The sequence below is a fragment of the Anaerocaecibacter muris genome, from assembly GCF_943192945.1.
Lineage (GTDB): Bacteria > Bacillota > Clostridia > Christensenellales > Pumilibacteraceae > Anaerocaecibacter > Anaerocaecibacter muris.
On the sequence record NZ_CALPCE010000003.1, the window covers coordinates 1 to 115,343 of the forward strand.

89 protein-coding genes and 5 pseudogenes (1 of these 94 running past the window's edge) are annotated in these 115,343 nt (G+C 50.8%); 12 read left to right on the top strand and 82 right to left on the bottom strand.

Features of this window, described 5'->3' with window-relative positions; genetic code table 11:
- Window positions 1-273: 273 nt before the first annotated feature.
- Together lysS and greA are read right to left on the bottom strand one after the other, a co-directional pair.
- On the bottom strand, window positions 274-1,776 hold the full coding sequence (gene lysS, locus NFR57_RS03225; protein ID WP_251182397.1) for a lysine--tRNA ligase: 1,503 nt from the start codon (window positions 1,774-1,776) through the stop codon (window positions 274-276).
- Between the two features lie 20 nt (window positions 1,777-1,796).
- On the bottom strand, window positions 1,797-2,552 hold the full coding sequence (greA, locus tag NFR57_RS08825) for a transcription elongation factor GreA (protein WP_251182398.1): 756 nt from the start codon (window positions 2,550-2,552) through the stop codon (window positions 1,797-1,799).
- A 203-nt stretch (window positions 2,553-2,755) separates the two neighbouring features.
- On the opposite strand from greA, the gene NFR57_RS03235 reads away from it, so the two are divergent.
- A complete protein-coding gene (locus NFR57_RS03235; protein ID WP_251182399.1) occupies window positions 2,756-3,019 on the top strand; it encodes a sporulation transcriptional regulator SpoIIID in 264 nt (87 codons plus the stop codon).
- Between the two features lie 189 nt (window positions 3,020-3,208).
- On the opposite strand, the gene NFR57_RS03240 is transcribed toward NFR57_RS03235, so the two are convergent.
- From NFR57_RS03240 to NFR57_RS03295, 12 genes and pseudogenes are all read right to left on the bottom strand, one after another.
- Entirely contained in the window at window positions 3,209-4,174 is a 966-nt protein-coding gene (locus tag NFR57_RS03240; RefSeq protein ID WP_251182400.1) for a ribose-phosphate pyrophosphokinase, read from the bottom strand.
- Window positions 4,175-4,417: 243 nt separating this feature from the next.
- Window positions 4,418-4,807: pseudogene (locus NFR57_RS08860) on the bottom strand (GlgC family sugar phosphate nucleotidyltransferase); the annotation flags it as partial.
- Window positions 4,808-5,875: 1,068 nt separating this feature from the next.
- A complete protein-coding gene (locus NFR57_RS03250) occupies window positions 5,876-7,453 on the bottom strand; it encodes an ABC-F family ATP-binding cassette domain-containing protein (protein WP_251182402.1) in 1,578 nt (525 codons plus the stop codon).
- Between the two features lie 187 nt (window positions 7,454-7,640).
- Window positions 7,641-7,916: a 30S ribosomal protein S18 gene (rpsR, locus tag NFR57_RS03255; protein ID WP_251182403.1), complete on the bottom strand. Its 276-nt coding sequence runs from the start codon at window positions 7,914-7,916 to the stop codon at window positions 7,641-7,643.
- A gap of 71 nt (window positions 7,917-7,987) precedes the next feature.
- Window positions 7,988-8,407 (bottom strand): single-stranded DNA-binding protein, encoded by a 420-nt coding sequence (locus NFR57_RS03260; RefSeq protein WP_251182404.1) that lies wholly within the window; start codon window positions 8,405-8,407, stop codon window positions 7,988-7,990.
- A 12-nt stretch (window positions 8,408-8,419) separates the two neighbouring features.
- On the bottom strand, window positions 8,420-8,716 hold the full coding sequence (gene rpsF, locus NFR57_RS03265; RefSeq protein WP_251182405.1) for a 30S ribosomal protein S6: 297 nt from the start codon (window positions 8,714-8,716) through the stop codon (window positions 8,420-8,422).
- A gap of 288 nt (window positions 8,717-9,004) precedes the next feature.
- Window positions 9,005-10,747 carry a glycoside hydrolase family 2 protein gene (locus tag NFR57_RS03270; RefSeq protein ID WP_251182406.1) on the bottom strand — a complete coding sequence of 581 codons (1,743 nt, stop codon included), beginning with the start codon at window positions 10,745-10,747 and terminating at the stop codon, window positions 9,005-9,007.
- Between the two features lie 63 nt (window positions 10,748-10,810).
- The gene (locus NFR57_RS03275) at window positions 10,811-11,887 is read right to left on the bottom strand and encodes an SGNH/GDSL hydrolase family protein (RefSeq protein ID WP_251182407.1); all 1,077 of its coding nucleotides are present in this window, start codon (window positions 11,885-11,887) and stop codon (window positions 10,811-10,813) included.
- A complete protein-coding gene (locus NFR57_RS03280) occupies window positions 11,884-12,870 on the bottom strand; it encodes an aldose epimerase family protein (protein WP_251182408.1) in 987 nt (328 codons plus the stop codon). The genes NFR57_RS03275 and NFR57_RS03280 overlap by 4 nt, the downstream gene beginning before the upstream one ends.
- Window positions 12,871-12,987: 117 nt before the next feature.
- Complete coding sequence (gene galE, locus NFR57_RS03285) at window positions 12,988-14,001, bottom strand: UDP-glucose 4-epimerase GalE (RefSeq protein WP_251182409.1); 1,014 nt, start codon at window positions 13,999-14,001, stop codon at window positions 12,988-12,990.
- A 37-nt stretch (window positions 14,002-14,038) separates the two neighbouring features.
- Window positions 14,039-15,166, bottom strand: a complete 1,128-nt coding sequence (locus tag NFR57_RS03290; protein WP_251182410.1) for a galactokinase — start codon at window positions 15,164-15,166, stop codon at window positions 14,039-14,041.
- Window positions 15,150-16,619, bottom strand: coding sequence for a hypothetical protein (locus NFR57_RS03295; RefSeq protein WP_251182411.1), 1,470 nt, complete (start codon window positions 16,617-16,619; stop codon window positions 15,150-15,152). Before NFR57_RS03295 ends, NFR57_RS03290 begins: the two co-directional genes overlap by 17 nt.
- A gap of 153 nt (window positions 16,620-16,772) precedes the next feature.
- On the opposite strand from NFR57_RS03295, the gene NFR57_RS03300 reads away from it, so the two are divergent.
- The 3 genes from NFR57_RS03300 to NFR57_RS03310 all read left to right on the top strand — a co-directional run bounded on the left by NFR57_RS03300 (window position 16,773) and on the right by NFR57_RS03310 (window position 19,326).
- A complete protein-coding gene (locus NFR57_RS03300) occupies window positions 16,773-17,648 on the top strand; it encodes an AraC family transcriptional regulator (RefSeq protein ID WP_251182412.1) in 876 nt (291 codons plus the stop codon).
- Window positions 17,649-17,717: 69 nt separating this feature from the next.
- The gene (locus NFR57_RS03305) at window positions 17,718-17,912 is read left to right on the top strand and encodes a hypothetical protein (protein WP_251182413.1); all 195 of its coding nucleotides are present in this window, start codon (window positions 17,718-17,720) and stop codon (window positions 17,910-17,912) included.
- A 19-nt stretch (window positions 17,913-17,931) separates the two neighbouring features.
- Entirely contained in the window at window positions 17,932-19,326 is a 1,395-nt protein-coding gene (locus tag NFR57_RS03310; RefSeq protein ID WP_251182414.1) for a DUF4832 domain-containing protein, read from the top strand.
- Between the two features lie 254 nt (window positions 19,327-19,580).
- Here the strand turns inward: NFR57_RS03310 and NFR57_RS03315 are convergent, their stop codons facing one another.
- The 19 genes from NFR57_RS03315 to NFR57_RS03405 all read right to left on the bottom strand — a co-directional run bounded on the left by NFR57_RS03315 (window position 19,581) and on the right by NFR57_RS03405 (window position 52,894).
- The gene (locus NFR57_RS03315) at window positions 19,581-20,240 is read right to left on the bottom strand and encodes an MBL fold metallo-hydrolase (protein WP_251182415.1); all 660 of its coding nucleotides are present in this window, start codon (window positions 20,238-20,240) and stop codon (window positions 19,581-19,583) included.
- A gap of 20 nt (window positions 20,241-20,260) precedes the next feature.
- Entirely contained in the window at window positions 20,261-20,662 is a 402-nt protein-coding gene (locus tag NFR57_RS03320; RefSeq protein ID WP_251182416.1) for a hypothetical protein, read from the bottom strand.
- 98 nt (window positions 20,663-20,760) lie between these two features.
- Complete coding sequence (gene dnaA, locus NFR57_RS03325; RefSeq protein WP_251182417.1) at window positions 20,761-22,104, bottom strand: chromosomal replication initiator protein DnaA; 1,344 nt, start codon at window positions 22,102-22,104, stop codon at window positions 20,761-20,763.
- 150 nt (window positions 22,105-22,254) lie between these two features.
- A complete protein-coding gene (gene rsmI, locus NFR57_RS03330; protein WP_251182418.1) occupies window positions 22,255-23,064 on the bottom strand; it encodes a 16S rRNA (cytidine(1402)-2'-O)-methyltransferase in 810 nt (269 codons plus the stop codon).
- 1 nt (window position 23,065) lies between these two features.
- Window positions 23,066-23,743: a tRNA1(Val) (adenine(37)-N6)-methyltransferase gene (locus tag NFR57_RS03335; RefSeq protein WP_251182419.1), complete on the bottom strand. Its 678-nt coding sequence runs from the start codon at window positions 23,741-23,743 to the stop codon at window positions 23,066-23,068.
- Window positions 23,744-23,747: 4 nt separating this feature from the next.
- The gene (tilS, locus tag NFR57_RS03340; protein WP_251182420.1) at window positions 23,748-25,058 is read right to left on the bottom strand and encodes a tRNA lysidine(34) synthetase TilS; all 1,311 of its coding nucleotides are present in this window, start codon (window positions 25,056-25,058) and stop codon (window positions 23,748-23,750) included.
- A gap of 91 nt (window positions 25,059-25,149) precedes the next feature.
- Complete coding sequence (locus NFR57_RS03345) at window positions 25,150-25,590, bottom strand: hypothetical protein (protein ID WP_251182421.1); 441 nt, start codon at window positions 25,588-25,590, stop codon at window positions 25,150-25,152.
- Between the two features lie 118 nt (window positions 25,591-25,708).
- Complete coding sequence (locus NFR57_RS03350) at window positions 25,709-26,947, bottom strand: extracellular solute-binding protein (RefSeq protein WP_251182422.1); 1,239 nt, start codon at window positions 26,945-26,947, stop codon at window positions 25,709-25,711.
- Window positions 26,948-27,132: 185 nt separating this feature from the next.
- Complete coding sequence (rpoC, locus tag NFR57_RS03355; protein ID WP_251182423.1) at window positions 27,133-30,756, bottom strand: DNA-directed RNA polymerase subunit beta'; 3,624 nt, start codon at window positions 30,754-30,756, stop codon at window positions 27,133-27,135.
- A 12-nt stretch (window positions 30,757-30,768) separates the two neighbouring features.
- Window positions 30,769-34,626: a DNA-directed RNA polymerase subunit beta gene (gene rpoB, locus NFR57_RS03360; protein WP_251182424.1), complete on the bottom strand. Its 3,858-nt coding sequence runs from the start codon at window positions 34,624-34,626 to the stop codon at window positions 30,769-30,771.
- A 643-nt stretch (window positions 34,627-35,269) separates the two neighbouring features.
- Window positions 35,270-38,377: a type I pullulanase gene (gene pulA / locus NFR57_RS03365; RefSeq protein ID WP_251182425.1), complete on the bottom strand. Its 3,108-nt coding sequence runs from the start codon at window positions 38,375-38,377 to the stop codon at window positions 35,270-35,272.
- Between the two features lie 28 nt (window positions 38,378-38,405).
- Window positions 38,406-40,154, bottom strand: a complete 1,749-nt coding sequence (locus tag NFR57_RS03370; RefSeq protein WP_251182426.1) for an alpha-amylase family glycosyl hydrolase — start codon at window positions 40,152-40,154, stop codon at window positions 38,406-38,408.
- A 107-nt stretch (window positions 40,155-40,261) separates the two neighbouring features.
- Window positions 40,262-40,987, bottom strand: coding sequence for a sugar ABC transporter permease (locus tag NFR57_RS03375; protein WP_251182427.1), 726 nt, complete (start codon window positions 40,985-40,987; stop codon window positions 40,262-40,264).
- A 161-nt stretch (window positions 40,988-41,148) separates the two neighbouring features.
- Window positions 41,149-42,279 carry a carbohydrate ABC transporter permease gene (locus NFR57_RS03380; protein WP_251182428.1) on the bottom strand — a complete coding sequence of 377 codons (1,131 nt, stop codon included), beginning with the start codon at window positions 42,277-42,279 and terminating at the stop codon, window positions 41,149-41,151.
- A 512-nt stretch (window positions 42,280-42,791) separates the two neighbouring features.
- The gene (locus tag NFR57_RS03385) at window positions 42,792-44,066 is read right to left on the bottom strand and encodes an extracellular solute-binding protein (RefSeq protein WP_251182429.1); all 1,275 of its coding nucleotides are present in this window, start codon (window positions 44,064-44,066) and stop codon (window positions 42,792-42,794) included.
- Window positions 44,067-44,281: 215 nt separating this feature from the next.
- Window positions 44,282-45,220, bottom strand: a complete 939-nt coding sequence (locus tag NFR57_RS03390; RefSeq protein WP_251182430.1) for a hypothetical protein — start codon at window positions 45,218-45,220, stop codon at window positions 44,282-44,284.
- A gap of 351 nt (window positions 45,221-45,571) precedes the next feature.
- Window positions 45,572-46,342, bottom strand: a complete 771-nt coding sequence (locus NFR57_RS03395; protein ID WP_251182431.1) for a nucleoside hydrolase — start codon at window positions 46,340-46,342, stop codon at window positions 45,572-45,574.
- Window positions 46,343-46,439: 97 nt separating this feature from the next.
- The gene (locus NFR57_RS03400) at window positions 46,440-50,228 is read right to left on the bottom strand and encodes a hypothetical protein (protein WP_251182432.1); all 3,789 of its coding nucleotides are present in this window, start codon (window positions 50,226-50,228) and stop codon (window positions 46,440-46,442) included.
- 149 nt (window positions 50,229-50,377) lie between these two features.
- Window positions 50,378-52,894 (bottom strand): heavy metal translocating P-type ATPase, encoded by a 2,517-nt coding sequence (locus tag NFR57_RS03405; protein ID WP_251182433.1) that lies wholly within the window; start codon window positions 52,892-52,894, stop codon window positions 50,378-50,380.
- Between the two features lie 150 nt (window positions 52,895-53,044).
- Here NFR57_RS03405 and NFR57_RS03410 point away from each other — a divergent pair, with 150 nt between their 5' ends.
- The 3 genes from NFR57_RS03410 to NFR57_RS03420 all read left to right on the top strand — a co-directional run bounded on the left by NFR57_RS03410 (window position 53,045) and on the right by NFR57_RS03420 (window position 55,320).
- Window positions 53,045-54,067: a peptidoglycan-binding domain-containing protein gene (locus NFR57_RS03410; RefSeq protein ID WP_251182434.1), complete on the top strand. Its 1,023-nt coding sequence runs from the start codon at window positions 53,045-53,047 to the stop codon at window positions 54,065-54,067.
- 191 nt (window positions 54,068-54,258) lie between these two features.
- Window positions 54,259-54,762: a TetR/AcrR family transcriptional regulator gene (locus NFR57_RS03415; RefSeq protein WP_251182435.1), complete on the top strand. Its 504-nt coding sequence runs from the start codon at window positions 54,259-54,261 to the stop codon at window positions 54,760-54,762.
- 90 nt (window positions 54,763-54,852) lie between these two features.
- Complete coding sequence (locus tag NFR57_RS03420) at window positions 54,853-55,320, top strand: hypothetical protein (protein WP_251182436.1); 468 nt, start codon at window positions 54,853-54,855, stop codon at window positions 55,318-55,320.
- A 127-nt stretch (window positions 55,321-55,447) separates the two neighbouring features.
- Here the strand turns inward: NFR57_RS03420 and NFR57_RS03425 are convergent, their stop codons facing one another.
- From NFR57_RS03425 to secA, 4 genes are all read right to left on the bottom strand, one after another.
- Window positions 55,448-56,125, bottom strand: coding sequence for a hypothetical protein (locus NFR57_RS03425; RefSeq protein WP_251182437.1), 678 nt, complete (start codon window positions 56,123-56,125; stop codon window positions 55,448-55,450).
- Complete coding sequence (tsaD, locus tag NFR57_RS03430; protein ID WP_251182438.1) at window positions 56,122-57,144, bottom strand: tRNA (adenosine(37)-N6)-threonylcarbamoyltransferase complex transferase subunit TsaD; 1,023 nt, start codon at window positions 57,142-57,144, stop codon at window positions 56,122-56,124. The genes NFR57_RS03425 and tsaD overlap by 4 nt, the downstream gene beginning before the upstream one ends.
- 6 nt (window positions 57,145-57,150) lie before the next feature.
- Window positions 57,151-58,248: a peptide chain release factor 2 gene (gene prfB / locus NFR57_RS03435; protein ID WP_251182439.1), complete on the bottom strand. Its 1,098-nt coding sequence runs from the start codon at window positions 58,246-58,248 to the stop codon at window positions 57,151-57,153.
- A gap of 314 nt (window positions 58,249-58,562) precedes the next feature.
- Window positions 58,563-61,262, bottom strand: a complete 2,700-nt coding sequence (gene secA, locus NFR57_RS03440) for a preprotein translocase subunit SecA (protein WP_251182606.1) — start codon at window positions 61,260-61,262, stop codon at window positions 58,563-58,565.
- A gap of 251 nt (window positions 61,263-61,513) precedes the next feature.
- Here secA and NFR57_RS03445 point away from each other — a divergent pair, with 251 nt between their 5' ends.
- A complete protein-coding gene (locus tag NFR57_RS03445; RefSeq protein ID WP_251182440.1) occupies window positions 61,514-61,663 on the top strand; it encodes a hypothetical protein in 150 nt (49 codons plus the stop codon).
- A 283-nt stretch (window positions 61,664-61,946) separates the two neighbouring features.
- Here the strand turns inward: NFR57_RS03445 and NFR57_RS03450 are convergent, their stop codons facing one another.
- Window positions 61,947-62,558, bottom strand: a complete 612-nt coding sequence (locus NFR57_RS03450; protein WP_251182441.1) for a PH domain-containing protein — start codon at window positions 62,556-62,558, stop codon at window positions 61,947-61,949.
- A gap of 158 nt (window positions 62,559-62,716) precedes the next feature.
- Between NFR57_RS03450 and NFR57_RS03455 the strand changes: the two genes are divergently transcribed.
- Window positions 62,717-63,046 carry a helix-turn-helix domain-containing protein gene (locus NFR57_RS03455; protein WP_251182442.1) on the top strand — a complete coding sequence of 110 codons (330 nt, stop codon included), beginning with the start codon at window positions 62,717-62,719 and terminating at the stop codon, window positions 63,044-63,046.
- Window positions 63,047-63,121: 75 nt separating this feature from the next.
- On the opposite strand, the gene upp is transcribed toward NFR57_RS03455, so the two are convergent.
- From upp to NFR57_RS03560, 21 genes and pseudogenes are all read right to left on the bottom strand, one after another.
- Entirely contained in the window at window positions 63,122-63,760 is a 639-nt protein-coding gene (gene upp, locus NFR57_RS03460; protein ID WP_251182443.1) for a uracil phosphoribosyltransferase, read from the bottom strand.
- Window positions 63,757-65,412: a uracil-xanthine permease family protein gene (locus NFR57_RS03465; RefSeq protein WP_251182444.1), complete on the bottom strand. Its 1,656-nt coding sequence runs from the start codon at window positions 65,410-65,412 to the stop codon at window positions 63,757-63,759. Before NFR57_RS03465 ends, upp begins: the two co-directional genes overlap by 4 nt.
- A gap of 136 nt (window positions 65,413-65,548) precedes the next feature.
- On the bottom strand, window positions 65,549-66,820 hold the full coding sequence (locus tag NFR57_RS03470; protein WP_251182445.1) for an MGH1-like glycoside hydrolase domain-containing protein: 1,272 nt from the start codon (window positions 66,818-66,820) through the stop codon (window positions 65,549-65,551).
- A 217-nt stretch (window positions 66,821-67,037) separates the two neighbouring features.
- The gene (locus tag NFR57_RS03475) at window positions 67,038-67,700 is read right to left on the bottom strand and encodes a response regulator transcription factor (protein ID WP_251182446.1); all 663 of its coding nucleotides are present in this window, start codon (window positions 67,698-67,700) and stop codon (window positions 67,038-67,040) included.
- Between the two features lie 121 nt (window positions 67,701-67,821).
- A complete protein-coding gene (locus NFR57_RS03480; protein ID WP_251182447.1) occupies window positions 67,822-70,752 on the bottom strand; it encodes an HAD-IC family P-type ATPase in 2,931 nt (976 codons plus the stop codon).
- A 134-nt stretch (window positions 70,753-70,886) separates the two neighbouring features.
- A complete protein-coding gene (locus tag NFR57_RS03485; RefSeq protein WP_251182448.1) occupies window positions 70,887-71,654 on the bottom strand; it encodes an ABC transporter permease in 768 nt (255 codons plus the stop codon).
- Window positions 71,655-71,657: 3 nt separating this feature from the next.
- Entirely contained in the window at window positions 71,658-72,656 is a 999-nt protein-coding gene (locus NFR57_RS03490) for an ABC transporter substrate-binding protein (RefSeq protein WP_251182449.1), read from the bottom strand.
- Window positions 72,657-72,752: 96 nt separating this feature from the next.
- Window positions 72,753-73,004 (bottom strand): TM1266 family iron-only hydrogenase system putative regulator, encoded by a 252-nt coding sequence (locus NFR57_RS03495; protein WP_251182450.1) that lies wholly within the window; start codon window positions 73,002-73,004, stop codon window positions 72,753-72,755.
- A gap of 221 nt (window positions 73,005-73,225) precedes the next feature.
- Window positions 73,226-74,932, bottom strand: coding sequence for a zinc ribbon domain-containing protein (locus NFR57_RS03500; protein ID WP_251182451.1), 1,707 nt, complete (start codon window positions 74,930-74,932; stop codon window positions 73,226-73,228).
- Window positions 74,933-75,039: 107 nt separating this feature from the next.
- Window positions 75,040-75,876, bottom strand: coding sequence for an MBL fold metallo-hydrolase (locus tag NFR57_RS03505; RefSeq protein WP_251182452.1), 837 nt, complete (start codon window positions 75,874-75,876; stop codon window positions 75,040-75,042).
- Window positions 75,876-77,456, bottom strand: a complete 1,581-nt coding sequence (locus NFR57_RS03510; protein WP_251182453.1) for a class I adenylate-forming enzyme family protein — start codon at window positions 77,454-77,456, stop codon at window positions 75,876-75,878. The genes NFR57_RS03505 and NFR57_RS03510 overlap by 1 nt, the downstream gene beginning before the upstream one ends.
- 17 nt (window positions 77,457-77,473) lie before the next feature.
- Window positions 77,474-78,346 (bottom strand): heparan-alpha-glucosaminide N-acetyltransferase domain-containing protein, encoded by an 873-nt coding sequence (locus NFR57_RS03515; protein WP_251182454.1) that lies wholly within the window; start codon window positions 78,344-78,346, stop codon window positions 77,474-77,476.
- 111 nt (window positions 78,347-78,457) lie between these two features.
- A complete protein-coding gene (locus tag NFR57_RS03520) occupies window positions 78,458-78,859 on the bottom strand; it encodes a DUF3899 domain-containing protein (protein WP_251182455.1) in 402 nt (133 codons plus the stop codon).
- Window positions 78,856-79,524, bottom strand: a pseudogene (locus tag NFR57_RS08830) (ATP-binding cassette domain-containing protein); the annotation flags it as partial. The pseudogene NFR57_RS08830 and the gene NFR57_RS03520, both read right to left, overlap by 4 nt.
- Before the next feature lie 639 nt (window positions 79,525-80,163).
- Window positions 80,164-80,532, bottom strand: a pseudogene (locus tag NFR57_RS08835) (ATP-binding cassette domain-containing protein); the annotation flags it as partial.
- A gap of 304 nt (window positions 80,533-80,836) precedes the next feature.
- A pseudogene (locus NFR57_RS08775) lies at window positions 80,837-82,678 on the bottom strand (ABC transporter ATP-binding protein); the annotation flags it as partial.
- Window positions 82,658-83,044: pseudogene (locus NFR57_RS08865) on the bottom strand (ATP-binding cassette domain-containing protein); the annotation flags it as partial. The pseudogenes NFR57_RS08775 and NFR57_RS08865, both read right to left, overlap by 21 nt.
- Window positions 83,045-83,047: 3 nt before the next feature.
- The gene (locus tag NFR57_RS03545) at window positions 83,048-84,628 is read right to left on the bottom strand and encodes an ABC transporter permease (protein ID WP_251182456.1); all 1,581 of its coding nucleotides are present in this window, start codon (window positions 84,626-84,628) and stop codon (window positions 83,048-83,050) included.
- A 5-nt stretch (window positions 84,629-84,633) separates the two neighbouring features.
- Window positions 84,634-85,590, bottom strand: coding sequence for an ABC transporter permease (locus tag NFR57_RS03550; RefSeq protein WP_251182457.1), 957 nt, complete (start codon window positions 85,588-85,590; stop codon window positions 84,634-84,636).
- Between the two features lie 241 nt (window positions 85,591-85,831).
- Window positions 85,832-88,486 carry an ABC transporter substrate-binding protein gene (locus tag NFR57_RS03555; protein WP_251182458.1) on the bottom strand — a complete coding sequence of 885 codons (2,655 nt, stop codon included), beginning with the start codon at window positions 88,484-88,486 and terminating at the stop codon, window positions 85,832-85,834.
- Window positions 88,487-88,886: 400 nt separating this feature from the next.
- On the bottom strand, window positions 88,887-89,900 hold the full coding sequence (locus NFR57_RS03560) for a DDE-type integrase/transposase/recombinase (RefSeq protein WP_251182459.1): 1,014 nt from the start codon (window positions 89,898-89,900) through the stop codon (window positions 88,887-88,889).
- A gap of 184 nt (window positions 89,901-90,084) precedes the next feature.
- Here NFR57_RS03560 and NFR57_RS03565 point away from each other — a divergent pair, with 184 nt between their 5' ends.
- Window positions 90,085-90,501, top strand: coding sequence for a hypothetical protein (locus NFR57_RS03565; RefSeq protein WP_251182460.1), 417 nt, complete (start codon window positions 90,085-90,087; stop codon window positions 90,499-90,501).
- A 183-nt stretch (window positions 90,502-90,684) separates the two neighbouring features.
- On the opposite strand, the gene NFR57_RS03570 is transcribed toward NFR57_RS03565, so the two are convergent.
- The 20 genes from NFR57_RS03570 to NFR57_RS03655 form a co-directional block, all read right to left on the bottom strand.
- Window positions 90,685-91,668 carry a hypothetical protein gene (locus NFR57_RS03570; RefSeq protein WP_251182461.1) on the bottom strand — a complete coding sequence of 328 codons (984 nt, stop codon included), beginning with the start codon at window positions 91,666-91,668 and terminating at the stop codon, window positions 90,685-90,687.
- A gap of 5 nt (window positions 91,669-91,673) precedes the next feature.
- The gene (locus NFR57_RS03575; RefSeq protein ID WP_251182462.1) at window positions 91,674-92,075 is read right to left on the bottom strand and encodes a hypothetical protein; all 402 of its coding nucleotides are present in this window, start codon (window positions 92,073-92,075) and stop codon (window positions 91,674-91,676) included.
- A 2-nt stretch (window positions 92,076-92,077) separates the two neighbouring features.
- Window positions 92,078-92,722 (bottom strand): hypothetical protein, encoded by a 645-nt coding sequence (locus tag NFR57_RS03580; RefSeq protein WP_251182463.1) that lies wholly within the window; start codon window positions 92,720-92,722, stop codon window positions 92,078-92,080.
- 21 nt (window positions 92,723-92,743) lie between these two features.
- Entirely contained in the window at window positions 92,744-93,199 is a 456-nt protein-coding gene (locus NFR57_RS03585) for a hypothetical protein (RefSeq protein ID WP_251182464.1), read from the bottom strand.
- 9 nt (window positions 93,200-93,208) lie between these two features.
- On the bottom strand, window positions 93,209-94,951 hold the full coding sequence (locus NFR57_RS03590) for a DUF6273 domain-containing protein (protein ID WP_251182465.1): 1,743 nt from the start codon (window positions 94,949-94,951) through the stop codon (window positions 93,209-93,211).
- A complete protein-coding gene (locus tag NFR57_RS03595; protein ID WP_251182466.1) occupies window positions 94,951-96,003 on the bottom strand; it encodes an RNA-directed DNA polymerase in 1,053 nt (350 codons plus the stop codon). Before NFR57_RS03595 ends, NFR57_RS03590 begins: the two co-directional genes overlap by 1 nt.
- Window positions 96,004-96,077: 74 nt before the next feature.
- Complete coding sequence (locus NFR57_RS08870; RefSeq protein ID WP_476726953.1) at window positions 96,078-96,332, bottom strand: DUF6273 domain-containing protein; 255 nt, start codon at window positions 96,330-96,332, stop codon at window positions 96,078-96,080.
- Complete coding sequence (locus tag NFR57_RS03600) at window positions 96,286-96,699, bottom strand: four helix bundle protein (protein WP_251182467.1); 414 nt, start codon at window positions 96,697-96,699, stop codon at window positions 96,286-96,288. Before NFR57_RS03600 ends, NFR57_RS08870 begins: the two co-directional genes overlap by 47 nt.
- Window positions 96,693-96,932 (bottom strand): hypothetical protein, encoded by a 240-nt coding sequence (locus NFR57_RS03605; RefSeq protein WP_251182468.1) that lies wholly within the window; start codon window positions 96,930-96,932, stop codon window positions 96,693-96,695. The genes NFR57_RS03600 and NFR57_RS03605 overlap by 7 nt, the downstream gene beginning before the upstream one ends.
- An 11-nt stretch (window positions 96,933-96,943) precedes the next feature.
- Complete coding sequence (locus tag NFR57_RS03610) at window positions 96,944-98,683, bottom strand: hypothetical protein (protein WP_251182469.1); 1,740 nt, start codon at window positions 98,681-98,683, stop codon at window positions 96,944-96,946.
- 10 nt (window positions 98,684-98,693) lie between these two features.
- Window positions 98,694-101,348 (bottom strand): hypothetical protein, encoded by a 2,655-nt coding sequence (locus NFR57_RS03615; RefSeq protein ID WP_251182470.1) that lies wholly within the window; start codon window positions 101,346-101,348, stop codon window positions 98,694-98,696.
- 5 nt (window positions 101,349-101,353) lie between these two features.
- A complete protein-coding gene (locus tag NFR57_RS03620) occupies window positions 101,354-102,259 on the bottom strand; it encodes a hypothetical protein (protein ID WP_251182471.1) in 906 nt (301 codons plus the stop codon).
- Window positions 102,260-102,282: 23 nt separating this feature from the next.
- The gene (locus NFR57_RS03625) at window positions 102,283-103,323 is read right to left on the bottom strand and encodes a hypothetical protein (protein ID WP_251182472.1); all 1,041 of its coding nucleotides are present in this window, start codon (window positions 103,321-103,323) and stop codon (window positions 102,283-102,285) included.
- Between the two features lie 17 nt (window positions 103,324-103,340).
- On the bottom strand, window positions 103,341-103,742 hold the full coding sequence (locus NFR57_RS03630) for a hypothetical protein (protein WP_251182473.1): 402 nt from the start codon (window positions 103,740-103,742) through the stop codon (window positions 103,341-103,343).
- Between the two features lie 14 nt (window positions 103,743-103,756).
- Complete coding sequence (locus NFR57_RS03635) at window positions 103,757-104,623, bottom strand: hypothetical protein (RefSeq protein WP_251182474.1); 867 nt, start codon at window positions 104,621-104,623, stop codon at window positions 103,757-103,759.
- A 27-nt stretch (window positions 104,624-104,650) separates the two neighbouring features.
- The gene (locus tag NFR57_RS08710; protein WP_275557172.1) at window positions 104,651-104,782 is read right to left on the bottom strand and encodes a hypothetical protein; all 132 of its coding nucleotides are present in this window, start codon (window positions 104,780-104,782) and stop codon (window positions 104,651-104,653) included.
- Between the two features lie 93 nt (window positions 104,783-104,875).
- On the bottom strand, window positions 104,876-105,040 hold the full coding sequence (locus NFR57_RS03640) for a hypothetical protein (protein WP_251182475.1): 165 nt from the start codon (window positions 105,038-105,040) through the stop codon (window positions 104,876-104,878).
- Window positions 105,041-105,094: 54 nt separating this feature from the next.
- A complete protein-coding gene (locus tag NFR57_RS03645) occupies window positions 105,095-109,300 on the bottom strand; it encodes a hypothetical protein (protein WP_251182476.1) in 4,206 nt (1,401 codons plus the stop codon).
- Window positions 109,301-109,486: 186 nt separating this feature from the next.
- Window positions 109,487-111,355, bottom strand: a complete 1,869-nt coding sequence (gene mnmG, locus NFR57_RS03650; protein ID WP_251182477.1) for a tRNA uridine-5-carboxymethylaminomethyl(34) synthesis enzyme MnmG — start codon at window positions 111,353-111,355, stop codon at window positions 109,487-109,489.
- Window positions 111,356-111,441: 86 nt separating this feature from the next.
- A complete protein-coding gene (locus tag NFR57_RS03655; protein WP_251182478.1) occupies window positions 111,442-111,825 on the bottom strand; it encodes a hypothetical protein in 384 nt (127 codons plus the stop codon).
- Between the two features lie 172 nt (window positions 111,826-111,997).
- Between NFR57_RS03655 and NFR57_RS03660 the strand changes: the two genes are divergently transcribed.
- Window positions 111,998-112,246: a helix-turn-helix domain-containing protein gene (locus NFR57_RS03660; protein WP_251182479.1), complete on the top strand. Its 249-nt coding sequence runs from the start codon at window positions 111,998-112,000 to the stop codon at window positions 112,244-112,246.
- 155 nt (window positions 112,247-112,401) lie between these two features.
- Here NFR57_RS03660 and NFR57_RS03665 read toward each other — a convergent pair whose 3' ends face one another.
- Window positions 112,402-113,880 carry an SPOCS domain-containing protein gene (locus NFR57_RS03665; RefSeq protein WP_251182480.1) on the bottom strand — a complete coding sequence of 493 codons (1,479 nt, stop codon included), beginning with the start codon at window positions 113,878-113,880 and terminating at the stop codon, window positions 112,402-112,404.
- Window positions 113,881-114,120: 240 nt separating this feature from the next.
- The gene (locus NFR57_RS03670; RefSeq protein ID WP_251182481.1) at window positions 114,121-114,357 is read right to left on the bottom strand and encodes a Veg family protein; all 237 of its coding nucleotides are present in this window, start codon (window positions 114,355-114,357) and stop codon (window positions 114,121-114,123) included.
- A gap of 174 nt (window positions 114,358-114,531) precedes the next feature.
- Between NFR57_RS03670 and NFR57_RS03675 the strand changes: the two genes are divergently transcribed.
- The gene (locus NFR57_RS03675; RefSeq protein WP_251182482.1) at window positions 114,532-115,038 is read left to right on the top strand and encodes a hypothetical protein; all 507 of its coding nucleotides are present in this window, start codon (window positions 114,532-114,534) and stop codon (window positions 115,036-115,038) included.
- Window positions 115,039-115,271: 233 nt separating this feature from the next.
- On the opposite strand, the gene malQ is transcribed toward NFR57_RS03675, so the two are convergent.
- Window positions 115,272-115,343 carry the 3' portion of a 4-alpha-glucanotransferase gene (malQ, locus tag NFR57_RS03680; RefSeq protein WP_251182483.1) on the bottom strand. The gene runs 1,371 nt beyond the window's last position, so 72 of the gene's 1,443 nt are visible here — the last part of the coding sequence; its start codon lies off the right edge, out of view — the gene reads right to left on this strand; its stop codon occupies window positions 115,272-115,274.

Genomic DNA, 115,343 nt, shown 5'->3' on the forward strand with positions numbered 1-115,343 from the left:
GCAAGCCGACGCGACGGGGAAACTTTACTGTTGACGGCGTAGTCGCGGCGCAGACGGGCTTCTGTTGTCTATCCGCCAATACTCTTATTGTTGAGGTGTTAGAGCCGCGTCAGACAAGGAAAGCAAGCCGACGCGACGGGGAAACTTTACTGTTGACGGCGTAGTCGCGGCGCAGACGGGCTTCTGTTGTCTATCCGCCGAGGGAGTGTAGAACCACCTACATGACCGAGGCGGATTGGCAAACGTAGCCCGTATCCGCCGATGAATACGACGTCAACGGCGGGGTTTCATTGTCGGGAACAGTATAACATCCCTAATCGACGCGCTGTCGGTAAGGAGCATGACCATGCGGTCTATGCCTATGCCGAGCCCGCCGGTCGGGGGCAAACCGTATTCCAACGCTTCCACAAAATCGTCGTCGGCGGCTTGCGCTTCCTCGTTGCCCTGCTTTGCCATAGCGCGTTGAGCGTCGAAGCGTTTGGCTTGGTCGAGCGGGTCGTTAAGCTCGGAATAAGCGTTGCCGCCCTCCCAGCCGTTGATAAAGAACTCAAAGCGATACGTCAGTCCGTCGTCGTTGCGCTTTGCGAGCGGCGACACTTCGACGGGATAACCCGTTACAAACGTCGGCTGTATGAGCGTGCTCTCGACAAGTTTGTCGAATGCGATATACATGCACTCCGCCGCGTTCTTTTCGCCCTCGAACTCGATGCCGCGTTTAGTAAGCTCGGCTTGCGCCTGCTCCGCGGTGAGTTCCATAAAGTCCACGCCTACCGTTTCTTTGACAATATCGCGCATGGTAACTCTGCGCCACGGCGTGGAAATGTCTATTTGCTTGCCCTGATATTCAATCTTGTCGCCCAGCCCGATAGCGTGCGCCGCCGCGAGGTAAATGTCCTCCGTGCGCTTCATCATGTCGGTGTAATCGCCGAACGCTTGGTAAAGCTCCATCATGGTGAATTCGGGGTTGTGCTTGATGTCCATACCCTCGTTACGGAAGCACCTGCCTATTTCGTACACGCGTTCCAGCCCGCCGACGATAAGCCGTTTTAAATACAGCTCCGGCGCAATACGCATATACATGTCAAGGTCGAGCGTGTTATGATGCGTAATAAACGGTCGCGCCGCCGCGCCGCCCGCAACGGTGTTGAGTATGGGCGTTTCCACTTCCAAAAACCCTTCCGCGTCGAGGTAACTGCGGATAGCGGTTATCATCTTACTGCGCTTGATAAACGCGTCCTTAACGTCGGTATTGACTATAAGATCCAAATACCGCTTACGATAGCGCAAGTCGTTGTCTTTAAGCCCGTGCCACTTTTCGGGCAACGGCGTGAGCGACTTGGACAAAAGCGTAAGCTCGCGCACGGCAATCGACACTTCGCCGCGGTGCGTAATAAACACCTCGCCCGTCACGCCGATTATATCGCCTATGTCTATCTGCTTTTTGAACCCGTCGTAATTCTCCGCGCCGACCGCGTCCGTCTTGACGTAAATTTGCACCTTGCCCGAACGGTCGAGCAAATGCCCGAAACTCGCCTTGCCCATTACGCGCTTGCTCATAAGCCTGCCCGCGACGGACACGGTCTTGCCCTCTTGGGGATTAGCCGTAATTTCGTCGGCGTGCGCCGTAACGTCAAAACTCGTAATCTTAAACGGGTCCGCGCCCGCCGCGCAAAGCTCTTCCAGCTTGTTCAGCCGCACCGCTTTAAGCGCGTCGATATTCTCCTGCTCGTCCGCGGCGTTATCCGCGACGATGTTGTTATTGTTCTGTTCTGCCATAGCTGTTTTATTACCCGAGTTTATCTTTTGACCGCTTTCTTATCGACGACTATGCCGACGATTTTAAACAGAAGATCGCCTACCATAACGACGTCGTTTTCCTCTTTGTCGAGGAGCGCCGCACCTACGCGCGACTCGTTGGAAATCTTGCCGTTGAGCGCGTCCGCCTCGTGCGAACCGACTATCGTATACGTTTTTAGCCCGCCGCACTTGCTTCTGTCAACTTTGGCGCGCGGTTTGGCTTTGCTCGCGAGTTCCGCGTCGGTAAAGCCTTTGTCGATAAGTTCTTCTTTTTTGTAACGCTTGCCCGCAAGCAATTCTCCGCACGCGGTCGCGTAATCTTCGGCGGTAAGCTCGCCCAGTATGCCGCGGTTATAGCGGTTGGCGCGCATATCGTTGACCGACACCTTGGTCAAAAATCCTTCGATAATATCGGTGCGGGTAAGTCCGCATTTTTCCACTTCCGCAAGCCCGTCGGCAATATCCGCCTCTATAACTTCGACCGCGCAACCTATGGAAACAACGTCGTCTTTTATAGACTTTTCGTCGAGAATTTTCGCGTTGGCAAGTTTTTCCTTGATAGCGTCGATTTCGTTTTGCAGTTGCGCCTGTTCCTCGCGCGCTATTTCGTATTCGGCGTTTTCCGAAAGGTCGCCTTGCGCGCGCGCTTTGGCAATTTCCTCGACGATAGCGGGCATTTCGACCATTTTGATATGTTCGAGCCGTTCTTCGAGCTCGCGCTTACCTGCCGCGGTCATAATATATTCTTTGGGCATAATTAACTCCTTGCCTATTTATTCATAATATATTATAAAACATGCCCGTAATTTAGTCAAGTGTTTTAACAACTCCGCGCCCGCCGCGCTTTTAGCTTTTGCCCGCGCGAATCGCGCCGCACAGCGCGGCGACGGACGAACATTGTCATATTCGGTCGAATGCGCTCATACATTATACAACCGCACAAAATCGGAGAGTGATTATGAACGACCGTAAGAATACGCGCGCAGTCGAACTCGGCAAGTACATTGCCGAAACTCATTGCACCGTGCGCGAAGCCGCAAAGCGGTTTGACATCGGCAAATCGACCGTACACAAAGACGTCACCGAACGCCTGTCCAAGCTCGACGACGCGCTGTTTGAAAAAGTGCGCAAAATCCTCGATTACAATTTGAGCGTGCGCCACCTGCGCGGCGGCGAAGCGACCAAGCACAAGTGTGAAGCGCGAAAATCCAAACCGAACTGACAAAACAACTGTCGCACTAAACTCGACGGCGCGCCGCAACCATATTATTACAATACATAGCGTAAGCCGCGCGACACAATGCGGACGCGGTTTTTATAATATTACATCGCGGGGAATTTTTAACGCATTGCCCGCGCAGAATTTTTGCATTGAAAAACCCGTGATAATCACGGGTTTTAAGCATTGTTATCAGTCGTAAAGTTTGGACACGGGCAGATCCGCGAATATCGCGGCAATCGCCTCGGCGAATATGGGCGCGACCGACACGGTTATAAACTTTTCCACTCTCTTGTCCTGCGGAAGCTCTATGGTGTCGAGCAAGAACAGCTTTTTGATGACCGAGTTTTGCAGTCTGTCCATGGCGGGACCGGACAATACGGGGTGCGTACAACAAGCGTAAACGTCGCTCGCGCCGCCCACATCGACAAGCGCTTTTGCGCCCTGCGTGATTGTGCCCGCGGTGTCAATCATGTCGTCCACAATAAGACAGCGTTTGCCCTTTACGTCGCCGATAATATTCATGACTTCCATGACGTTGGCTTTGGGTCTGCGCTTATCGACGATTGCAAGCGTCTTATTGAGTTTTTGCGCCATTTGCCGCGCTCTGCCCACCGAGCCGACGTCCGGAGATACGATAACGAGATCGTCGCCCGCTTCCTTTATAAACTGTTCGCCCGCAATCGCTTTGGCGAGAATGGGCACGCCCAAAAGGTGATCGACGGGTATGCTGAAAAAGCCCTGTATCTGCGCCGCGTGCAAGTCCATAGTAAGAACTCTGTCCGCTCCCGCAGTCGTTATGAGATCGGCAACGAGCTTTGCGGTAATGGGGTCGCGCGCGCGCGCTTTTCTGTCCTGACGCGCGTAACCGAAATACGGGATTACCGCGGTTATGCGTCCCGCCGACGCGCGTTTCAACGCGTCTATCATGACCAAAAGTTCCATAAGATTGTCGTTGGTCGGCATGGACGTAGACTGTATTACAAACACGTCGCAGCCGCGTACCGACTCGCCTATGCTTACGGAAATTTCGCCGTCGCTGAACTTGCTTACTTCCGCCTCGGACAGCTTCATTTTGAGCCGTACCGCTATCTGTTGCGCAAGTTCCTTGCACGCGTTGCCGCAAAACAATTTAATCTTGTTGCCGTGAGCTATCATTGGTTGCCTCCAAAATATCGGGATATAAATTTATGTTTACGACCTGTCGCCGTTGTCCCCGTTGTCGTCGCCGCGCGCCTCGGCGTTTTGCGCGGTAGTCGCCGCGCCGTCTATAATTCCGTCCGAAAACTCGACAAGACTGTATGCCCGCGGCGCGGTGTTGCCGCTTGGCGGCGCGTACATATTGCCCTGCCAGTTGGGAATAAGCGTCTGGCGCGCGCGCGCGATTGCGAGCGCCTGCTCGGGCACTTCCTTCGTTATTGTCGAGCCCGCCGCAATGAACGAACGATCGGCTATTTTTACGGGCGCAACGATATTCGCATTGGAACCTATAAACACCCGACTGCCGATAACCGATTTGTATTTGTTTTTGCCGTCGTAATTTGCAAAGACAACGCCGCACCCGACGTTGCAATCCTTGCCGAGTTCCGCGTCGCCGACGTAAGACAAATGACTGACTTTACAGCCGTCGCCGATTACGCAGTTTTTAAGCTCGACGAAATCCCCTATACGGCACCCGCACCCAACGACCGTGTTGGGACGGATATAAGCAAACGGTCCGACGCGAGTGTCCGCGCCGATAAGACTGTCGTACAGTCTGGAACTGTCGATTCTCGCGCCCCTGCCTATTATGCAGTTTTCGATATAGTTGCCCGGAAGGACATGCGCGTCCGACTTGATAATGGTTTTGCCTTTTAAAAAGTTATACGGCTCGATTATCGCGCCCTTGGAAATTACTACGTCGCAATCTATGTGCGTATTGTTAAAATCGGGAATACGCACGCCGTTGGCGGCATGATAATGCAGTATGCGCCGACGAATAACGTCCGTTATGCGCGACAGCGATTCGCAGTCCGTCACCGCCTCGAACTCGCCGCCGCCCGCAGGCTCTTGCGGAAATATTTCCGTCGCTTCGAGCAGGTATTCGGTTTTGAACACGCACCCGCGCGGAAGTTTAATCATATTAAGTTTTTGCTCGACGAGCTGTTTGACAGCCACCTCGACGGTCTTTCTGTTGACGAGCGGCGTATCGCAATAAAGCGCGACCGTCACAGGCTTGGTTTTATCCACAGCCGCTTTCAGCTTGTCCGCAAGATTGATAACAGGCGAAGCGTCCACAGTCGTATACTGTGCGTTAAGCGCAGCCGCCGCCCAACCTTCGAGCGTCTTGCCGAGTACGGGAATATCCCACGCCTCGCCCAACGCGTTGTTTTTTACGCGAAGTATTATACCGTTCAATCCCAAATCAACCATAGTTACATTATACCCTTTTGACAAAAAATAGTCAACTTAATATATGTCGCTGTGTGCCGCAAATATCCTAATTTTATAGCCGCTCGTATATCATTGCCGCAAATACGTTTCTCTCTTCGCGACGGCTGACGAAACATCAACACACCGCACAGCCTTTGAGCGCGTAAATGCGAGCAAGACGGACAACCGGCGACGATGTACGACGGGAATGTAGACCCCTTTCACGCCGCACAGCCTTTGAGCGCGTAGAGCCGCGTCAGACGCGCAACAGTCGGCGAGCCGCCGAAGGGAGTGTAGAACCCGCCATACCTTTCACCCGCACAGTCTTTGAGCGCGTAGATACGAGTTAGGCAAGGAAGTCCGAGCGAGCGCGTCGGGGAGCGTACTTCGCGTACGTGACCCAAGCGATCGCGACGGCTGACGAAGCATAACGAAGTATATACGCGCTCAAAGAGCGGCTATATATTCATCATAAGTAACAGGCCTATCATACGACTTACGCCCGCCGTCGATTGAGATAATGCGGTTAGCGACCGAGGACATTATTTCCTCGTCCGCGGTTATAAACAGTATGGGCGCTTTAAAGTTGATCATGCCTTTATTAAGCGACGTAATGCTTTCCAAGTCCAAGTGGTTGGTCGGCTCGTCGAATATGAGGAAGTTGGGCGACAGCAGCATCATGCGCGCGAGCATGCACCGCGCTTTCTCGCCGCCCGACAGCACGTTTGCGGACTTTAACGCTTCGTCGCCCGAGAACAACAGCCGCCCCAGCCACGACCGCAAGTATTCCTGTTCGTGGTTTTCCGACCATTGGTCAATCCACTTTACAAGCGACAGCGAACAGCCGTCGAAATACTTATCGTAATTTTGCGGCATGTACGCGGGCTTTACGTTTTTGCCCCAAATAACTCTGCCCGAATCGGGTTCGCTCTCGCCGAAAATGCAATCGAACAGCTCTGCAACGGCAAGGCTGTTATCGGTCAAAAATCCTATTTTGTCGTCGCGCCCGACCGAGAACGTCACGTCCTCGAAAAACCCTTTCTTGGTAAGTTTTTCGACGCGCAAAATATCGTTGCCGGGGTCGCGCTCGAACTTGTAATCGATATACGGGTACTTGCGCGACGACGGCTTGATGTCCTGTATTTCTATCTTGTCGAGCTCGCGCTTACGGCTTGTCGCCTGCTTGGACTTGGACGCGTTAGCCGAGAACCGCGCAATAAATTCGCGCAATTCCTTAATTCGCGCCTCCGCCTTTTTGTTGGCTTCGCGCTGTTGGCGCAAGATGAGCTGTGAAGATTCGTACCAAAAATCATAGTTGCCGACAAACATATTGATAGCGGAATAGTCCACGTCGCATATATGCGTGCAAACCTGATTCAAGAAGTGACGGTTGTGCGACACGACAAGCACCGTGGCTTGCTCCATGCTCTTAATATACTCCTGCAACCACCGCACCGTTTTAATATCGAGGTTGTTTGTAGGCTCGTCCAAAAGCAGAATATCGGGCTTGCCGAAAAGACACTGCGCGATTAGCACTTTGACTTTGACTTTGGGCTCGATTTCGCGCATGGGCGTATCGAACAACGCTTGGTCTATGCCTATGCTGTTTAAAAGCGTTTCCGCGTCGATTTCGCACTCGTAACCGCCCAGCTCGCCGTACTTGGTTTCGAGCTCCGCCGCGATATTGCCGTCCTCCTCGGTAAAGTCGGACTTGGCATACAGAGCGTCGCGCTTGCAGCGTATTTCTTCAAGCTCTTTATGCCCGCAAATAACCGCTTCGCGCACGGTGTATTCGTCGTAAGCGTTTTGGTTCTGTTCGAGAACGGACATGCGCTCGCCCTTGCCCATTGTTATATCGCCCTTGCTCGGCTCTATCTTGCCCGACAACAGCTTTAAAAACGTGGACTTGCCCGCGCCGTTCGCGCCGATAATGCCGTAACAGTTGCCGCTTGCAAACTTGATATTTACGTTCTCGAACAGCACGCGCGTGCCGAACTGCAATTTTACGTTGGATACGTTAATCATTGTTAAAACTTATTCCTCGATATTTTCGGATATTATTTCAAATAGAAAAACGGACAAACATGTCGCCCGTTTTGTTTTGGTACCGTAACGCTCGCGCAGGGCGTGTCGGGCGGGCGTCAATGACTACCCGTATCACGCCGATCGGCAAGCGCGTAAGCAATGCTTTAACTTGCTTGTTTGCGACTGATTATTCGCCGCGGAAAGGAAGCAACGCCATTACGCGCGCGCGCTTGATAGCGGTCGTAACGTCGCGCTGATGTTCGGCGCAAAGTCCGGTCGCGCGGCGCGGCAAAATTTTGCCGTTTTCCGCGGTATACTTTTTAAGACGCTCGACGTCCTTGTAATCGACATGGTCGATATGACCTTGGCAATACTCGCAAACGCGCTTTTTGGCGGGGCGGCGGGAACGACGTACCTTGTCGTCACCGTCGTTGGCTTTAACTCTGGTTTTATTTTTATCCATGACGGAAAACTCCTTAAATATTTTTAAATGTCGTAGTTAAGACGTACCGCTATGCGGCGTGTACGGTTTGATTAAAAAGGCAAGTCGTCGTTATCGACGGGTTGCATGTCCGAAATGGGATGCGGTTCTTCGGGAACGTATCCGCCCTGCGAACCTTCGCGCCCCGTGGTGTTACTGCGCGGAGTAAGAAACTCGACTTCGTCGGCAACGACGTCGAACGACGTGCGTTTGATGCCATCGCGATCCTCGTACTGGCGACGCTGAACAGAACCGTTGATACCCACCTTACTGCCCTTGAACAGATATTTCGCGCAACGCTCGGCAAGCTGCCGCCAGCATATAACGTCGAAATAATCGGCAACGCGCTCGCCGTTCGCATTGGTGAACGGACGGTTGACCGCGATATTAAAGCGGGTAAAGTTTACGCCGCCTTGAGTGCTGCTCGATTCGGGGTCGCGAGTAAGATTGCCAATCAAGATAATTTTGTTCATGATCCGAGCTCCTTACACTCTTTCAATCATAAAGCGCAAAACGTCGTCGCTTATGCGCATCTGACGTTCGAGCTCTGCGGGAATTTCGGGCGGCGCGGTAAACTTCATCAGCACATAGTAGCCGGTCAAATGCTTGCCCGAGATTTTGGTCTGAATGGGATATTCGAGCTTGCGCGAGCCGCCGCCCCACTCTTCCGCCGTCACTTCGCCATAGGGAGCGACAAGCGCCTTAAAACGTTCCACCAACGCCTTTTTGCCGTCGGCATCCTGCTTGTCGGACAGGATATAAAGGATTTCGTAATTATTCATACACCCTCCTTGCGGTCTATGACCCACTCTTACATGGGTAAGGACGCGACTATGAAAAAAATATTTAGTCGCAGTGTTGATTATATCACGTCCTTTCGCTTTTGGCAAGCGTTTTAACCGCGCCGCCGAGCACTACTTGCAAAATCCGCATAGAAAAAACAAAATAACATGACGCCGTTTTTTTCGGATAGCGAACAATCGCCGCATACTTTATAATTTAAAATACCTATATACAAAACCCCCGACAGTCGCATGTTTGCGGCGGGCGGGGGTTTTAGTATTCGACAATTAAATTTCAAAGATTTTTTTGAGTCGCGCAAAGTCGGCTTTGGGCTTGTGATCTTCGTCGAGCAAACCGTTTACTTCCTGCTGCACGTCGGTAAGCTGCGTATAACAATAGCCTTGGAACGGACACTTGCTTACGCCCGCCATCAAGTTTTCGAGCCGCGAATACAAGTCGTCGGCGTCCGTCGCATTTTTGCCGTAGCCCCAGTTTTCGCCTACCGCGCTACTGTCCAACGCAATGCCGCCGAACTCGGTGAAAATTACGGGCTTGCCCGCGGCGGTGCTGCCTTTTGCAATCATCTTCGGACCCTGCGGGTACAGCAAATCGTAGTTTTCGGGACGATACTTTTGCTCGAACCCGTCGCCCGCAGACGCATAATCGTGCACGCCTATAACGTCGGTCGTGTCCACCGATTCCCACCCGTCGTTGGTGGAAATAAGCCGCGAATTATCGAGCGCCTTGGTCGCATAATACATGGACGCGGCGAAGTTTTGATGATCTTTATTCACGCGGATTTTGCGCACGCCCCAGCTCTCGTTGAGCGGTACGTAACAGACGACGCTCGTAAACGCGCGCGCGGTCGTTACTATTTCCCGCCACTCCGCATCGAGGTTGTGCTGTTCGCGCGCGCAGAAGTTAAACGCCGACGGCATTTCGCACCATGTCAAAAAGCCCAACTCGTCCGCGTAATAATAGAAGTACGGGTCTTCGAGTTTTTGATGCTTGCGCGCACCGTTAAAGCCCATGGCCTGCGCCGCGAGAATATCGTCCTTTAACGCCTGCGCCGACGGCGGAGTAATGCCGCTGTCCTTCCAATAGCCTTGGTCGAGCACGAGCCGCTGATACAGCCGTCTGTGGTTGAGCGTTATATACCCGTTATCGTCGATACTTATTTCGCGCATGCCGAACCGAGTGTGCGCGACGTCCACTGCCTTGCCGTCGCAATACAACGTCAAGTCGATATAGTAAAGATGAGGCCATTGCGGCGACCACAGCGTGCCGTCGCCCACTTCGTCTTTTTCGGCAATCGCTATCGAATACGGAGTATGTTTGCCGTCGAGTGAAATGCGCGCGCGCTTGACCTGTTTGCCCTCATAGGTCACGACCATTTCCGCCTCGTCCGCCTTGCCGCGAAGCGTGGTTATTTCGCCGGCTACCGTCATATTGTCAATGTTGGGCGTGAGCGTAAATTCGTCCGCGCAATCGTCGCCGAAAAACTCGACCCACACGCTTTGCCAAATGCCGGTGGTCGGAACGTACCAACACGAAAAGCGATGCCCCGCCCAGCTCTGCTTGCCGCGCGGTTGCGTTGCATCATCGTAATCGACGCATCGCACTACTATCACGTTTTCGCCGCCCGTTAAATACTGCGTGACGTCCGCTTTGAAGGGCGCGCAACCTCCGACGTGATATAAGGCATGCTTACCGTTTACCCACACGTCGGTAATGTAATCGCTTCCGTTAAAGCACAACAGCGCGCGCTTGCCTTGGTGCGCCTTGTCTATATTAACCGTACGGCGATACCACACCGTTTCATGCTTTTCGTAAACGCCTATTCCGCTCGCCTCGTACTGATACGCAAACGGCACGTTTATCTTTTTGCCGAGTTTAACTTTTCCGCTCGGCAAGTCGCGCATAACGCCGTCGGCATTGTCGTCAAACTCGAATTCCCATTCGCCGTTGAGCATAATCCAGTCGTCGCGACGGAACTGCGGTCGCGGGTAATCGTTTCTGGTTGGTTTCATGATAAGATAAACTCCTTTTTTATTTTAGTGCGCATATACGCACATGCGCATATGTATGTCGGGCTAAAAATATTGCGCGAAATAAGGCGCCCACAGCCTATAACCCTTTTCGTTGAGGTGGATTTTATCGGCTATAAAATAGTCCGCCAAATCGTCTATCGCACTTCCGTCCTGATTTAGGAACGGCATGTTGCAGTGCAAAAATTTGACGTTCTTTTCGTACTGACACATTCTTTGCGCCTGTTTGTTGAATTGCGTTTTTCGCTCGTGCGTCGCAGGATGGAACGGCGAGGGACAAACCGCATTGACATAAATCAACGCTTGGGGATTGACACTCTTGACCGCCGCGATACACGTCGCAAGGTTCACCATTACGTCGTCCACAGCCTCGCCGCCGTGTATGTCGTTATAGCCCAGATTAAAGAAAACCTGCTCGAATTTAATTCCGCCGAGAATATCGTCGATTACGTTTACCCAGTCGCTGTACGTCGTGCCGCCGATGCCCAAACCGAGCACACTCTTTCCTTTCGCGTCCTCGGCGAACGTGCCGCCGCCGTTTTCCGCGCCGCCCGTTTCGTACAGCTCGAACCACGAATCGCCTATAATAACGCTTTTCGCCTCCGCCGTTTTCTTGGCTTTTTTGCGCCGCGCTTCAAACATCTTCAAACGCGGATGCAATTCCAGTTCGGGCGTGTTCTCATAGCCCGCCAAAAGCAATTCGCGGTTGAACGCGCCGCGATATTCGCCGCGCTTGGTCAAGCCGACGTACCATCCCGTCGCATAGCCCGACGGCTTGCCGAACATATCGATAAAATACATAACGCCGTTGCCGTAAATCCAGTCGGTCACGGTATAATCGAACGCGCCCACGTATTTATATGGTCTGTGCGCGTCCGTAACGCCCAATTCGTCCGAGCTGAAATGCGCTTTGGTAAAATCCTGCTCGCCGTACCCGTACTTATTGAACTTGCCGTTGCGATATATAAGCGTGCCGCGGTACACCGATCCTTCCTCGTACCGCACCTCGCCCACGCCGAACGCGCCGTCGCGCAAAACCCCGTCGAGGCTGTCGAACTCGAAGTACACGGGCTGCGCGCCGCTTTCAAACTTTTTGCAATCGAACTCTATTCGTTTTTTCATTTCGTCACCGTAAAAACGAACTCCGTCGTTTCCGAATAAGGCTTGTCGGGCGAACACACGCCGCAGTCGTCGGGGGTGGAGTGTATGCCGTCGGGATTGTATTCGCACTCGAAGCACGTGGACTTGTAGCCGTCGAAGTTGTCGCCGAACACGACCACGCACGGATAAGTGGTGCGCACTTCCAACTTAATGCCGCTCAATTCCGAATACAGCGAGCACGCGACTTTATCGAGTCCGCGCGCGTCGAGGAAGAACGGGTGGTCGTAACCTTTGGTATAGCGTTGCACGACCTCGTCCTTGACATACTCGCCCACCTTGCGCGGCGTGCGGAAGTCGAACTGCGGCGCAACGTCCGCAATGCGCTCTATTATAAGTCGCTCGTTGAGATCGCCCACCCTGGACGCGTTTATGTACATAACCTGTTCGGTCACCGGCGCGCGCAAGTCGCCCGACATGTCGAAGTACGCGTGGTTTGTAAGGTTGAGCAAAGTTTTGCAGTCGGGCACGGCTTTATAAATAGTAGCCAGCTTGTTCTCGCGCTCGTACAGTCTGTATATCGATTGAACCTTGACGTTGCCGAAATATCCGCCCTCACCGTCGGGACTGTCGTACTCAAACACGACGTCTGTATATTCTGCGTTTTGCTCGACGCGAAGCGAAAACACTTTACTATGAAATCCGCTCGACCCGCCGTGCAAGCAGTCTTCGCCGTGATTATTTTTTTCGAGCCGCGCAGTGCGCCCGTCAATCGCGAACTCGGCGTGCGCTATGCGCCCCGACGTGCGACCTATCGTCAAGCCGTGATACGCCGCGCCGTAACCGCCGCTCGCAAGCCGCGTAACCTCGCGCGCTTCTCCGTCGCGGTCGGGAACCTTTATGCTCATAATGCCCGCGCCGAGCGCGCACAGCGTTACGCTCATGCCTGCGGAATTGACAAGCATAACCGTTTCCGCCGATTTAAACAGTCCTTTTTCTATGTTCATTTTAACTCCGATACGTTTTTTTCCGTTAGTGTTTTTCCGCTTGCCGCGTCGCAATCACCGCGCCGCGCGATATAATGTCGGCATGAGCCGTTGCAAAACGACAAGCGGATAAATTTGTTACGCGTTGTAACCCTTGGGGTTTTGGGTCTGCCACTTCCACAGCGAAGCGCACATTTCATCAATGCCGAGCGTCGCCGACCAACCGAGCTCGTTTTTGGCTTTGCTCGCGTCGGCATAGCACGCCGCAATGTCGCCCGCGCGCCGCGGCTTGACGGAGTACGGCAACTTATGCCCGCACGCTTTTTCAAACGCGTGAATTACGTCGAGAACGCTGTAACCTATGCCCGTGCCGAGGTTGTAGGTGTACACGCCCGACTTGTTCGTCTTTTCGATAGCCGCAACGTGACCTTTTGCCAGATCGACGACATGGATATAATCGCGCACGCCCGTGCCGTCGGGGGTGTCGTAATCGTCGCCGAACACGCCCACTTCTTTAAGCTCGCCGATAGCGACCTTGGCAATGTATGGCGTGAGGTTGTTGGGTATGCCCTTGGGGTCCTCGCCTATCAAGCCGCTTTCGTGCGCGCCTACGGGATTGAAGTAGCGCAACAGCACAACCGTCCACTCGTTGTCGGAAGCGTACACGTCGCGCAACATAATCTCCTGAAAATATTTGCTCGTACCGTAAGGATTGGTCGTGCCGCCCACCGTGCAATTTTCGTCGAGCGGAAGTTTTTCGGGCGTGCCGTACACGGTCGCCGACGACGAAAACACTATTTTTTTAACGCCGTGCGCGCGCATTGCGTCGAGCAAAACAAGCGTGCCCGCGAGGTTGTTGTCGTAATATTCGATAGGCTTTGCGCACGATTCGCCGACGGCTTTAAGCCCCGCGAAGTGTATGACGCTGTCGATTTTATTCTCGTCGAAAATCTTGTTCAAAAGCGCACCGTCGCGCAAGTCGCCCTCGTACAGCTTGACAGACTTGCCCGTAATCTTTTGCACTCGCCTGACGCTCTCCGCCGAGGAATTGCAAAAGTTGTCCACAACGACGACTTCGTGCCCCGCATTAAGCAGTTCCACATTTGTGTGCGACCCGATATATCCCGCGCCGCCCGTTACAAGAATAGTCATATACGTTACCTCCGATTATGTATTGTGAGTGATTGCCTTATATTTTTTCGACGGTAATGCCGTCGCCGATTTGCGTTTGATATACAGCCGCAGTGTAGCCCGTCGCCTCAAAGTACTTTTCCAAAACGTGCGCTTTAAAATCCTCCACGCCCGACGTGCGAACAAGCGACACCGTACATCCGCCGAAGCCGCCGCCCGTCATGCGCGAACCCAAACACGCGGGGTGGCTCTGCGCCGCCGCCGCAAGCGCGTCCAGCTCTTTGCCCGTAACCTCGTACAAATCTTTGAGCGACGCGTGCGACGCGTTCAACAGCGCGCCCAGCTTGACCATATCGCCCGACTTCATGGCTTTAGCCGCGTCCGCAACGCGCGCGCACTCGTCCACGACGTGCCGAGCGCGATTGTAAACGTTGTGAGGAAGCAGACTTCCGCACTCTTCGAGCGACCGCCCGTCAAGCTCGGCAAGGCTGTTTATATTGAGCTTCTTTTGCAACAGGCGCAACGCCGTTTCCGTTTCGGCGCGCCGCTCGTTGTACTTGCTCTCCACAAGGCTGTGCGGCTTTTTGCAATCTATTATGACAAGCGAGCAATCGCCCGTGTCGATAGGCACGTACTCGCACGCGAGCGTAGCGCAGTCGAGCAGCATTGCGTGCCCCGCCTTGCCGCAAGCCGAAGCGTACTGATCCATAATGCCGCAATTAACGCCGCAGTATTCGCGCTCGGCGCGTTGCGCTTCGACAGCTATGCCGACGGGATCGACGGGCACGCCCGTCAATGCGCACATCGCCGCAATCGTAGACACCTCGATAGCCGCCGACGACGACAGCCCGCTGCCGAACGGCACCGTGCAATCCTGAACCATGTCGCAACCGACAACGGGATTGCCTGCGTTTTTCCACATCAAAAGACTACCCGCCTGATAATTGCCGTATTTGAGCGATTTATAATCGCCGAGTTTGGCAATATCGAGCGTGACTTTTTCGTCGAGCGTCGTCCAGCTCAAATTGATTTTATCCGTGCCGTTGGGTCTTATATACACCGTGTTTTTAAACGCGAGCGCCGCGGGAAAAACCTTGCCGCCACAGTAATCTATATGCTCGCCGATTATGTTCACTCTGCCCGCCGCAGTAACTTTGTACGCATAATCTTTAACGTTTACCGTCATATCGAAGCGCCCTCTCTTTAATGAATTTAACCGTTTGCTCTACGTCCTTAAACACCGCGGTGTTGTGCAGTATGCGCTTGCACACACTGCCGAGTTCTTTCGCTATGGCGTTTTCGACCGTCATGACGTCGGTCTTACCGCCGCACAGCTCGACAATTTCGCCGTATATAAACTCGTATTCGGACAAGTGCGCAGGCAAACCCGTGCCGTTGCAAATCCCGTCGCGAATTTCGCCCAATTCTTTTTCCAGCCGCCCGGGGAGTATGAACAACCCCTGCGCCTCGATAAGTCCGATGGACTCTTTTTTAATGACGTGGAATTCGGGGTGCGCGTGGAAAACGCCGTCGGGATACTGCTCCGACGTTATGTTACTGCGCAAAATTATGGTCATTTCGTACCCGCGCGCGGTTTTTACAACCGTCGGGCTGATCGCATTGTGAATTCCGTCGTCGTCCGCATGGATAATGCCGAGTTCGGGCGCGTCGTAATCCACCCACGCCGCGCGGATCTTTTCGGACGTCTGTTCTATCGCCTTGCGATCGGGGCTGACGACGCGAACTGCCGTGCCCGCCCAGTCGAGCGCCTCTATTATCGCGCCGCTCTCGTCGTCGCGCAAAGTACGCGCCGCTTTCGCCTTGTGCAAAGGCAAGCTCTCCCCGCCGCCCTGATAATGGTCGTGAGCGAGCACGCTCCCGCCTATGCGCGCGAGCGCTGCGTTACTGCCTATAAAGTAATGCGGAAACCTGTCGGCAAAATCCATAAGCCGACCGAACGTCGCTTTGTCCACGTGCATGGGCGTGTGTTCGTAATTGACCGCTATTCCGTGCTGACGGAAATATCCGTAAGGCGAATATTGCCAAAACCAGTCCTGCCCTCCGAGCGTAATATCTACGGTGCGAAGCGTGCGCTTGGCTCTGCCCGAAAACCCTTCGTTTTCGTGACAAATGGTACAGCTCGGATACCCGCCGCCCACGGCGTTGCCCGCCGCCGCCTTTTTCGCGTCGCGAAATTCGGGCTTGGCTTTGTTAATGGTTATTATAAGCCCGTCGCTCTCGAACCTCGGATTTTTATCGAGCGCCGACTTTTTAACGTAATTGTTTTTGACGCAGTAGTTGTAAAAGTAATCTGTCGCGGCTTTACTGCCTTTTGCAATTTCCGTAAGGTCGAAAACGTTCTGCAAATCCTGCGGCGACAGCGACAGCGCGCCCATAACCGCGTCGCAGTACCGCTCCGCTTCGTCCTCGGCAAACACGCCCGCGTTCACAGCCGCGCGCACAAACTCGTCCAATAGATCCGTAACCGTTCCGTCGGGCTTTGCGCCCGTATGCGGGAACGCCGCGCCAAACATTTCCATAATGCCGTTTCGCACATAATCGGCGTTTTTGCGCGTAAGCCCCAGTTCCGCTTGCGCATAACCGACGAGCTTGTCGATACTTTGTTGAAATTGCTTCATCAGGTTGCTCCCTTGTTAAATTGCGCTTTTACCGTAAATATTGTACCAAATATTGCGCGCGCAAGCAAGAATTATATTTACCAAAACAGGAAAAATTTTTACATTAAATTATTGACCCGTCGCGGCGTTTGATATATAATATGGACGGTAAACATGAGCGCGACAAAGGAACAATGGAAATACGGCGGCGGCGAACGCGTTTGGGCGGGCACTTATCGCAACTCGCAAAACACCTTGCATTGGCACAGCGATTGCGAGTTTATTTGCGTGCGGCGCGGCGCGGCGACGGTCGTTTGCGACGGCGTCACGTACAAACCTACCGAGGGCGACGCCATGTTTATAGACAGCGAATGTTTGCACCGAATAAACGCAGACACGCCCGACACGCTCATACAAACGCTTATTTTCAACCGCAAGATTATCAACGACTTTGCGGGCGAGCTCGCATTAACCGCGCCCGTACTGTCTAACGATTACGGCGCGGCGCAGGTGTACGCGCAAACGCTTAAAGAACTAACCGAAAAGGGCGCGCTTTACAGTTACCGCGCCGACGCGCGTGTAAGACAGCTTATGCTCGACGTTTTCGCATGCGAGCAAACGGAAAACAAAAAAGTCAAGAGCAAGACCGACGAAAAACTGCGCGCGCTGTTTGCGGAAATATACAAGCATTACGACAGCTACACGCTGGACGACGCCGCGCGGTTCATGGGCATGAACCCGAGCTACCTCTCCCGCTTTTTCACGGCGCGCACGGGCATGCACTTCATGCGATACGTAAACGCGGTAAAAGTGGAAAAAGCCGTCGAAATGCTGTCGCGCGGCGAAAACAACGTTACCGAAGTCGCCGACAAATGCGGGTTCGGCACGATACGCAATTTTAACAGAATATTCAAACTTCTGACGGGATATTCTCCCTCGTCGCTGCCCGACGACTACACGTTCACCGCCGCGGCGACCGAATCGGACGACGGCGGAATAAACCCCACGCTGTTCGACTGCGAACTCATAGAGTGCTCGTCGGTACGATAAATCATTGCTTTTATAGGCGCGGCATAGAAATAGGCATATAAAAACGGAACGTCTTACCGTAGTTCCCGTATGGAAAAACAGATAGGTATAGTGTGCTATATCAACGCTTGTTTTTTTATCGTAATATGCTATAATATTGCATTGTGCGGGGACTGTAATTGCGATGTGGAACACGGCATAGCAATCGCATTCAGAAATCGCAAATTTGCAGGCGTATCTACGGAAGCGGAATTTGCCGAAACAGATAATTATGATGAAATATAAAAAAGGAAGGATTGTATATATGAAAGTAAAATTAACAGCGATAATTTTATCGGTTTTTATCATTGCCCCGGTTTTTGCCGCATGCGGTAAAACCGACGCAGGCGAAAAGCACGTTCAGGATTTGAATTACGAGGAAAGCACGGAGGAAATATCTAATCCCGACCAGGGATTTTACCGTCCTGTATATGTAAAAATCGACGAAAACGGAGCGACGTACAACAAGGGCGTAATAAATTCACAAACGCAGCTATATCATTTGCGTTGCGATATAAGCGCGTTTTCGGCGGCGGTAAATAACGCGACGGACAAGCCGCTCACCGATGAGGCGATGGAAGGGTTGGACGCACTGCTTTTTTGTCTTAAAGAAAACGACAAAAATGCGATCGTAAGGTTTGCTTACGATCCCGGTTATAACGGCAGCGCCGATAAGGAGCCGGCTCTCGAAGTAATGTTGAAGCATGTAGAGAGTGTTTGTTCTGTGCTCAACCATTATGTAAATACGGTCACCGCTATTGAAACGGGACTTATAGGACCTTGGGGCGAAATGCATACAAGTGCGGCGGCAAATCCGGAGCATATAACACCGCTTATAAACGCTTTTTTAATCGGCGCTTCCGAAATACCGGTGTTGGTGCGGACGCCCAAAATGATATACGATTATATTGACGTATCTGACGACAAGATTGAAGAAATTTCAATATCGCCCGACGAAAAGGCTTACAGATTAGGCATATATAACGACGGATATCTGGGCTCCGAAAGTGATTTGGGTACTTACCGTAACAGAGAGCGCGATATAAATTTTTTAAGCGCCCAAAACGCTCATTTACCTTTCGGCGGCGAAGTTGCCGTCCCCGACAGTCCGCTTCACAATATTGAAGCGTGTCTACCCGAAATGAATAAAATTCATTTAAGTTATCTTAATTCAGAGTGGGATAACAGAGTAATCAAAAAGTGGAAAAACACCTTTTATACAGAAGCTTGCGGATTAGAAAAACAATATTACGGCAAAACCGGCTTTACTTACATACAGAACCGTTTGGGATACAGATTTGTATTGAAAAACTCGGTATTTACTTATTCGTCCTCGTCTGAAAAGCTGAACGTCCGCCTTACGTTGCAAAACGCGGGATTTGGGAATTTGAACAGAAACAAGCGGGCAAAGCTGATATTTACCGACAGCACAGGCGCGACGGCGTTTATTGCGGATTATGGAGAAATTGCCTTAAAGGATGAGCTCGAATTCAATGTTGAGCATGGTCTTGAAAGCGGAAAATACGACGTTTATCTGCGTATTTACGGGGAAGAGTTGCAAAGCGCGCCTCTGTACTGTGTGAAATTCGCAAACGACGGGTTGTGGAACAACGATCTAAAAGCCAATAAAATAGGCAGCTTTGAACTCATTTCCGCTTAACGGCGGAATTAAACACATATTTAACGGAAAACATTAAAAATGTTAATAGAGAAACCACTTATTATTTAACTGTTGTTTTAAACGGTTCTGACAAAATAGTAGGTTCTTTAAATTTCAATTTAGCTTAATAAATTACAAGCATAAAGAACTCTCTAACAAATTGTTCGAGAGTTCTTTATTGTTATTCGTTTTTTATTCATTATGGGAAGCGCGCCTTGTTCCGCTATTTTGCTTGATATTATGTTGCGAAAAAATTAAGACTTTTGCTTGTTCAACAGCACAAGCCGAGTGGATTTGTTTTCGTCAAAGTCGCAACGGTCGAGGTCGAGTTCGTCGAGATCCTCCTCCACGCACTCGTCGTCGAACATGCGCACAAACGGCTCTACCTTGTCTATATCGAGCTCGCAATGCTTTATTTTGTAGTGCATGGGAATAACAATTTCGGGCATGAGCCTATCGACATATTCCTTGGCAAGTTCCGCGTCGATTGTATAATTGCCGCCGACGGGTATCATCAAAACGTCCACGGGCAAAAGCCGCTCGATAAGTTCGGGACTGCACGGCTCGCCTATGTCGCCCATGTGACAAATGTTCACGCCGTCCATGCCTATCTTATATATAGTGTTCTTGCCGCGGAGCGCGCCTTCCTCGCCGTCGTGAAAAGACTGAATACCCGTTATGTGTACTCTGCCCTCGTACTCGAACTTGCCCGACGCGTCGTAAACCTGTTTGTAACTTTTTACGCCTTTAAGATAATTATGGTCGGCGTGTCCGTGCGACGAAGTGACAATATCGACGGACGGCGCGGAAAACCCGTACCCCACCATTTCGGGATCGAACGGATCGGTTAGCACAGATATGCCCGTACTCTCGGTCAACATGAACGAAGAATGACCCAACCACTTGATTTTCATTTTCTGTCAATACCTCTTGATTATTGCAAAAACCGCGCCGTAACGTCCACGGCACGCTCTATATCCCCCGCCGCGGCGGACGACAAAACGTATTTAAGCGCGACGCGCAAAACTCCGTCCGCACGTTCGATCGCGCGTTCGAGAGTTTTAACCGCAAACCGCATTTCCCCGAACGGCGTGCCGAGCAAAACCGTGCTCGGCTTGTCGGAAAGCGAAATTTTGTACGACATAACGCCGCCGCTCGCCGAAACGTCGGTGCAAGCCTCGGTGTGCGCAACCGTAAATATTTCCGCGCCCATATTAAAAACCAAAGTAAACCCGCCCGCGTGTTCGGCAAACTCGCCGTCGCACTTAACGGGCTCTTGTTCCGACGCGACCGTAACCGCGACGGGGCGTGTACTTCGGGGTACCGTACTGTCCATGGATATTATTTTACACTAAAAAGCCGAGCGTGTCAACCTATTTCGGCGTATTGAAAAATGTTGCGCTTAAAGCCGCCCGCAATCGCGGAAAAACAAAACTATTTGCGCAAGATCATGGCTTTTATATCGTTTACCGCTGTCTTTATTTTCGGGTCGGTAGCTATCTGCGCGGAAATCTTGTCGCGCGCGTGCATGATCGTCGTATGTTCCCTGCCGCCGAAGTATTCGCCTATCGCGGCGAGCGGAATATTCATAAACTCGTTTATAAGATATATCGCGACCTGTCGCGGAGTGACTACTTCTTTGTTTTTCTTTTTGCCGAGCACGTCCGCTTTGTTGGCGTTGTAATATTTGCACGTGCAATCGACTATTTCGTCAACCGTTATTTCGTCGCACTCCTGCACACGATAGTCCTTTAACGCTTCTTGACAAATGGCGCGATCGACCTTGCGTTCGTACAGCTTGGACAAAAACATTACTTTGGTGAGCACGCCTTCCATTTCGCGGATATTGCTCGTCACGTGCTCGGCAATAAAATTAAGTTCGTCGAAATCGATGTTCTTTTTGGCTTTTTGCGCTTTCTTTTGCAAAATGGCTATGCGCGTTTCGAGGTCGGGCGGCTGAACGTCCACCACCATGCTCGACGCGAACCGCGACCGCACGCGGCTGTCGAGGTCGGGTATATCCTGCGGACGACGGTCGGACGCGAACACCATTTGTTTGCCCGCGCTTTTGAGCGCTTCGAACGTGTGAAATATTTCCTCCTGCGTAGACGGCTTTTTGCTTAAAAACTGCACGTCGTCTATCATGAGCAGGTCTATATTGCGATACTTGTCGCGGAACGACTGATTGTTCACGCCGTTAGCCGTGCGTATGGACGCGATAAACTCGTTGATAAACGTGTCGGTCGATACGTACAGCATTTTAAGATTGGGTTTCGACAGCCGCAAATCGTTGCCGATAGCCTGCATGATGTGAGTTTTGCCCAACCCCACGTCGCCGTATATAAACAGCGGGTTATACAATATCCCGGGATTTTCGGCTACCGCCAAAGCCGTTTCGTAAGCCATGCGATTGCACTTGCCCACGACAAAATCGGCAAAGTTATACTGCGGATTTAATACGCATTGCGAAGCCGCGGCGTGCGTAACCCTCGGCGCTTCCGCCTTTTCCTCCGCGACTTTTTTGGGCGCTTCCTCCTCCGAAATGACGGTAAGCTCCGCGGGCGCGCCCTCCACCTCGCGCATTGCGCGCTTTAACAGCGGCAAATACCGCGCGATAACTTCGGCTTTTGCTCCGTCCGACGGCGCGCACAACGCCAAAATCCCGTCCTCGACTTTTAACGGTCGCAACGGTCTTATCCATACGTCGAAGCCGAGCGAGTGAACCTCCACTTCCAATATAGACAACATTTCCTGCCAAACGGCGTCGATATCTTTCATAATAAGCACCCTTGTCGCCGCGGACGGGCTTACCGAACCGCTACGTTACATAGTAAAATTATACAGCATGCCGCGCATAAAATCAAGCGTTTGGGTCGAACGTTGTCGATTGCGCCGCGCAACGTCGTCCGCCCGAGCCGTAGACCGACGCTATTCGTCGCGTTCTTTCATACGCAACGCCGTTTTGTAAACTTCGCTCTTTGCGACGTGCCTGTCCGCCGCCACCTTTTTGACCGCGTCGCGCAAGTCCTCGCCCAAGTCCACGTATCGCCGCAAATGCGCCTCGACGGACAACGCCGAAAAATCGTCGTTCGCGCCCTCTACCACAATAACAAACTCGCCCTTTTCGGTCAGGTCGAACGCGTCGCCGAGCGTGCCGCGCGTAACCGTTTCGTACAGCTTGGTCATTTCCCGACACACCGCGACTTTGCGCGCGCCCAACTCTTCGTGCAAGAACGCAAGATCCTTTTTTACGTCGTGCACCGCGCTGTAAAACACGAGCGTGCACGGCACAGACTTATAAGGCTCGACAAACCGTTCGCGATCGATTTTCTTTTCGGGCAAAAACCCGAGCACCGTGAACGCGCGCGTGTCCAGCCCCGACAGCACAAGCGCGTTTACGCCCGCGCACGCGCCGCTCACCACAGTAAAATCAATGCCGTTCGCAACGGCTTCGTCGATTATAACATGCCCGGGGTCGGACACCGTAGGCATACCCGCGTCCGATACGACCGCAATGTCCTTACCCTCTTTAAGCATGTCGATAAGCCCGCCCACCGCGCTCTTTTCGTTAAACTTGTGATAGGGCACGGCGCGCGTCTTTATGCCGTACTTGTTGAGCAACAACGCGGTGTGCCGAGTGTCCTCCGCCGCTATCAAATCGACCGACTTCAACACGTCGATAGCGCGTAGCGTTATTTCTTCCAAATTGCCTATCGGCGTGGCTACTATGTACAGCATGTCAAAACTCCTCCGTCGAAACAGTCATACCCTGCTTACCGCCGCGCACGGCTCGCAACAAAAACGTCTTACCGTTGGCGTTTACCGTCATATGCTTGGGCGTAAGCCCGTGCTTGTGACAGGCGCAAACGGCTTCGTCCAGTCGTGACGCGGTGTAAACGAGATACAACGCGCCGCCCGCCTTTAACAAGCGTTTGGCGGTTTTAACAACGTCGTCCAGCGTCACCGTAAGTTCGCTGTTTGCCGCGGGCGCGACGGCGCGCGCCTTGCTGTCCGCCTTGAAAAACGGCGGGTTGCACACGACCGCGTCGTACTGCGCGGCGGGTAACATGTCGATTGCCGTTGTTATATCGACATTATAATACCCCGATCCGTCAAGCCCGTTGAGCGCGCACGAGCGCACGCACATATCAAAGAGCGCGCCGTCTATTTCCGCGCCGCCGACTGCGCAGCCGCAATCGAGCGCGAGCAAAATGCCCACAACGCCGCAACCCGAACAAAGGTCGAACACTTTGTCGTCGCGCCTCACAAATTTCCGCGCGTACTTGTACAGCGCGACCGCGTCGCCGCCGAACCGATACATATCCTTGTGCTGAATAATAACGTGTCCGCAATCGTCAAGCGGCTCTTTGCACTCGCCCGCTTTAAGCGTTATTCCGTTTAATACTTCGTCCGCCATAACACTACCGTCTTAACCGCACGACCGCTTTGACCGCGGTGTCGGCTGTTTGTTTTACGCTATCGGAAATTTCCACGCCTACCGCGACCAGCACTTCGTCGCCGCGGCAAATAAGCGGTATGCGATTGCGTAACCGCTTGGGAATTTTTTTATCTATGAAATACTGTTTCAGCTTTTTGCGCTTGCCGCCGAACGGGGTAAACACGTCGCCGTCGCGCCTGAACCGCAACACTGCACCGTCCAGCTTGTCAAAATCCACCGCCCCGCCCTTAACCGATTGCGGCGAAACGTCGCAACGCGTAATGTCCACGGCAAGCCCGTCAATATAATTGCCGCCGAGCGCAACGGGGTATTCTGCATCGCACTCAAGCCGAGGAATATACAGCGCGACCCGCCCGTACTCGCGCGCGGCTACAATTCCGCCCGACAGTTCGACGCTTGCGCCTATGCGCATGTGTGCAAGCGCGACAACTCGGTCCGTCTGTTCGCGCGTAATGTCCACCGTGGTAAAATATGCGAGCGCGCGCCGCACGTACCGCGCCGCAAGCCCGCCGATCAGCGCGTCGTCGGCAATTAAAACGGCGCCGTCGGAGTACGTGATTAACGACAGGTCTATCGAACTTTCCATGTAATCGCACGCGCGCGCGCACTCTGCGGACAATGCGTTAATCGCCCGCACCGCGCCTTTGTACCGACGTTCGATAAGCGGAATAACGTTTAACCGAATATAATTCCTGTCCGCGTCGTCCAAAAAATTCGTATCGTCTACGACAAACTTCAATCCGTTTTGCGCGCAGTACTCGTCAAGCTCGCACGGATACACGTCGAGGAACGGGCGCACAACGGGCAACGCCCCGCCGTCCGCCATGCCGCGCATGCCGTCCAAACCCGCTCCGCGAAACAGGTGCATTAGCACGGTTTCCGCATTGTCGAGCGCGTGATGAGCGGTAAGAACGACGTCCGCTTCGCCGTTGCCGATAATATCGTAAAATACCGCGTAACGCAAGTTCCGCGCCGCCTGCTCGATTGTAAGCCCGTTTTTTGCGCTCTCGGCTTTGACATTGACGCGATAAGCGCGAAATTCAACGCCGTTGCGCAGACAAAATTCGCGCACAAAAAGCTCGTCGGAATCCGCCTGATCGCGCAAGCCGTGATTGACGTGCACGGCTAATAATTGCGATTTTTCCACCGCGCCGCAATTAAGCGCGGCGTGCAAAAGGCACATAGAATCGCGCCCGCCCGACACGCCCAAAGCGAGTGTTTTTCCGCGCAACGGCTCCAACCGTCGCGCCGTTTTTTCGAGTAGTCCGTTCACAGTCCGATTATATCACACACGGCAAAATAAATCAAGCCGCGCGGCGCAATTCCGCCGCACGGCTTGAAGTATGTTTCGCATTGACCGTAAATTACGTTTCGTCCGTTACGGTGTAGTCCGACATGTTACAGTGTTTTTGATGTATATCTAAAAGGTCGGAGTGCGTAATTTTTCCGTCCGCATATAACTCTTGCAGTTCGTACAACTCGCCTTGCATATAACCGTGTACGGTTTGAGGCTTGCCCGCGAAAGTAAAAACTACGCCGCCGATGTCTTCCTCCGATACAACAAGATAGCTATGCGAGTTGAATTCAACTATATAATAACCGTTATATTTGCCGTAAACAGCGACTTCGTCATCGCTCCCGAACGCCGATTTTATTTCAGGCAAAACCTCGACTATTTCCGCTTGGGTCAACTCGGTATATGTGCTGTCGGCGGAGTTTTTATTTTCGCCCGATTTATCGGGAACGCAAGCAAACAGCGATAACGCCAAAAGCACGCTTACAAATATTGCCGCAAGTTTTTTCATAACGCCTCCAAACTATAAAATTTATTAACAGGCATTATATCAAACTTATTCGAACAAGTCAACCCATTTAAAAAATTTTACAACCTATTTATACAGAAGTTTCGACTGTTAGTATAGCTTAAAGATTGTTAAGCGTTTGCGCCACATAGCGCAATTCTTCTATCATTTGATACAATGGATACAAATGTCCAATACAAGCGCTCGTGTAGTCGGTTATCATGCTGTACGCCGTTTCGGGATGACGGTACAAATGCGTCGCGCCCATTTCGCACTGCATCGACATCATTGAAACAGCCCTGTCGCTCGCTCCAAATCGCGATATTGCATTTTTATTGGACGGGATTGTCTTTAACTCATTGTATCGCGCTACTTGCGACTGTTCGTCGGACAGAAAATCCGCAAGTTCGGTCGCTAAATTCTTGTTTTTACGTTGAGCGTTTACACCGAAATACGATCCGTCCACGTAAGGGCGCATGCGCGCGCTTGTATAGTCGTCAATACTGAATTGGGGGCAAACGGCGGGAAAGATATTGTCGTTCAGTTGCGCGCCCATCCACGCTCCGCCGAACGCCGCGACCGTTTCACCGCTGTTCAACTTACGCACTGTAGCGTCGTCGTAATCCGGAACTAAAACGCTACCGTATTCAAAACCGTATTTATACATAGCCTGCGTCGCCGACTTGCCGGCGTCCGAATCTATGTCCGTATAATATGTTCCGTCGGCCTTGTAATCCATTTGACAACCCATGCCGTTAAAGAACGCCGTTGCATACCAAAAACTGCTAAACATATACCGCACCTTTTTGTTCATGTCGCGGGCTTTAATCAGAATATCATCCAATGAATCGACTTCGCTATCATTATAAAATGCCGCGTTGTACCACAAATACCATCCGTTATCGAGCGTTGCGGGAAACCCGTACAACCCGTTGCCGCTTTCAATCGGCGCCATCGTATAGGCGTTATCGCGACCGCGAACGACGCTCGCATAATTATCGGGCAGTTTATACAGCGCGTTTATCTTTTGCAATTCCTTCGCATACTCGCCTGTAAACATAAACACGTCCGCGCCTGCCGACACGTCGGATTTTAATGCTCCGTAAACTTCGCCTGCGCTTTTCTCATAGATATTTATTTCGCAGTTAGTGTGGGCAAGTAAAAACTCATCGACGCGATCTTGATAAAAATTTCGACTGTCCGACGGCACCCACAAATTAAGCTCGACAGTTTTAAATTCGTCGTTATCATAATCGCCGTTAGGCTTGGAACTCGGCGTTCTGCCGCACGCCGCAAAAACAAGTGCGCAAGACGAAATACACGCAACCGTCGCAATAATGCGTTTTAACCCTTTTTTCATATATTCCCTCCCAATAATAAAACCTTTACGCAAATAAACTTGCACGTTATCGATATATTATCATATGCGCATATATTTGTCAAGCCTATTACTGCGCCGATAATATGGCGATATTGCCCAAAAACTGTTACTCTTGCACTAAAAAAGCATTACGATTAAATCGTAACGCTTTTATTTACAGTATATTACGCGTTTTCGGCAACGTCGTCGGGCGTTGCGCTGTACTCGTCGGGGTTGACGGACGCGCGCTCGACGGGATAGATGTTTCTGTACATCTTTACGCCCGTACCCGCGGGGATTAGCTTACCGATAATGACGTTTTCTTTAAGACCGATAAGCGGGTCAACCTTGCTCTTGATAGCGGCTTCGGTAAGCACGCGCGCCGTTTCTTGGAAGGACGCGGCGGAGAGGAAGCTATCCGTTGCGAGCGCGGCTTTGGTTATGCCGAGGAGCGTATGCTTGGCGATGCCGGGGCGACCGTAATTCTCTATCGCCTTGGTATTCGCCTCGTCGAACGTGGCAAGGTCTATCATTTCGCCGGGGAGCAAGTCGGTGTCGCCGCTGTTCTCCACGCGAACTTTCTTTAACATTTGCCTTACGATAACTTCGACGTGCTTATCGCTGATATCAACGCCCTGCGAGCGGTAAACCGCTTGGACTTCTTTCAAGATATATTCCTGAACGTCGTTGCGACCTTTGGTGCGCAAAATGTCGCTCGGGTTTAACGGACCTTCGGTAATCGCGTCGCCCGTCTTGATATACGCGCCGTTGGAAATATACGGCTTAAAGTGCGCGCCGTGAGGAATGGAATACGAATCCTCGCTGCCGTCGTCGCGCTTGACAATAACGTCGCGCTTTCCGTCCTTTTCGACAATGCGCACTTTGCCTTCGTGCTCGGCAAGCACCGCAACGCCTTTCGGGTTGCGCGCTTCAAAAAGCTCCTCAACACGCGGCAAACCTGTCGTAATATCGTCCGCCGAAGCAACGCCGCCCATGTGGAAGGTACGGAGCGTAAGCTGTGTACCGGGTTCGCCTATGGACTGCGCGGCTATAATGCCGACCGCTTCGCCTATTCTTACAGGCGTAGCCGCCGCCATATCCCTGCCGTAGCACTTAGCGCAAACGCCGTGCTTGCTCTTACAGGTGAGCACCGTTCTGATCTTGACGTGAGTAATGCCGCACTCGACGATACGCTTTGCCGTTTTTTCGGAAATCATTTCGTTTACGTCGACAAGAACTTCTTTATTGTTTTTGGGATTTACGACGCGTTCCGCGCTGTATCTGCCCGCCAAACGATCTTCGAGTTTTTCTATAACCTGATTGCCGTCCATTATGGCATACGTATCTATGCCCTTGGGCGCGCCGTCCGAACAGCAGTCCTCTTCCCTGACAATAACGTCCTGCGCAACGTCAACAAGACGGCGGGTAAGATAACCGGAGTCGGCTGTTTTCAACGCGGTATCCGCCAAACCTTTACGTCCGCCATGGGTGGAAATAAAGTATTCCAAAACGGTCATGCCTTCGCGGAACGACGATCTGATAGGAACGTCGAGCGTTTTGCCTTGCGGGTTACGCATAAGTCCGCGCATGCCCGAAAGCTGGCTTATCTGTTTCATGTTACCGCGCGCGCCCGAAGTCGCCATCATGTTGATGGGGTTGTATGCGTCGAGCGTATTGACAAGCGCGTCGGTGACTTTGTCGTTGGCTTTGTTCCAGATATTGACAACGGCGTTATACCGCTCGTCCTCGGTAACGAAACCGCGGTCGTACAGTTTTTCGATCTTGACGACTTCGTCCTCTGCGTCGTCCAAAATCTTGTACTTTTCTTGCGGTATGTGCATGTCGAAAACGGATGTCGTTATAGATCCGATAGTCGCGTACTTATAGCCCATATCTTTAATGGCGTCAAGCACTTCCACGGTGACCGAAGAACCTTTCTTTTTGAACGTGGTATTTACAATGCTCTTGATCATGCCCTTATCGACGCAACAGTTGATTTCGGGCTCGAACATTTTTGCATAGGTGTCGCGCACGACATAGCCCAAATCCTGCGGAATAGGCTCGTTGAATATGAGCCTGCCCACGGTAGTGGACACGGTGTGACGGTAGTTCTTACCGTCGGGCGAAACCGCGTTTTTGGGGATTTCCACGCCGCTGTCGAGTATGGCTTGAACGGGGCGTTCGATACGCACGTTGATTTTGGTTTGAAGCTCGATTTCTTTGTTAAAGTAAGCCATCTTCGCTTCTTCAGCATCGCAGAACGTCATGCCCTCGCCTTTCGACCCGGGCTTTTCCATGGTAAGGTAGTAGCTGCCCATAACCATGTCGAGCGTCGGGGCGCAAACAGGCGCGCCGTCCGAAAGTTTAAGGATATTGTTGGGCGCGAGCATGAGCACGCGCGCTTCGACCTGCGCTTCTACCGACAGCGGAACGTGTATAGCCATTTGGTCGCCGTCGAAGTCGGCGTTGAACGCGCCGCAAGCGAGCGGATGGAGTTTAATGGCTCTGCCGTCAACAAGCACAGGCTCGAACGCCTGAATACCCAGCCTGTGCAACGTCGGCGCGCGGTTCAAAAGTACGGGGTGGTCTTTGATGACCTTTTCGAGTACGTTCCACACGTCGGCGTCTGCGCGCTCGGCAATGCGCTTTGCGGTCTTGGCGTTGTGCGTTTTGCCCTGCGCGACAAGTTCTTTTATTACAAACGGTTTAAACAGTTCGAGTGCCATTTCCTTGGGCACGCCGCACTGATAAAATTTGAGTTCGGGACCGACGACTATAACCGAACGACCGGAATAGTCAACGCGCTTACCCAAAAGGTTTTGACGGAACCGCCCCTGCTTACCGCGGAGCAAGCCCGAAAGACTTTTGAGTTCGCGGTTGGACGCGCCCGAAATAGCTTTGCCGCGTCTGCCGTTGTCTATGAGCGAATCGACCGCCTCTTGAAGCATACGCTTCTCGTTGCGGATAATAATGTCGGGCGCGCCCAACTCCATGAGCCTGCGCAACCGATTGTTGCGGTTGATAACTCTGCGATACAGGTCGTTAAGGTCGCTCGTCGCAAACCGACCGCCGTCCAGCGGCACCATGGGACGAAGTTCGGGCGGAAGTACGGGAAGCACGTCGAGTACCATCCAGCTCGGCTCCGCGCCCGATTTCAAGAACGCGTCGAGTATGTCGAGACGTTTTATCGCGCGAAGTTTTTTCTGTCCCGAGGACTTTTCGACTATTTCGCGCATTTTGTCGTACTCTTCTTTGACGTTGATGTCTTTTAAGAGTTGGCGTATAGCTTCCGCGCCCATGCCGACCTTAAACGCTTTGGGACCGTACTGCTCCTGATACTGGCGGAGCTTGTCGTCCGTGATTATTTCTTTGTACTGTAAATCGGTGATACCGGGGTCGAGCACTACGTAATTGACGAAGTACACAACCTGTTCGAGTTGCTTTAACTGCAAATCGAGTATAAGCCCTATTCTGCTCGGCACGCCGCGGAAATACCAAATATGCGTGACGGGCGCGGCAAGCTCGATATGCCCCATACGCTCGCGGCGCACTTTGCTCGTAGTGACTTCCACGCCGCACTTATCGCATATAACGCCTTTATAGCGGATACGCTTGTACTTGCCGCAATAGCACTCCCAGTCCTTGGTCGGTCCGAAAATGCGCTCGGAGAACAAGCCGTCCTTTTCGGGCTTTTGAGTGCGATAGTTGATAGTTTCGGGCTTGGTAACCTCGCCGTAAGACCACTCGCGTATTTTGTCCGGGCTCGCCAACTGAATTTGCATCGAATCGAAGTTGTTTAATTCAAACATATCGCTACTCCTTTAATCTTCCTTATCGTCGTCGTAGTCGTCGTCGAACGCGCCGTCGGCAAACGGGTCGTTCAAATCGACCTCTTCCTCGCCGAACAGACTGCCCGTCGCGCCGTCCGCAACGTCCTCGTCATCGTCGTCCAAACCGCCGAGAATATCCGTTTCCATCTCGATATCGTCGTTCTCGCCGAACAGACTGCTGTCGTAATGCTTGGGCGTGGGTTCCGCGTCGTACATGACCGGCTCGTCGTCCATAAGCTCTTTAATGCCGATTTCTTCTTTGTTCTCGGTAAGCACCTTTACGTCGAGCGCGAGCGCCTGCAATTCCTTGATAAGGACTTTAAACGATTCGGGAATACCGGGCTCGGAACTGTCCATGCCGCGGATAATACTGTCGTATGTCTTGGAACGCCCCGCAATGTCGTCCGACTTGACCGTCATAATTTCCTGCAAAACGTTGGACGCGCCGTAAGCATACAAAGCCCAGACCTCCATTTCGCCGAAACGCTGACCGCCGTTTTGCGCCTTGCCGCCGAGCGGTTGCTGCGTAACGAGCGAGTACGGACCCGTAGAACGCGCGTGCATCTTGTCGTCTACAAGGTGGATAAGTTTGAGCATGTACATATAACCGACGGTGGCACGGTTTTCAAACGCTTCGCCCGTTCTGCCGTCGTACATCTGTATCTTGCCGTCAACCTCGCCGTCGGGCGAAACGTATCCGTTTTCTTCGAGAAGTTTTTGAATATCGGACTCGATTGCGCCGTCGAACACGGGCGTGGATATTTTCCAGCCGAGCGCCTTTGCGACAAGTCCCAAGTGAACTTCCAAGACCTGACCGATATTCATACGGCTCGGAACGCCGAGCGGGTTAAGAACAATCTGCAACGGCGTGCCGTCAGCCATAAACGGCATATCTTCCTCCGGCAACACGCGCGAAATAACGCCCTTGTTGCCGTGACGTCCCGCCATTTTGTCGCCGACGGAAATCTTACGTTTTTGCGCAATGTATACGCGCACGAGTTTGTTTACGCCCGGCTTCATTTCGTCGCGGTTGGCGCGAGTGAATACCTTGACGTCAACGACTATACCGCCCTCGCCGTGCGGAACTTTAAGCGACGTATCGCGCACTTCGCGCGCCTTATCGCCGAATATCGCGCGGAGCAAACGTTCCTCGGGCGTGAGATCGGTTTCGCCTTTGGGCGTGACCTTGCCGACAAGAATATCGCCCGAATCGACCTCTGCGCCGACGCGGATAATGCCTTCCTCGTCGAGGTTTTTAAGCGCTTCGGGGCTTACGTTGGGTATATCGCGCGTGATTTCTTCCGCGCCGAGCTTGGTGTCGCGCGCCTCGATTTCGTGTTTATTGATGTGTATGGACGTGAACACGTCGTCTTTGGCTATGCGTTCGCTGATTAGAATAGCGTCCTCATAGTTGTAGCCTTCCCAGCCCATAAACCCGACAAGCACGTTCTTGCCGAGCGCGAGTTCCGCTTGCGACGTGGAGTGTCCGTCGGCGAGCACTTGTCCTCTTTTGACGCGATCGCCCTTGCTGACGATTGCGCGCTGATTGATACAAGTGCCTTGGTTGGAGCCGACAAACTTCTTTAACAAATACATTTGACGGTTGCCGCCGTCCTCTTTCACGATAATGCGTTCGGCGTCCACATAATCCACAACGCCGTCCGCACGCGTTATAACCATAACGCCCGAGTCGTAAGCTATTTTGTGCTCGATACCCGTACCTACGATAGGCGCTTCCGTTCTCAACAGCGGAACAGCCTGACGCTGCATGTTGGACGCCATCAGCGCACGGTGCGAGTCGTCGTTTTCAAGGAACGGAATAAGCGCGGTAGCGACCGAAACCATCTGCCGCGGCGACACGTCGATATAATCGATACGGTCGCGCGAAACCTCGCCGATAAGATCGCGGTAACGCATCATAACGCGCTCTTTGACAAATCGGTTGTTTTCGTCGAGCGGTTCGCTCGCCTGCGCTATCATATAGCGGTCCTCTTCGTCCGCGGGCAAGTAATCGACAATATCGGTCACCTGATGATTGACTTTATCGACCCTGCGGTACGGCGCTTCGATATAGCCGTACTCGTTGATACGCGCGTAGCTCGACAGCGACGAAATAAGACCGATGTTCTGACCTTCGGGCGTTTCTATCGGGCACATACGAGAATAGTGCGTGTAGTGAACGTCACGAACCTCGAACGTAACGTGCTCGCGGTTAAGACCGCCGGGCCCCAAAGCAGACAGCTTGCGGCGGTGCGTAAGCTCGGCAATCGGGTTGGTTTCGTCCATGAACTGCGAAAGCTGCGACGACCCGAAAAACTCTTTTATCGCGCTCGACACGGGACGAACGTTAATAAGCGTCTGCGCCGAAATTTCGGACTCCGTCTGAATCTGCATGCGCTCGCGCACGACGCGTTCCAAACGCGACATGCCGATACGGAACTGGTTTTGCAAAAGCTCGCCGACGCTTCGCACGCGACGGTTGCCGAGGTGGTCGATATTGTCGCACGACCCGAAGCCGCGGTGCAAGCCCATGATATAGTTGACAGTGGAAATAACGTCCTCGACGACTATGTGCTTGACGATAAGGTCGTCTATGTGCTTGGAGCACAGGTCGGCAAGTTTTTCGCGGTCGCCGTCCGCTTCGTCCATGAGCGCTTTGAGCGCGGGATAGTACACCATTTCGTTGATGCCTATCGTAAGCGGATCGACATCGATATATTCAGCGAGATCGACGTGGTTGTTGCCTATTATGTTAAATTCCTCGCCGTCCTCCGTGAGCACCCACACTTCGTTGATACCCGCGTTCTGAATTTTAACTGCAAGCTCCTCGGTGAGAACGTCGGCTGACGTGTGCGTCGCCTTGTTCTCGGCGCGCGCGTACACAACGCCGTTTTCGTCGATAATGTCGCGCGCCACGCGGTAGCCGTCCACGCGGTAGCGGAGCGCCATTTTCTTATTGTATTTGTAACGCCCGACGCGCGAAAGATCGTACTTGCGGCGATCGAAGAACATGCCGTAAATAAACGACTTAATGGAGTCGATCGTCGGCGTTTCGCCGCTGCGCAGTTTGTGGTTGAGTTCGAGCAACGCGCGCTCTTCGTCAAGCACGTGCTTGTCCTCTTTGTCGCCGTAACGCGCGCAGGTAACTTCTATCATAGGGTCGTCGGCAAATATCTTTTTAAGCGCTTCTTCCGTGCCGAACCCGCCGTCGGTAACCGCGGACAAACAGCTCAAAAGCACGGTTGCAAGCACTTTCTTTTGCCTGTCAACGCGCACCCACAATACGCCCGCCGAATCCTCCTCGAATTCCAACCACGCGCCGCGCGACGGAATATTCTGCGCGCTGTAATGCGCTTGACCGGTCTTGACGTCCTTTTTGTAATCGAAATAAACGCCGGGCGAACGAACGAGCTGGCTTATAACCACGCGTTCCGCGCCGTTGATTATAAACGAACCCGTCGGGGTCATGCGCGGCATGTCACCCATGTAAACTTCGCTGCGCGTGCTTTCGTCCGTTTCGCAGTTGCGCAACCGCACTTTTACGTACAGCGGCACCGCAAAAGTCGCGTCGCGGTCCTTACATTCTTTCTCGGTGTAGTTGCGCTTTTGGTTATTGCCCTCGCGATAGCCGAGATAGTAGTCCTCGAAGAATAATTCGACGCGGTTGGAATAATCGGTGATAGGCGAAAAATCGCGCAACACTTCCCTGATTCCGTTGTCGATAAAATCGTTGTAAGACTTTTTCTGCACTTCGACCAAATCCGGCATTTCGATAACTTCGTGAATCTGCGCAAACGACATGCGCTCGGTATTGCCGTATTTAACCTTGGTAATCTTTCTTTCAGCCATACAAACTCCTAAATAAGGTTATTACCTTTGTAGAGAGGCGGAAACGCCTCGAAAAAGCCGCAATTCTGACAACAAACGCTTTAATTAAAGCGCGCTAAAAGCGGAGCGATATTAACTTCGCACCGCCGAAACGTATTTATAGGATAAGAGAAGTGATTAGCAACCGACTTTGCTCTCTTTTTGAGGATATTACGCTCGTTACGCAATAAATGGCATACTAACGCATTTTGTTATTTTATCACAAGTTGTCAACACTGTCAAACATTTTCGGGGGCTTGCGCCCGAATTTTTAATATTTTTTTTATAAATTTATCATATCCCGACGAAACAAGCGCGCCGCCCGCAAAAACAGAACAATCCCGCCGCCTAATTCTTATTAAGATAATAAGTATATTCCACCCGTGTTTCGCCCACCGCAACCCCGAAAACCAACCCGCCACATCACCACGCAAACCCCAACCGCAAGCACATAAACAATCCGCCCGTGCCGCCGAAGCGAACTTATTGCAAAACAGTCAAACTGCGCAATCGCCCTATCACTGCCCGCCGACATTATCCTGCAAATGCGCAAAATAAATCAAAAACAAAGAGCGGCGATGAACGTCGCTCTTTGCATGCTTTAACAGTATAAACAGATTAGGGCTTACGCTTCCGATTTATCGGTCGAGGGTTGTTCCTCGGCGGGAGCTTGCTCTTGTTCTGTCTTTTCGGCGGGAGCTTCACCGTCGTCGGGCTTGTCGCCAGCTTTGGGTTCGTCCTTATCGGACGCCTCGTCCTTCTTGCCCTTTTTCTTTTTGCCGTACATTACGCCGAACACCGCGCCGCCCGCAATGAGAACCGCGGCGGGGATACCGATACCCAGTCCGAGCGCCAAGCCCAGATTAGAGTCGTCGGCTTCTTTTACATCTTCCACTTTGTATTGCCAAGCAGAAAGATTTGCTCCGTCAATCGTGCCTCTCATGACAACGGCTGAACGCGCGCCGACTGTAAAGCTATTACCGCTAAACGATGATAGTTTAGTCGCCGAAGCCTTGTTACCGTTTACGAACACGTCATAATTCCCCTGCGGCACAGCGATTTTTCTTGTAATATTTCCATTGTTAAAGAGTATAACCGCGTATTCATTGCTGTTAGGATCTTTTATCGCGTATGAAACAACACCGTCGTCCAAATCCGCGTCTACAATCTTAACATTTTGAGCAATCTCCTCTTTTGTAGACAAATGGAACTGCGGCCACGTTTTCTTAATCGCTATCAAACCTTTATAGAATTCGACTACGTCCTTATTAGTATCTCTCAATTCCCAATTTATCGCATTGACGGAATCGGGCGATTTATAAGAGTTATCGGAAAAATAATAGTCGGGATCGCTTGCATAAGAATACGGGCGATTATCGTAAGAGTTTCGTCTTGTTGTAGGCTTGCTACGCAACATTTCTTCGCCGGCAAGCATAAAACTAATGCCCTGGCTCGTATACACCGCAACAGCAGACATATTGTTCATTTGCTTAATAACGCTTTTGCTTGCGTCCACTTTACGATTAAGTTTATCCCAAATCGTCGAGTTATCATGACAAGCGGTGTAAGCTATGCTCTGCAAAGGGTTAGCGGTATATTTTTCCGTCCAACCGTTAGTTCCGATATAAACGGCGCCGTCATTTCTCAAACTGCCTTGTGCGAACGAACCGCCTATACCGTCGCGGAAGTCGTCGTTGAATATAGCAATATTCGGCATACGTTTAGCATTGCCTTTATTTGCAGGTCTGTTCTTACCGCTAATACCGTTGGAACCGGCGTCCCAAGGTTCGCCGTACAAAATAACATCGGGGTTTACTTTAACAAGTTCGTCGTAAATCATATTCATTGTATTTACGTCGTGCAAACCCATCAAATCGAATCGGAATCCGTCTATTTTATATTCAGCCGTCCAATGCAACAACGAATCGATCATGAATTTTCTAAACATAAAACGTTCGGAAGCCGTTTCATTGCCGCAACCTGAACCGTTCAAAAAGTTACCTGTGTCACTCTTACGGAAATAATATCCGGGCATTAACTTTTCAAAGTTAGACGTACTCGCATTACTTACGTGATTGTAAACTACGTCCATAATTACCTGTATACCGGCATTGTGAAGAGCCATAACCATTTCGCGCATTTCTTTAACGCGAACCGTACCGTTGGACGGGTCGGACGAATACGAACCCTCGGGCATATTGTAGTTAAGCGGATCGTAACCCCAGTTATACTGTCCGTCTTTGTTGTAAGTCGCAACTTTAAAATCTTCCACTACCGACGCAAAGTCAAAAAGAGGCTGGAAGTGCACTTGCGTTACGCCAAGCTCTTTAAGGTAATCGAGCGCGGTCGCCTGACCTTTGCTGTTTTTGGTACCCGTTTCTGTAAGACCCAAAAACTTGCCGCGGTTTGCCTCGCTTACGCCCGAGCTCTCGTGAATAGTCACGTCGCGCAACTGCGCTTCCCAGATAACCGCATGAGCGTTGGATTTGAGAGTAGGATTGCTTTGAGTATCCCAACCTTGCGGTTTGGTATCGGCGGAATTGAAATCGACAATCATACCGCGTTGACCGTTTCTGCCACCGCTCTTCGCATAAGGATCGACAATTTCATTAGTCGTGCCGCCGTTAACAACGGAATAGGTATAGTATTTATTCTTTTGATCGCCGTTGAGCGTGTATGACCAAGTGCCTTTTTCGCTTTTTACCATATCATACGACGTCGCAGTACCTCCTTCGCCCGCGGAATAAATGTTAAGTTTTAAATCCTCCGCATAAGGCGACCATACTTTGAACACGGTTTTCTCGGCGCTATATACCGCGCCTAAATCGTTGCCGTCGTAATTGTACACGTCAAACGACGCATCCTCAAATAAATAATGAGTAACGATATTTGCACGCGAAAAATTCTTTTCGGTATCAATGACCGCGGGTTCGTCGCAAATAACGTAAGATTTTGAAAAGTCGCAGTTGCTATCCAGTTTAATAGTAATCGCAGTTTTGCCGACATAATCCGCGTTCTCGGGCAAAGAGCAATCGAGCTCGCCCACGACATTATTACCGCTGTCTTTAATCTTAAAATACGATTTATCGGTAATGGCTACTCCCGTCTTGATTTTAACCTCGTCAAGCGCGGAAAACGCCGCCGACGTAATTTTAGGAAGTATTGCATTTTGCATAGCAACTATTGCCTCCTCTTCCGAGTAATACAATTCGGAATCGCCCGTTACCAAATACAATGTAACTTTATTGTTGACGATTTTGTCCGCTTTGACAAATCTATCGATTTCGACGTCCTTATTCCACGCAGCGTCGCGAACAATCAAACCTACCGCGTTTCCGTCTTTATCGGCTTTAACGCCGGAAATTCCTACCGATAATGTTTTCCATGCTTTGCCGCCGATATTAACGCTGCCGGAAAATTTATTTTCGTCTTTTATTTTCTCGCCGGCAAGCGACCATAACCAAAGATACCACTTATCGGCGTCTTTATTGTTGAAATAATTGATTGTAAGTAAAAAATCTGGGATAACCTCGTCCGCTACCGTTTCCGCAGAAACACGAACGCCGGGATTAACCGCACTCTCTTTTACGGTGGAGTTTGATGCGGATTCGGCTTTTGCTTTTACTGCATAGTCTGCAATTCCAAGCGGCAAAGCGAATATTGTAAGGACGGCAATGGCAAATACAACTGCCGCGCGCTTAAAAAAATTCAATACTTTCGATGTCGTTTTCATTATTTACTCCTTTATGGTTTATTTTATTTTAAATGTGTAGTAATGCAACGGTCGCTGGCGACATTGTCAAAGTTGAATCGTTTAACTTAACATCCCCGCCATTGGCTTTTAAATCCCCGACAAGTTTATACCCTGCGAATTCCGACGTGTCGAGCGTAACGGACGCCGTTCCCGTATTGTGGACTATAAGTATTGTTCTGTTTTTCCACGTTAAAGTATAAACCGCTACCGACGAATTAAGTGAATTGGTTGAGTTGAGAGAACTGCCGGCAGCCAATATCGAGGCTTGTGTTTTGATTTTATTGTCTGACATCAATCCGTGTGGGGTCATTACGCCGCGTCCGATTTCGGGGAATCGATTGCGCAACTGTATCGCATTTCTGTAAAACGTCAGAATAGAAGAAGTTGAGCGGTTTTGAGATTTCCACGTACCGAATTTTTGCGTACCGTCGTAATTTGCTCCCGGCGGGTTTTTCATATTATACTTACCGTCGCCCCAGTTAAACGGCAAACGTTTATTAGGGTCAACACCGCTACCAGCCGCGCCTATTTCTTCGCCGTAATAAATATACGGATTGCCGGGCGCCAACAAATACAGTGCGGCGGCTTTTTTTATTTTAACTTGGTCGTAATTGAAATATCCCGCACTGCGATCGTTATCGTGATTTGAAAGGAAATTAGACATAATCGCGTCCGGATCTTTGGCTAAAGTACCCGCTTGGATTTCCGCAAGTTTGTCGGTAAACCAACCTGCGTCGGAAGTACCCCAACCGTTAGCTAATTCCGCAAAACCGACGTCGTCGGCGCCGCCCATGGAATAGTTAAAGCAACTCATGCCCGTGCCGAAAAACTTTTCGATATCCATGTTACCGGTCCAAACTTCGCCGACATTATAACAGTAACTGTTAATGCCGTCGTTCTCTTTACCGAAAACTTCGGTGCCTTTTTGATTACAGTAATCGTTAAACCATGTCCAAAACTCGCCGTTTTCCTCGGTATAAATCGACCCGTCCGCAAACGCCCACGGCACAGCATCCAGTCTGAAAGAATGCACGCCGCGTTCCAGCCAGAAATCGACGATATTTTTTATTTCTTCCCTGACTTGGATATTGCTTAAATTTAAATCGGGCATTTCAATGGAGAAGTTACATAAGTAGCTGTACGGACTGTCCGACACTTTTGCGTAACCGTCAGACCCCGACAATTCCGATGTAAGTTTAAAACAATATTTTGCCATGGCTTCGCTCGTTTCGGGAGTGAGTCCGTTACGCGCGTCTGTAAGAGCTTGCTTAAACCAAGGGTGTTGTTTAGACGTGTGATTGAGCACCAAATCCATTTGCAACCATATATCGCGTTTGTTGCATTCCTCGACGAGTTTGTCAAAGTCATCAAGCGTGCCATACTCTGCGTCAACGTTGTAATAATCTTTTACATCATACTTATGGTACGAGTTGGAACTGTTTATCGGCATAAGCCAAATTCCGTTTATACCCAAGTCTTCGGTCGTACTGTCGTCACCGTCGTTAAGGTAATCGAGTTTTTCGATTAAACCTTTAAAATCGCCGATACCGTCGCCGTTGCCGTCCGCAAAAGACCGAACAAACACTTCGTAATAAGTCCTGCAATAATCCTGCGGAATATCGTATTCGTAAGTATTAGTCGGCGCGGCGGGATTAGGTCCGTTATCGCCGTCTTTTCCGCATGCCGCACAAGTGATACTCAACGAACATGCAAGAACAGACGCCGTCGCCAACGATAAAAGTTTTTTATATTTCATGTCAACTCCAATATAATATATTGTAATAATTATTTATAAAGATATAAGCCAAAGAGTTTTAATAAACAGCATATAATCAATGCTTATATGCTGTTTATTATACCCTATTAACCTTTTGCCGCGCCGCCGGTAATGCCTGCTACATAGAACTTTTGCATTAACAGATATAGCAACACTATAGGCACCGCAATTAGCGTACCGCCTGCACAGAATCTGGTGAACATACGGTCTATCGTATTGTTGTCGCCGGCGTCCAACCATTGTTGTATACCTACCGCAACGGTGAACTTTTCGGGATCCGATATAAAGACTTTCGCCAAAATAAAATCGCACCACGGACCTATAAAAGCAGTAAGAATCGTATATATAATTATAGGTTTACTTAACGGAATGATCATCCGCCAGAATATGCGGTTTTTAGTAGCGCCATCGATACGCGCCGCCTCGTCAATCGCGACAGGCACTGTATCGAAAAAGCCTTTAACAATATAATATCCCGTACCTGCGCCTATAGAATACACAAGTATCAATCCGAAAGTATTGTTTGTCAATGTGTACTCTGTATCACCGATAGTGAACGATACTTGCTTGAAAATATAGTATAGCGTAATAATCGACAGGAAGCCGGGAAACAGCCCCAAAATCAATGCTATATTCATCAACGTTTTGCGAGCTTTAAACCTCAAACGCGAAAGCGCGTAAGAAACCATGAGCACCAATAAAGTAGAAATTATACAAGAGCCTGTCGCTACTATCAGCGTATTTACCAACCATTTGCCGTAAGGATACTGGTCGTAATCTGCGCCGCCGAAAAGATTTTTGAAGTTATCCATCGTAAATTCTTTCGGAAAAATCGAAGTAGTTATATTGCTCGTATTAGCGTCAAATGCTCGCAATACCATCCAAACAAGCGGAAACAACCATATTACTACCATCACAGCGAGTACAATGTATATTATGCTATCGGTAATTAAACGTTTTGATCTTAACCCTATCATTGGAACGAATCCTCCTGTTTAACCGATTTGGAACTGTTAAATACAATAAGAGCAAAGAAGCTACTTATAATAAACGTGAATATACCTATAACCGCACCGTGATTGTATTCCGCAGAGGAATTGTTGACGGTCAATCTGTACAACCAAGTTACCAACAAGTCGGTAGAGCCGGGGCTGTTTGCGGATTTGCCCATGAACGGACCGCCGCCCGTAAGGAAGAATATAACGTTGAAGTTGTTAATGTTGCCCGTAAACGTCGTTATAAGCTGCGGACCCATAACAAACATAATATACGGGAACGTTATGGATATAAACCTGCGCACAGGTCCCGCACCGTCGATACGGCTCGATTCGTACAACTCTTCCGGGATATTCATAAGTATACCGTATGTGGAAAGCATTGTAAACGGCATGCCGCGCCACATATTGATAACTATAACCATTATTCTCGCCATCGTCGGTTTATAAGTAGCCGAGCCGAACCAGTCCACATTCTGATTTATTCCAAACCATTGTTGTATAATCAAGTTAAATGCGCCTGTCTGCGCCGGATCCGACTTCCATGCGAAAAACTGACTCATCATAAGCAACGATACAAAATCGGGAACAGCGATTACAATAACGAAACAAGTCCGCCAAAACGCTTTAAGTTTAATCGACTTTTTATTGATTATCATTGCCAAGAACATGCCGAAGAAGAAGTTGGTAAACGTCGCAAAAAACGCCCATATAAGCGTCCAGCCTAATACGCCCCAAATTTCCGTTCCGTATGTCTTTCCGAAAACCGAAGCAAACGAATCGAATCCCACCCACTTAAACAAATGGACTTCGTCGTTAAACGCGTCGAAATTGGTAAACGCAACCAAAATGTTGCAAATGAGCGGCAATACCGTTACTATCAAAATACCTACAATAGGCAATGTAAGTATCGTAACATGATAACCGTCGTTAAGCGCGAAATTTATCTGTTGTTTTGGACCGGAAATAGCCTTGCCCGCTTCTACGTGTTTTTGCGTGTTGTACGCGATTTGGGTATTCTTAATCCACATATAGAGAAAGAATATCATAAAAATAAACGTCAAAACGCTGAAAATAAGTATCTTGAGCGAGTTATCGTGTTCTACCATACCAATCCCGCCGGGACCGGGAAGTATAGGCGTTATGCCCAATGACGGCAACATCGATAGATTATGCGCCCCGATAAACACCATAAACAGAATAAATAAAACTTCAACGGCAAGCTGTAAAAAACCCGTTAAAAATTGTTTGGGCCCGCGCGAAAAATTGCCGAATCCCATAATAAGATACGACATTCTCGTGCGCCAATCACCGTTTTTAAATCTGAACCACAAACCTTGAAAACACCGACCGATTGCAAATACAAAATCGCGGATTTTAAAAGGAATCGCCTTGATACAGCACCATATCATTATACCAACGTTCTTGATATATTCCAATATGGCAAGTCCGAATTTTTGATACCAAGGTCGATTATATTGCTTCCAGGTAGGGACAGTATTTTTGGTTGATGCCATAATTTTAACTCCCTATCGAATAATTTAAAATAAACAAAGAAAATTCGCCAAGCCGAGAAATTCGACTCGGCGAATAGCCTTTGCTTTACATAATTACTTTAAAATCAGGTTTTGTCAATCTTAATGGATGCCGCAATCGTCTTTAATTCTTCTTTTGCGTCTTTTAAAGTTTTCATTTCGCCCGTAGCCATCTTCTTAACAGGGTTGAGAATACCGGTTTCAGCCCAGAATCCGTCGGCTTGGTCGTGCTGTACATAGCCCTTTTTCTGAACTTGAGCTCTGTACGTTTTGATAATGGGATCGTTTTTGATGGTTTCGTTGTTTTCCGTCAAATTCTTATTGCTCGGCCCCGCATTGGTTGCGTTATAACGTGCAAGCTGTCCTTCTTCGCTGGTAAAGAACTCTGCAAGCGCAAGAGCGGCGGGAATAGTGTCGGCAGATTTAAGTGCGTTTACTGCGCAATATTTTGCGCCGTAGAAAGTACCCATATCATAAGTCTCGCCACCAACGGTAAAGGAAGGCAGAACCGCCGTTTTTATTTTGGTTTCGGCATTGGGAACCTTCTTCTTAATTTCCGACCATTTCCATGTTCCGTAAATGCCGGCAATGTAGTTACCCTCCGCGAAACCGCTAACTATATCGCTGTTGGTAATTACTTGCGAAGGCGATTTCGGAGCATTGTTCTTTTCCGTGGAGAAATAATTCCAATACGCTTCGATAGCAGCCATGCCTTCCGGAGAATCCAAAGTCGTATCGTATTTTTTCATAGATGCGTCGGCAAAGTCAAACGCGCAGCCCGTGCCGATAAAGAACGACGCGACATAATATGCGTCGCCGTAATCGAACGAAATATGCTTGTTTTTTGCTTTTGCAACAGACTGTATCTTATCGAGCGAAAGTACGTCTTCCGCCGTCAATTCCGTGCTGTCGTAATACAAGAAATACCCGTTGTCGTTAGTCGCAGGGAACGCCATAATTTTATCGTTGATTGTGGCGAACTCGTAAGTGAAAGCCTCGTCGCGCTCCGTTACCAACGCTTTATAATTATCGGGCAATGCTTGAAGAACATTGCGGTTATATAATTTATATAAGTGATCGGAAGGGATAAAGAATACATCGGCGCCCGTAGAAGGATCTTTACCTAATGCAGTCTGAACAGTTCCCTCGCCTTTTGCTTCGAACTTAATAGTGTACTTGGCATAATCGGGGTATTTTTCTTTGAACTGCGGAACAATTTTTTCGTATCCGCTGATAGCCTCTTGAGGGCACCATACTTTAAGCACGGGACCGCTGTCATCGCTACCGCCGCAAGCCGCAAGCCCGCCGATCGCGGTAAAAGCCATAGCAGAAGCTAAAAGTGTTGCCAATATCTTTTTCATAATTTATCCTCCAAAAATATTTAATATTATTTAGAATGAATATAAGGTTTTATAAACTGAATATTAAAACCTATAAGTTTTCCGCACCGCATTTTGCGGCATGTCATTATTTTGAACAATTTGTAGAATAATATACTTTTGTTGTTTAAATTGCAACGAAACAAGCCCGATAAAACCGATCATCGGGCTTGTGTTCGGCAATCATTTTTTAAATATTACGCAGTAACGGTAGCGATTTTAACGGTTTTCACACTGCCGTCCGCCGCGAGCACAACCGTAAACTTATAAGTTCCTGCGGTTACACAAGAGAAGTTACCGCCGCTGCTTGCCTCAAAAGCCTCGTGGTCGGTTTCTATTGCCGTGCTGGTCGCACCGACCCAACCGCCTTGTTTCCAATCGCCGGCAACTTCGCCTTTCGTGACCTTTTGCATAACACGAAGACCGAATTCGTCGCCTTCTTCACATGCCATGGAAATTTCGTGTGTGGTATCTTCCGTAGGGTCGGTAACCGCCGTCGATTTTGCGGTTTCAGCCGTAGGCTCTACCCATGCCGTTTCCCCGCCGAAAGCGCCGTAGAAACCTACATAGTAAGAAGTCGAGAGTACGGGAGCGTCGGATTTACGAACATACGTTACGATGGATTTGTCCGTCGGCGCGGTATTGATACGCAATTCGTAAACACCGTCCTGATTGACTACAAAGTTCTTTCCGCCCAAGCCTTCGCCAGCTTCTTCCGATATAGGGGAAGTAGCGGTATTCAACGACTTCAAAAGGTTTTCGTCAGCGGTAAGTTTGCTTATACCGGGCATATCGTCCCAAGACGTATCGGCATAACGAATTTTAAAAATATCACCTTTATACAAGTTAAGCGTTACTTTATACAAATCCTTATTATCGGAATTCTGTTGGAACTGGAAATCTTCGGGGATAGTCGCAGTGCCTGCGTCATCGCCCCATGTCGCGTTATCGTAATACTTGAGCGTAGCCGCAACCCAATAAGTTTCTTCGGGAGCTGCCCATGTTCCCGTAATCGTCTTATTAAACGGATCATCATATCCGCCGCCGGGTTTGTCGTCTCCACCGCATGCAACAAGACCGCCGATAGCCGTAAGCGCCATAGAAGACGCCAAAAGAGTAGCGAGCAATTTTTTCATAAATTTTCCTCCATAATGAATTATTTAATTGCTATAAGCATTTTAGCACCATTAGTTGCCTTTGTCAATAGTTTTTCACAAAAATTTTGATAAAATTTATACATATTGACCAAAGTGTACACTTTTATTCGTGTTAATATATCACTGCTTTTGTTATATTTTGTACTATTTTGTCTTTTTTATTAAGAGCCTTTTATTTTTCGCTCTTTTTCGCCTATATTTTACATACTAACGCCGCACGAAAAGCGTTAATATCAATCCTTAATATATATAGTTATTGTATATTACTGTTAATTCCGAATAACAAAAAGCACGGTCGTTCTGCCGCGCTTTTGATTGCTTTATTTACGATTATCTATATTTAAGGTCGTTGAACTCTACCCCGTCCGCGCGGCGTATGCGCTCCGCGTCGAACAGTTCGGGATTGGTCACGGCGAGCGCGGCGACATAATCGTACACGGCGACGGGCGCGTTGCGACTTATGCACATAGACTTATAACGCGCTATAAGTTTATCCGCGATCGGATCGCCCATGACAAATCGGTCGAACCCGAATTTTTTGTCGTGACATGTGTCGAGCGTAGCTACCGCCGTCGCAGTTTTTGCATAGCTTTTAAATGCCGCAACGTCCATTGCCTCGTTAAATTCGTACTTGCCGCAGTTCGGTTCTTCCTTGACCGTTCCGCCCATCAACACCGTACAGAACGGCGTATACCCCAGCATGTTCGGCACGGTACAAGGACCGAGCGACAGCACGCAATCGCGGCTCGGTTGCGCCTCCGATTTAAGCTCCGAGCAAAACTCCGCAAAGTCGATCACGGTAAGTTCGGACGTCTTATGTTCCAACACGTCGCCTATCCCGTCCGTGCCGTGCACGTCGGGGATATTATCGGACGGCTGTTTAACGGCGCGCGTATCTACTATGCGCACTTTGTTTTTGTCCGCACCCGCCGCGGCGAGCAGTGTATGAGCGTTGCGATACGCCGTTTGCACACCGACGTTCCCGCCGATCGGCACAACGTCGATTTTGCCGAACTTATCGGCATGACGGAGTATGTGCAACGTCGCAATCGCGTCGTCCAGACCGTAATCGCAAAACATTATTATTCTGTTATAGTCCATAATTTCCACCTCGCCGCGCGCATATTTGCATGGTTGCTAATATGTTTATATGTTCACGACAGTATTTTAACCGCTTTTATCGCGGTATGCCCGCTTGTTATATCGATTTGGGCGTAAAAACGACGCTGCCGAAGCCCGTTCCGCCGTGCATACCGCCAAAGCTCACCTCGCCTATACTTACAAGGTTGTTGAGCACGTCCTCGCTGCGTTCCGCGATAGTCACTATATTGACCTTTGACTTATCGGTCGAATCCGCGCTCAAACTCATCAGTTTTACAAGCACGTCGTATTCCGCGGCGGTCATGTCGTTGAATATCAGTCCTATTTCGTCAAAAGGCTTAACGGGGTCGTCCGTCTTTTTATACACAATCGTCGCGTACACCGTTTCGGGGTAAAACTCGACCGAATCGGCTTTGTCGGTTTCCATAAACTTGTTCATGGTCATGGAGAACGTGACAAACATATAGCTGTCGTTTTCCGTCAACGTTTCGGCAATCGCCAAACGCTCGTTTGCCCACGTCCGCGCGTTTTGCGCGTTTTGCGAGTCGTCGCCTTTATTAAGCACCGCCGTTTGCACCGCGCGCACACTGCCGTCCTTGTCTATGCTCTCTACGCCGCGCTTAATAAACCCGTTGAAAGTCGTGTCGGAATAAACGCCGCCGCGCGTGACCATGTCTTTATATTGATCGTCGCTCCACGCCGCGTCCGTCGCGCTCGGCGCGTTACGGATTACGTCGGACAGTTTATAGTTATTCGCGTTGCGCAGCCCCTCGACGTCCACATATTGATACATGCCCTGCAATGCGGACTTGACGGTGTCCGCCGTGGTCGTTTCGTCGAGCGTCAAATCCATCTTGCCCGCGAGGAAAGTGTAAAAATCAATCATTTCAAGCCCGTCGACGGTGAACTCGAACAAGTTGCCGCCCTTGCCTACCGTAATACCGCCTATGTCGTCGGGCACGTTGCTTTCCGAGCCAATGCTTTTATTAAGACTGTTAAGCTGTTCGTAAAGTATTCGCCCGAAGTCCTGCACCTGCGACTCTATATCGAAGTCGGGATTGAAAAACTTGACGATTTCGACCATGTCCGAAAAAACCTCGCCGCCGCTCGGCATGTTGTTCACGCCGACGTCCACGCCGTAACGCTTTGGCTCGATTTCGCCGTCGCCCGTCACCTCGTCCAGCTTGACTTGCGCCGTGACGAACACGTTGTCGGACGACAGCAAGAATTTCATATCGGGCGGCAACAGGTCGCCGACGGCTATCGACAGCACGATCGAAAGTCTTGTAGGCGAAGTAGATACGTCGTTAATGCGATAGGACGCGACAGACTCGTTGCCCTGCTTCGACAGTTGTTCGGAGAGCAACGCGCCCAGTTCCGCGGCGGTCATTTTAGGCTTTAACAGCTCGGTCGCGCGCGTGTCGTGCGCAAGATATTTGATCGTGCCGTCCGCACCGCTCACTCGGAACTTGCCCATGTCGAAGTCGGACATAAACTGCGTAAGCCTGTCGAAGTCGGACAAATCGTCCGTCGGCGCGGGATTGAGGTAGTATTTATCAATCACCTGATCGATAAACGCGCCGTAGTCTTCGGCGATTTGCGGCTCCGACGAAAATCCGTCCGTATCGTTGAGCGCGCGCAACACGTTTTTCAAGCCCGACGGCTCGACTACTTTCGTGCCGTCCTCGCGCACAAGCACCGTATCGGTGACGACGGTAAAGATGTCGGGCATAATCATGCCGCCCTGCTCGCCCGTGTATTCGCCGCTCGCGCCGTCAAGCTCGACGGTGGACGCGACAAGCCGAATATTGAGTTTTTTATACAGCTCGTCGAGCATGTTATTGAGCATGCTCTCCATTTTTTCGGACACGGTGTTAAGGTTGAAATTGGGAATAAGTTTTTCGAGCGTGGCAATGACGTACTGCGTGTTTTCGCACGAATTTATCATAAACTCGGTTTCGTCCGCGGTCGCGCCTGCGGGACGGTTGCGCGTAATATCAACCGTGACGGTCAACAGCAGTTTTTCGGGCATCAATCCAGCCGCCAGCTTGCCCGCCAAACTTCCGCTACCCATTGACGCGAGCAAATCGCTCGTATCGACCTCGACGGCTATAAGCGCGTACAACTTGCGCTGTTGTTCGGGCAGTCCTATATCGCCGTCCTTGCGCACGAATGTTAGCGCGTCGAGCGTGATTTTCAAGCCCTCCAAGCCGGTGCCCGCGCCTGTCAACAGTTTATCGGTCTGGCTCGACAGCGCGGCGGCGAGCATGCGATCGGTAACCGCCAATTCCAGTTCGGACAAATCCTTGTCGAGTGCGGCTGTAAATTTATCGGTATTTATAAGGTCGAGCAAGTCTTTGGACTGCACGGACGAATTCTGCCCGTCGAGCGACACGCCGAGCATGGCAAGCACGTTTTCGAGCGTCACGTCCTCGCTGTCGCCGAAGTCGAGCGCGTATTTGCTTTCTATTTCCTCGATAAACCTGCGTTCGTAATCTATGGGTGCGAGCGTAGCGCTCCCGCCCTCGATATACACCTCGTCGCCGTTTTCGGCTAAATATCTGTTTTTATAGAAGTACGGCTGTAACTTTTTAAGTTGCGCGCTCGGGTCGGACAGCAACGCTTGCAAAACATATATCAAATCGGACTTCGTGAGCGGCTCGCCCTCCATATTCTCGCTCGCCAATTTCGTAACGGTTTCGAGCAAATCCAAATTCAATTCGCCGCGCGGCGCGTCGGTAAAATCCATGTGCTCGGTAGCCGTTTTCAAGTACGGCTTAATCTTTTCGGTCAAATCGACAAGCAGTTCGTCGAGCGTGCTCGTGCCCGACATCTTTAAAATGCCGTTAATCAGCTTGCTTGCGCGCGCGTGTTCGCTCGCGTTCATGTCGTTTATGACAAGTTTGGTCGTGCCGTCGCCCAATAGCGGAACGGACATCGTCACGTACAGGTTTTCGGGCAGAAAAACGTCGCCCAACCAACGCGCAAGCCCGCTCGCCCAGCCGACGCCCGAATTTTTCATAAAGTAAGTAACAGCCTGCCCCGCCGCGCGCTGAAATCCCAACCATACGGTAACGTCCGCGCTGGTCGCGGCGACGGTCTGCGTGCCGTCCTCCGCCTTGACCGTAGAAGCGACAAAACGCACCTGTTTGAGCGACACCACCGACGCAAGGTTTATCATCTGCGGCGTTTCGCCCAGCGCGGAAATTTTGTCCGCGTTTTTGAGCATGGCTTTCATAATGGAATTTATAAATGCCGCGAGTTGCTTATCGTTCAGCTTGAATATGTATTCGTCTGTCGTCGGGTCGGTCGCGTCGTAAGCGTTGAGCCTATCCAAATCTATATTGTCGCGGTCGAGCACGTTGGCTATCATATCGACAAGCAAGTCCATAACGGACGATTGTTTGTCGTCGCCGTTTTGATCGCCGTCGGGGTTTTCGCCGTTAGACGCGTCGCCTTCGGGTTCGGCTCCGCTGTTGCGCGCAGCGGATTCCGTGCCGCCGACTGTTTCGAGGTACTTGTCGAGAGCTTGCAAAAGCGCGGCGTCGAAATCCACTTCGGCGTCGTCTTTGAGCAAAATATTGCGTTTTATTTGCGAATAGAACCCGTCAACATCCTCGGGCTTGAACGAATTTTTGACGACGTCCTTGTCGTCCGTCCAATAAAGATCGTTTATAACGCCCAGCGAGTTGCCGAGCGACATGCCGAAGTTTTCCTTTGTGAACTTATCGCCGAAATACCAGCCCACGCCGAACGCCGCGCCGAATATGACGACAACCACTATCAGAAATGCAAGACAGCACGTGCAACACCTGTTGCGCTTCTTTTTTAGATTTTCTTTTTCGATTTGCCCGTCGCCGTCGGGAACCGCCACCTTTTTTGCCATACGAAAAACTCCGAGTTCGGTTTGTAACCGTCACGGCTATTATATAATGTATACGCGGCTTTGTCAATGATTGCCGCAAAACATAATCTTATTCTAATTATATTCTAATGCGCCGCGCCATTTCCGGCGCAAGCGCCGCCCGCCGCGCGCTATTCCTCGCAGTCGTAACCCGCGTCCGCAACGGCTTTTACAGCCGCCGCAACGTCGAAGTTTCCGTCAACGGTCGCTTCGCCGTTTTCAAGACTGACCTTGACGTCGGTCACGCCGTCCACAGCCGCTATGGCTTTTTCCACGCGCGCCACGCAGTGCATACAGCTCATGCCGCTTACTTTGAGTGTTTTTTTCATGATATTACACGCTCCTTTACTACATGCGTTTAGTATTTGCACATCGCCGTCCGCGCCGACACGCTCGGTCGCGCCGCAACGTATTTTTGCGAGCTTCGAGGCGATCCGCGCGTCGTCGAACCGCATGGCGGTAAGCCGAAGCGCGTTACACACGACAAACAACGACGAAAACGCCATTGCGCCCGCGGCAATCATGGGATTGAGCGTCACGCCCACGGCGTACAGCGCGCCCGCCGCGAGCGGTATGCCCAGAGTATTGTATATGAACGCCCAGAACAGATTTTGCTTGACGTTGCGCAAGCTCGCGTGCGAAACCGCCATGGCGCGCGGCACGTCGAGCAAGTCCGACTTGACAAGCACCACGTCCGCCGCCTCTATAGCCACGTCCGTGCCCGATCCTATCGCTATGCCGATGTCCGCCGCTTTAAGCGCGGGCGCGTCGTTTATTCCGTCGCCGACCATTGCGGTCTTGCCCTGCGTTTTCAGACTTTCCACTATATTCAGTTTGTCCTGCGGCAAAACGTTACAGTAGACTTCCGTAATACCCACCTGCTCCGCGATGCGCTTTGCCTGCGCCTCGTTGTCGCCCGTGAGCATGACGACGCGCGCGCCTATGCTTTTTAACAGCTCGATAGCGCGCTTGCTCGACGGCTTGACTTCGTCGTTTACCGTTATTTCGCCCAACAGCTCGCCGCGCGTGCATAGATAAACGGTCTGCGCCCCGCCGTCCTCGACGGTCACGCCGTATTCTTTCATGAGCCGCGGCGCGCCCAGTGCGTACTGCTTGCCGTCAACCGTGCCGACAACGCCGTAACCTATTCTGTACTCCGCTTCGTCCGCCGCGACCGCGCCGCCCTCCGCCGCTTCGATAATCGCTTTTGCGAGCGGGTGCGTGGACGTGCGTTCGAGCGCCGCGGCGATATTAAGCACCGTTTTTTCGTCGCCTACAAGCGCGCCCGTCGCTTTTACTTGCGTCACGCGCGGCTTGCCCTCTGTAATAGTCGCCGTCTTGTCGAGCGCAAATATGCGCACGCCCTCCAAGCCCTGCAACACCTCGGCGTTTTTTACGAGCACGCCGTAAGCCGCCGCTCTGCCCGTTCCCGCCATGACCGCGACGGGCGTTGCCAAGCCCAGCGCGCACGGACAGGATATTACAAGCACGGAAATGGCCATGGTCAACGCTTGCCCCACCGTGCCGACGATAAGCCACACTATAAGCGTGACGAGCGCAATGGCGCACACGACCGGCACAAAAACCGCCGACACTTTGTCCGCTATCTTTTGTATGGGCGCTTTGGAACCGCCCGCGTTTTCTATAAGCTCTATAATCTTGCTCAACGTAGAGTCCGCGCCCACCTTTTCGGCGCGCAGTTCTATCCTGCCGGTAAGGTTGAGCACCGCGGAAGTGACGTGCGACCCGACCGAGGCTTCCTCGGGTATGGACTCGCCCGTAATCGCCGACTTGTCGAGAGTGGTCGATCCGACCGTAATCACCCCGTCGCAAGGCACGTACTCGCCCGACAGCACGACCACGGTATCCCCCACCGCAATATCGTCCACGGACACTTGCACGGGCGCGCCGTCGCGCAGTACGGTCGCGGTCTGCGGGCGCAAGCGCAACAGCTTATCCACTTCCGAACGCGTTTTGCCCTTGGACTTCGCCTCCAAAAATTTGCCGAGCGTGACGAGCGCGAGTATCATAGCCGCCGACTCGAAAAACAGGTTCATGGCGAGTTCCGCGCCGCCGTGCACGTTGCCCGACACTACGTCGGCGTTAATCAGAAACAGCGTGACCACGCCGTAAACGTATGCCGCGCCGCTTCCGAGCGCGACAAGCGTGTCCATATTGGGCGCGCGGCGCAACGCCGCTTTTACCCCGCCCGTAAAAAACTTACCGTTTATAACAAGCACGGGCGTCGTGAACGCAAGCTGTATAAGCGCGAACGACGCGGGGTCGCGGTGCGGGTCGAGCGCGCCCATGGGAAAGTTTATCATGTGCCCCATCGAAAAATACATGAGCGGCACGAGAAACAGCATCGACGCGATAAACCTTATTAACAACGTCTTTGAATAATCGACGGCGACGGCAACCGACTTTTTGTCGGGGGCGGCGGTTTTCCCGCCGTACACGCTCGCGCCGTACCCCGCGCCGACCACTGCTTTAATAATTTCGTCGTCCGCCAAATCGCTGTCCACAGTCATGCGGTTCATGAGCAAATTGACCTCGACCGACCGCACGTCCAGCTTTTTAACCGCCTTTTCCACGTGCGCCGCGCACGCCGCGCACGTCATTCCCGTAATTGCGAATACCTTTTTCATAACAATAATATTTTATCACCGCCGGCGCGTTATGTCAAGCAATTTCCTACTAAATCGCTATGATATAGAATTGCGCGACGAAAAATCGCGAAATAGCGAATATATGCACTTTTCGGCGGGAAGCGGCATATAAATCGGTACGAGGTATTTATGGAAAACATAGTGATAGCCGTCGGCGCGGCGGATTGCGGAACGTCGCCGCAGATGCCGTATGTCGGCGAAAGATTCGACGGCAAAAATTTTACGACGCTTGCAAAGCGTTATTTATGCGCCGCGCTGTTGCGGTGCGGGTTTGACGTAATCGACCCCGCCGACGGAGTGTGCGAACCGCAGGATCTTATCCTCGCCGCCAACCGCCACACGGTGAGCGCGGCGATAACGGTTTCTTATACGGCGTTCGGGTCGAGAAAGAGTTTCAACGACGTGCACGGCAGTGTCGTTAGGTATTCGCAAGGACGGTTCGGCGGCAAGTCGCGCGTGCTGTGCGAAGACATTTGCGCCAAGCTCGGGCTGTTCGGCAAAAGCGCAACTGCGCCGGACGGTGCGCTCGGCGCGGCTAACTGCCCCACCGCGGTGGTGGACGCGGGATATATAACGTACTTCGACGAGGCGAAAATGCTGTACGACCCCGACTTCGCCGTCGAAACGGGCGAGCATATCGCTATGGGCGTGTGCGAACACTTCGGCATGCCGTACATCAGGCGCGACGATATTCTGTCCTACCCGCTGTTGTGCTCTGCGGCGACGGGCAAGCGCGGCAAAAAGATAAAGATGTTGCAAGCGTTGCTGTGCGCCAACGGCTATCGCGTCGAAATGGACGGCATATTCGGCAAAAACACGGATATGGCGGTCAAGACGTTTTGCATTAACAACGGCAAGCGCGATTGCGACGGCGTGACCGCGGCGGTATGGCGCGATCTGCTGGTGCTAAACCCGCCCAAACTCGAATACGGAACGAAGCACAACGCCGTTTTATACTTACAGCGAAAACTGACGAGCAAACTGTACAAAACGCCGCTGTCGGGCGCGCTCGACGAGGACACGGTTGCCGCCGTGAACGAGTATTTGACCGAAACCGAAAGCGGACTGTCAACACGCAAAGGCGGCGGCATAACGGAAGAAATTTTTAAACTAATTCAAGCGGTCGGAGGCGGCAGACCTCGACTGTTTTAAGCCGAGTAAAACTCCGTCCAAGTCTAAAAAACGGCGCAAAAATTTCGTCGTTTTTTCATGCTAAAAATTTGACACTATGTCTAAAAAAGTGTATAATAAATACATAAAATAAAGTAGGTTAAACAATGTCCGCCGCGAAGAAAAAAACAACAGATAAAATAAAAGCAAGCCTTATACAACTGCTCGACTCGATGCCAATAGAAGACGTAACGGCAACCGAGCTTTGCAAGCGCGCGCAAATGAACCGCGCGACGTTTTATTATCACTATAATTCCGTGCAGGACGTTTTGACCGAAATAGAATCGCAGGTCGAATCGGAATTTTTGCAATTTTTGTCCAAAGAAACGGTAACGAGCGACGGCTCGCCCGAAAAAAGTTTTTATGTATCGTTTTTCGAGTTTGTCGCGCGCAACGCGGGCGTGTGCAAACTGCTGATAGGCAATCAACGTCAGTCCGACTTTTTGGCTCGGGCAATGCAAGCGGCGCGCACAAAGGTCGTGTCGATTATGACAAAACTTTATCCCGACTGCCCCGCCGCGAGAATAGACTACTACTTTATTTTCGTGTATAACGGATTTTTGGGTCTGCTCGAATACTGGCTGAACAGCGGCATGCGCGAAACGCCCGTAAAAATAGCCGAGGTCGGCGAACAGGTATCGTATATGGGCATTAAGTTTTTGGAACTGCCAATGTAACGCTTACAGAAAAACATACGACGGAACACATGAAACAAACTACATCAAAAACTCCAAACTCGGAATGTTATTAAAGGTTTTTTAAACTATATGGCACAAAATCTGAACGAATGGCACAAAATATGCACTCAAAAAGATATAGCCGATCTATTAGATGCTTACGGCGGTTTTCATGATACTTGCATTGTTTCGGTAAACTATTTAAGCGGAACACACGTTGATAGCGAACGAGCTATGCATTTTAACGAATTCGATACATATAAGTTAAACATAGTTTTCCATAGTCAGTGGAGTAATTATGCATTAGAATTACATTTTTCGGGACTGCGAAGATTCCACTTGACAGGCATGCAAGATAATTATACTAATGATATTTTTGATGCTTCCATAAAATTCTGCGATAATATACTTCCGTCAGGATACCAAACCCCTGCACAAGTAATTGTTTGGGCGGATAGATCTAATTTCGATATTAAGGACATCGATACGCAATTAACAGAGCCGGCAGATACATACGTTATTGCTCATGCTCTAAAATGGCGACTGATTGAAAAATAAATCTAAAATATAATTCGCTTTAATCCGTTTACGAAATCGGCTATTAAATATCCATAAAAATTCTATACGGAACTATCCCTCCTATCCAAAGGAGGGTTTTTATTTACGAATTACGTTATATTACGCATTAAACTTTACGCAACGATTTTTTTGCGGCGACAAACATAAAGACGGTATGCGCCGCGACAAACGCCGCGAGCGGAATATAGCAATATATTTCGGGCGTAAACGTGCAAGCGATTGCGCAAATCAAAAACCCGTAAGCTCCGACGTTCCAGTATTTTACAGCCGCCGATTTCAAGCCCGACTTGAACTTGCGCTCGCACGCGCCCGCGTCTTGCGATTCGTGCATAAACGTAGGCAACACCGCCGAAAACACGGACAGCACAAACGCCACGACGATAGAAACAAGCCCGTGCACATTGACAAACTGCACGGATTTGCTCGCGTCGAACTGTTGGAGTATACCGTAAAGAATGACGGCGCACATGGACAGCGACAGCATTACGCTGAACAGAATAATAGACAAAAAGTTATTTTGCAAGCGGTGCCGTTTTTTGAGCGACGCCGAAATAAGTATGATGGACGCGGGTATGACCGATATGAGTATAATAAACAGATTGTTGTACTTGCTGTAATACTCGCCCGCCGTCGCCATTTCAGACGGACGGTAAAATATAGTGACCTTGTCGGGCAACATGGGCAACGACAGCGCGGTTGCAAACAGCGTAATAGCCGAAATCCACAGCGCGACCGTTACGAGGATTTTGTCCGAATCGTTAAGCCCGTTCTTCTTTTGTATCATATCGATCCTCCCTTTATTTTAAGATAGCTCACGGCGTTAAGGTCGAGCGACGCGGGCTTAACGCCCGCCGCCATCATGTCGCGCGCGCGCACGGCTACCATTGCCGCATTGTCCGTGCACAACGACATAGGCGGAAAATACACCATATACCCCAGCTTTTCGCCGTCGGCTTTTAGCCGTTCGCGCAAATACGAATTTGCCGAAACGCCGCCCGCGGCGACAACCGTCGTTATGCCCGTCGCTTTGACCGCTTGCGCGGCGCGATCGGCGAGCATGCCGACCGCAGTCTTTTGAAAAGACGCGCACACGTCGGGAAGGTTGGGTTTTTCGCCCTTTTGTTCGAGGTTGTGCAAATAATTGACGACCGCCGTTTTAAGTCCCGAATAACTCAACTCCGCCGCCTTGCCGCGCTTGCGTTCCATAAACTCGATGTTGGCCTCGCCCGTCCGCGCGAGCCTGTCTATTTCGGGTCCACCGGGGTACGGCAAGCCCAACGCCCGCGCAACCTTGTCAAACGCCTCGCCTATCGCGTCGTCGGTCGTAGAAGAAATCATGGTAAAGTCGTTGCGCCCGTCCACGCGCGCAACGCCCGTATGCCCGCCGCTCGCAACAACCGCGAGGAACGGCGGCTGTAATTGCGGATAGGACAGGTAGTTAGCCGCTATATGCGCCTCGATATGATTGACCGCGCACAGCGGAATATTTAACGCGTAAGCGAGCGCCTTTGCCGCGGACACGCCCACGAGCAACGCGCCCACAAGCCCCGCGCCGTAAGTAACGCCGATAGCGTCGAGATCGGTTTTGCACACGCCCGCTTTGTCAAGCGCTTCGTCAATGACGGGCAGTATCGCCGTCAAGTGATTGCGCGACGCGATTTCGGGCACTACCCCGCCGAACCGCCTGTGTATTTCTATCTGCGACGAAATGACGTTGGAAAGCAGTTCGTCGCCGCGCAACACCGCCGCCGAAGTTTCGTCGCAAGACGTTTCTATTCCTAAAATTATCGGATTTTCTCTCATGTTAGCTCAACGGGATTTTTTAAGATAGTCTATGATAAACCCTTCTATATCGCCGTCCATAACGGACTGAATATCCGAATCCTCGAACCCCGTGCGGTGATCCTTGACAAGCGTGTACGGCTGAAACACATACGAACGAATCTGACTGCCCCACTCGATTTTTTTGAGATCGCCCTTAATGCTCGCCGCCTTTTCCGCCGCCTCGCGCTCTTTAAGCTCGACGAGCTTGCTTTTAAGCATGGTCATAGCCATTTCGCGGTTTTGGGTCTGACTCCGTTCGTTCTGACACGTAACGACAATGCCCGTCGGAAAGTGCGTTATGCGTATCGCGCTGTCCGTCTTGTTAATGTGCTGACCGCCCGCGCCGCTACTGCGATAGGTATCGACTCGGATTTCGTCGGGATTGATGGTTACGGTAATGTCGTCTTTAATTTCGGGCATGACTTCGAGGCTTGCAAACGACGTATGTCTCCGCGCGTTCGCGTCGAACGGCGAAATTCGCACCAAGCGGTGCACGCCCTTTTCCGCTTTGAGATAACCGTAAGCGTTTATGCCGCGCGCGATAAAAGTCACGCTTTTAATGCCCGCTTCGTCGCCGTCCAGCCTGTCCAAAACCTCCACGGCATAGCCCGACTTTTCGCAGTACATTTTGTACATGCGGAACAGCATGGACACCCAGTCCTGCGCTTCCGTGCCGCCCGCGCCCGCGTGCAGGGACAGTATCGCGTCCGACTTGTCGTACTCGCCCGTCAGCAACGCCGAAATCTGCGCCTTGCCCGCGTCGTCGAGCAACGCCTCGGTTTCGGAAAACAACTCCTCGGTAAGCTCGTCGTCCGCCTCGACAGACAGAAGATCCGCCATTGCGATAAGGTCGTCGGCTTTGCGGAACAGTCTGTCAAACTTGCCGAGCGTATCGTCGATATACTTCGCCTCGCTGTTGACCGCCTGCGCGACCTTGGGATCGGAATACAACGCAGGATCGTTCTGCTTTTCGGCAAGCTCCGCGCGCCGCGCTTTTAGCTTGTCGGGCGCGACTGCGGCATAGGCGTCGGAAATAAGCCCCTGCGCCTCGCGTATTCGTATTTTGCTTTCTTCTATATCCATGAAATATCCGTTAATAATTAATTCTGCGGATTTAAGAAATAAGTCTGTCGTTCAGTTTAAATATAAGTGATTGTGCGCATAGCCGTATTTATCACACAACCGTCGACAACGCGCGACGGGAGTGTAACCCCAGTATGACCGAGGTTAGCAAGCCTTTAAGCGCATTGATGCGAGTTAGGCAATCATTGTCAAACCTTTAAGCGCGTTGGCGCGGCGTAGGCAAGGAATGGCGGAATTTTTGACGGGGAGCGTACTTCGGGTACGTGACCCGAAAAAATTTCGCACTGACGTAGCATACGCCGATGCAAACGCGCTTAAAGATCTTTGCCGCAACAATTCTTGTATTTCTTACCGGACCCGCACGGGCACGCGTCGTTCCTGCCTATCTGCTTGGACTTGGGCGTTACGTCCGGCTCTTTAACCTGACGTTCGCCGTCGCCGTGGTTTTCTATAAGCTCAGTTTCCTGCTTGGGCGGCGCGGGCGGATACTCGACGTTGGCGTGCATGAGCATGACCGTAACGTCGTCGTGAATATTATTGATCATTTCGTCAAACATCTCGAACCCTTCCTGCTGATACGCAATGACGGGGTCTTGCTGACCGTAAGCCTTTAAACCGATACCGCTGCGCAAAGCGTCCATGTTGTCTATGTGGTCCATCCACTTTTGATCAACCACGCGCAGCATGACGTACCGCTCTATTTCCTCGAAGTCCACGCCGTGTTCTTTCGCCTCGTCGATCTTGGCTTGATATGCGTCGTTGACCGCCTGATACAGCATGTCTTTAAGCTCGTCGATCGTGTAATTTTTGAGTTTGTCCTCGTCAAAGAACTCGGCTACGCCCGGCATAAACTTGCGCTCGACTTCCTTGTTAAGCCCCTCGGCGTCCCACTCGTCGTAATCGACCTTGGGGTCGGTGTAAGCGTCCACGGTGCTGTCGCAACGGTCGCGCAAAATTTTAAGAATTTCGTCGTGCATGGGCATGCCTTTAAGCACCTTGCCGCGCTCGGCGTAAATTATTTCGCGCTGTTTGTTCATGACGTTGTCGTATTCGAGAACGGACTTACGCACGGAAAAGTTGCGCCCCTCGATATTGCGTTGCGCGTTTTCGATCTGCCGCGACAAGATTTTGGCGGACAGCGGAGTGTCCTCGTCCACCTTGAACATGGACATAACCTTTTTAAGCCGTTCGCCCCACAACCGCAACACGTCGTCTTCCGCCGAAAGGTAGAATATGGACGATCCCATATCGCCCTGACGTCCAGCACGACCGCGCAACTGGTTGTCGATACGCCGCGACTCGTGTCGCTCGGTGCCTATAATGCGCAGACCGCCGAACGCAATGACCTTTTCTTTTTCCGCGGCGACTTCCTTTTTAAACTCTTGAAGATATTGATTGTACAACTCGCGAGCCTTCTTGACCTCCTCGGTTTCCGCGGGGAATACGGACGCGGCAAGATCGATATCCGCCTCCTCGAACCCGTCTTTGAGCAGTTTTTCTTTCGCCATAAACTCGGCATTGCCGCCGAGCATAATATCCGTACCGCGACCCGCCATGTTGGTGGCGATAGTCACTTGGTGCAGTCTGCCCGCCTGCGCGATAATAGCCGCTTCCTTGGCGTGGTTTTTTGCGTTGAGCACGTTGTGCGGAATTTTTTCGCGCCGCAAAATCTTGCTCAATTCCTCGCTCTTTTCGACGTTGGTCGTGCCGACCAGCACGGGCTGACCGCGATCGTAACATTCTTTAATGTCCTCGACAATGGCGCGCGTCTTGCCCGCAACGCCCGTAAACAGCAAATCGTTTTCGTCCACGCGCTGAATAGGCAGGTTGGTGGGTATGGTGACGACGTCCAGCTTATAAATGGAACGGAACTCGTTTTCCTCGGTCTTGGCGGTACCCGTCATGCCCGAAAGTTTATCGTAAAGTCTGAAATAGTTTTGGAACGTAATGGTCGCAAGCGTCTTATTCTCCGACTGAATACGCACGTTCTCTTTGGCTTCGATAGCCTGATGCAAGCCGTCGTTATACCGCCGACCTATCATAAGTCGCCCCGTAAACTCATCGACTATAACGACCTCGCCGTCGTTTACGATATAGTCTTGGTCGCGGTGCATGATAAAGTTGGCTTTAAGCGCGTTATTGATATAGTGATAAAGTTCGGTGTTTTCTATGTCCGCAAGGTTCTCTACGTCGAAATAAGTTTCCGCCTTGGCAATGCCGTTCTCGGTGAGGTTGATAGCCCGCTTTTTCTCGTCTACCTCGTAATCCTCGTCCCTGACAAGCCTGCGCGCAAAACGGTTGGCGCGGCTGTACATCTCACTGCTTTTTCCGCCCTTGCCCGATATAATGAGCGGCGTTCTCGCCTCGTCGATAAGTATGGAGTCCACCTCGTCGATAATGGCGAACGCAAGATCGCGTTGTACCATGTCCGCGCGCCGAACGACCATGTTGTCGCGCAAATAATCGAAGCCGAACTCGTTGTTGGTGCCGTAAGTTATGTCGCAGTTATACGCCGCGCGTTTCTCATCGGGTTTCATGCCCGAAATCGCAACGCCGACGGTCAAGCCCAAAAACCTGTGAATCTTACCCATCCACTCCGCGTCGCGCCGCGCAAGATAATCGTTGACGGTTACGACGTGCACGCCTCTGCCCGTTAGCGCGTTGAGGTATGCGGGGAGCGTGGAAACAAGCGTCTTACCCTCGCCCGTGCGCATCTCGGCAATTCTGCCCTGATGCAAAGCGATACCGCCCATAATCTGCACTTTAAAATGTTGCATATTGAGCACGCGCTTACCCGCTTCGCGCACCACCGCAAACGCTTCCGGCAAAAGATCGTCCAGCGTTTCAAAGTTCTCGCTGTAACGCTTTTTAAACTGCTCGGTCATGCCGCGCAGTTCGTCGTCGGTCATGCCCGAAAACTTGCCTTCGAGCGCCAAAACCTGTTCGGCGCGCGCCGAAAGTTTTTTTACGTTGCGACGGTTGTCGCTGCCTGTGATAAAAGAAATAAGACCCATGTTGCTCCTCGTCCTTGCAAAATAACGCGTTAATCCCGCCGCGCCGCCGTAAAAGAGTGCGCGCACGCCCGCGTTTAACCATTGCACCGCTTTTAATTTTATCATAATAATAAGATAATTGCAAGGGATTATCCGCAAATAAATACACTATTTGCCCGCGCGCCGCGCCGCCCGCACAGAGCCACGACAAAACCCACGAAAATTTTGACGAATACGCTAATAATTTTCGACAGAGTACCCACACTAAACTTATGACCGAAAGACAATGCGACAACTGCTTACGGCGTTTCCCCGCCGACGAAGTACTGCACTGCGACGCATGCGGAAAATGCTACTGCGAACGCTGCGCGAGCAAGCTGGGCTTGTGCGAGTGCGCGGGCGATTTGACGTACTTCGACTGACATAACCCGCAAAACCCGCCGCACGGCGAGCAAAACGCGATAAAAAAACAACGGGCGGAATAAAAACCGATCCGCGTTTTGCATTGGCGATTTTTGCACAAAAACGGGCTTTAAACGCGTCAAAAGATTAGAATAAAGAGTTCGGCTCAATGTCGAACTCTTTTTACGTGCAATCGATTCCGCATAAAAGACAAAATGCAAAGAACGCCCGAAACTCGGACGTCCTTCGCTCTCATCGGATTTACGGGCTATAAACCCGTATGGTAGACATAACCGTATCGCGCTAATTGGCGCCGCCGCTCGGACCGTGCATTGCAATGGCTATCTGTTCGGCTTGATCCTTTCTCGCCTGCTCCGCATGCTTTTCTATCGCGTCGTTGGCGCGGTCTTTAAACTCCTGCGCATTGCTCACCGCGCGGAACACATAGCCCTGCGAACCCGTGCTCGTAATCTTAATATTGTAGTAGTGCAAAATATTTCCGAACACGCCTGCGTCGAACGACACGCTGTCTATCTTTTCGACAGGCACGTCGAGCGTCTGTATTTTAAGAACGCCCTGCTTGCCCACGACGCGCTTATTGGTGACGACAAGATTGGTAGTAAGAATAACGATTATTCTTTGGATAAGCGGAAGTCCGCCCAGTATGGGCAGAACGACCCAAACGATAGTGCGAAGATTGGCATAAACTTTAACTTTGTTTTCAAAGTTGGCAAGATCGGCAAAGTTCTTGATATCCTCCGGACTCGGCTCTTTAAACACCACCGTCGCAAGTACCGCCGCTATGGCGATTGCTATCGCAAAAAACAAAATGCGCGGAACCAAATACAAAAAACTGATTTTAGCTTTGACAATCACTTCTTCCCCGTTGCGCAAATTCTTTTCCACATAGTTCATATAATTTTTTCTCCTTCGTTGATTACTTAATGAGTAATAATTTACTCACATGGTTATATTATATAGGTAATATATTTCTTTGTCAAGCAAAAATGAGTAATTTTTTACTATAATTTTGATAAATCGACAACGCAGAAAACTGCCGCAAAGGAGCGAACATGATACGAATCCGCACACTGCGAAAAGAATACGGGTTAAGCCAACGCGAGCTTGCGCTTAAAATAGGATCGAGCCAAAAATCTATCGACCTATGGGAAAAGGAAAAAGCGGAGCCGACCGCAAAGTTTATATGCGCGCTTGCGGACTGTTTCGGGTGTTCTGCGGATTATCTGCTCGGCAGGGAGGACGACTTCGGCAACGTCAACGTACAGAGCGATTTAACCGAGCGCGAAAAAACATTGCTGTCCGATTACAGGCGATTGCAAGACCGCGACAAAGACCAAGCGCAATCATTTCTCGAATTTCTGCTGTATTCAAAACAAAACTAATAAAACCAACAGAAAACCGACGGCAACGCAACAATCGCCTGCCGTCGGTTTTTAAATAGTTAAATTACATTGCCGTTATTTGGTGCCGAATAAGCGGTCGCCCGCGTCGCCCAGCCCGGGGAGAATATATCCGTTTTCGTTAAGACATCTGTCGAGCACCGCGACAAAGATATGCACGTCGGGGTGCGCGGTCGCAAGCCGTTCCACGCCCTCCGGCGCGGCGATAATGGACATTTGATGTATGTCTTTGCAACCCTTGCTCTTTAACAAATCGATTGCCGCGCTTGCGCTGCCGCCCGTCGCCAACATGGGGTCGAGCACTATGGCGCGCATTTTCTCTATGCCGTCGGGAAGTTTGCAATAGTATTCCTGCGGCTGTAAAGTCTGTTCGTCGCGGTACATGCCGATATGCCCGACCTTTGCCGTCGGGAACAGCGTATGTACGCCCGCGACCATGCCCAACCCCGCGCGGAGCACGGGCACGACGGCTATCGAATTTTCCGCGACCATTTGTTGCTTGCACTTTTCGAGCGGGGTTTGCACCTCCACTTCCTGCGTGGGAACGTTCTTAAACGCCTCGTAAGTGAGCAACATCGTTATTTCTTCCACAAGCTCGCGGAAGTCTTTTGTGTGCGTATCGACCGAGCGCAGTATAGCTATCTTGTGACTGATTAGCGGGTGATCGAGTATCGTAACGTTTTTAAAGTTTTTCATTTCGCTTTCCCCTTATTTTTAGGTTTTGCAGTGTTTTGCACTTCCGCTTGCGCGGTCGCTTGGGGCTGTACAGGCGCGTCCGCCTCTGCGTTTTGCGCATCGTCCGCATTATCCGACTGTGCGGGCGCGTCCGCTTGCGCCGCTTCTATAACGCCCTCTTGCGCAATCGGCTCTACGCCGCTCGCCAAGCCGTTTTCGGCTTCGGCGGTTTCGACCGCGCCGCCGTCACCCTCCGCCTTTTTGCCGCGGATATTGACAAGCAGGTTGACAAGTATGCCGAGTATGAGCGCGCACGCAACTTCCGTAATGGTTACTTTGCCGATATTGACGACCATGCCGCCCACGCCCGCAATCAGGATAACCGACACGACAAACAAATTGCGGTTGTCGTTGAGGTCCACTTTTTGCACCATTTTAAGACCGGACACGGCTATAAATCCGTACAAAGCAATGCACACGCCGCCCATAACGCACTTGGGTATGCTCGCGAGGAACAGCGTGAACGGAGCGAGGAACGCAGACAGTATCGCCATGCACGCGGTCACAAGAATAGTTATGACCGAGGCGTTGCGCGAAATGGCTACGCACCCGACCGACTCGCCGTAAGTGGTGTTGGGGCAACCGCCGAAGAACGCGCCCGCAACCGAGCCGACGCCGTCGCCGAGCAAAGTGCGGTGCAAACCGGGGTCTTTAATAAGGTCGTGTTCGATAATGGACGAAATGTTTTTGTGGTCGGCAAGGTGTTCGGCGAAAACGACGAACGCGACGGGGATGTACGCGACGGCTATCGTGCCGATATACGCGCCCACGTTGCCCAGCTCGCCCGCATTGTAACCGCCTTTAAACGCGGTCACAAACGCGAAGTCGGGATACCAAGCCGAAGCCGAACCCAATGTTTCAAACGGTGTAAAGTCTATCACGCGCAAGAACTCCGCGCCGTCCAGATAGCTGAAACCGGTAAAGATAGCGGCAAGCGCATAGCCCGAAAGTATGCCGATAACAAAGGGTATCATTTTTACCATTCTCTTGCCGTACACCGAGCACGCAATGGTCACGCCCAGAGTTACAAGCCCGCACAAAAGCGCGATAAACTGATTGGCATACGCTACGCTTATGATTTTCGGAACAATCTGTTCCACACCGTTCACGACTTCGATAGTAGTGCCGCTTATTATATTGTGCATTGCACTGCCCGACATAAGGTCGCCAATCGCATTGCCAGCAAGCGACAAGCCGATTATTGCAACGGTCGGTCCGATAACTACGGCAGGCATGATTTTGTCAATCCACTTCGTGCCCGCAAACTTGACTATTATCGCGATTATGACATACACAAGCCCCGCAAACACAGCGCCGATAAGCAAACCGAGGTAGCCGAGCGACATGGACACGCCGCCCGCAAACGCCGCGCCCATAGAACCGAGAAACGCGAACGAACTGCCGAGGAACACGGGGCTTTTAAACCGAGTGAACAACAGGTAAACAATCGTGCCCACGCCCGCGCCGAACAGCGCGGCGGACGGTTGCATGCCGTTGCCCACTATCATAGGCACCGCGATAGTCGCCGCGAGTATGGCGAGAAGTTGTTGCAGAGAAAATAAAAGCAGACGCGGTACTTTCGGTCTGTCTTTTACGCCGTAAATCATTTGCATAATTTTTATCTCCCGTATGGTATAAAGCCGTACAATTTGTTTAGCTATTGTACACCCGTAAAACAATATACCAAAATTCGACGGCAATGTCAATAATCTTGCGCAAGTAATCGCCCCGTCGCAAAAATTTTTATGTTTATTTTTTATTCGTTTGCGTGCAATCCAACATTTCTATCGCAAGCAAATTCCAGCTTAAAAATCCGGGATGCAGATTTGGTTCGCCGTTTTCGGGGTTATAGCTTTCATACATATCCCCGCTTTTCTCTATATTCTCCCCGATTACGCGCAATGCGGCGCGCCGCAGGTTTTCCGCGCGGTCGGCAAAACCGTAACGAAGCAAACCCGTATAAATCAAATAGTTGGGCACCGTCCATATCGCGCCCAACCAGTTGGACGGATTGGAGCTTTTTTCAAGGTTGTACATCTTTTCGTCCGCGGCAAGCGTGCGCAGTCCGAAATCCGACATAACATTGCGGTCGTCCAAATGTTTGCAAACGCGTTGCGCGCGGTCGGGCGGACAAATTCCCGCATACAGTGGAAGGAAACAACCCCAAAACCTGATTTTAAGCGGCAGTGCGCGCCATGACGGAGCAAGCCCCGCATGGAACTCGAAGTCACCTATTTTGCGCTTTGCCGCGTAAAAACCTACGTCTTGCGAATAATACAGGCCGTCGCGTTCGTCCCACATTTCGGCATTGATAGCGTCTTTTAGCCGCGCCGCGCTTTTTTCCGCAAGCTCCGCCTCCGCGATTTTATTTTTGGCGCGCAGGATTTCGGACAGCGCAATATATTCGACATACATAAAGCTGTTGAGATAGACGTCCGCGCACGACCGTAGCGGACGGAAAAACACGGTCGGGTTGTTGTCTATGCCGATCATAACATCGTCCTGCCACACAAAAAGTCCGCTGTTTTTATCGTATTGATTTTGCTCATAGTATCGCATGTACGCAATTAAACGGTTTTCGTCAAGCCAATCGAAATCGTCGGTAAATTTACAGGCTTGCAACGCCGCTTGACACAAGAACGGCTTATGCTGATTAAGCGGCACGCCCTTTTTGTGCTCCGCATGGAAATACCCCTCGAACAATCCGCCCGCCGCAACCATTATAGGCACATATCCGTCGCGCTCTTGCGCGGCAAGAAAATTCAATACGCAACCTTTTATATGCTCGACTACGCGTTCGCGCGACAAGCCCGCTTTATCGACTCGCTCCGCAGGCAAAACGTTGCACGCACGGCACAGCGCGCGCGCCGTAAAATACGAATCCCAATCCCACAGTTCGCCGCCGTACCCCGCCCCCGGGTCGATATACGGGTACTTTAAATCGCCCGTCGGCGGCTTTAAAACGCCGCCCGCACGGTTAAGTATATATTGCAATATAATTTCGTCGTACTGTTTAAACATGCCTTTGTTCTCCTTGCAAGCGCGCTTGCTCGTCTTTTGTCCGATATATGCCTATTATACTACAAACGCGTTTTTCGCGCAATAGATTTCTTTAATATACGGCGTAACAATGTCCGAAATCCGACAGCATACAAAAACCGCGCCCGCACTATAATTAAATGCGGACGCGGCTTTATTCGTATTTATTTTATTTTCTTATCTTGCTATGGCGCAAGCGTTACAGTATCGCTTTATAGCCCATACCGCGAACGGTGACTATTTTTTCGCGGTACTGCTCGCCGAGCGACTTGCGCAACATTTTGATGTGAGTATCGACGGTACGGTCGTCGCCGTAATAATCGAAGCCCCAAATTTTGTCCAAAAGTTCCTGCCGCGAAAACGCCTTGCCGTTGTATCGCGCGAGCAAGAACAGCAACTCGCACTCCTTGGGCGTCATGGGCACGCGCTTGCCCGCAATAAACACGGCGCAACCCGCAAAGTCTATGGTCAAATCGCCCGACACCATTTTATCCTCGTTAATCGCACCCCTGCGCATGATTGCCGCGGCGCGCGCCATAAGCTCTTTGGGACTGAACGGTTTTGTGACGTAGTCGTCTGCGCCCATTTCAAAGCCGTGGAGCTTGTCGTACTCCTCCACGCGCGCGGAAAGAATAATTATCGGCGTTTGCTTGGTCTTGCGAATTTCCTTGGTCGCGGAAAAACCGTCGAGCTTGGGCATCATCGCGTCCATGATAATCATGTCGAAATCGGTTTCGCGCGCCTTGCGCACGGCTTCCATGCCGTCGGCGGCGAACTCGGTTTCGTAACCCTCGAACTCGCAATATTCTTTAATTACCTGACGGATTCCTTCCTCGTCGTCTACTATAAGAAATTTAGCCATAGCATCACCTCTTGTGTAAATTTCCACATTTACTATTATAAATAAACATTATGTAATCCCGACGGGTTATCGGTATAATTATTGTGTCGAACTATGTCGATTTATTCACAAATCGCCGCTGCTATTTCAGCTTGATAGAGCTTAAAATTTTTGTGAGAATAGTGACGATAAAGTAGCTTGAAAGCACGACCGTCGCCACGAACCACGTTTGAGTAAAGCCTATTTTTTCAAGACCGATAGACGGCATGATGTACAGGAACAGGATTGTAACCGCGACCACGCCCAGCATAAGCACCGTGCGGAACGCGTTAAACGGTTCGCACTGGCGGAACAGCACCATCATACCCACGCAAGTAATGGTTATGACCATCATGGAAATAAGTTGCGAGGGGTACGCGCTGTCGGGAGTGGCGGGCAGTTCGATAAATATATTGTACATGTACATCGACATTACGCCGAGCACGAGCGCGACGCCGCCCGGGACTGCGCGCGACACGACGTTAGATAGGAACTTGCCGCGTATTATGTTTTTATTTGCTTGCAGTGCAAGGAAGAACGACGGAATACCTATAATGCACGTTTCGAGCGGCATGAGGTTGTTGGTCGCCAGCGGGTACGGCTGTTGCATTGCAAGGAAGATAATGGACAGGACAATCGACATAAAAGTCTTCATAAGGAACATAGCCGACGAAGCCTGTATATTATTGACAACGCGCCGCCCTTCCATAACGACGTCGGGCATGGACGTAAAGTCGTTGTTTAAAAGCACCAAGTGACTTACGTTGCGCGCCGCCTCCGCGCCCGACGCCATGGCGACCGAGCAATCCGATTCGCGCATTGCGAGAATATCGTTTACGCCGTCGCCCGTCATAGCGACGGTGTGGTCTTTGGCTTTTATGGAGCGGACGAGCAACCGCTTTTGGTCGGGCGTGACCCTGCCGAAAACGGTATACTTGTTTGCGGCTTCTATAACGTCTTGGTCGGAAAACCCTTCGAGCGACACGTACAGCTCGGCGTTTTCCACGCCCACTCTGCGCGCGACCTCGGACACGGTCATGGGGTTGTCGCCCGAAATAACCTTGACGGCGACGTTGTTCTCTTTAAACCACTTAATGGTTTCTATCGCGTCCTCGCGGATATGATCCTCTATAACCAACAGACAAACGGGGCGGCGCACGGCGGGCAGTTTTTCGCCCACGATTTCCGCGGGCGAATGCGCGAGCACCATGACGCGGAAGCCGTTAGCGGCGTTGTCGTTTATAAGTTTTTCTATTCTTACGCCTATGTCTTTAAGCACGAATTCGGGCGCGCCCAACATAAACGTGCCCTCGCCCTCGAACGTGACGGCGGACAGCTTGCGCTGCGACGAAAACGGAAGCACGCCCGTCGGGTTAAGCGCCTTGCTGTACCCGAACTTGTTGGCGAGCGCGAGCGCGGTTTGGTTGTTGTCGCCCGTCGCCGTCAGCATGGATCCGATAATCTCCGCCAAGGAATGTTCGCTCTCGAACCCCTTGATTTCTATAACGTTGTTGACTTCCATCGACCCGTCGGTAATAGTGCCCGTCTTGTCGAGGCAAAGCACGTCCACGCGCGCAAGCATTTCTATGCAGTACAAGTCTTGCACAAGCGTTTGTTTGCGGGCAAGCCGCAGAACGGACGCGGCAAGCGCAAGCGACGTCAACAGGAACATGCCCGAAGGTATCATGCCTATGACCGAGCCCGCCGCGCTCGTAACGATTTCGTTCCAGTTTTTGTAAGTGGCGGTCATGCCGTCGGGCACAATGTTGCGATAGTTCGTCCACACCATAAGCGCGCCGATAGCGATAATAAAGGGCGACAGCACCTTTATAACGAGCTTAATTGAGTTCATAAGCTCGCTCTTGGGTTTCTTGTACTTTTTGGCGTGCGAAGTGAGCGTTTCCACATAGTTCGCCGCGCCCACCTTTTCGACGCGCGCTATAACCGACCCGCTACTGATAAACGACCCGCTGTACAGCATATCGCCCGCGCGTTTTTTAACCGGCTCGCTCTCGCCCGTCAGCATAGATTCGTTTACTTCGCACTCGCCGCGCACGACTATGGAGTCCGTGCAAATCTGCTTGCCCATTTCAAAGCAGATAATATCGTCGAGCACCACGTCCGACGTGGGAATCACGCTGCGCTCGCCGTCGCGTATGACCACAGCCGACGGCGCGGACACAAGCGACAGCTTGTCGATTTTCATTTTGGAACGGATTTCCTGAAATATGCCTATAACGATATTCGCTGTAATTATAACGATAAAAAACAACTGCGTCGCGCCCGCCCCTACCGCGATAAGCGCGGCGGCGACGATAAACGTCAAGATGTTAAAGAACGTAAATATGTTCTGTATAAATATGGAAAGATAGCTCTTGCCGCTTTTCTTTTTGACAAAGTTGTCGTAACCCTGTTCGATACGCGCTTCCACCACTTCGGACGAAAGTCCTACGCCGGGATCGGGTTCGTACCGCTCGGCGACCGTCAAGTCCACTGTCTTTTGCTTGCGGCGCTTGCCCGGCCTGCGCCGTCCGTCCACCGCCTCGTGACTCAACATTGTATCGTCGATCGTCATGGACTTGTGATAGTAGCCCGAAATAGGTTCTTCGGTAACGTCGTCGTCAAACACCGAACCGTCGATTACCGACTGATCGATTTTCGCATTGCCCGAATAAGCGCGCAACGACCCTTCGTATTCCGCATCCTTGGTTATAATGCGCGTCGTCGATTTTTTGGCGGGTTTCTTTTTGGAAACGCCGTTACCGTCCTGCTCGTCCGTTTCGGGCATGGTCATAGCGAGCGGCGCGTCGGCGGTTGCCGCCGCTTCGTCCGCCCTGCCCGCGGCAGTGCGATTGGCGGTATTGCGCGCGACAGTTCGCGGCGTCGCGTTCTTTACGGACGCGCCGTCGCCTGTGCGCGTTTGCTTGTCGCCGACGTTGTCCGTCGATTTCGACTCCGCCGAACGCGCGCTCTTGCCCGTCGTTTTGGGTGACGACGTTTTGGGCGTATTAGTCTTTTTGGTTTTTTCCGTCATTGCAATCCTCGCAATAGCGATTAGTAGGCGACGGCTCGACATACAAAACTCGCGCCGCGCCGCCGAGGGCTAACCGCGCCGATTGCGCGTAACCCCGTTGATATATTATATCACATAAAATCAGTTTGTCAAATCTAATCGGAGTATTTGCGCAAAACGATTTTGAGCGCGCCGCGAATAACGCACTCGCACAGCACCGCGACGGCGACCGCCGCAATCACGTAAGCAATGAGCAGAGCGGGTTCGAGGTAGATCTGCGCGAGCTTCATGAGCATGCCCAAACTCTCCGCCGTCTGCGCGAGGATTTCCGCGCCGATAACCGCCTTTATGTTGTACGAAAACGCGGTTGCAAGACTTTCGGGCAGCGCGCCGGCAAGACAGGGCAACCACAGCGACGTAAAGGTCTTAATCTTGCCCGCGCCGCAAATTCGGCACACCTCGACCAGTTCGGCGGGCACGGTCGCGGTGCGCGCCTTGGCGGACGAATACAGTATGGGAAAAATGACCAGCACGCCCAAAACTACGGGCGTGCCGTGCGCGCCCACAGCCAACGTCAGTATAAGCGTGACGGCGACGGCAGGCAACGACCGCAATGCGGAAATTATAGGCTCGACAATGCGCGCAAACGAATAGAACGCCGTCGAAAGGAAAAACGCGATAAAAAACAGTCCGAGCGAAATAAAATAGCCGATAACGCTGCGCAAAACCGTGCCGAACAGTCCCGACCAAAAATCCGCGCTTTTTAGCGCGACGCGGAGCGCGGACAAAGTCGTGCTTATTTCCGGCAACACAAACTCGGAGCCGACCGCCGCCGCGGCGATCGCCCATACCCCGAGCGCGACGGCAACAACCGCCGCGACATACAGCGCGTTAAACGCCCATCTTTTCGCGCGCTTATTCATGCTTTAAGCAATCGACTGATAATAGAATTCCGCGTCGGGCACTTTGTCGAGCGCGGTGAGCGTGTCGTTTATTTGCAGTTTTGTCAACAACGTGAAGTACGCCGTGCAGTCCTCGCGGCTGTCGTCGGCGGACACGGTGCGAATATTGCAACGCCGCACGATGTCGGAAGTAAGCGCGCCGAGTTCGGACTGAATACCGCTCGCAACATTGGCTTTGACCGCGGCGACCGCCTTGTCCGGGTTGCTCTCCGCCCAACCGTCCGTGTTTTCGAGCGCGGTTAAAAACGCTTCCACAAAGTCGCGACGGTCGTCTATGAGCGAACCTTTTGCGACAAGACACGCTTGCGGATACGAACTTTCAAACGCGCCCTCCCACATTTCCTGAATGTCTGCCGCCATGGTTTTGTTAAACTTTTTAATAGCGTTGGTCGCGGCAGGCTCGCCGAGCAACGCGTAATCGACGTGTCCCGCGCCGAGCATAGGCAACAGCTCGCCGCCGCTACCCGCATAGCGCAACGCGATCTTGTCGGTCACTGCGTTTTCGGAAACTTCGTAAGCAACATGCGCGTCGTTAAGCAACATGCGCAGAGTGAGATCGGGCACGTTGCCTTGACCGATAACGCCCAACCGCGAACCGACAAGTTCGGAAAATCCGTCAATCGGCGAATTGCCTACGATATAAAGATTGCCGTGCGTGTTGACCGACAGCATAACTATATCGACGCCCTTGTTATACAGCTTTGCCGCCGCGTTGACGGGCATAATCGCCATGTCCGCCTTACCCGAACTTACGTGCGCGGCGATTTCGTCCGCCTTTACGACGGTGAACGACGCGCCCGAATATCCGCTGTCCATAAGCCCCGCAAGCGCGATCGCAGGCGCGCCGTCGGGCATGAACACGCGCACCGTGCCCGCCTTGTCGCCGTCGTCGCACGCGGCAAGCGGCATAGCGAACGCCGCGGCGGACATGCACACCAATAATTTGGAAATTATTTTTTTCATGATTAAAAGCTCCTCTGCTATTATTTTGCGTTAATTAAAACTATTTACGACATGCCGAACATAAACGCTCGCGGCGCGAAAAAATTACACCCGAAGTTATTTGCCGAACAACGCTTTTGCAGACACGCCGTCCACCCTGCCCAACTTGCCCGACAAAGCGTTAATCGCATTGGCGGGCGCGTCGAGCACAAGCGTTATCGCGTTGATACCGCGATCGCGCATAGGCAAGCCCATGCGCCCCACGACATACTCGCCGTATTCGTGCAACAGCGCGTTCACCGCTTCCACGGCTTCGCCGTCGGACACGATGATACCGAGCACCGCTATTCTGTTTTCTTCGTTTTGCATAAAAAACCGCGCTCCTCGAACGTCGAAAAGCGCGGACAAAACGGCGCGACAAATGTCGCATAATGTACTTACGTTTAGCCGTCTTTGCCGTCAGCGCTTCTTTCGGTTCAGACTTTATATAGTCAGTATATACCAATCGCGCAAAGATGTCAAGCAAATACGACAAAACGCCCCGCGACGTGCGCGAGGCGTTTATTACTTACTGTGGATTTGACTGCCGATTATAAGCGCTTGCCGCACTTTAAGCAGAACGCAGAATCGCTCTCGTTTTCCGCGCCGCACGACGGACAGAAAATCGCCCGCTTTTCGTTTTGCTCTGTCTGCGGTTGCGCCGCGTTCTCTACGTTTGCGGGTTGCGCGTCATTTTCGACCGCCGCAGTCGCGGGTACGTTTTCCACCGTTGCGGATTGAGGTTGTTCGCTCTTTTTGTCGGTAACACCGCCTATCAACTTCTTTAACGGCGGAATGACGGCAAACAGCACGTCGACAGCCGCAAGCGCGAACGTGAGTATCGCGCCGATCGCAAAGCCCGCGTCGAGTGCGAACCCGTCGGGCATGCGCATGCCGAACAGTATGAGCGCGATTAACGCCGCGACGCCCGCCACCGACGGAACAACTATATTCAAGATTGCGGGAAGTTTTTGCACGCGTATAACGATAATCGCGGCAAACGCCGCCACCGCCGCGAGCAACAGTATAAACGCGACGCTCGCGCCGCCGTCGACAGACGCAGTCGCCGCGGCGTACCAGCCCGCCTGATTGTAAACGGGCGAAGCGGTAAGCAAGAACATGCACAGCACTGTAAGCGCGATATTGCTCGCCGCAAACGCCGTCGCGCCTATGCTCGCGCCGCGCAGAACGGACGCGAAAACGGCAAACGCCGCAAGTATAATCGCGACTGTAAGCGCGGAAATATGTCCCGCGGTCACGTTCGCGCCGAAAAGATTGACAATGCCGAGGTACGCGACGATAAACGCCAAGCTGACTGCCGCGTCGATTGCGCCGACGCGTTTGTCCTTGTTTTTAATAAGAAGAATAACGTTTTTGGCAATGAGCGCAAGCGGCGCGAGTACCGACAACGCCATCAGTATCCCGATAGTCGCATAGCCGCCTTTTGCCCAGCCGAACGCAACGCCGTCGAGCCGAGCTTGAATTTCGCTCGCATGTTTGAAATATCCGAAAAAGCTGTACCACTCCGTCACGCTCGTTTCGCCTATGTAATAGGTCACGTCAAACGCCGAAATCAAAAGCAATACCGCGCTCAAACCGAGCAACGCGTTTGCCACTATAAACGTAATAATATTGCCGTTGTCAACCGCCGATTTCGCCTTTTGCTTAAATCCCGACTTTTGCGCGTGCGGCTGTTCCGCCGCCGCGACGGGCGCGACTTGTTCGGAGTTCTGTTCGTCCGTGCTTGCGGGCGCGGGCGCGCTCTCGACCGCTTGGGGCGGTTGCTCCTCTGCTTGTGCGGGTGCTTCCTCGATTGCGGTCGGCTGTTGCTCGACTGCGGACGAAGCGACTGCGACTTGTTCTTGTTCGACGGGCACAGGCTCGACGACGGAAACGGATTGCTCCTCTACACCGCTATCGACGGCGGTCGTCTCTTGTTCGGTCTGCGGATCGATCGGTTTATTTTCCGCCTGTTTTTTAGCCGCGGGCTTTTTTGCCGACGACGCAGTCGTCTTTTTGGTCACTGACGACTTGCTCGCGGCGGGCTTTTTTGCCGCGGACGTTTTAGCCGTTGAGGCGGCTGTCGTTTTCTTTGCCGCAGGTTTCTTTGCGGATGTTTTCTTTGCGGCGGGTTTGGCATCTCCGTTATCGTTCAACGACGATATAAGCTCCGCCGCCTTGCGCAACGCTTCTGCGGCCTCCTCCCGCGTTTGACTTACGGGCTTTTTTCCTCCGCCCGTTTTTTTGCTTTCTGCCATCATTTCCTCCTATTCAATTACATGTACTGTATGATTGTACCACTTTCGCGCCGTAAAATCAAGGGTTTTAGGAATATTGTAACATAATATTTATAAGCGAATATCGATTACGCCCGCACGACAAGCCCGTCGTATGCGATATGCACGCCGTGCGGTTTTGCCGCCGCGCACAGTCCGTCGTAATCGAGGTCGCTGTTGTGCGAAAAATGCGTCGCGTACACCTGCGCGTCGGGCGCGAGCAATCCCGCCTGTTGCATCAGCTCGCGCTGTTCGACAATGTCGTACAAGCCCATGTGCCGCCCCGCGCCGTGCTTGCGCGCGCCGTAAGTGCAATCCATTGCGACAATGTTCGCTTTTGCGCCCATGTCCGCGGCGCGTTCATACACCGACTTATCGAGTACGCCCGTATCGTTAAGCAACAGTGCGCCCGTGCCGCCGCGATGTATGTAATACACCAAACACTCCTCGCCCGCCGTGTGCTTTGCGGGAAGCGCGACAATGCGCATATCCCCGCTATTTACGTCGTCGTAAGGGCGCAACGCGACGAGCGTAATATTGCTGCGCACTTCCTCGCGCATTTCGCGCGCGGTGTCGGATAGGAACATATCGCGCACCGTGGCGTTGCCGTAAACGCACACACGCGATTCGCTCATGTCGTGCGCAAACGGACCGCCGCGCATGCAAAACTCCTGCGGATAGCAGTGATCCATGTGCGCATGCGTTATAAGCACGCGTTTGACCTTGGACAAGTCCAGCTTATATGCAAGCATGTGCATATAAGTATCCATAGGGAAATCGAACAAAGTGTCGTCGTCAATCAGTATCTGACTGCGAGTGCGCACATCCCTGCCGCCGCGCTCCTTTGCGCGCGCGCAAGCGGGACAGTTGCAAAACACCGCGGGCAAACCCTCCGCCGCGGCGGTGCCCAAAAAAGCAAGCCTCATTACGCCCTGCCCTCCGCCCGCGCGGTGAGCGCGAGCACGTCCGCTTTCATGACGGGAGTAACCGGTATACTGTCTATGACCTCGACAATGGTCGGCACGGCGTAACGCGACAGGTCGCTCTCTATCTTTGCGCGCACCCTCTCCGCGTCCTGCGGCGCGCCCGTAAGATACAGCGCGATGCGAGTCTTGCCTCCGTCCTTGTACTCCACGGCGCACGCGCCCGTCACGCCCGTTATTTCGAGCGCCGCCGACTCTATCTCTTTGGGATAAACGCTTATCCCCGAAATCTTGATAATGCGTTTTAGCCGTTGCACATAGTACAAAAACCCGTCGCCGTCGATGTATCCGAAATCGCCCGTTCGCACGTACTTTTTGCCGTTCGCCTCGAAAAACACTTCGGCGTTGGCTTGCGGGTTATCGAGATACCCTTGCATGAGCGTATCGCCCGCAATCGCTATTTCGCCCTTTTCGCCCGCGGGCAAAGGCGTAACGCCGTCTGGCTCGACTATAATCGCGTCCAAATCGGACAGCATGTAGCCCATAGACCCTCTGCGGTTGTGATTAAAATTATTCACGGCGCACACCGTGACCGTTTCGGTAAGACCGTAACCCTCGAACAGCCTACCCTTTGCGCCCGCCTTTGCCATTCTGTCGTTAAATTCGTCCAACAAATCCTGCGGCGCGCAATCGCCGCCGACAAACCCGACGTAAATATTTTTAAGCGCGTCGCCGTTAAAGTCTTTCTGTTTAAGCAAAGCGCGGAACAGATTGGGCACGCCTATAATAAAGTGCATCTTGTTCTTTTTGACGAGCTTGACCGTTTTGACGGGGTCGAACTTTGGCATAAGCACGCTGACCCCGCCGTAAGTAAGCGTCGCGTGTATGCTCATTGCAAGCCCGAAACCGTGGAACATGGGCAGAGCGCCCAGCATGTACATGCCGCGCGCGTCGTCCGTACAAAGCGCTTCCAGCCCGCGGTTTCCCAGCGCGTTCACGGCGCTGTCCGAAAGCTCTATTATTTTAGGCTCGCCGCCCGTTCCGCCGCTGTGAAGATACACGCCCGTCGAGCTGTCGGAACGCTCGGGCGCGGGCGGCAACTCGCGCTTTTCGAGCGCGTCGTAAGCGGTGATATTCGTCATGTCGCCTTTATACGGCTTGACTTTAAGATTAAACGCAAACCGCAACAGCCCGTTGAGCGACCGCGCGGGGTGTATGGAAATTATGGGAAAACTATCGGTTAGCGGCGCGTACTTATCGAGGTTTATGGACAGAGTAATAAGAAGTTTGGACTTTGCCGCTACCATAAACTTACGCAACTGCGCGAGCGGGGCGAGCGGGTGCACCATGTGCGCCACCGCGCCCAGGCGGTTGACGGCGTAAAAGCAGTACACGCACTCGGGCGTGTTCGGCATACAAATCGTAACGACGTCGCCCGCGTTCACCACGGACGCAAGCCGCGCCGCCGCGTCGTCAATCGCTTTAAAAAGCGTGCCGTAAGAAAACGTTTTGCCCATATACAAGAGCGCGGGCGATTTTTCGTCCTTTTTATAAAAGTCTTTAAGCGATTGATACAAAAGCATATAAAATTTCCTCGCGGTTAAAAATTTAGTTTGTAGCCCAAGCACAGGCAAACGATTATTACAAGCCCCGCTATTGCGACTTGGTGCGCAAGATAAAACAACAGCGCGTGCCGCCCGACAAAGTTAATCGGCTTGTTCCACTTCCCGCCGAGCGCAGGCAACAGCGACAGACGTTCGGAGTAAACGGCTTTACCCCAGTACATGCCGAGGAACACTGCGCCGACATACGGAAACAAACCGAACCAGTCGTCGCCGTAAGCGTGCGTGCCGAGCACATAACCCAAAAAATGATCGTCGTTAAACGCATAGTCGAACGGATACACCATCGACCAAAAATTCTTGCCGATGCCGACGGCGAGTATTACAAGCCCTATCACGAGCGGCGCGTAAAGATTGACGCGCTTGTTAAACCGCGTGACGACGTCTACCGCCGCAACGCACAGTATGGACAGCGCAATGCAGTGCAGTATGCCGAAAACTATCCCGTCGCTCATTATGCCCATGGCTTTAAGCACAAACGACACGCCCGAAAAAGCTAACGCGACAAACCCGAGCAAACTCCCGCGCTTGGTGTTGTCGCGCGACAGCGCGCAACTAACCCCGACGAGAAACAAAAACAAAAACACAAAAATATAGTGCGCCCAAAACCGAAACCCGATATTGTCGAGTCGGCTTGTATTCCAGTACGCAGAAGCGAGTTCGGACAGCTTGTTCATAAACGGGTTGTTCACTTCGTAAGAATTGGAAAACCACGAACGAAACGCCATCAAATCGAACATCAAATGATCGAAGCACATTGCGAGCACCGCAAACCCGCGCAAAAAATCGAGTTCCCACACCCGCCGCCGCTTATCGCGGAATATAGGTTTTGTCGCAACAGTCGTCACCATGACACTATTTTACAACATCGGACGCAAAAAGTAAAGCGATAAAACGCCGCGGCGCAATATGCCCTGCCGCGGCGTTTAGATAAGATTATTCAAATACGTTTCGATGCATTTTCAAATGCTGTAATACGCAATCAAAAACGACATACCTATTACAAAAAACGCGCCGCCGACTATAAAAAATTCCAAAAACGACCGTTTGTTTTCGCTCTTGCGCGCGCGGTAATCGGCATAGGTTTCCTTATTGCGTTTTTCGGCGGACTGAAATATCGAAAAAAACTTTTTAACGGAAAACCCCGCAATGTCGTATGCGCCGCCGTTACTGCAAACTACGATAAGCCCGACCAACAGCAACACCGCGCCCGCCACCGAAAAGCAGTCCGTAAGCGAGCGCATGATCGCAATTTTATCCGTCATGCCGAACAAGCCCTGTATGAGCGCAATGCACAGCGCGACGGCGAGCGCGACCGCCGCCAGTACGATATATTTTACAATATGGCGTTTGCCGTCCGTCATGCGTTAAGCTCCGCGCGGTACTTTTGCAACTCCGCGTCATTGCACATTACAAAATGCCCGTCGCTCACTTCGCGCAAACTCGGCTTATCCTGCGAATAGTCGTGCTCGGCAAGCGGATTGTACACGTAACGCTTGCGCGTTTTTTCGTATTCGGGATCGGGCAACGGTATGGCGGAAAGTAACGATTTCGTGTAAGGGTGCAACGGGTGCGCAAACAGCTCGTCTGACGTCGCAAGCTCCACCATCTTGCCGAAGTACATAACGCCGATACGGTCGGAAAAATACTTGACTACGGACAGGTCGTGCGCAATAAACAGTATGGTAAGTCCCAGCCTGTCGCGCAGTTCGTTCAATAGGTTGATAACCTGCGCCTGTATAGACACGTCCAAAGCGGAAATAGGCTCGTCGGCGATAATCAGTTCGGGTTCCATAATGACCGACCGCGCTATGCCTATGCGCTGACGCTGTCCGCCCGAAAACTCGTGCGGATACCGCCCTGCGTGTTCGGGCACAAGCCCCACAAGCTCCAACACCTTGTACACCTGTTGTTCGATGTACTTTTTATCCTTTTCGCCGTTAATTATAAGCCCCTCGGAAATAATATCCTTGACGGTCATGCGCGGATTGAGCGACGCTATGGGGTCTTGGAAAATCATCTGTATGCGCGTGACAAGTCGCGAAGGGTTGTATCGCTCGTTTACGTAAACAAGCACGCCCGCGCCCGCCGCGCACAATACGAAAAACACTATCAAAAACGCGACGGCGCGCGGCTCTGACGGTTTATTCAAAATGACATCGGCAGGGTTTTCGGCGTTGTAATAAATGCGCAATCGAACAAGCTGTTCGGGCGTGGACACGCCTAAATCCGCGTCGTAATAATCGAGCGTTTTGATGTACGTCTTGCCGCTCACTTCGTAATGCACGGTCGTCGTGCGCGCCTGCGCGTCCGACGCGTCGACGACGGCGGACACAGTTTCAAAGTCCCCGAACCGACTGTTAAACACCGCAAACAGCGATATACTCGCAATAAGGAACGCAAGCGCGACCGCAAACGTCGCCAGCGCGGATATAATCCAAGTGCGCTTTTTTATCTTGGGCAGGTTTTCGATAGGACGAAATTTCGCCTTGTCCTCGTCCGACAGATTCTCGGGCGAACCCGCTTTTTGCACCGCCTCGTCGTATTCCTCGGCGAGCTTTTTCATGTAAATTTTTTCGCAGTTTTTGTGGTCATTGCGCGCCGACGCGATAAGCTCTTTTTGTTCGGCGATAATGCCGTCGCGCTTTTGCTTTGCGGCGGCAAGCCGTTCGGCGTACTCGCTCCGCACTTCGGTCGCGCCCTTCTTTTTGTCCTCCGCGATAAGACCTTTTATCTCTTTCGCTTCGGCAGAGTATTCCTTTTTGGCGGCGGAAATCGCGTCCTCGTAAGACCGCGTGCCCGCGCATATTCGCTGACCTTTAAAGTATACGTCGCCCGACGTTATATCGTACAGCTTGATAACGGAACGCCCGGTGGTAGTCTTGCCGCAACCGCTCTCGCCGACAAGTCCGAACACCTCGCCTTTTTTAACCTCGAAGCTGACGTCGTCCACGGCTTTCAATTCCGCGCCCGCGCCCATCTTGAAATACTGGCACAGGTGGTCTACTTTGAGCAAAACTTCTTCGTTATTTTCCATTGCCCGTACCTCCGTTACCGTCTTTTTCCGTCACTTTTTCTTTTTTTGCCGTCGGCTTTTTCGCCGCGGGCTTGCTTGCCGCGGGCTTTTTCGCTTTCGGCGGTTTTTGTTCGGCTTTATCGCCGTCGTCCGCCTTGACGGATTTGGCGGACTTTGCGGGTTTGCGTTTTGCGGGTTTCGCCGCAGGCTCTTTTTCGACTTGCCCGTCGGTCACACCGACCGCATTTTCCATATCCGTCGCGACGTTTGCGTTTAGCCCGTCGCTTGCCGCGCTTTGCTCTGCGTTCTGCGCCGCGCTCGCGGTCTGCGCTTTCATGCGCGCTATTCTGTCGAGCACGGGCTTTGGCGGAGAAATTTTGGGCGCGGACGGGTGCAACAGCCACGTCGCGGCGTAGTGCGTATCCGAAATTTTAAACATGGGCGGTTGCGCCTCGAAGTCTATCTGCATGGCGTACTTGTTGCGGTCGGCAAACGCGTCGCCCTTGGGCGGATAGATCATGTTGGGCGGCGTGCCGGGGATTGCTTCGAGCTTGTCTTTGGTGTCGAGGTCGGGCATAGACGACAGCAACGCCCACGTGTAGGGGTGCGCCGGTTCGTGGAACACGTCGAGCGCGGTGCCTATTTCCACAATCTTGCCCGCATACATAACGGCTACCCTGTCCGCCATGTTCGCGACGACGCCGAGGTCGTGCGTAATGAAAATAACGGACAGATTGCGTTCTCGCTTGACCTTGTTGATAAGCTCCAAAATCTGCGACTGTATAGTCACGTCGAGCGCGGTGGTCGGCTCGTCGCAAATAAGCACGTCGGGGTCTGCGGACAGCGCAATCGCTATAACTATGCGTTGGCGCATGCCGCCCGAAAACTCGAACGGATACTGACGGAACCGCTTGCGCGCTTCGGGAATTCCCACTTCCTCCATCAGTTTGAGCGCGCGGGTTTTAGCCATGCCGCGTGTGATTTTATGCGCAACGCCCGACGCTTTTTCTTTCAAAAAGTCTATAAGCTGTAACGTGCGCGCGGTAAAATCCGCTTCTTCGGATTGTTCTATATCGCGCTCGAACCGCGCTTTGACACGCGTCGCAAGATTGACAATGTCCTGCTTGACGGCTTGCAAGTCGAACAACTTTTTGTCGGCGACTTTCCAGTCGAGCTTTTTGCCCTTTGCTATTTTCTTTTCGTAATTCGCGGTCTGCCGCTCGAAACGCTTTTCCTCTTTGGCATTGCTCTTAATGCCGTTGTAATACAAATCGACGGCGGCTTTCATGCTCGACCCGAATGTATACGCAACGTTGTCTTTTGCCGTTTGCAAACGATCGATAGCGTTATTAACTGCGACAACCATTTTTTTAGCGGCGGCGTAAGCGTCGCGTTTTTCAAATTCGCCGTCGAACGTCGGCAAACATTCGTCTATTACTTTAACCGCTTCGCGCTTGTTCTCGACGGACAACCGCGCCGAATACCGCACTCCCTTTTCCGCCGTTTGAGTAAACTCGCTCTTGCTGTCCGCATACTCTTGCAAAAACGCGTTAAGTTGTTTTACGGGCAAATCGGGCAACGGCTCTTGCGCAAACGTCACATAATAACCCATAGTGAAAAAGTCGGGACGATCGAACGAAACCGCTTCGGACAGAATTTCTTTTACTTTGCCGAGCGACTGCGCCACGGCGTCGTAATCTGTGCGGTCAATCGGCTTGAAATTGCGCGAAAACAGCGGCTTGACGATGTTTGTAATTCTGTCGATCGGTTTAACTTTACTCAATTCGTCGAGCTTGACTATTTCCGCTTCCAATTCCGCGCGGCGCGCGTTTACAACATACTCGTTGTACGTTTTTTTCGACAGGTAAATTATATCCTTTATTTCGCGCGAAAGCCCCGTTCCGTCCGCGTGCTTTTCTATGAGAAACAGCGCGTCGTCTATATCGGCAAGAGCTTCCGTTGCGCTGTCGAACGCGTCGTTGTAAGCTATTTCGAGTTCGAGGTGTTTACACTCGAACTTATTGAAATCGGCGCACAGTTGCTTGTTTGTCTGCGGCGCGGACTCGTCGCCCGCGCTTGCCGCGTCCATGCACTTATTGAGTAAAGCAAGCGTGCCGTTAAACGCCTTGCGGCTTGCGCGGCGATTTATCTTGCCGTTGATAATCATCGCCTCGGTCATCTGTTTGCCGACGCGCATAATGGGGTTAAGGCTGGACAGCGGGTCTTGGAAAATCATGGCGATCTTGTCGCCGCGGATCTTGCAAAATTCCTCCTCGGAAATTTTCATCAAGTCCATACCGTCGTAAATAATTTCGCCGCCCTCTTTGACCGCGTTGCCCGCAAGTATGCCGAGCATGGCTTTTGTCGTGACCGACTTGCCCGATCCGCTTTCGCCGACAATGGCGAGCGTTTCGCCCGCGCCCAAATCGAAACTTATGTCGCGCACAGCCTGAACCTTGCCGTTCGCCGTTTTGAACGAAATGACAAGGTGGTTGACCGCCATTTTTATTTCTCTCTTTTGATTGTTATCCATACGTCAGCCCTCCGTTCCGCGCAAGTTGGGGTTGAACGCGTCGCGCAAACCGTTGCCGAAAAGATTGAAAGAAATCATTAGCAACGCGATTACAAGCGACGGGAAAAGAATAAGGTGCGGATAGTTAATAAGGTTGCTCGCGCCCTGTCCCGCGGACAGCAACGTGCCTAAACTGACAACACCCGACGACACGTCGTCAAAACGGATTATTCCGAGGAAGGACAGCATGGACTCGCTGAAAATTACGCTCGGGATAAACAGCGCGGCGGAAGTGATAATCGTGCCGAGCGCGTTGGGGAAAATATGCTTGACGATAAGTCGCCTGTCGCGCGCGCCGAGCGTTCGCGCGGCGAGCACGTATTCTTGCTTTTTAAATCTGTAAAACTGCATGCGCACGGTGGAGGCAACGCCTATCCAGCCCGTAAGCACAAACGCAAACAGCAACGCGCCCACGGTGCCGACGTATTGTTGCAAGTGCATGTTGAACAGCACCGCGACAATCATAAACGGCACGCCGCTCAAAACGTCCACAATGCGTTCCATAATCATATCGACCTTGCCGCCGTAATAGCCCTCAATCGCGCCGTAAATCGCGCCGATAATAAGGTTGATAATCGCGACGCCCAGCGCGAGGATAAACGAAAACCGCGTTCCCGAAGCGAGGCAGACCAACAAGTCCTGACCGATACTGTTAGAGCCTAAAATATACAGAGGCTCGTACCCGTTAAGGTATACGAAATAATCGTAATAGCACACACGGCAACGGTAGCCAGTTTGGTTTATCTGCGCGTATCTGTATCTGTTTTCCGCGGCGGGGTCGGCAATACCGGGGTCGCCGTCCAGCCTAATCGAATCGTAATCGTCGTTGCCCGTAAGCCTGTAAATGGGAATATAATCGCCGTTTTCGTCCAGCACAGGCTCGCCCCTGTTCTTGCCCGTGAGGTAGGTTTTGTACCAGTAGTTGGCGTCGTTGACGTTGAACATCACTTGACCCGTGCCCTGCGCAGTGGTTATCTGCATGGGATAAATAACGCGCTTGCCCGTTTCGTTCTGATACTTTTGCAAATCACGATATTGCTCGGCAGTCAAATCGACAAACTTGTAGCCGAGCTTGGTATAGCTGTCCAGTCTGAATTTATACAGCGTTTCGGTGGTGACAACGCCGTTGAGCGCTTTGGTCGAAACCGTGCGTTTTCCGTAAAACTTGGTTATCGCCTTTTTTCCGCCCTCTTTTTCTATGGCGCGATAGTAGTAATAGTTGGCTGTGTTAAGCTCCTCTGTGCTCGCGCCGTCCCAAAACCCGACAATGGGGTCGGTGGAAATTTTGGGGTAAACGTTGCTGTAAAACCCGTTAGTATACGTCACGTCGTACTGCGAAAACAGCGGCGCGATAAACGCAAACAGCAACAGCACGATTATTATAACCATGCCGACGATGGAGGCTTTGTTTTTGACGAACCGACGCGTAGCGTCGCGCAAATATCCGACGGGCTTGGTGTCCAGTTTTTTATCGTGGATTTCGCCCTCTCTGTTTGCAAGCTCGAATTTTTCCGCGGGGATTGCGTTAATGTCGATATTATTCATTGTAATCACCTCGCTCCCATTCTTATTCTCGGATCGATAAAGCCGTAACTCAAATCTATAATTAGGTTTGCGCCCAGCCCGATCGCAGTGTAGAACGCCGATATTGCCATAAAGAAGTTATAATCGAGCCGCCCGATCGATTCGACGTACAGCGCGCCGATACCGGGGATAGAGAAAATACTTTCTATGACGAGCGAACCCGACATAATACTCATGAACTGACCGAGTATCATGGGGAAAATAACGACCATGGCATTGCGCAACGCGTGACGAATAGTCGCCTGCCGACGCGTAAGACCTTTTGTACGCGCCAAAAGCATGTAATCGCAGGTAAGCACTTCGGACAGCTCGGCGCGCGTGTAGCGCGTAAGTCCCGCTATCGTGCCGAACGCGAGCGACAGTATCGCAGGGATAAGCGAGTACACCATTGCAGGCTCGAAGTAACTGCCCGTCGTGTTGGCGAGCAACGGGAACCAGTTCAGCTTGGCGCACAGCAAGTACTGCACGAAAAACGCATACACGAACGACGGCACGGAAATAAACACCATGACAAGCGTCGAAATGGTATGATCCTGCCACTTGTTCTTTTTGACCGCGGCAAAAATACCCAACAGCAAGCCTATAGGAATACTTACGAGCAACGAATACAGATTGACCATAATCGTCGCGGGCAATTTTTCGCCTATGATGGAAGTGACGGTTTGCACCTGATACATCTGCTCGCCGTAGCCCCAGTCGAAGCCCGTCAATATGCGCTTCCAGAACAAAAACAGTTGCACGAGTATAGGTTCGTAATAACCCATAGCGCGCCGCCGCATTTCCACAAGCAACCTGTACTCCTCCGAACCCGTCACCTCGGGCAGAGGCAAAAGTTTAATGAATATAAAGCACAGCGAAAGGATTATAAACAGCGTCAACAGCGCGAGCAACAATCTTTTCACCACGTATTTAAACATATACATGTTATCGCATCTCCGTCGTACACCGAACAATCAAACGATTGATTGTCCCGAATAATGTTACCGAAAAATACCGTTTAACACACGTAACGGGATGCGGACAAATCCTGCCCGCATCCCGCAATACCTATAAAACGCGTTGAGTTTTATGTTCCTTGCCGTGAACTAATAGAAAATCAGAGGTAAAATCGTGTTTTTACGCGTTAGATAGGTACCTTGCCGTGTGCGCGAAAACCTTTATCCGCTAATTGGTCTTGTAGTAATCTTCGAGGTTGCCGCCCTGTTGACGCACCCAGTTGCTCCATTCGCTGTTGGTGTAGTTGTACTCGAAGTGACGGATTCCGCCAAAGCCGATAAGCGGCAAATACTGATCGCAACCGTTATTGAACTTCGCACTGTTTAGCGAGCCCGTGCTCTGATAGAACAGCGGAATATTGACCGCAGTGTTGAGCTGTGCAAGCTCGCATTCCGCAAGCACTTCCACGCGGAAGTCCATATCCGCCTCGCCTACTCTGCCCAGCTTTTTATAGAGATTGTGCGCCGCGCCGCCGTCGTAATCGGAATCGTCCTGATGGTTGTCGAGCCAGCGCGCCCAGTTGTAAAGACTTTCGGTAATTTCCTCGTTGCCTTTCTTGACGGTGATGTTTATGCCCTTGGACATAGTATCGAAGCCGAAGTTGTTGGAGTTGGCGGGGTCGATATAGCTACCGTAAATAACGCCCCACGGATTGAACGTCGCGCCGCCCCAGCCGCTGAACGAAATGTCCATCTCGCCCTTTTTGACCGCCGCGGAATATTCCGCCTGGCTTGTCGAAGTGCCGACTTTGAGCGTAACGCTGCTGAACGTCGTGCCCGCAGGACACTTTTTAATCGCGTCCGCTATGTTCTTGTTAAACATTTCGGCGGTGCCGTTAAACATTTCGGAAGCGGTTTGACCCGCGGAACGGAGTTCGAGCACGACGGGTTCGCCGTCTTTGTACAAGCCCTGCGCTTTCGCCTCGTTGTACGCCTGTTGGAAGAGCGACGCGGCGTAGTCGGGATCATAGCCCGTTATCGCGTCGTAAGCCTCGTCCAGTGTGTCGAACTTCGTGCCGTTGTACGACGACCACTTGCCGTCCTCGCCCTCGATAAATCCCGCATAACGGAGCAACGCTTTTTTGGCGGCGGGTTGTTCGCGGTACAGTTCGCCCGTATTGCCGTCAATCGAGTACATGTAATTGAGCAAGCCGAATCCGGGTTGCGAAGCAGGCTCCCACGCGTCGCAGTACGCCTTTCTGTCAAGGCTGTACGAAATAGCTTTGCGGAAGGAAGCGAGCTGCAACGGTCTATGGTTTTCGGTCGCGGAGCTCTCTTTTTCGAGATAGCTGGAATTGGTGGACATAAAGAACTGCATAGTGTAGCTGTCGGGATAAACGTTGTAACTGCTCGAAGTGCCGAACGTCTGATATTCCGACGCGCCCGAAAGGGACAACTCGTCAACCTCGCCGCGGAAGAACAATTCTTTTGTGGTCGAGTGCGCCGTCTGCGGCGATACGTAGCGGTACTTAATGCAGGTAGTCTGGAACTGCCCCTCGTGATTGCCGTCGGTGTAGCCGTACCAGTTGGGGTTGGTCACAAGTTTAAACTCCGAATCGCGCGTGAACGAAACAAGTTTGTACGGACCGTAAGAGGGCGTCGTCGCCGCGCTCGTGCAGTACGTGGAGGACACAAGATTGCCGGTAGTAACCTTGCAACGTTCGTACACGTCCTGCTTGACAATCCAGTTACTGCTCAAATAATATTTGATATAAAAGTCGTCCTGTTCGTCGGTGACGGCAAGAACAATCGTGTAATCGTCCTTCTTTTTGATACCGACATTGTCGAACGAATAGTCGAGGTTGGCGTTTTCTACCTTAATGGCAATAAATTGCTCGGCTCCACCGCCTACGTCGAGATCTTTCGATCCATATGCGTCATAAAGCATTTTCGCCGAGAACAAATAATCGCTGAAATCCAGTTTGTCCTGCGCTACCTTGGACGTATTGATAGTGCCGTCCGCGTTCATGTACTCGGGAGCTTTTTGCGCAAAGTATCCCAAATCGAAATACATGGTCGTATCCGTGTACGCCGTCCACTGATCGGTTACGACCTTATCGTAATCCATGGTCAACGAGCAGTTCAAAACGGGTCGCGTCGGGGTCGCGTCGGGGTTGTCGGGATCGGGCACAGGCTCGCCGTACTCGATGTTCCACTCCGCAACCGCAGGCGCGCCTTCCGCGCCGTAGAAGTTAATCATGTCGATATAAAGAGTCTCGCCTGCCGCCACGGCTTCCGCATTGCTTGCGTATCCGTGCGAAGCAACCGATTCGTAAATAATGGGCGTATGTCCGTAAAGATAATTCTTTGCGCCGTAAATGGTAAAGCCGCCGCCCGTGTAGCTGTCCGACCTGCGGTTGAGCATGTCGGGGTCGAGCAACTGCTTCATGGAATAAACGTAATCGTCGGCGGTAATTGGCGTGCCGTCGTCCCACGTCGCGGCGCGGTTGAGCGGTATTTCCCAAACTTTGCGTCGGTCACCCGTCTTAATGCCGTACTGACCCGCGTACTGCGAAGTCACGTCAACGGGATCGCCCGCTGCCATTTCGGGCACCCATTCGTAACTCGTTTTATCTTTGTTGAGCTGAACGTCGTACAAACCCATAGTCGTAAAGCCGAGTATTACCGAGTCGTCGTTGGTCTCCCACGTGTGCGAGCTCCACGTCGTCGGGGTGGCGCTGAATATTGCGTTATAAGTATAGTTACCTTCGTCGTTCGTGCCTGCGTCGTCGTTACCGCACGCGACAAGCCCCCCCCCCGTCATAGCGCCGAGGGTTGCAACTATGCTTGTCATAGCCACCAGCTTTCGTAGTCCTTTTTTCATAAACACCTCCGAAATGTGTAATTACCGTTAAGCGAATAACACTACTTATATAGTGTGACAAAAATCGCAAAAAAACGCAAAAAACCCCTTGTACGACGCCATTGTCGTTCAAAGAGGTTCGATTTTGGGTATTATAATATTAAAATATGCGTTTGTCAAGCATTTTTTGAAAGATTTTTGATGTTTGTCAAGCATTTTTCAGTAACTTTTTGAATTTTTTTGAAAAAATCTTATTTGTACTGTGCTTAACCTGAAAAATCATACTGTTTGGACGTCCTATCGTGCCAAATATGATACCACAACAGCCGCAAAAAGTCAAACAAACCTGTTTCAAGACAGTAAAAAACCGCTCTGCGTCATTTCGCAGGGCTTTTCTCCCCTCTCTTTCGTATTGTTTCGTCTATGCCGCTCTGCCTTTGAGAAATCGGACTGCGTATTTTTCTCTGTTCTCTTTCAGGAGTTCGAGCAATTCGGCTCTTTTCTGAATCGGCGTAAGCCATACGCGTTTGCCCTCTTTGTTCCGCAGTTGAGAATGAGGACGGTTATTGTATCGCACGTTCCACGCCTGCATTTTTTCTCTCAACTCCTCGTAGGTCGTAAATGTCAGATGATTATAAAATGCCTCTTGGTCGCTCCTATGACTGCGCTCTACTTTCCCGTTATGACGCGGCGTTCTTATGCGTATGAGTTGGTGTTTGATTTTCAGTTGCGTAAGGAGTTTATCGAGAATATGTACCGTACTCTCTTTCGTGTGCTGCGGGTTCGTGAACTCGGTACCGTTATCGGTCTGAATAATCTCAGGCGCGTACCCGAAATATACGATTGCCCGCTTTACAAAATCTACCGTTGAATATCCCGATTTTTCTTTGTACGGGTACAGGAACCGTTCTCGCGTCGCCTCGTCGATTATCGTGTATTGATAATACCACTCTTTTCGGAAATGCCCTTTATTGCAATCACGCGGAACATACTTAACGTCCATTTGCCATTTATAGCCGAGCATTAAAGGCGTATCGTATGGCTTAGGGTCATACGGCGTTTTCTTGATTTCCTGCGACGGGCGCAGTCCGTGTTTTACCACAAAACGATAAAACCCGAAATAGGTGCGTGAATAACCGTATCGCGTTCGTAACTCGCCTAATGCCTCTGTGTAACTTATATCGGGGTTCTCATCAAACAATTCCCGTATATGCTCCTCCTCTTGCACAGAGTGCGCGTTCGGGTGCGGCGTCAGCGGAACTTTTGAGCCGTTTTCGAGGCTGTCGAGCGTGCCGTCGTATTTTGCTTTCCAACGCCATAGACTACGTTCGGTACACTTGAACGCATACGCCACTTTGAGAATATCGACCTTATCGACAAGCCACATTTTTAAGGCAGCCTGTTTTTGTCTTGCGGTATATTCCATTCCTTTCATCGTCAGCACCTCTTTCGCATATTTTTACGCATTATAGCACAAAAACCGAAAAAACTCAAGCCCCGCGCCGCCGAGCCGCTTGCAAAATTACCTTCAGCGTGCTATAATTATCACAACTACATACTTACGGAGGAGTATATTATGCTGCTCTCTTGTATGAGAACTACTTTGTCGGAGGTGCGCTATGCGTCTTGATTTTCGTTTTCAAAAGTACGATTCTAAACTTGCAACGATTGTATCGTTGTTTCAGAGCGGTATCGTGGGTTGGATATTCCTTTTCCCCATTTGCTGTATTCCTGCCTTTATTTGCCTTGCCTGCAACGTAAGCGGTGCGATTGTAGGAGCATTATTCGGCGTCGGCGGTGTTCTTTCGATAATCGCGTACATTCTTTTTTGCAAATTCGTAAAACCTGAAAAGATTGATGAACGCGCTCGTAAGAGAAAACAAGCAAAACACTCACAAGATACCGATACCTCCCCTTTCCAAGATTATCAGTCGGAGGAGGAACGTAGGAGAAATATTCTTATACGCTCTTATGTAGGCTCTCAGATTGCGTCAGAAAAGCGTTCCGAACAGGAAAATAAAAATAACCTCAACTAATCACAACTTAATCAATCTCAAAAAAATTTGAAAATCAAACAGACTGCCCGTCCTAAAGTCCGACAGACAGTCTGTTATTTTTTATATATATTTCTTTTTGTCTTTAGTTTTGTTTTGTTTTTATTTGCATAAATTTGCATTGCGTTTGATATGCAAAAGCATTGCATTTGCATAAGAATTGCATTACTCTTGCACGGGTATTTTTTCCGTGTTTTCAAGGGAAATATCGACCTCTGTCAATGCTGTTTTCGGCTCCTCTACTTGTACGGGTTCGGGCGTAGATTCTATATACTGAATAGCCCGCTGTAACAAATCTGATTGGTCGCCTATGTAGTTTATAGTTGCAACCGTGATATTGTCATACCCCGATTTATAGCCTAAAAAGCCATTCAGAACGATAGGCAGCAGTTTCAAACAGCACGCCGCAAATGTAGCCCACGTCGGGTTTACGATGACGTCAAGCATTATTACGCCCGTAAGAACTGAGGTTATACAGGTCGTACAGAATTTCGAGCCAAACGTCAGAGCGCGTTTCGTTTCGGGTTTAACGCCCAAAGGACTGCGGCTTGCACTCCCGCGTCCGCGCTTTAATATCATTTCGGGCGTAAGTTTTACAGGCTTAGTTTTGTTCGCCCGTAGAATCGCCGCAATTTGAACCACAGACAATTTTTCGTTTTTCTGCAACGTCTTTTTATCCTTGCCGCAATACTCTTTTTGATAGTCCGAATAGGATATGCCGACCTCAGTCAGAATCGCTGTCCGTGCGCTTTCGAGTTCGTCATCAATGTAATATCTGCAAAACTCCATAAGCCGCCCCTGCATTTTGCGGTCAACGACAATTTTTTTCAGTTCGTCGTAATGTTTATGCGCCTCGCTGTATGCGTCGGTATTTTTCCCTGCACGCACGCCCGACGAGTAAAAGTTCGCAAACATTGAATATGTGCAAAACAGCAGAATGAAAAACGTCAGACCGAACTGCGCCCACCCCAAGCCGTTTGACAAGTTTATATCCGTCGTGAATACGACGACAACGATAAAAACTATAAAAAAGCCGATGAACCACGCCGCATTGTTTACCACGGAGCGCGTAACGCGCCGCTGCGCCCGATTGATTTTTTCCATTCCCGTTGTGCGTTTCTCTCCGCCGTCGTGTTTTATAGGTTCCATACTCATTATTCGCTACCTCCGTCGCCCGATTCATCATCAATCGGCTTATCGGGCTTACTCTCCACTTTTTCTCCGATTTTATGTAGTCCTGCGCCTATCAGGTTCGCTACAAGCCCTATCAGGCAGATAATAGCCATTTGGTCGATAATATTTCTAAGCGCGATGACAAACACCGTTATGACCGTCCATATCAACCACGCGGCGGGCGATTTCAGGTATTGCTTTATAACGCGAATAAGCGGTATCGCGGACAGCAGAGCAAACACCACGAACAAGCCCGAAATTGTCGCCGTAGAACTTTTATCGACCCATACGGGGAATTGTGAGAGAGTCGCCGCAAGAGGAGCCGCCACGTCCACGACAAGCGCGGACGTTTTGATTATCTTTCCTTTTGTCGCGTTTCTCATAATCACTCCTCCGTCTTTTCCGCCTCAGGTTCCTGCTCCATTTCGACCATTTCGACCGATAACAGTTTTTCGTCGTCGCTCGTCGTTTTCAATACGTCGGCATATTTGAGATTTACCAAATCTTTTACGCCCTGCGGCAGATTTTTCGAGTTGGCATATACCGTCGCAAGAATATCCAAAACGGCGCGGGTCTGCACGACCATAGCGGCTACAAATTTATAGCGTTCACTTTCGGTATTCTCGTAAGACGTGATTTTTTTCTCAATCGCGTTATAATTTTCGATGAGATTATTTAACCCGCCGATTACCTCAGACTGTGAATTATTTGTAAACGACGTATCTTTACCGATTCGCAGTAAACTCTTTTTCGATTTTACGGTATTATAGATGAGCATAACGAACATAACAATATCGGTTAAAATCGTTACGATTTCAACCTTATGCTCGTTTAGCCATTCCCCGACCCTGCCGAGAAAAGTGGGGTTATCCGTTTCATCGACTGTTTCTGCGGGCGGCTCCGCGCCGTCATCGACCGTTGCCGCGTATGCAGTCTGAGTTGCCGCGGGTTCCGTTGTAAACCCGAAAAGCAACGTGAGCGATAATAGCACGCAAACGGACGCGGCGATTATCAAAATTCTTTTTTTCATAGTCATAATTATACCCTCCTGTTACGTTACGTCGTAACCCTCAAGCAACTTGTTTAATTTCGTTTCAAGCCCCGAATATTTATCAAACAGCATTTTAATATCGTTTCTTATCTCTTGCATTTCGACCCGTGTTTCCGCTATCTGTTGCGGAATATCGCCGTCGTTCGGACGAACGAATATGCCACCTTTGGTGTTACTTGCTTTTATGCCCTCGCACGTCCATTTTGGTGCGTTTACGGTGCCGTTGAGTAAAGTTACCACAATCGACACGTCGCCCGTCAGGAACGCCGCAGGAACGCCGCAAACGCCGTCTTTTATCTCTCTGTACAGAGAATCTTTCTGCCCGTTTACAATGATTGCCGTCGCCCCATCAGGCGCGTCCGTAAACGATATGTAGAGGTCGCCCGAAATAAATTCGGGCTGCCTCGTAAGCATAATTCCTTTACCGCTGTCTAAGAGCCTGTATTCCATTTTCATATAGCCCTCCTACTCCACGTTGCAATCAAGTTGGCACTTGATTCCATACAGTTTAATCGCACCGTCCGCGCCGTTTCGTTCGATTTTCACCCTTACCGCGACGCAATAATAATTCACCCCACGCTCCTTGCTTTTGTTCGTGAAAACGTGATTATGTTTACTCAGTGCGGCAGTCGTGATATTATCCCATACGGGCTGCGTATCATTCGCATTATTACTTGCAAGCACTTGTATTTTTGCGTCAAGTGGCGCAATCAAATCGAGTTGTACGTTTATCGCCTTAGGGCAAACAGCAATCTGATTCCCGAACGGAACATACTCAAATTCTATGACGCCGCCTATCTTATTGAAATGTTTGGTCTGCGTCGCTGTAGCATTGTTATCGTCCATAACGACAATCTTTATCGTGTTGTCGCCTACGGGCAAATTATTCCACGTTTCGAGGTCAATTTCAAGTGTATTCTCCTGCGAACCCGTTGCGGTATATGTACGCAAAAGCGTCGTATTTACATACTCTTTGACTGTTACATTTACATCGTCGCCGTCGTACACAGTATATTTGTACTTGATTCGCGTCGCCGTATTTCCGAGCGCGGTATTATCGCCCGAAATAAACGGAGGGTAATTATCCTGCACAACGACCGTTGACGCCGTTCGATATTCCCCCGATTGCGCTATACCCTTTACGGAACATACCCTATATTGAACGGTATTGATATTAGCGGTTATACTGTCAGTAAAAGAAATTCCGTCGCCGCTATATATCGGGTTAAACACGCCGCCGTTTATCGAACGCTCTAAAATATATTTTTCCGCACCCTCAACTGCGCTCCACGATACTTCAGCCTTTCCGCCCTCAATACCGCCCGTGTTATAGTCAGGGTTGCAATATATCGGCGTTTTGACCGCAATATTTTCGGGAGCGTCCACAGGCAAAAACAATTCATAGCAGCCCTCGTCGTCTACCGAGTCTGATACAAGAATATCAGATTTCAGATTACAAAGCGGGCGCACGCCCCTCGTGCCGTGGTACGCAGTGTAGTAGTTCAACGAGCCGTCCGAATCGACGCCGCGGACGAGGCACGAGTACGACGAGTAAGGAGTTCTAAGCCACCAATACCACGCATTACCCTCAGTTCCACCGTCTTGCACGGTCGTTTGTCCTTGATAAGCAACTCTAACCGCGTTTGTGTTTTCCGCAAAAAGTGCGAGGATAGAACCCTCCGTAACTCCATTTTCTGCTGCACCAAATGTTTCGGCACGCGACGCCAAAAACACTTTACGCGTAATTGTTTCATAAGGACCATCGTCTAATGCGGGGTGGAGCGCAACCCTAATCGCCGTATCAAGTAGTGCTTTTTTGAACGCAGGCGAAAACTCGCTTAAAAATCCCGCTTTCGCAGAATAAGGGTTAGATGACACATAAGACGTGCTACTCGGTGCTTGGTCTGCACTATGACGCGCCGAATACCACACTCCTGCCTCCGCGTCCGAATTGAGCCATTGGTCAATATTCGATACGGAATACCTATTGTTGCCGTAATTCTTTCTGTTGCTGTCGGCGTTATTCGGCTCCTTTGCGTCAGCAGCACGCCGTGCAATGATTTTTTCCGTTATAAGCGTAGTGCTACCGCTCGGATAATCGGTATGGTCGGTATCGGCTTTTACCCATACGATAGGAACTCCGAGATATTTTGTATCTTTTTCTTTTATTTTTGCCCCTATGGGCAAACTGCCTAATGTTTGCGACATTATTTGTCCTCCTTTTTGAATAACTCATTATAGAGTTTATCTGTTTTTCTTATCAAATGATAGCAATTCCCGCGCTCAGCGTGTCCGCGCCAACTGCGATACGAACATTCGATACGGGTCATCGGCAACCTACCCTGTTCGTGCAAGCCTTTGAATTTTTTGAGGCGACGACAGATACCCGTTTTTGATTGCCGACGCAGTTTCCGTATAACCTTTCCGCTGTCGGTCAAATAAGTATGAAACCCCAAAAAGTCAATTCCGTTACGGAGCGGAGAAATTTGCGTTTTCTCATTCAGTTCAAGCCCAAGTTTGCCCACATAGGAGCGAATCTCGTTCAAGCATTTTTTCAGAAATTCTTTATCCTCGTGTATCAGGTAAAAGTCGTCCATATATCGACCGTAAAACTTAATGCCGAGTTTCTCTTTTATATAGTGGTCTAAACCATTCAGATATAGCAGAGCAAAAAGTTGTGATGATTGATTTCCTATCGGTATGCCGACCTCTCCCTCTGTGCTGTCGATTATCATATCGAGCAACCATAATGTATTTTCACAGGAGATATGTTTGCGCAGTAACGATTTCAATATGCCGTGATTGATATTGTAGAAAAACTTTCTAATATCGCACTTAAGCACCCACCCGTCCGCCGACTTGTGTTGACGATAGTATTTATGTAAAAATTCCGTCAGGCGGCTAAGCCCTAAATCGGTGCCTTTACCGACCTGCGAGGCGTAGTTATCGTATATAAAACTTTTTATCAGTATCGGTTCGAGAACATTATCGCATAGCGAGTGTTGCACGACCTTATCCTTATAACTATTGCTCATCACAAGCCGTTCCTTAGGCTCGTAAACATAAAAACGGTTGTATGGTGCCAACGTGTACGTTTTGTTTTGCAGTTGGTACTTTAACAGCAGCAATGCCTCCATAAGATTGATTTCAAACTTGATTGCTGCGTCTTTCCACCGTTTGCCTTTTCGAGCCTCTTTATACGCGTTATATAGATTCTTAAACGCGTAAATTCGTTCGTATAGCGTTTCATACTCCTGCATAATTTCAACTCCTTGCCGCATATAGCCTGTGCCTTTTTGCAAATGCACTCACGTCGGCAATCTTGTGTTTATCCTTACGGAAAGGATATGCCCTCCTTTGTTGGTGGAGTTCTGCTTTCGCCTTGAAAATGGCTACTCGGACTGACTTTTGCCCACCAAAGCGGGCGCACGCCCCTCGTGCCGTTGTACGCATTGTTGTTGTTCAACGAGCCGTCCGAATTGACGTTGCGGACGTTGTACGAGTTCGACGAGTTAGGAGGAACAGGGCATACCCTATGTGTTTTATTGATTGTTCTGCTGCCGCTTGTCGTTGTTGCGCCACGCGGCAGTCATTTTCTTTACCTCGACGACAAGCCTGCTCCAATATTCCGCCGAGTCGATACTCAGTTCGATAGACGGTATTTTGTGCGATAACTCAATCATTGTATTCAGCAACTTACACGATACGATTACCTCCTGTTGACAGTCTAAACGCCGTTGGCGTTCGTGAGCGTCGCTTAAATTACACTCATTCGCCCGTACCAAATTTTCGTATATATCAATGGCAAGATTTTCGATTCTTGCCCCGATAGAAAATCTGTACTTTTTCGGGAATCTGTTTGTGTTTGCGGTCAATGTGCAAGTATGCTCCATAAGGTCTTTAGCCTTAGTGATGACCGACATTTCTTTTGGCGAACGCTCATTATACTTTAACATTGCAAGCACCTCTCCGCACCGTCAAGCGTGCCGCTCGTAAGCGTTATGCCGCTCACGGATAAACTTTTGAACATTGCTACCGCGCCCGTTCCCGTCAGAGTTCTCAAACTCATTTGCAGGTCTGCGACGTCAAAAACGCTTGCGCCGCTTTCGTTTGCCATATCAATGAGCGCGTTCATCGTTCCAAGCAGTTTACGCGGTTCCGATATATCCTTAAGCGCGATTCTATCCATACGCAACCTCCTTAATTTGCCAAGATAATATAGTTGACGGTTACGCCGTCTGCGGCGGTTCCGTTATTCCTACATAAAATCGTACAGGTGTTTCCCGATATGTTTACAGCGGCAGTAAAAGCCGTCTTATCGGGCGTCGCCGTTGCCGTAAAAATGGCGTTTACAGACGCGGCAGTAATCTCTACGCCTTTCGATTCTCCCGCTGCGACATTCGTCAATTCCGCCGCCCCTACAAGCAGTTTCAGCCCGTTGCCGAGTTCGATTATGCCGTTGCCGTTATCAATCGCGTTTACCGCCATATTTGCCGAAAAATACGCTTTACCGCAACGGACGACGCACTCTCCGACGTACTTATAATCGGAATACAGAACAATTTCCCCGTTCGGTTTAACGAAATACAGATTTGCGTTCGCGTAGTATTCGCCGTCGTGATAGATACGCAAATCGACCAAAACGGACAAATCGGTTCCCATACCGTGCATTTCGGGCGTTATCGTTATGTAATACAGCCCGTCATCGTCGGCAACTGCAGTCCACGAACTCGCAACGATATTGAACTTGTAACTCGGTATATCGGTTATGGACGGTGCGGTATATATCGCCGCAACGTACCACCCGTCTATTTCCGAACTTTCGGGAGCCGCCCAATAATAGTAGGTGTACACCTCGCCCTTATTCGGCATAGCCGAATCAACGACCTGCACCGCGTCCGTATTGTCGGGCGTCGCTCTGCCCGTAGCCGAAAAGACCGCTGCATTTAACGCGTTTATAAGGCTTTCCGACAGTTCGGCAGGGTTCGCGTTCTCTATCCTGCCCCTGATTTTGCGCGGCACTACGCCGAGTTGCAATGAATCAATATCCTCGTTTATAGAATCAATCATACCGAGAATATCGGTGTCCTGCCCTTGCATATTACCGATAGTCTTTTCAATGTTCGTAAGCCTGTTATCCTGCGTTCCCTGTTCCGACCTATACACGCCGATAGCGACCGTTTCCGCTTTTGTGTAACTGTCCTCTTTCGTTCTGAACAGATTATCGGCGGCTATTTTCGTATATCGCTCGTTTATTTTATCAAGCAATACGGAGCCGCTCTGAGCCTGTAAAGCCGCCGCAATATCGTTCAGGCAAGTTTGTAAGGCGACGGGCGTTTTGACGTTCTGCGTGGCAGCAGTAAGCCCATACGCCTCGACAACCAACTTTGCCGCCAAATCGCAACTGTATATATCGTCGATGAGGTCGGCAAGTTTCTTTCCTGCGCCGTACTTTTCGGGCAAGCCGACCTCAGCCGCGCCGTCCGCGCTTTTCAGGAGCGTTTTATACTCCGTCAGCCGCTCATTTGCATTGCTTATCTTTTGCGCAATGCTGTTCAAAATCACCTGCAGAGATTTCAGTTTGTCATCTGCGGGCGTTTCATACGCGAGAACATACGCCGCAAGTTTACCGTTCAAACAAGCATTGCATAGGTCTTGCAGACTGTAAGAAAAGCCCTCGATTTTTTCGCTTTCGGGGTCAAGACCCGACAAATCGAGTTTAACGTAACTTGCCGCGTCGTCGCCGCTCAGCGCGTCCTGAATCACATTGATTTTCTCGGCAATAAATTTGCCGATTTGGTCGAACCACAATTTTAACGCCGTGGACGACATACCGCCTGCGCCATAGGGCGATACGACGTTCGGCTTATCCGCAAGCGCAACGACGCCCTTTGCTTTCAGTTCGGCGGGCGTGATATTTACAAATCGTTTTAATGACATATAGCCCTCCTTAATTTTTCAGTCGTCCTACTACCTGATAGCGGAACGAAATATAGTACAGCGCAAAAGGTTTCATATACTCATCGGAATAAATGTAGTATTGCTTTTCAACCCATTGCTTTTCTTTTTCTTTGACCGCAAACAAACTCTGTTCCGTCGTATTAAATGTAAAGTCCGTAAAGTCCATATCCTCAAAAGAGAAAAGACTGTTATTGATTCGGGCGATTTGCGTGTACGGCTTTTTATTCGTTCGCACCTTGATTTTTGCGGACGAACTGCGGAACGATTTAGTCTTTATCACGGTCGATTTTTTTACCGTGTTTTTCGTCAAATGCGGTATGCCGCAGCAGTCCATTTTCGTCGCACAACCGCTGTAAATCGTTCTATTATCGAACGTGTACCAACGCGGCTCGATTTCGCCCTCGGAGTTTCTTTTATCGAAATTGAACGAGCATACGACGCCGTTTTTTGTGCCGAAATAGATATTGTCGAACATATCGCGTATCGTCGTTGCTTTTTGAAATACGCCGCCGATATATTCTCCCTTACCCTCGCACAAATACGCCTCGTAACGTACCAAATCGCCCGAAAAAATATCGTAGACCTCGTGTACCGTATAATAAACGCCGACCGTATATTCCAACCCGTCAATTTCTACCGCAACGCCCTCTGTAAACACTCGCGCCGTTTCCTTTCCGTAGTCATCGGGCGGGTTTACTACCTGCCCTGTAAGATTCAGCGTTTCGTGAGTATTCATAAAGTACACGTTTTCGGCAAGCATAATCGGAATTTCGATAATATGGTCGTCGTTACCGCAAGTACACTCGTTTTTGCTCTTTTTGCATTTCGTACAGTATTTGACTGTTTTGCCTTGTAATTCCTCGGCTATTTGCGTCGCGTACTTGTATTCGGGATATTGCCCTTTATACACGCCGACGTTCTCGATATAATACCATTCGTACTGATTGACGCCTATTGCGTGCGTATAACGCTGTCGGCTGTCCGCCATAAAAATGCACCCGTCCACAAGTACCAAAAGATACCCGTTCCATTCCGCAACCACGGCAGAACTTAAGTCCATATTGACGATTTTCGCGTCTATAAGGCTTGAACGGTGTTCGTTCGCCCTCTCGTACCGCACAGACAGTTGCCCGACCGCCTCTACGCCGAGCCGCGATATAAATATCGGGTCGTCCAAAAAATTGATACAAGCACCCAAACAACCTATGCCGCTTAACCCCTGCGAGGACGGATAAATTACAGGCTGTATCGAGTCATTCGTCTGCGTAGGCGTATGAAAATAAGTTGACCCGTCCTGTTGCGTATCGTCTTTCAAAACCATAAGCGTATCGGCAACGGTAATCATTCCCGTAATGGGCGCGACTCCCACGCCGTCCTGCATATAGTTCAAAATGCCGAAATACGAGGGGTCTACATAGCCCGTAGAATTTCTCGCGGCGTAAAATATGTGATTCGGATAATTCGGGTTCCCCGACAGAAAAACCCTATTATCGTAAATTGTCGCAATAGTACAATCGGTTATAAGCCTTGATATTTCCGCACATTCATCGGTAACGCCCGATACACTCGTAAATACTTTTTTAGCCACAACCTCGATTCCCGCGTACATTTCGGGATAAAAGACGTTTTCGCTTTCTGTCGCTCCTGCAATCTGCACGACGCGCTCAGGCTTTTCGGGTGCAACGATAAACTTAATACTGCCGTTAGCAAGACTTACGGTAAAATCGGTTCCCTGTACTTTTGCCTGCCCGTAAACCTTTACCGATACAATCTCATCGAGAGCATTTTCATTGAGAAAAAACTCCGTCGTCGTGCCGTCAGCGATAAACGTATGCCTAAACTTAGACTGCAGAATGTTTCGCTGCTCGTGTTGCTTACCTATATCGGCGTTTTCGCCGCTCGTAATAATATTGATATAAGTAAGCGGGATATAAGCGTTATCCAATACGCTTTTTACGCTCACGCCGTCATATACCAAATAATTTTTGCCGTCAATGATATACAGCCTGTTATTGAATATAAACGACGTGCTTTTTCGGGGGTTCATATTATCAAAAAGCGCGTCTGCCGCGGTTAAAATGCCCTCTTTATAAGACAGCAAAAGTCTATCGCCTGCAACCAAATCGCTGCTTGCATAAGACAGTTCCCGCGTAGCCGCGTCATAATTCATCAAAAAAGTTAAGTCCTCGCCGTTTGTCCGCGCTAACGCGGTAACGGTAACGACATTCTCAGGTAAAATCTGCTTAAATGTTTTCGTTCCGTTTACAACGGAATCGGGTTCGGGTACTACAATCGTTTCACTTAGAACAATATTTGCGGTATTCGGGTAATTTTTCCACAAATACAGTTTGCTCCCCGAATGAATAAGAACTTTGGTAACGATTTTATCGCCGTCTTTATGCGAAAAATTGAATATACCGAAAACATCGCTTTCCTCAGGCAATACGACGCGCTTTCTGAACCCTGCAATCGTTTCAAGTGCCTGCCCCTGCGAGGACTGATAATCTCTGAACATATTTACAGCGTAAGCGAGGCGGTGTTCGTCAACCTGCGTATGGTCGCTCGAAAAATCAACGCCTCTGAAATCGCCGTAATATCTGTTGTATGTTTCCCTCGCTTGGAGGAAATTTGTTCTCGTTGCCATTGCGCTTACCACCCGTTTGAACTCTTGATAATAACAGGGCTTATATCTTTCCCCTTACGTTCAATCTCGGCGGCGCGTTCGCTATACAAATATTTGTAGTATTCCGATTTTTGCGGCTCGTCGTCTATCCATACATAAGCCGCAATAAGCACAGGCAGCAGGGCGCAGAGTTCCACGTCCAAATCAATCTCGGTCTTATCGTCCATTTCGCCGTTATTGACAATCGGCGCAGGACGCCTTTTATATAAAACCTTGAAAACACCGCTCTGATTATACGGGAGCAATATTACACTATTGCCCTCTACGCCGTACCCCTGATTGATAATCGCGTTGCCCTCTGCCTCTTTGATAGGCGGACAGCACAACGCAAGAAAATCGTCCGTAAGTTTACTTATATCGTAGCGCGTAAACGGTTCATAAGCGGGTATATCCGCCTCGTCCTCGCTATACAGTTTGTCGTACATTGCGACGTTCTTTACCGAATACACAAACTCGCCCGAAAAACGCAGTCTAACCAAATCGCTTACAAAACTGTCCGCCTCTTTGATAAACCCCCGATACGCGACAAATTTGCGCGTAGACGCAAGCGATACCGTACCTATAACAGCCCACCCGTCAGGCGTGTGCTTTTCGATATAAACGATACCGTTTCCGTCCGCCTCAAAATAATATGATTTTGCGGCGTGTGCGGAGTATTGCAGTTCCTCATCTTTTTCGACGGGAGAAAATGCGGAATCGGACAATAGATTTTTCAGCGGCTTGTGATTTATCAAATAGTAACTTATTGCAGGTCGAACCTCGTTGACCTGCAATAAAGCCCTATTTGCTGCGTAATAAAACCTGTCATCATCTTCTAAGGAAACCTCAAAACCGAGTTGAGCAACCTGTTTATAAAGTTCTGCAACGGTCATAATCAGCCTCCTTGTTAAATGATTTATAGCGACGTTGCCGCGGAAATCGCGTCTTTGCTGTTGACGGCAAGCAGGATATGTTTCCAAGTATTGAACCCGACACCGAAACGGCAGTAACCGTTCCAAAAGTAGTTGCGGGTGTGCTTGTCAATATCGCTCGTAATGTCAAGCGGAACGCGGTTATAGAACATATTGCCGAGCAGGTTCTTGTTGGCGTCGCCCGACATAACCATAAACCTGTCGTCGTCCGCCTCCCAACCGTTCAGCACAACGATATTCCAATTCCCGTACTGAGTATTTATATCGTTGTTTGCGCTGCCCACGGTGCGCTCGGAGCCGACAACCTTTTTGACGAGCGTTTCGAGTTTCGGACGATTGCAGGGAATGATGAGAGTGTCCGCGACATACTCCATAACGTCGCCGTTTTCGTCCTTGAAATTGCGCACCTTATTCGAGAGAACGCCGAGCGCGTCCTCAAGCGTGCTTGCGCTGCCCGTGAGTTCGCCGTAGTAGTAGTTGCTCTGCGTCTTGCCTTTCATTTTGTCCGTCGAATACGGGTGCGCCTTATGGAACAGAGCGAGTTCGTCGGCGCAAGTCAAATCAACCTTTGCCTTGTTGAACGTCATCTCTTTCGCCGTGCCGTTGATGAGAGCCTGCGCCGCGATTTTGATACGCGTCTTGTAGTAGGCGCGAACGAACTTTTTGGGCTTGTTTTTCATATCCGCGCCCATACCGAACTTTGCGTCGTCCGCCATTTTGCGGGTAATGGTAAACTCTTTCGCAAATTCGATATGCTCTATCGTTTTCTTGAACGTAGGCTCGACGCTATCGTTCTCCGCGCCCTGTCCTTCCTGTTTGCTTTGGAACGTATCGAAATCGGACTCGCCCATAATCGTTTCGGCGTAGCGGCTCGATTTTTCGACGTTGAAAAGAAAATCGAGTATGCTTTTCTGCTTTTCACAGATATTCGATTCGTTCTCGATGAGTGCCTTTATCGGGTGTTCAAACTTACCGAACATAGGGTCGTTTTTGCCCGACATTGCGCTGTAGATAAAATTCGACATATTGTCTGTCCTCCCTGTTAAATAATTCTGACGACGATAATATCTCCCGCCGCCGACGCACCGTTCAGACTTTCTACGGTTACGACGCCGCTCGTGGTGGTCGCCGTTACCTGCAAGCCGTCCGTATGCAGAGTTACTTTACTGCCCGCCGTAAGCCCCGTAGGAGCCGCCGTAACAGGCACCTCGTAAAGTTGATTGTCCTCGACCCTTGCCGCCGCAAGAGTGCGTTTCGTTGCGTCTGCCGCAACGCTGCCCATAGCGATATGCGTAGGTTTTACCGTTGCACCGCATTTCGTGAACTTACCCGACGCCAAAACGAGAGCCTCGCCGTATTCGACCGCCTCGTCGTCCGTTACGTCGTGGTAAACGGGTTCGGGTACGTTCATTCTGCCATTCTCAATTTTAATGAGTTTGAACATAGAAATTCTCCTTTTTATTTTTGATATGATTGTCTGTACAGAGCGACAATTTCCTTATCGCTCAGATTCGGGAACAAATCGCGCCATTCGCTCAACTGCTTATTACTCATCGTAATCGAGTTGTCTTTGGAGCCTTTCGGCACCGCCGAGCGTAAATGCCCCTTTGTTTCGTTGAGCAACTGCTGTTTTACGGACTTAGCCACGCTTGCCCGAACGCCGTCAGGGTTTGCCGCGGCGTATGCCTGTTTAGGCGTCAAGCCTTTATCGCGGAGTTCCGCAAATACGCCGAAATTGCTTATTTCGGTAATCGCTTTCAGCCCTTTTGTTTCGGGATAGAACCCCTGCACCTCTGCGAGGTCGGCAGCCATTTTTTTCTTAAATTCGGTTTCGCGCAAGAGGCGCAACGCCTCCTCGCTTTCCGCGCTTTCGGCTTTCTTTTTGCGGTATTCCTCTAACGGAATATCGTCAGCCTCTGCCGCCAACTCCTCAAGCCCTTTTTGCACGTCGCTCGTTTCTTTCGCGCCCAACTTTTTCAACGTATCTCTGCCCTGCGCTTTTAAGGCTTTTAACTCGTTTTCGAGTTCTGCGATACGCTTATCTTTTGTATCGTCCGTAGACTCCTCAGGCTCTGCGTCCGATTCTCCGTCGCCTTTATCGGCGTCATCGGAACCGTCGCCCTGCTCGTCGTCGGGGTTTTCGTCGTTATCGTCCGCGGCGTCCTCGTCGCTCTCAACGTCCTCGTCGTCCGTTACGTCGGGAATGATAATGTTACCCTCGTCGTCATACTCGAACTCGTCATCGGAATCGTCAACCGTTTCGTTCTCGTCATCGACAACGGTTTCCTCAATTTCCTCGTCGGGTTTCTTGATTTCGTCCTGCATAATCGTTTGTCCTCCTATAAAATTCGATTATTTCTTTTTGCCGTTTCTCAGGTCGTTGCCCTTGACTACGGTCGCCTTAGGCTGTTCCTGCACGCTCTTGGGAGCCTTGATAATGCCGCCTTTATTGGTCGCATATCTGTTACCCGAACCCTGTTTCATAGTCGCAGTCCTCCTTTTTAGATTTTTAATAAAAATAGCCACTAACCGTATCTTACGGTCAATGGCTCTATCTCTCGGAATATGGCACAAATATTATTCAGTTTTTACCGTCCATAGTCTGCCGCACTTTTTACACCTAAACGTCAGACCTTGAACTTTACTGTCCTTTTGTAAGCCTACACGCGGTACTTTTTCATTGCAGTTCGGACAAACGATTTTGGTAATTTCAGATTGCACAGTCGGAGTAATATTAAGCATACTCTACCTCCTGCATAATATAATAGCATACATTTTACCGCGTTTAGTCGCAATTTATTTAGCCGCGTAGAGCGATTTAGTAACGATTCTGCCGTTTTTAACCTCAACCCCGCACATTTGCGCGAGTTGCGCTTTTTCCGCCTGTGTAGCCTTATTTAGGCTCAGAATATACGATATTACCATACGCTTTGCCCTGTCTGCCGTAAGCCGTTTATACTCGCCGTCGCCTATTTTATATCCCTGCATAAAGAGAATCAATAATCGTTGAGCGTCAGTAAAATTCAGCCCCAAAAGATACTGTATTACCTTTTTCTTTTTGGAACCCTGAACGGTCGCGCCGTTTTTATCTTTATCGGACGTTATATCGGATATTCCCGCAAGCGCGATTGAGAGCGATTCGATACCCATAAACTTTGACAAGAGCAAAAGTTTATTGTTCGATGATACGCCGAGTGTTTCCGCTAAAGCCTTATCGTAATACGCGTCGTACACCTGTTTTATCGCTTTTGCTTGTTTATTGGCAGACAGTTTTGCAAATGACTTGTTTTGCACCATACGTTCAATATAGCCGTTCGCCTTTCCGTAAACTCTCTTGAATTTCTCACGCTGTTTCGCTGTAAGTTCGATTTTCTCGCCGTTATACGTTACGGAATCGCCTATGCTGCGCGGTAACACCTCATACTCCTGCTCGTACAATTCGATGAGTTTTTTTCTCGCGCCCGCACTAAGGTTCCCCGCCTTATCCTCATCAAGCATAAGGCTCATAATCGTATCGGCAAGTTCCGTATCGCCGTTCGCTAACGCCGCTTTTATATCCTTGCTGTACTGCGCATTATAAAACATAGAATTGTACTTGTACGCCGTCGCAGGGCTAAAACGCTTGATAACGCCGCTAATCGTGTTATTGATATTCCTTATCGGCAAGCCCGTAATCTGTCCGATTGCATAAAGCGAGTTTCTGAGCGGTTTCATATAATCGGACGTTTCCAACGATTCGCCGCCCGCCGCCTTTGTCGCAACCTCAAACAAATCTTTCGTCGTAGACAAAATGCTGTTTATGCTGTCATACGCAAAATTGCTAAACTCGTAATCGTTTGCGAAATAGTTGTATATATCTTTTACGACGGGGAACATTCCTATTGTCGTGCTTGCAAAATCAGTAAAGAAATCTTGTACAAAACTTATCTCGTTGCCGTCCTTATCCTTGCGGTCTTTGGCATATAGCCACTTAAAGAACTGCGCAACCATTGTGTACATAAGGTTTGCAACTGTTATCGAGGCAAGCGTTTTACCGAGGCGTTTTTTCGCCTTTTTATATCTGCTCTGAATATCGGCATTTGTATCGCCCGATTTTATCATTTGCCGCAGAGTTTTGTATTCCCCGACTGATTCGACGAGGCGCGAGAGTTGTTTGAGCGGCACCGACGTAAACATTGTAAAACTGCGTACAATATCGCTATCGGAACGCATAAGCGCGGAACGCTCCGTGTTTGTGTAGTTCGGCTGCGTAAGTCTGATAACCTCCTCTAACAGCACGCCTGCGGCTTGCATATTCTCCACGGTTCCTATCTTATGCCCGTCGTTGCGTTCAATCTGCACCTGACACGCGTTCCAAATCTTACCGATTGCGGCTCTGTCCGTCCATTGTATAGGCTTAGTGAAAATATCGCCTACCTTACCGACCTTATCAATCACACCCTCCGCTCTTACGACGCCTTTTTCGTAGTTACGGACGCGGGCATAATCACAGTATTTATCCATTGCGGCATAATCGGTTTTCATAACCGCGCCCTTTACCATAGAGCGAAAATCAAGTTCGATTCCCGCTGTCGGATATGACGTCAACTGCGATACTATGACTTTCAAATTTGCGCCGAGTTGATATTTCGCGTATGCGCCGCGCAGTTTCTCAATCACGGAACTACTCGTCGCCTTGCCTTGAATATCGGCAAATAACTTGCTTAAATAAGCGTCCGCACCGCCCCATACCTGCTCATTGAGCGTGTTTCTGATACTCTGAACGTGCGTCTTGTCGCCTATGTTCTTTGCGTAAATTTGACTGAAATTTTTGAGCGGAACGGTCAAATGAGCATAGGTCGAGAGTTGTTTCGCGTGCCGTGTGATGACGCTCCAAATTTCGGGAACAAATATCTTGTTTTTCGCGCCCGTTTTCACGTCTTTATTGAACGAGAAATTATATACGTTTGCCCAATCAGCCATAAGGTCGCGGGCGTCCGTGATATTTTTCGCTATTGTTCCTTTGTCGCGCTGTATCGGGAAATAGAAATCGTCCGAGGCGTTTGTGTAACCGAGAATCTGCAGGTCAGCGTCCGTTTTTACCTTTTTGCTCTGAACATTGAAAAATTCCTCGACAATGGATATAAATTGTTTATCGCTTTCGGTAAAAGCACTTTGCAACGCGTCAATATCGCTTTCGGTTATGCTTACGGTCTGTTTTTTGCCCTTTTTATCAATGTAACTAAACCCTGCCTCATACAAGCCCGCTTTTGCCTGTTCGCGCTTAGACAACTCGTACAGCGACAATGCTTGACCGACATTCAGTTCCGCACCCGCAACCGTTATATATTCCGACGTCAAACGCTTACGGTATTTTTTGTTCGTTTTGAAATAATCATCGAATTTTTCTACGAGTTGGATATACTGCAGGCTTGCCGCAGTTTCTCCCCTTGTAATTTCGTTGTATGCCCGCGTGAGTATGCCGTTCGGGTCGTAATTTTCAAACGATTTTATCACGACACGCGGTTCGACTATTTTGTTGAACACGCCGTATATGCTGTTGAAAAAGCCTCTCCCGACCCTGCTTTTCGTTCTTTGAATTATAGCGTTACCTGCAGTCGCCGCCTCACTTATGCGAACCTTTTTGCCCTCCATTGTCATTTGGTCGTAGTTTTGAAAAAGGTGTTTTGCCGACGCCATTATGACCTGCGCCGCCTGCAACTCCTCAAGAGAGAGCGGTTTTGTGCTGTCGGCGTTCTGTTGTAAAAAGTTGAGCGCGTCAAGTACATTGTTATCAATGTACGTTAAATTCGGGTCTGCGTCATACAGTAGCGGGTTATTCGTATTATAGAATTTCCCATAGTCCAAAAGTATTTTTCGTGCGCCCGATTTTCTCAAATCAGAGCGGTATTTCAGTTTGCCGAGATTTTTCAGCCACGACGTAAGTTCGGGAGCCGAAAAGACCTCTGCGCCTACATAGTTTCGTTTTGCCGCTATATCGCGCAGATACTGTGCGCTGTCAACCAAACTATTTACAACGCTGTTGATTTTTCGCGCCTGCCGCACCTGTTTCGTAAGGCTTTCAATCTGATTCGTGTATTTCTCCACCAACTTGCCATATTTAGACTGCGTACCTTTTTCGTCGTATGCGGTCAAAATATCGCGGGCTATCTGTTGACGGAGTTTTTCGATTTGCGTTTTACTACCGTATGCCGTGAGGCTTACCTTTTCCGCCTTTTTGCTTACGTCGCTTTTAGCCTTTTCGTAAATTTCGAGCATTTCAAAAAATTGGTCTGCCTCGTTTATTGCCTCGATATTTATACCATAAGACTGAAGTTCCTGCGCAATGACGTCGGGAGCCATACCGCCCTGTTTTGCGCCCCACACAAGACTGACGGCATTCTTTTTATCGAACTTATGCTGTATTTCGCCCTTAATACCTCTCAAATCAACCTTGTGCATATATCGACGTATGACAGATAAAGTTTCCATAGCATACGATACGTCGTCATACGAATCATACATATCGGTCAAAACGGCATTATTGATAATATAATCGGCAATATCAAGCGCAACGCCGATTCTGTAACCCTCAGAGGTATTATTCAATTTTGTAAACAGAGTATCAATAACCTGCGCCCTGCTTTTTCCGCTTAGGCTACCGTACTTATCATCGAACACAAGCCGCTCGTCAATAATCGAGTTGATAATCTCCGTAGCGTCGATTTTAGAGTACACTTTCGGGCGCGTGTTGTTTGCCGCAAATTTAGCCCTCTGCCCGCGGCTCATACCGTCTACGGGCGTTCTATCGCCTTTCAGCGCATAGCGGCGTCCGTCTTTATTCACAAACACCCCGTCAACCCGTTCAAGGCGTGCGGGAGCGTATATTTCCGCGCCTGCGGCGGCAAATTCCAAATTCCGAGCGTCGATATGCAATTCAAGAACAACGCCGCCGCTGTGCTTACCGTTGGCGTAATAATCTGCCTCGCTTTTATTTGTCGTGAAATAAGACGAACCTATCACAAGCGATAAAAAAATGGGCTTGTCTTAATCTGACAAGTCCATTGTAGAGCAACATTTTTGAAAGATTTTATATGTTTTTCTATATTTACATACAATTTTCGCAAGGCTTTTCGCAGTTGTACATAAATAAAACAAATGCGAACAAAAGCCGACAAACGCCCGCAAGCCTAAATAACAGCCGCGGCGTTATCGCCCGTCGCCGCTACGCGCTTCGCGAAAGCGGCTTATAAGCACCCACACGTCGGCGGGAGTAACGCCCGCCACGCGCGAAGCCTGTCCTATGGACAGCGGTTTGGCGGCGTTTAGTTTTTCGCGCGCTTCCAGTCGCAAGCCCTCGACCGTCATGTAATCGAGATCGGGCGACAGGCGCATGTTTTCCAGCCGAGATTTTTCTTTGAGTTCCGCGCTCTGCCGTTTAAGATAACTGTCGTAACGTATTGCGGCATACGCTTCCAGCCGCGCCGCCGGCAGTACGCCTTTTAACAAATCCGTTTGCCCGTCGAAAATTTCGAGCGTTACGTTGGGTCGCTTTAACGCCTCCGCCGCGGTCATGGGTTTGGGGCTGTCCTCGCCCGCCGCCGCGAATATTCGTTGCACGGCTTCGAGCGCGAGCGGAGTTTCGAGCAGTTTTTCGCACTTTTTAATCTGCGCGCGCTTTTTATGGAGAAGTTTGCGGCGCGCCTCGGAAACAGTGCCGTAAGGCACGGCAAGCTCCGTCAACCGCAAGTCTGCGTTATCCTGTCGCAGGCTCAACCGACACTCCGCCCTGCCCGTCAACATGCGATACGGTTCGTCGCTCCCCACCGTAACAAGATCGTCCGCCATAACGCCTATGTAACTGTTGGTGCGGTCGAGCACAAGCGGCGGCATGCCGCGAAGATACGCCGACGCGTTAATGCCCGCAAGCACGCCTTGCGCCGCCGCCTCCTCGTATCCGCTCGTGCCGTTGACCTGTCCCGCAAAAAACAGTCCCGCAATGCGCTTGGACATGAGCGACGGAAACAGCTCGCGCGCGTCTATACACTCGTATTCTATCGCGTATGCGTCGCGCACGATTTCGACGTTTTCCAGTCCGACGATAGACCGATACATATCGCGCTGAACGCTCGGCGGGAGCGACGTGGATATGCCCTGAATATACCACTCGTCCGTGCCGTCGCCCTCCGGTTCCAAAAAGAACGTGTGCCGCGGCTTGTCGGCAAACCGAACGATTTTATCCTCTATGGACGGGCAGTAGCGCGCGCCGGTGCCCGTAATAAGCCCCAGCTTGCGCGGCGAAAGCGACAGCGCGTCGCGTATTATTCGGTGCGTGTTCTCGTTGGTGTAGCCGAGATAGCACACCGCCGTATTTTTGGGTTGCTTGCCCGTCATCGCCGAAAACGTGTACGGAACGGCGTCGCCCCTTTGCACTTCCAACTTGTTAAAATCAATCGTCTTGCCCAGTAAACGCGCGGGCGTGCCCGTCTTAAACCGACGCAGCTTAAAGCCCAACGCCGCGAGCGACTGCGCAAGATAATCGCTGCGCGAAAAACAGACGGGTCCGCGCTTTTGCACGGACGCGCCGCAAATTATTGTGCTGTCCATGTACACGCCCGTCGCAACAACCACCGCGCGCGCGCAGTAAACGTTGCCCGTAACGCACTCGACGATAAAATCCGCGCCGTCGCGTTCGACGCTTTTAATTTCGTCCTGACGCATTGTAAGATTGTCGGCGCTCTCCAACGCGCGCTTTGTAAACGCGTGATATTTGTACTTGTCCTCTTGCGCGCGAAGCGACCTAACGGCAAGTCCCTTGGACGAATTGAGCATGCGGATTTGCGTCGCGCACGCGTCGGCGGCAACGCCCATAAATCCGCCGAGCGCGTCCAGTTCGCGGACAAGATGCCCCTTGCCCGTTCCGCCTATGGACGGATTGCACGCCATATATCCGACGTTATCGACGGTTATCGACACGACAAGCGTCTTTGCGCCCGTGTTGGCGAGCGCGAGCGCGGCTTCTATGCCCGCATGCCCCGCGCCGATAACTATTGCGTCGTAATAAAGTTTGTTCGTCATTGCCCGAATATTGTATCACAATACGGCGCGCAATGGCAAGCGTTACGCCGCCGTTAAACCCGTCGGGCAAAAGCTATTCAATCAAATTATTCAAAACAGTCCAGCTCGCGCACTCTTATTTTGAGCAGTCGCACCAAATCCAAAACAAAACTTATGTACCATATCGCCAAAGCGTCAACATCGACGTCCATGACCCCGATGGTAATCTTTTCGTAAGCAGAATAAATCCAATCGTAAATTTTTTCCGCATCCTTACGATTGTTTAAGGCTTTAACCGCTTTGGGTTCGGCGCGCACGCATATTTCGAGAAAAACCGCCTCGCTCCTGTCGTCGCGCAAATAATCGACTAAAAATTGCTCGACAACATCAAACACACGCTTGTGCCTGTCGCCGTAATGCAATCTGCACGCCTCGATTATCGCGCTTACCGGCGGCTTGTCGGTTGTTCCGTTTTTAATCGTGTCGTTCATAAAAACTACCCTTATCCCGTGTGTTGTAGTATTATACGGTCAAGCCCGCGCAATAGCGATTGAGCGCACCGTTTTCGTCATATAATAAGTATACATCATTATTTAACGCAAGTCAATCAAATCACCATTATAGCACAGATACGACAGTAGTGATTATTGTTAAACTGACGACATGAAATTAAATCAACTTATTTCGGAAAAGCTGGAAAGTATACGCAAATCGAAGAACATGGGCGTGTACACTCTTTGCAATAAAGCGGCGATTTCTTACGAAACCTACCGAAGCATACGGAAGAACAGCAACAAAGATATTTACATCAGAACGCTGTTGATAATTTTGCACGCGCTCGACGTCGCGCCGTCCGACTTCTTTTCCGATCCTATGTTCGACAGCGACGAACTGGACGTCGATTTTAAATAACGTTAATTGCCGCAATTAAATAACAAGTGTAAACATAACGCGACGCCTTATCGAAATTAAATAACGCGACGCGAACAATACGCGCGCCGTCATGCGCCCGCACGCAAAAAAGACCCGCAAACTTTGCGAGTCTTTTTTAGGATTATTTTTGTGCGTTACTGTTTACTGCAAAAGTTTACGAGCCGCTCACCGCCCGCATACGGCGCGGTCGCGTCGTTTTGCTGTTCCACGCGTTCGGGCGAACAGCAAAGCGCTTTTGCCGCCTGCCACAGCGTTTCGCCCGCTTTGGCTATGTGGATAATGACCGACGCGTCCGGTCGGGGTATAGCCTCGCCCATGCCCACGCTCTCTATAATACGGCAGGACTGCGGCGTGGACGACATGACGGTAAACGCTATTTCCGCCTTAATGTCGAACACCGACTCGCGGCGCACGCGCACCGCAACGTCCGTAACGCACGCGGTCACGTGCGCGTTTTTCGCGTCGGTATGCACGGACAGCGGCATGCTGAACGGCAGGCGGAAAGACAGACTGTCCACTGCGTTCTTTTCGGCGTTGTAATAAACAATATCGCCGCCCACAAGCCCCTCGACGTTCACGCGCTTATCCTCGACAGTCGCGGAAGTGAGAGTGACGAACGAGCCCGAAACGCACAGCACGTTATCTGCGGCAAGCCTGTCGTCGGCGAGCGGGATTTGCCCGTCTACCGTGTCGGTCACGGTCGCAAGCGGTTCTACAATGCAATATTTTGCTTCCGCCGTTTTCGGCTCTATTTGGTAATCGGCGCAAAACACGTCGGTAACGACCTCGGCGGTGCGGCACGCAAACGCAGTCGCGCTGACGGCGAGCGTTACGGCAAGCTCTATCCTGTTTTCGTCGGCTACGAGCGTCGCCGTGCTGTCAGTCACCGCTACTTCGGCATACGCGACATTGCCTTCGTTCGCGCCGAGCGCCGCTATGTTCTTTACAAACGGCGTAACGATTTTTGTCGAGGCCGTCATATCGTCGTCGGTGCGGATAATGACGTCGGTGTACACCGAGCCGCTCGCCTTAATTTCGCCGTCCGCAGCCTCCACGCCCGTAACTACCGCGCGGCTGGACGCGCACAGTATTTCCGCGCACTTCGCGCCGCCCACGCTGTCGGTTACGTAAGCCGTTTCGGTCTGTTCCGCGCACACCGTGCAATATTCGACGGCGCGCTTTTCGGCATACACGCCGTCGTCGGGTTCGGCAAGACAGGAATACTCCTCGGACGTCGCCGTGACCGCTGTCGTGTCCACAACGGCAACCGCTTTAAGCGTGCCTCCCTCCGCGCTCGCCTCGACGTTGATTACCTCGGGCACGATATTTACCGCCGCGCCCGCGACGATGGCGGGCGAAGTTATTTTGTCCGAGAACTCCGCGACCGCGGACATGCACTCCACTCTCCCGCCCGTAAGCACGAGGCAGTCGAACTTAACTTTGCCTATGTACCGCGCTTCGCCCGCAAAAACTTCGCTCGGCGTTGTCGCCGCCGCAGCCGAAACCGAAAGTACGCGGCACTCCGTTTCCAGCGGTTGCCGCGCCTCGACCACGGCTTGACCGCGCGCGGCGAACGATAATTCGTCGCTTTTGATTTTGATGTTTTCGGACATAACTGTTCTCCTTGAATATAAATATTATCGTTATATGGTATTCGGGAGAACGCCGCAATATTCCAAATTTACGCGCGCCCGAATAGCGCGCGCCGCGAACATTGTCGAATACGCCGTTCGGCGGGCAGAACGCAAAAAATCCCGACAAGCAAAACCGCCGCGTAGCAATCGCGCCGCGCGGCAATCCACATATAATATATAGAAAACGCGCGAAATATCGCGCGCCGTTACCGCAACAGTCTACCTTGCCGTTTCGCGGAAAACTATATCGCCGCAGATAACGTCCGAGTACGAAAACGACACAAGATCGCCCGCCGCCGCACGGAACGTGAATACCGACGGGAACAAATCCACAATCACCCCGCTCATGCGCGTTACCTTTTTTCGCCCTCGGTTGACCGCCACGGAAAGGTCTTTGCCTTTGAGTTCGGCTATTTTGCGCTTTACTTCTTCCACACTTGTCGCACGTTGTCGCATAAGTTCCTCCGCGCGTAATTATCGCCCAAAATCGGCGCAAATATAACGCCTAAAAAAAATTTCGCAAAATCTGCGATAAATTTTTCAAAAACCATGCTCAAACAGTTTACAAAACGCGCCAAAACGCATATAATATGTGCGATTTACAGGCAATATTCAAACGGAGATACATTCATGAAAAAGTCCGAAAAAACAGTAAAAGACGAACGCCCCGTCTATATCCTTTGCCCCCGTTGCGAAATTAACTATATAGACAAGCGCGACAAATACTGCGCCGTTTGCAAAGCCGAAATGGGTATCGGCGACCCGTCTATCCTCCTGCCCGACGAGGAAGAAGAACAGGGCGATCGCCTCTGTCCCGTCTGCCACGTCAATCTGTTGGGCGAGGATGAGGAAATCTGCTTCGAGTGCAAAAAGGAGCGCGAGGAAAAAGAAAAGGAATCGCAGGAACTGTCCGACAGTCCCGACGACGATAACAACAGCTGGGAACCGTTTGCCGACGACGAGGAGGAGGAAATCCCCGACGGCATGCAGGAAATTCTTATCGACGAGGAAGAAGAGGAGGAAGAGGACGACTTCGACGACATCGAAACGGTGTCCGACGAACCCGACGACTTCGATTATAACGTCGATCCCAGCGACTTCGAGCAAGACGAAGAAGACGAGGACGAAGATTTATAATAAAGCGACTTTGCGCAATATCGCGCTATGCAAAAAGCAGTCGACACCGGCGCCGACTGCTTTTTTATTGCTTTGTTTTTATTCGCTTTTATTATACGCACGCGCCGCGCGGCGTGTTCGCCCGCCCCGTTAGGCGCGATATTGTTTTTGTTTTTCGCTCGCCACGTTGCCCGGTCAGGCGCGCACCGCGCCGCCGAAAACGTGCAAGGCGCGCAACTATAATATATAAGATATTACAGTCTGTCGTACTTTTCTATCTGTTTGCGAATTGTCTTTGCTTTTTTAGCCCACTTGCCGTCCGACCG

Bases quoted from the DNA above. Each gene is read 5' to 3' on its own strand.
- NFR57_RS03620 (WP_251182471.1), bottom strand. From the start codon at position 102,259: ATGACCGTTGCAGAACTTTATAAACAGGTTGCTCAACTCGGTTTTGAG.
- NFR57_RS03310 (WP_251182414.1), top strand. From the start codon at position 17,932: ATGAAAGTAAAATTAACAGCGATAATTTTATCGGTTTTTATCATTGCC.
- NFR57_RS03250 (WP_251182402.1), bottom strand. From the start codon at position 7,453: ATGATTAACGTATCCAACGTAAAATTGCAGTTCGGCACGCGCGTGCTG.
- mnmG (WP_251182477.1), bottom strand. From the start codon at position 111,355: ATGACGAACAAACTTTATTACGACGCAATAGTTATCGGCGCGGGGCAT.
- NFR57_RS03300 (WP_251182412.1), top strand. From the start codon at position 16,773: ATGAGCGCGACAAAGGAACAATGGAAATACGGCGGCGGCGAACGCGTT.
- NFR57_RS03350 (WP_251182422.1), bottom strand. From the start codon at position 26,947: ATGAAAAAAGGGTTAAAACGCATTATTGCGACGGTTGCGTGTATTTCG.
- NFR57_RS03505 (WP_251182452.1), bottom strand. From the start codon at position 75,876: ATGAGGCTTGCTTTTTTGGGCACCGCCGCGGCGGAGGGTTTGCCCGCG.
- NFR57_RS03570 (WP_251182461.1), bottom strand. From the start codon at position 91,668: ATGGAACCTATAAAACACGACGGCGGAGAGAAACGCACAACGGGAATG.
- rpsF (WP_251182405.1), bottom strand. From the start codon at position 8,716: ATGAATAATTACGAAATCCTTTATATCCTGTCCGACAAGCAGGATGCC.
- NFR57_RS03515 (WP_251182454.1), bottom strand. From the start codon at position 78,346: ATGGTGACGACTGTTGCGACAAAACCTATATTCCGCGATAAGCGGCGG.
- lysS (WP_251182397.1), bottom strand. From the start codon at position 1,776: ATGGCAGAACAGAACAATAACAACATCGTCGCGGATAACGCCGCGGAC.
- NFR57_RS03465 (WP_251182444.1), bottom strand. From the start codon at position 65,412: ATGCAAATGATTTACGGCGTAAAAGACAGACCGAAAGTACCGCGTCTG.
- NFR57_RS03415 (WP_251182435.1), top strand. From the start codon at position 54,259: ATGCCAATAGAAGACGTAACGGCAACCGAGCTTTGCAAGCGCGCGCAA.
- rsmI (WP_251182418.1), bottom strand. From the start codon at position 23,064: ATGCTGTACATAGTAGCCACGCCGATAGGCAATTTGGAAGAAATAACG.
- NFR57_RS03630 (WP_251182473.1), bottom strand. From the start codon at position 103,742: ATGTTCAAACTCATTAAAATTGAGAATGGCAGAATGAACGTACCCGAA.
- NFR57_RS08710 (WP_275557172.1), bottom strand. From the start codon at position 104,782: ATGAAACAGGGTTCGGGTAACAGATATGCGACCAATAAAGGCGGCATT.
- tsaD (WP_251182438.1), bottom strand. From the start codon at position 57,144: ATGAGAGAAAATCCGATAATTTTAGGAATAGAAACGTCTTGCGACGAA.
- NFR57_RS03555 (WP_251182458.1), bottom strand. From the start codon at position 88,486: ATGAAAAAAGGACTACGAAAGCTGGTGGCTATGACAAGCATAGTTGCA.
- NFR57_RS03495 (WP_251182450.1), bottom strand. From the start codon at position 73,004: ATGCAAAACGAAGAAAACAGAATAGCGGTGCTCGGTATCATCGTGTCC.
- NFR57_RS03670 (WP_251182481.1), bottom strand. From the start codon at position 114,357: ATGCGACAACGTGCGACAAGTGTGGAAGAAGTAAAGCGCAAAATAGCC.
- NFR57_RS03370 (WP_251182426.1), bottom strand. From the start codon at position 40,154: ATGAAATATAAAAAACTTTTATCGTTGGCGACGGCGTCTGTTCTTGCA.
- NFR57_RS03560 (WP_251182459.1), bottom strand. From the start codon at position 89,900: ATGAAAGGAATGGAATATACCGCAAGACAAAAACAGGCTGCCTTAAAA.
- NFR57_RS03640 (WP_251182475.1), bottom strand. From the start codon at position 105,040: ATGCTTAATATTACTCCGACTGTGCAATCTGAAATTACCAAAATCGTT.
- NFR57_RS03510 (WP_251182453.1), bottom strand. From the start codon at position 77,456: ATGCTTTTGTATCAATCGCTTAAAGACTTTTATAAAAAGGACGAAAAA.
- NFR57_RS03590 (WP_251182465.1), bottom strand. From the start codon at position 94,951: ATGTCGCAAACATTAGGCAGTTTGCCCATAGGGGCAAAAATAAAAGAA.
- NFR57_RS03345 (WP_251182421.1), bottom strand. From the start codon at position 25,590: ATGAAAAAACTTGCGGCAATATTTGTAAGCGTGCTTTTGGCGTTATCG.
- NFR57_RS03635 (WP_251182474.1), bottom strand. From the start codon at position 104,623: ATGCAGGACGAAATCAAGAAACCCGACGAGGAAATTGAGGAAACCGTT.
- NFR57_RS03585 (WP_251182464.1), bottom strand. From the start codon at position 93,199: ATGAAAATGGAATACAGGCTCTTAGACAGCGGTAAAGGAATTATGCTT.
- NFR57_RS03235 (WP_251182399.1), top strand. From the start codon at position 2,756: ATGAACGACCGTAAGAATACGCGCGCAGTCGAACTCGGCAAGTACATT.
- NFR57_RS03390 (WP_251182430.1), bottom strand. From the start codon at position 45,220: ATGAAAAAATTGCTCGCTACTCTTTTGGCGTCTTCTATGGCGCTTACG.
- NFR57_RS03295 (WP_251182411.1), bottom strand. From the start codon at position 16,619: ATGAAGCAATTTCAACAAAGTATCGACAAGCTCGTCGGTTATGCGCAA.
- NFR57_RS03500 (WP_251182451.1), bottom strand. From the start codon at position 74,932: ATGGCAGAAAGCAAAAAAACGGGCGGAGGAAAAAAGCCCGTAAGTCAA.
- pulA (WP_251182425.1), bottom strand. From the start codon at position 38,377: ATGAAAACGACATCGAAAGTATTGAATTTTTTTAAGCGCGCGGCAGTT.
- rpsR (WP_251182403.1), bottom strand. From the start codon at position 7,916: ATGGATAAAAATAAAACCAGAGTTAAAGCCAACGACGGTGACGACAAG.
- NFR57_RS03455 (WP_251182442.1), top strand. From the start codon at position 62,717: ATGATACGAATCCGCACACTGCGAAAAGAATACGGGTTAAGCCAACGC.
- NFR57_RS03480 (WP_251182447.1), bottom strand. From the start codon at position 70,752: ATGACGGAAAAAACCAAAAAGACTAATACGCCCAAAACGTCGTCACCC.
- NFR57_RS03580 (WP_251182463.1), bottom strand. From the start codon at position 92,722: ATGAAAAAAAGAATTTTGATAATCGCCGCGTCCGTTTGCGTGCTATTA.
- NFR57_RS03320 (WP_251182416.1), bottom strand. From the start codon at position 20,662: ATGGACAGTACGGTACCCCGAAGTACACGCCCCGTCGCGGTTACGGTC.
- dnaA (WP_251182417.1), bottom strand. From the start codon at position 22,104: ATGAAAGATATCGACGCCGTTTGGCAGGAAATGTTGTCTATATTGGAA.
- NFR57_RS03470 (WP_251182445.1), bottom strand. From the start codon at position 66,820: ATGTTTAAACAGTACGACGAAATTATATTGCAATATATACTTAACCGT.
- NFR57_RS03625 (WP_251182472.1), bottom strand. From the start codon at position 103,323: ATGTCGAATTTTATCTACAGCGCAATGTCGGGCAAAAACGACCCTATG.
- NFR57_RS03375 (WP_251182427.1), bottom strand. From the start codon at position 40,987: ATGGATAACTTCAAAAATCTTTTCGGCGGCGCAGATTACGACCAGTAT.
- NFR57_RS03600 (WP_251182467.1), bottom strand. From the start codon at position 96,699: ATGTTAAAGTATAATGAGCGTTCGCCAAAAGAAATGTCGGTCATCACT.
- NFR57_RS03655 (WP_251182478.1), bottom strand. From the start codon at position 111,825: ATGAACGACACGATTAAAAACGGAACAACCGACAAGCCGCCGGTAAGC.
- NFR57_RS03565 (WP_251182460.1), top strand. From the start codon at position 90,085: ATGCGTCTTGATTTTCGTTTTCAAAAGTACGATTCTAAACTTGCAACG.
- NFR57_RS03425 (WP_251182437.1), bottom strand. From the start codon at position 56,125: ATGATACAAAAGAAGAACGGGCTTAACGATTCGGACAAAATCCTCGTA.
- NFR57_RS03335 (WP_251182419.1), bottom strand. From the start codon at position 23,743: ATGGCGGACGAAGTATTAAACGGAATAACGCTTAAAGCGGGCGAGTGC.
- NFR57_RS03490 (WP_251182449.1), bottom strand. From the start codon at position 72,656: ATGAAAAAAATAATTTCCAAATTATTGGTGTGCATGTCCGCCGCGGCG.
- NFR57_RS03665 (WP_251182480.1), bottom strand. From the start codon at position 113,880: ATGTCCGAAAACATCAAAATCAAAAGCGACGAATTATCGTTCGCCGCG.
- NFR57_RS03550 (WP_251182457.1), bottom strand. From the start codon at position 85,590: ATGTATATGTTTAAATACGTGGTGAAAAGATTGTTGCTCGCGCTGTTG.
- NFR57_RS03575 (WP_251182462.1), bottom strand. From the start codon at position 92,075: ATGAGAAACGCGACAAAAGGAAAGATAATCAAAACGTCCGCGCTTGTC.
- NFR57_RS03410 (WP_251182434.1), top strand. From the start codon at position 53,045: ATGGAAAACATAGTGATAGCCGTCGGCGCGGCGGATTGCGGAACGTCG.
- NFR57_RS03610 (WP_251182469.1), bottom strand. From the start codon at position 98,683: ATGTCATTAAAACGATTTGTAAATATCACGCCCGCCGAACTGAAAGCA.
- NFR57_RS03270 (WP_251182406.1), bottom strand. From the start codon at position 10,747: ATGAAACCAACCAGAAACGATTACCCGCGACCGCAGTTCCGTCGCGAC.
- NFR57_RS03280 (WP_251182408.1), bottom strand. From the start codon at position 12,870: ATGAACATAGAAAAAGGACTGTTTAAATCGGCGGAAACGGTTATGCTT.
- NFR57_RS03420 (WP_251182436.1), top strand. From the start codon at position 54,853: ATGGCACAAAATCTGAACGAATGGCACAAAATATGCACTCAAAAAGAT.
- NFR57_RS03315 (WP_251182415.1), bottom strand. From the start codon at position 20,240: ATGAAAATCAAGTGGTTGGGTCATTCTTCGTTCATGTTGACCGAGAGT.
- NFR57_RS03475 (WP_251182446.1), bottom strand. From the start codon at position 67,700: ATGGCTAAATTTCTTATAGTAGACGACGAGGAAGGAATCCGTCAGGTA.
- NFR57_RS03260 (WP_251182404.1), bottom strand. From the start codon at position 8,407: ATGAACAAAATTATCTTGATTGGCAATCTTACTCGCGACCCCGAATCG.
- greA (WP_251182398.1), bottom strand. From the start codon at position 2,552: ATGCCCAAAGAATATATTATGACCGCGGCAGGTAAGCGCGAGCTCGAA.
- NFR57_RS03275 (WP_251182407.1), bottom strand. From the start codon at position 11,887: ATGAAAAAACGAATAGAGTTCGATTGCAAAAAGTTTGAAAGCGGCGCG.
- NFR57_RS03445 (WP_251182440.1), top strand. From the start codon at position 61,514: ATGACCGAAAGACAATGCGACAACTGCTTACGGCGTTTCCCCGCCGAC.
- NFR57_RS03545 (WP_251182456.1), bottom strand. From the start codon at position 84,628: ATGAATAATATCGACATTAACGCAATCCCCGCGGAAAAATTCGAGCTT.
- NFR57_RS03595 (WP_251182466.1), bottom strand. From the start codon at position 96,003: ATGCAGGAGTATGAAACGCTATACGAACGAATTTACGCGTTTAAGAAT.
- NFR57_RS03400 (WP_251182432.1), bottom strand. From the start codon at position 50,228: ATGGCAAAAAAGGTGGCGGTTCCCGACGGCGACGGGCAAATCGAAAAA.
- NFR57_RS03520 (WP_251182455.1), bottom strand. From the start codon at position 78,859: ATGACGGACGGCAAACGCCATATTGTAAAATATATCGTACTGGCGGCG.
- NFR57_RS03605 (WP_251182468.1), bottom strand. From the start codon at position 96,932: ATGGATAGAATCGCGCTTAAGGATATATCGGAACCGCGTAAACTGCTT.
- NFR57_RS03380 (WP_251182428.1), bottom strand. From the start codon at position 42,279: ATGGTAGAACACGATAACTCGCTCAAGATACTTATTTTCAGCGTTTTG.
- upp (WP_251182443.1), bottom strand. From the start codon at position 63,760: ATGAAAAACTTTAAAAACGTTACGATACTCGATCACCCGCTAATCAGT.
- NFR57_RS03675 (WP_251182482.1), top strand. From the start codon at position 114,532: ATGAAAAAGTCCGAAAAAACAGTAAAAGACGAACGCCCCGTCTATATC.
- NFR57_RS03240 (WP_251182400.1), bottom strand. From the start codon at position 4,174: ATGATAGCTCACGGCAACAAGATTAAATTGTTTTGCGGCAACGCGTGC.
- NFR57_RS03405 (WP_251182433.1), bottom strand. From the start codon at position 52,894: ATGAAAAAGGTATTCGCAATTACGGGAATGACGTGCGCGGCGTGCGCG.
- NFR57_RS03485 (WP_251182448.1), bottom strand. From the start codon at position 71,654: ATGAATAAGCGCGCGAAAAGATGGGCGTTTAACGCGCTGTATGTCGCG.
- NFR57_RS03385 (WP_251182429.1), bottom strand. From the start codon at position 44,066: ATGAAAAAGATATTGGCAACACTTTTAGCTTCTGCTATGGCTTTTACC.
- galE (WP_251182409.1), bottom strand. From the start codon at position 14,001: ATGACTATTCTTGTAACGGGCGGCGCGGGATATATCGGGTCGCACACA.
- prfB (WP_251182439.1), bottom strand. From the start codon at position 58,248: ATGGATATAGAAGAAAGCAAAATACGAATACGCGAGGCGCAGGGGCTT.
- NFR57_RS03395 (WP_251182431.1), bottom strand. From the start codon at position 46,342: ATGGACTATAACAGAATAATAATGTTTTGCGATTACGGTCTGGACGAC.
- rpoC (WP_251182423.1), bottom strand. From the start codon at position 30,756: ATGTTTGAATTAAACAACTTCGATTCGATGCAAATTCAGTTGGCGAGC.
- NFR57_RS03450 (WP_251182441.1), bottom strand. From the start codon at position 62,558: ATGAACTATGTGGAAAAGAATTTGCGCAACGGGGAAGAAGTGATTGTC.
- NFR57_RS03660 (WP_251182479.1), top strand. From the start codon at position 111,998: ATGAAATTAAATCAACTTATTTCGGAAAAGCTGGAAAGTATACGCAAA.
- NFR57_RS03615 (WP_251182470.1), bottom strand. From the start codon at position 101,348: ATGGCAACGAGAACAAATTTCCTCCAAGCGAGGGAAACATACAACAGA.
- NFR57_RS03305 (WP_251182413.1), top strand. From the start codon at position 17,718: ATGGAAAAACAGATAGGTATAGTGTGCTATATCAACGCTTGTTTTTTT.
- NFR57_RS03290 (WP_251182410.1), bottom strand. From the start codon at position 15,166: ATGACGGTAAACGTTAAAGATTATGCGTACAAAGTTACTGCGGCGGGC.
- rpoB (WP_251182424.1), bottom strand. From the start codon at position 34,626: ATGGCTGAAAGAAAGATTACCAAGGTTAAATACGGCAATACCGAGCGC.
- secA (WP_251182606.1), bottom strand. From the start codon at position 61,262: ATGGGTCTTATTTCTTTTATCACAGGCAGCGACAACCGTCGCAACGTA.